The sequence below is a fragment of the Halogeometricum sp. S3BR5-2 genome, assembly GCF_031624635.1.
Classification (GTDB): Archaea; Halobacteriota; Halobacteria; order Halobacteriales; family Haloferacaceae; genus Halogeometricum; species Halogeometricum luteum.
On record NZ_JAMQOQ010000001.1, the window covers coordinates 556,273 to 665,665 of the forward strand.

At 68.6% G+C, this 109,393-nt stretch carries 116 protein-coding genes and 2 tRNA genes (1 of these 118 cut by a window edge); 65 read left to right on the forward strand and 53 right to left on the reverse strand.

Annotation, left to right across the window (positions count from 1 at the left end; all coding sequences use genetic code 11):
• On the forward strand, positions 1–486 hold the 3' portion of the coding sequence (locus NDI79_RS02825; RefSeq protein WP_310926930.1) for an actin-like salactin. Its footprint begins 585 nt before the window's first position; the window shows 486 of its 1,071 coding nt (coding positions 586–1,071); the start codon falls outside the window, past its left edge; it ends in the stop codon at positions 484–486.
• Between the two features lie 13 nt (positions 487–499).
• On the opposite strand, the gene NDI79_RS02830 is transcribed toward NDI79_RS02825, so the two are convergent.
• Positions 500–1,519 carry a carbohydrate kinase family protein gene (locus NDI79_RS02830; protein WP_310926931.1) on the reverse strand — a complete coding sequence of 340 codons (1,020 nt, stop codon included), beginning with the start codon at positions 1,517–1,519 and terminating at the stop codon, positions 500–502.
• A 98-nt stretch (positions 1,520–1,617) separates the two neighbouring features.
• Between NDI79_RS02830 and NDI79_RS02835 the strand changes: the two genes are divergently transcribed.
• Together NDI79_RS02835 and NDI79_RS02840 are read left to right on the forward strand one after the other, a co-directional pair.
• Complete coding sequence (locus tag NDI79_RS02835) at positions 1,618–2,022, forward strand: DUF8048 family protein (RefSeq protein ID WP_310926932.1); 405 nt, start codon at positions 1,618–1,620, stop codon at positions 2,020–2,022.
• Positions 2,023–2,160: 138 nt separating this feature from the next.
• Positions 2,161–2,604: a DUF7500 family protein gene (locus NDI79_RS02840; RefSeq protein ID WP_310926933.1), complete on the forward strand. Its 444-nt coding sequence runs from the start codon at positions 2,161–2,163 to the stop codon at positions 2,602–2,604.
• Here the strand turns inward: NDI79_RS02840 and NDI79_RS02845 are convergent.
• On the reverse strand, positions 2,579–3,721 hold the full coding sequence (locus tag NDI79_RS02845; protein WP_310926934.1) for an acyl-CoA dehydrogenase family protein: 1,143 nt from the start codon (positions 3,719–3,721) through the stop codon (positions 2,579–2,581). The genes NDI79_RS02840 and NDI79_RS02845 overlap by 26 nt on opposite strands.
• Before the next feature lie 114 nt (positions 3,722–3,835).
• On the opposite strand from NDI79_RS02845, the gene NDI79_RS02850 reads away from it, so the two are divergent.
• Both NDI79_RS02850 and NDI79_RS02855 read left to right on the forward strand, forming a co-directional pair.
• The gene (locus NDI79_RS02850) at positions 3,836–4,276 is read left to right on the forward strand and encodes a universal stress protein (protein WP_310927621.1); all 441 of its coding nucleotides are present in this window, start codon (positions 3,836–3,838) and stop codon (positions 4,274–4,276) included.
• A 62-nt stretch (positions 4,277–4,338) separates the two neighbouring features.
• Positions 4,339–5,136 carry an RIO1 family regulatory kinase/ATPase domain-containing protein gene (locus NDI79_RS02855; RefSeq protein WP_310926935.1) on the forward strand — a complete coding sequence of 266 codons (798 nt, stop codon included), beginning with the start codon at positions 4,339–4,341 and terminating at the stop codon, positions 5,134–5,136.
• Between the two features lie 57 nt (positions 5,137–5,193).
• On the opposite strand, the gene NDI79_RS02860 is transcribed toward NDI79_RS02855, so the two are convergent.
• The gene (locus NDI79_RS02860; RefSeq protein WP_310926936.1) at positions 5,194–5,553 is read right to left on the reverse strand and encodes a DUF4112 domain-containing protein; all 360 of its coding nucleotides are present in this window, start codon (positions 5,551–5,553) and stop codon (positions 5,194–5,196) included.
• A 169-nt stretch (positions 5,554–5,722) separates the two neighbouring features.
• Between NDI79_RS02860 and NDI79_RS02865 the strand changes: the two genes are divergently transcribed.
• Together NDI79_RS02865 and NDI79_RS02870 are read left to right on the forward strand one after the other, a co-directional pair.
• Complete coding sequence (locus NDI79_RS02865; RefSeq protein ID WP_310926937.1) at positions 5,723–6,037, forward strand: hypothetical protein; 315 nt, start codon at positions 5,723–5,725, stop codon at positions 6,035–6,037.
• A 79-nt stretch (positions 6,038–6,116) separates the two neighbouring features.
• The gene (locus NDI79_RS02870; protein WP_310926938.1) at positions 6,117–6,947 is read left to right on the forward strand and encodes a proline dehydrogenase family protein; all 831 of its coding nucleotides are present in this window, start codon (positions 6,117–6,119) and stop codon (positions 6,945–6,947) included.
• A gap of 22 nt (positions 6,948–6,969) precedes the next feature.
• Here NDI79_RS02870 and NDI79_RS02875 read toward each other — a convergent pair whose 3' ends face one another.
• Entirely contained in the window at positions 6,970–7,710 is a 741-nt protein-coding gene (locus NDI79_RS02875) for a helix-turn-helix domain-containing protein (RefSeq protein WP_310926939.1), read from the reverse strand.
• Between the two features lie 148 nt (positions 7,711–7,858).
• Here NDI79_RS02875 and NDI79_RS02880 point away from each other — a divergent pair, with 148 nt between their 5' ends.
• A complete protein-coding gene (locus NDI79_RS02880; RefSeq protein WP_310926940.1) occupies positions 7,859–9,388 on the forward strand; it encodes an aldehyde dehydrogenase family protein in 1,530 nt (509 codons plus the stop codon).
• Positions 9,389–9,863: 475 nt separating this feature from the next.
• Here NDI79_RS02880 and NDI79_RS02885 read toward each other — a convergent pair whose 3' ends face one another.
• The 3 genes from NDI79_RS02885 to NDI79_RS02895 form a co-directional block, all read right to left on the reverse strand.
• Positions 9,864–10,295, reverse strand: coding sequence for an SRPBCC family protein (locus tag NDI79_RS02885; RefSeq protein ID WP_310926941.1), 432 nt, complete (start codon positions 10,293–10,295; stop codon positions 9,864–9,866).
• Between the two features lie 40 nt (positions 10,296–10,335).
• Positions 10,336–10,560 carry a DUF7123 family protein gene (locus tag NDI79_RS02890; protein ID WP_310923313.1) on the reverse strand — a complete coding sequence of 75 codons (225 nt, stop codon included), beginning with the start codon at positions 10,558–10,560 and terminating at the stop codon, positions 10,336–10,338.
• Between the two features lie 68 nt (positions 10,561–10,628).
• On the reverse strand, positions 10,629–10,811 hold the full coding sequence (locus NDI79_RS02895; RefSeq protein WP_310926942.1) for a DUF7525 family protein: 183 nt from the start codon (positions 10,809–10,811) through the stop codon (positions 10,629–10,631).
• A 130-nt stretch (positions 10,812–10,941) separates the two neighbouring features.
• On the opposite strand from NDI79_RS02895, the gene NDI79_RS02900 reads away from it, so the two are divergent.
• A complete protein-coding gene (locus NDI79_RS02900) occupies positions 10,942–12,135 on the forward strand; it encodes an LEA/WHy family protein (protein WP_310926943.1) in 1,194 nt (397 codons plus the stop codon).
• A gap of 43 nt (positions 12,136–12,178) precedes the next feature.
• Here NDI79_RS02900 and NDI79_RS02905 read toward each other — a convergent pair whose 3' ends face one another.
• The 3 genes from NDI79_RS02905 to NDI79_RS02915 form a co-directional block, all read right to left on the reverse strand.
• Complete coding sequence (locus NDI79_RS02905; protein WP_310926944.1) at positions 12,179–13,210, reverse strand: PhoU domain-containing protein; 1,032 nt, start codon at positions 13,208–13,210, stop codon at positions 12,179–12,181.
• A 131-nt stretch (positions 13,211–13,341) separates the two neighbouring features.
• Entirely contained in the window at positions 13,342–14,412 is a 1,071-nt protein-coding gene (locus tag NDI79_RS02910; protein ID WP_310926945.1) for an ATP-NAD kinase family protein, read from the reverse strand.
• Between the two features lie 267 nt (positions 14,413–14,679).
• Positions 14,680–15,378, reverse strand: a complete 699-nt coding sequence (locus NDI79_RS02915; protein WP_310926946.1) for a competence/damage-inducible protein A — start codon at positions 15,376–15,378, stop codon at positions 14,680–14,682.
• A gap of 195 nt (positions 15,379–15,573) precedes the next feature.
• Between NDI79_RS02915 and NDI79_RS02920 the strand changes: the two genes are divergently transcribed.
• A complete protein-coding gene (locus NDI79_RS02920) occupies positions 15,574–16,758 on the forward strand; it encodes a glycerophosphodiester phosphodiesterase (protein WP_310926947.1) in 1,185 nt (394 codons plus the stop codon).
• 6 nt (positions 16,759–16,764) lie between these two features.
• On the opposite strand, the gene NDI79_RS02925 is transcribed toward NDI79_RS02920, so the two are convergent.
• Genes NDI79_RS02925 through NDI79_RS02935 form a run of 3 tightly spaced genes read right to left on the reverse strand, consistent with a single transcriptional unit; the run spans position 16,765 to position 18,789 of the window.
• A complete protein-coding gene (locus NDI79_RS02925) occupies positions 16,765–17,568 on the reverse strand; it encodes a DUF5803 family protein (protein WP_310926948.1) in 804 nt (267 codons plus the stop codon).
• A gap of 10 nt (positions 17,569–17,578) precedes the next feature.
• Complete coding sequence (locus NDI79_RS02930; RefSeq protein ID WP_310926949.1) at positions 17,579–18,262, reverse strand: DUF2110 family protein; 684 nt, start codon at positions 18,260–18,262, stop codon at positions 17,579–17,581.
• Complete coding sequence (locus NDI79_RS02935; RefSeq protein ID WP_310926950.1) at positions 18,262–18,789, reverse strand: transcription factor; 528 nt, start codon at positions 18,787–18,789, stop codon at positions 18,262–18,264. Before NDI79_RS02935 ends, NDI79_RS02930 begins: the two co-directional genes overlap by 1 nt.
• A gap of 91 nt (positions 18,790–18,880) precedes the next feature.
• Between NDI79_RS02935 and NDI79_RS02940 the strand changes: the two genes are divergently transcribed.
• Complete coding sequence (locus tag NDI79_RS02940) at positions 18,881–19,246, forward strand: hypothetical protein (protein ID WP_310926951.1); 366 nt, start codon at positions 18,881–18,883, stop codon at positions 19,244–19,246.
• A gap of 12 nt (positions 19,247–19,258) precedes the next feature.
• On the opposite strand, the gene NDI79_RS02945 is transcribed toward NDI79_RS02940, so the two are convergent.
• Positions 19,259–19,867: a tRNA (cytidine(56)-2'-O)-methyltransferase gene (locus tag NDI79_RS02945; RefSeq protein ID WP_310926952.1), complete on the reverse strand. Its 609-nt coding sequence runs from the start codon at positions 19,865–19,867 to the stop codon at positions 19,259–19,261.
• A 104-nt stretch (positions 19,868–19,971) separates the two neighbouring features.
• Between NDI79_RS02945 and NDI79_RS02950 the strand changes: the two genes are divergently transcribed.
• From NDI79_RS02950 to NDI79_RS02970, 5 genes are all read left to right on the forward strand, one after another.
• Positions 19,972–20,997: an SDR family NAD(P)-dependent oxidoreductase gene (locus NDI79_RS02950; protein WP_310926953.1), complete on the forward strand. Its 1,026-nt coding sequence runs from the start codon at positions 19,972–19,974 to the stop codon at positions 20,995–20,997.
• Between the two features lie 46 nt (positions 20,998–21,043).
• Positions 21,044–21,997 (forward strand): NAD-dependent epimerase/dehydratase family protein, encoded by a 954-nt coding sequence (locus NDI79_RS02955; protein ID WP_310926954.1) that lies wholly within the window; start codon positions 21,044–21,046, stop codon positions 21,995–21,997.
• Between the two features lie 108 nt (positions 21,998–22,105).
• Positions 22,106–22,282 carry a hypothetical protein gene (locus NDI79_RS02960; RefSeq protein WP_310926955.1) on the forward strand — a complete coding sequence of 59 codons (177 nt, stop codon included), beginning with the start codon at positions 22,106–22,108 and terminating at the stop codon, positions 22,280–22,282.
• Between the two features lie 98 nt (positions 22,283–22,380).
• Positions 22,381–23,127: a DUF2797 domain-containing protein gene (locus tag NDI79_RS02965; protein WP_310926956.1), complete on the forward strand. Its 747-nt coding sequence runs from the start codon at positions 22,381–22,383 to the stop codon at positions 23,125–23,127.
• Between the two features lie 47 nt (positions 23,128–23,174).
• The gene (locus NDI79_RS02970) at positions 23,175–23,654 is read left to right on the forward strand and encodes a hypothetical protein (RefSeq protein WP_310926957.1); all 480 of its coding nucleotides are present in this window, start codon (positions 23,175–23,177) and stop codon (positions 23,652–23,654) included.
• A gap of 29 nt (positions 23,655–23,683) precedes the next feature.
• On the opposite strand, the gene NDI79_RS02975 is transcribed toward NDI79_RS02970, so the two are convergent.
• Positions 23,684–24,808: a glycosyltransferase gene (locus NDI79_RS02975; RefSeq protein WP_310926958.1), complete on the reverse strand. Its 1,125-nt coding sequence runs from the start codon at positions 24,806–24,808 to the stop codon at positions 23,684–23,686.
• Positions 24,809–24,885: 77 nt separating this feature from the next.
• Positions 24,886–25,956 (reverse strand): glycosyltransferase, encoded by a 1,071-nt coding sequence (locus NDI79_RS02980; RefSeq protein ID WP_310926959.1) that lies wholly within the window; start codon positions 25,954–25,956, stop codon positions 24,886–24,888.
• A 135-nt stretch (positions 25,957–26,091) separates the two neighbouring features.
• Between NDI79_RS02980 and NDI79_RS02985 the strand changes: the two genes are divergently transcribed.
• The 3 genes from NDI79_RS02985 (at position 26,092) to NDI79_RS02995 (ending at position 27,650) form a co-directional block, all read left to right on the forward strand.
• Positions 26,092–26,370, forward strand: a complete 279-nt coding sequence (locus tag NDI79_RS02985) for a ribonuclease P protein component 4 (protein ID WP_310926960.1) — start codon at positions 26,092–26,094, stop codon at positions 26,368–26,370.
• 108 nt (positions 26,371–26,478) lie between these two features.
• The gene (locus NDI79_RS02990; RefSeq protein ID WP_310926961.1) at positions 26,479–26,727 is read left to right on the forward strand and encodes a YhbY family RNA-binding protein; all 249 of its coding nucleotides are present in this window, start codon (positions 26,479–26,481) and stop codon (positions 26,725–26,727) included.
• Positions 26,724–27,650: a mechanosensitive ion channel family protein gene (locus NDI79_RS02995; RefSeq protein WP_310926962.1), complete on the forward strand. Its 927-nt coding sequence runs from the start codon at positions 26,724–26,726 to the stop codon at positions 27,648–27,650. The genes NDI79_RS02990 and NDI79_RS02995 overlap by 4 nt, the downstream gene beginning before the upstream one ends.
• 97 nt (positions 27,651–27,747) lie before the next feature.
• Here the strand turns inward: NDI79_RS02995 and NDI79_RS03000 are convergent, their stop codons facing one another.
• The 3 genes from NDI79_RS03000 to NDI79_RS03010 form a co-directional block, all read right to left on the reverse strand.
• Entirely contained in the window at positions 27,748–28,554 is an 807-nt protein-coding gene (locus NDI79_RS03000; RefSeq protein ID WP_310926963.1) for an HD domain-containing protein, read from the reverse strand.
• Positions 28,555–28,645: 91 nt separating this feature from the next.
• Positions 28,646–29,125 (reverse strand): redoxin domain-containing protein, encoded by a 480-nt coding sequence (locus tag NDI79_RS03005; protein ID WP_310926964.1) that lies wholly within the window; start codon positions 29,123–29,125, stop codon positions 28,646–28,648.
• Between the two features lie 50 nt (positions 29,126–29,175).
• Positions 29,176–29,565 (reverse strand): DoxX family membrane protein, encoded by a 390-nt coding sequence (locus NDI79_RS03010; RefSeq protein ID WP_310926965.1) that lies wholly within the window; start codon positions 29,563–29,565, stop codon positions 29,176–29,178.
• Between the two features lie 269 nt (positions 29,566–29,834).
• Here NDI79_RS03010 and NDI79_RS03015 point away from each other — a divergent pair, with 269 nt between their 5' ends.
• From NDI79_RS03015 to NDI79_RS03055, 9 genes are all read left to right on the forward strand, one after another.
• A complete protein-coding gene (locus NDI79_RS03015) occupies positions 29,835–30,149 on the forward strand; it encodes a Sec-independent protein translocase subunit TatA/TatB (RefSeq protein WP_310926966.1) in 315 nt (104 codons plus the stop codon).
• A 71-nt stretch (positions 30,150–30,220) separates the two neighbouring features.
• Positions 30,221–30,294: transfer RNA gene (locus NDI79_RS03020), tRNA-Arg, on the forward strand.
• Between the two features lie 440 nt (positions 30,295–30,734).
• A complete protein-coding gene (locus NDI79_RS03025) occupies positions 30,735–34,172 on the forward strand; it encodes a type II/IV secretion system ATPase subunit (RefSeq protein ID WP_310926967.1) in 3,438 nt (1,145 codons plus the stop codon).
• Entirely contained in the window at positions 34,169–36,220 is a 2,052-nt protein-coding gene (locus NDI79_RS03030; RefSeq protein ID WP_310926968.1) for a type II secretion system F family protein, read from the forward strand. Before NDI79_RS03025 ends, NDI79_RS03030 begins: the two co-directional genes overlap by 4 nt.
• A complete protein-coding gene (locus NDI79_RS03035; RefSeq protein ID WP_310926969.1) occupies positions 36,217–36,657 on the forward strand; it encodes a DUF7287 family protein in 441 nt (146 codons plus the stop codon). The genes NDI79_RS03030 and NDI79_RS03035 overlap by 4 nt, the downstream gene beginning before the upstream one ends.
• Positions 36,657–37,349 carry a DUF7288 family protein gene (locus NDI79_RS03040; RefSeq protein ID WP_310926970.1) on the forward strand — a complete coding sequence of 231 codons (693 nt, stop codon included), beginning with the start codon at positions 36,657–36,659 and terminating at the stop codon, positions 37,347–37,349. Before NDI79_RS03035 ends, NDI79_RS03040 begins: the two co-directional genes overlap by 1 nt.
• Positions 37,346–39,229, forward strand: coding sequence for a hypothetical protein (locus tag NDI79_RS03045; protein WP_310926971.1), 1,884 nt, complete (start codon positions 37,346–37,348; stop codon positions 39,227–39,229). The genes NDI79_RS03040 and NDI79_RS03045 overlap by 4 nt, the downstream gene beginning before the upstream one ends.
• Before the next feature lies 1 nt (position 39,230).
• Entirely contained in the window at positions 39,231–39,686 is a 456-nt protein-coding gene (locus NDI79_RS03050) for a DUF7266 family protein (protein ID WP_310926972.1), read from the forward strand.
• Complete coding sequence (locus NDI79_RS03055; RefSeq protein WP_310926973.1) at positions 39,683–40,441, forward strand: DUF7289 family protein; 759 nt, start codon at positions 39,683–39,685, stop codon at positions 40,439–40,441. Before NDI79_RS03050 ends, NDI79_RS03055 begins: the two co-directional genes overlap by 4 nt.
• A gap of 42 nt (positions 40,442–40,483) precedes the next feature.
• On the opposite strand, the gene NDI79_RS03060 is transcribed toward NDI79_RS03055, so the two are convergent.
• A complete protein-coding gene (locus NDI79_RS03060) occupies positions 40,484–41,947 on the reverse strand; it encodes a DUF7289 family protein (protein WP_310926974.1) in 1,464 nt (487 codons plus the stop codon).
• 106 nt (positions 41,948–42,053) lie between these two features.
• On the opposite strand from NDI79_RS03060, the gene NDI79_RS03065 reads away from it, so the two are divergent.
• Positions 42,054–42,413, forward strand: coding sequence for a DUF8066 domain-containing protein (locus tag NDI79_RS03065; RefSeq protein WP_310926975.1), 360 nt, complete (start codon positions 42,054–42,056; stop codon positions 42,411–42,413).
• A gap of 34 nt (positions 42,414–42,447) precedes the next feature.
• On the opposite strand, the gene NDI79_RS03070 is transcribed toward NDI79_RS03065, so the two are convergent.
• Positions 42,448–43,272: a formate/nitrite transporter family protein gene (locus NDI79_RS03070; RefSeq protein WP_310926976.1), complete on the reverse strand. Its 825-nt coding sequence runs from the start codon at positions 43,270–43,272 to the stop codon at positions 42,448–42,450.
• Between the two features lie 161 nt (positions 43,273–43,433).
• Here NDI79_RS03070 and NDI79_RS03075 point away from each other — a divergent pair, with 161 nt between their 5' ends.
• The 4 genes from NDI79_RS03075 (at position 43,434) to trkA (ending at position 48,456) form a co-directional block, all read left to right on the forward strand.
• The gene (locus NDI79_RS03075; RefSeq protein ID WP_310926977.1) at positions 43,434–44,891 is read left to right on the forward strand and encodes a right-handed parallel beta-helix repeat-containing protein; all 1,458 of its coding nucleotides are present in this window, start codon (positions 43,434–43,436) and stop codon (positions 44,889–44,891) included.
• Positions 44,892–44,973: 82 nt separating this feature from the next.
• Positions 44,974–46,152 carry a pyridoxal phosphate-dependent aminotransferase gene (locus NDI79_RS03080; protein ID WP_310926978.1) on the forward strand — a complete coding sequence of 393 codons (1,179 nt, stop codon included), beginning with the start codon at positions 44,974–44,976 and terminating at the stop codon, positions 46,150–46,152.
• 129 nt (positions 46,153–46,281) lie between these two features.
• The gene (locus NDI79_RS03085; RefSeq protein ID WP_310926979.1) at positions 46,282–46,983 is read left to right on the forward strand and encodes a universal stress protein; all 702 of its coding nucleotides are present in this window, start codon (positions 46,282–46,284) and stop codon (positions 46,981–46,983) included.
• Between the two features lie 135 nt (positions 46,984–47,118).
• Positions 47,119–48,456, forward strand: a complete 1,338-nt coding sequence (trkA, locus tag NDI79_RS03090) for a Trk system potassium transporter TrkA (protein ID WP_310926980.1) — start codon at positions 47,119–47,121, stop codon at positions 48,454–48,456.
• 24 nt (positions 48,457–48,480) lie between these two features.
• Here trkA and NDI79_RS03095 read toward each other — a convergent pair whose 3' ends face one another.
• A complete protein-coding gene (locus NDI79_RS03095; protein ID WP_310926981.1) occupies positions 48,481–50,055 on the reverse strand; it encodes a TrkH family potassium uptake protein in 1,575 nt (524 codons plus the stop codon).
• A gap of 298 nt (positions 50,056–50,353) precedes the next feature.
• Positions 50,354–50,425 (reverse strand) — tRNA-Ala (locus NDI79_RS03100).
• A 229-nt stretch (positions 50,426–50,654) separates the two neighbouring features.
• Here NDI79_RS03100 and NDI79_RS03105 point away from each other — a divergent pair.
• The 5 genes from NDI79_RS03105 (at position 50,655) to NDI79_RS03125 (ending at position 53,943) form a co-directional block, all read left to right on the forward strand.
• Entirely contained in the window at positions 50,655–51,119 is a 465-nt protein-coding gene (locus tag NDI79_RS03105) for a 30S ribosomal protein S15 (RefSeq protein ID WP_310926982.1), read from the forward strand.
• A 20-nt stretch (positions 51,120–51,139) separates the two neighbouring features.
• Positions 51,140–52,342, forward strand: a complete 1,203-nt coding sequence (locus NDI79_RS03110; protein ID WP_310926983.1) for a hypothetical protein — start codon at positions 51,140–51,142, stop codon at positions 52,340–52,342.
• Positions 52,339–52,701 (forward strand): KEOPS complex subunit Pcc1, encoded by a 363-nt coding sequence (locus NDI79_RS03115; protein WP_310926984.1) that lies wholly within the window; start codon positions 52,339–52,341, stop codon positions 52,699–52,701. Before NDI79_RS03110 ends, NDI79_RS03115 begins: the two co-directional genes overlap by 4 nt.
• Positions 52,698–53,345 carry a 30S ribosomal protein S3ae gene (locus NDI79_RS03120; protein ID WP_310926985.1) on the forward strand — a complete coding sequence of 216 codons (648 nt, stop codon included), beginning with the start codon at positions 52,698–52,700 and terminating at the stop codon, positions 53,343–53,345. Before NDI79_RS03115 ends, NDI79_RS03120 begins: the two co-directional genes overlap by 4 nt.
• A 190-nt stretch (positions 53,346–53,535) precedes the next feature.
• The gene (locus tag NDI79_RS03125) at positions 53,536–53,943 is read left to right on the forward strand and encodes a hypothetical protein (RefSeq protein ID WP_310926986.1); all 408 of its coding nucleotides are present in this window, start codon (positions 53,536–53,538) and stop codon (positions 53,941–53,943) included.
• A gap of 5 nt (positions 53,944–53,948) precedes the next feature.
• Here NDI79_RS03125 and NDI79_RS03130 read toward each other — a convergent pair whose 3' ends face one another.
• The gene (locus NDI79_RS03130) at positions 53,949–54,434 is read right to left on the reverse strand and encodes a cupredoxin domain-containing protein (protein WP_310926987.1); all 486 of its coding nucleotides are present in this window, start codon (positions 54,432–54,434) and stop codon (positions 53,949–53,951) included.
• Positions 54,435–54,578: 144 nt separating this feature from the next.
• On the opposite strand from NDI79_RS03130, the gene NDI79_RS03135 reads away from it, so the two are divergent.
• A complete protein-coding gene (locus tag NDI79_RS03135) occupies positions 54,579–55,280 on the forward strand; it encodes a protein sorting system archaetidylserine synthase (RefSeq protein ID WP_310926988.1) in 702 nt (233 codons plus the stop codon).
• Positions 55,281–55,301: 21 nt separating this feature from the next.
• Here NDI79_RS03135 and NDI79_RS03140 read toward each other — a convergent pair whose 3' ends face one another.
• Positions 55,302–55,604, reverse strand: a complete 303-nt coding sequence (locus NDI79_RS03140) for a DUF7111 family protein (protein WP_310926989.1) — start codon at positions 55,602–55,604, stop codon at positions 55,302–55,304.
• 136 nt (positions 55,605–55,740) lie between these two features.
• On the opposite strand from NDI79_RS03140, the gene NDI79_RS03145 reads away from it, so the two are divergent.
• Positions 55,741–56,076, forward strand: coding sequence for a DNA-binding protein (locus tag NDI79_RS03145; protein WP_310926990.1), 336 nt, complete (start codon positions 55,741–55,743; stop codon positions 56,074–56,076).
• A gap of 6 nt (positions 56,077–56,082) precedes the next feature.
• Here NDI79_RS03145 and NDI79_RS03150 read toward each other — a convergent pair whose 3' ends face one another.
• Positions 56,083–57,231, reverse strand: coding sequence for an acyl-CoA dehydrogenase family protein (locus tag NDI79_RS03150; RefSeq protein WP_310927622.1), 1,149 nt, complete (start codon positions 57,229–57,231; stop codon positions 56,083–56,085).
• Positions 57,232–57,360: 129 nt separating this feature from the next.
• Here NDI79_RS03150 and NDI79_RS03155 point away from each other — a divergent pair, with 129 nt between their 5' ends.
• The 3 genes from NDI79_RS03155 to NDI79_RS03165 all read left to right on the forward strand — a co-directional run bounded on the left by NDI79_RS03155 (position 57,361) and on the right by NDI79_RS03165 (position 60,112).
• Positions 57,361–58,431 carry a phytoene/squalene synthase family protein gene (locus NDI79_RS03155; RefSeq protein ID WP_310926991.1) on the forward strand — a complete coding sequence of 357 codons (1,071 nt, stop codon included), beginning with the start codon at positions 57,361–57,363 and terminating at the stop codon, positions 58,429–58,431.
• Between the two features lie 93 nt (positions 58,432–58,524).
• On the forward strand, positions 58,525–59,400 hold the full coding sequence (locus NDI79_RS03160; protein WP_310926992.1) for a cytochrome c oxidase subunit 3: 876 nt from the start codon (positions 58,525–58,527) through the stop codon (positions 59,398–59,400).
• Between the two features lie 70 nt (positions 59,401–59,470).
• Positions 59,471–60,112 (forward strand): DUF998 domain-containing protein, encoded by a 642-nt coding sequence (locus NDI79_RS03165; RefSeq protein WP_310926993.1) that lies wholly within the window; start codon positions 59,471–59,473, stop codon positions 60,110–60,112.
• A gap of 12 nt (positions 60,113–60,124) precedes the next feature.
• Here NDI79_RS03165 and NDI79_RS03170 read toward each other — a convergent pair whose 3' ends face one another.
• A complete protein-coding gene (locus NDI79_RS03170) occupies positions 60,125–61,777 on the reverse strand; it encodes a potassium channel family protein (RefSeq protein WP_310926994.1) in 1,653 nt (550 codons plus the stop codon).
• A 55-nt stretch (positions 61,778–61,832) separates the two neighbouring features.
• On the opposite strand from NDI79_RS03170, the gene NDI79_RS03175 reads away from it, so the two are divergent.
• Together NDI79_RS03175 and NDI79_RS03180 are read left to right on the forward strand one after the other, a co-directional pair.
• Positions 61,833–62,219 (forward strand): hypothetical protein, encoded by a 387-nt coding sequence (locus NDI79_RS03175; protein WP_310926995.1) that lies wholly within the window; start codon positions 61,833–61,835, stop codon positions 62,217–62,219.
• Between the two features lie 84 nt (positions 62,220–62,303).
• Positions 62,304–64,730, forward strand: a complete 2,427-nt coding sequence (locus NDI79_RS03180) for a DUF7527 domain-containing protein (protein ID WP_310926996.1) — start codon at positions 62,304–62,306, stop codon at positions 64,728–64,730.
• 187 nt (positions 64,731–64,917) lie between these two features.
• Here NDI79_RS03180 and NDI79_RS03185 read toward each other — a convergent pair whose 3' ends face one another.
• Entirely contained in the window at positions 64,918–65,223 is a 306-nt protein-coding gene (locus NDI79_RS03185; RefSeq protein WP_310923260.1) for a hypothetical protein, read from the reverse strand.
• Positions 65,224–65,536: 313 nt separating this feature from the next.
• Between NDI79_RS03185 and NDI79_RS03190 the strand changes: the two genes are divergently transcribed.
• Entirely contained in the window at positions 65,537–66,868 is a 1,332-nt protein-coding gene (locus NDI79_RS03190; RefSeq protein WP_310926997.1) for an adenylosuccinate synthase, read from the forward strand.
• Positions 66,869–66,926: 58 nt separating this feature from the next.
• On the opposite strand, the gene NDI79_RS03195 is transcribed toward NDI79_RS03190, so the two are convergent.
• Entirely contained in the window at positions 66,927–67,319 is a 393-nt protein-coding gene (locus tag NDI79_RS03195; RefSeq protein ID WP_310926998.1) for a group I truncated hemoglobin, read from the reverse strand.
• A 105-nt stretch (positions 67,320–67,424) separates the two neighbouring features.
• Here NDI79_RS03195 and NDI79_RS03200 point away from each other — a divergent pair, with 105 nt between their 5' ends.
• Both NDI79_RS03200 and NDI79_RS03205 read left to right on the forward strand, forming a co-directional pair.
• The gene (locus NDI79_RS03200) at positions 67,425–67,610 is read left to right on the forward strand and encodes a methytransferase partner Trm112 (protein WP_049917238.1); all 186 of its coding nucleotides are present in this window, start codon (positions 67,425–67,427) and stop codon (positions 67,608–67,610) included.
• Positions 67,611–67,659: 49 nt separating this feature from the next.
• On the forward strand, positions 67,660–68,235 hold the full coding sequence (locus NDI79_RS03205; protein ID WP_310926999.1) for a DUF7524 family protein: 576 nt from the start codon (positions 67,660–67,662) through the stop codon (positions 68,233–68,235).
• A 48-nt stretch (positions 68,236–68,283) separates the two neighbouring features.
• Here NDI79_RS03205 and NDI79_RS03210 read toward each other — a convergent pair whose 3' ends face one another.
• Complete coding sequence (locus NDI79_RS03210; RefSeq protein ID WP_425499562.1) at positions 68,284–69,396, reverse strand: DR2241 family protein; 1,113 nt, start codon at positions 69,394–69,396, stop codon at positions 68,284–68,286.
• Positions 69,389–70,264, reverse strand: coding sequence for a CbiX/SirB N-terminal domain-containing protein (locus NDI79_RS03215; RefSeq protein WP_310927000.1), 876 nt, complete (start codon positions 70,262–70,264; stop codon positions 69,389–69,391). The genes NDI79_RS03210 and NDI79_RS03215 overlap by 8 nt, the downstream gene beginning before the upstream one ends.
• A 138-nt stretch (positions 70,265–70,402) precedes the next feature.
• On the opposite strand from NDI79_RS03215, the gene NDI79_RS03220 reads away from it, so the two are divergent.
• Positions 70,403–70,906: a DUF7523 family protein gene (locus tag NDI79_RS03220; protein WP_310927001.1), complete on the forward strand. Its 504-nt coding sequence runs from the start codon at positions 70,403–70,405 to the stop codon at positions 70,904–70,906.
• Between the two features lie 9 nt (positions 70,907–70,915).
• On the opposite strand, the gene NDI79_RS03225 is transcribed toward NDI79_RS03220, so the two are convergent.
• Both NDI79_RS03225 and NDI79_RS03230 read right to left on the reverse strand, forming a co-directional pair.
• Positions 70,916–72,196, reverse strand: coding sequence for a sulfite oxidase (locus NDI79_RS03225; RefSeq protein WP_310927002.1), 1,281 nt, complete (start codon positions 72,194–72,196; stop codon positions 70,916–70,918).
• A gap of 174 nt (positions 72,197–72,370) precedes the next feature.
• A complete protein-coding gene (locus tag NDI79_RS03230; RefSeq protein WP_310927003.1) occupies positions 72,371–73,918 on the reverse strand; it encodes a DUF2139 domain-containing protein in 1,548 nt (515 codons plus the stop codon).
• A 97-nt stretch (positions 73,919–74,015) separates the two neighbouring features.
• Here NDI79_RS03230 and cysS point away from each other — a divergent pair, with 97 nt between their 5' ends.
• Complete coding sequence (cysS, locus tag NDI79_RS03235; protein ID WP_310927004.1) at positions 74,016–75,503, forward strand: cysteine--tRNA ligase; 1,488 nt, start codon at positions 74,016–74,018, stop codon at positions 75,501–75,503.
• 18 nt (positions 75,504–75,521) lie between these two features.
• Here the strand turns inward: cysS and NDI79_RS03240 are convergent, their stop codons facing one another.
• On the reverse strand, positions 75,522–75,809 hold the full coding sequence (locus NDI79_RS03240) for a DUF357 domain-containing protein (RefSeq protein WP_310927005.1): 288 nt from the start codon (positions 75,807–75,809) through the stop codon (positions 75,522–75,524).
• 113 nt (positions 75,810–75,922) lie between these two features.
• Here NDI79_RS03240 and NDI79_RS03245 point away from each other — a divergent pair, with 113 nt between their 5' ends.
• Together NDI79_RS03245 and NDI79_RS03250 are read left to right on the forward strand one after the other, a co-directional pair.
• Positions 75,923–76,993 carry an NAD(P)/FAD-dependent oxidoreductase gene (locus NDI79_RS03245; protein WP_310927006.1) on the forward strand — a complete coding sequence of 357 codons (1,071 nt, stop codon included), beginning with the start codon at positions 75,923–75,925 and terminating at the stop codon, positions 76,991–76,993.
• A 66-nt stretch (positions 76,994–77,059) separates the two neighbouring features.
• Positions 77,060–77,344 (forward strand): DUF7545 family protein, encoded by a 285-nt coding sequence (locus NDI79_RS03250; protein ID WP_310927007.1) that lies wholly within the window; start codon positions 77,060–77,062, stop codon positions 77,342–77,344.
• Between the two features lie 43 nt (positions 77,345–77,387).
• Here the strand turns inward: NDI79_RS03250 and NDI79_RS03255 are convergent, their stop codons facing one another.
• On the reverse strand, positions 77,388–78,230 hold the full coding sequence (locus tag NDI79_RS03255) for a ZIP family metal transporter (RefSeq protein WP_310927008.1): 843 nt from the start codon (positions 78,228–78,230) through the stop codon (positions 77,388–77,390).
• Between the two features lie 163 nt (positions 78,231–78,393).
• Between NDI79_RS03255 and NDI79_RS03260 the strand changes: the two genes are divergently transcribed.
• The 5 genes from NDI79_RS03260 (at position 78,394) to NDI79_RS03280 (ending at position 83,918) form a co-directional block, all read left to right on the forward strand.
• Entirely contained in the window at positions 78,394–78,870 is a 477-nt protein-coding gene (locus tag NDI79_RS03260; protein WP_310927009.1) for a YbaK/EbsC family protein, read from the forward strand.
• A 111-nt stretch (positions 78,871–78,981) separates the two neighbouring features.
• Positions 78,982–80,232, forward strand: coding sequence for a putative manganese transporter (locus NDI79_RS03265; RefSeq protein WP_310927010.1), 1,251 nt, complete (start codon positions 78,982–78,984; stop codon positions 80,230–80,232).
• Between the two features lie 49 nt (positions 80,233–80,281).
• Positions 80,282–80,590, forward strand: coding sequence for a DUF7967 family protein (locus NDI79_RS03270; RefSeq protein WP_310927011.1), 309 nt, complete (start codon positions 80,282–80,284; stop codon positions 80,588–80,590).
• 145 nt (positions 80,591–80,735) lie between these two features.
• On the forward strand, positions 80,736–82,829 hold the full coding sequence (locus NDI79_RS03275; protein ID WP_310927012.1) for an acetate--CoA ligase family protein: 2,094 nt from the start codon (positions 80,736–80,738) through the stop codon (positions 82,827–82,829).
• Between the two features lie 3 nt (positions 82,830–82,832).
• Positions 82,833–83,918, forward strand: a complete 1,086-nt coding sequence (locus tag NDI79_RS03280; RefSeq protein WP_310927013.1) for a phosphotransacetylase family protein — start codon at positions 82,833–82,835, stop codon at positions 83,916–83,918.
• 26 nt (positions 83,919–83,944) lie between these two features.
• Here NDI79_RS03280 and NDI79_RS03285 read toward each other — a convergent pair whose 3' ends face one another.
• Positions 83,945–84,169, reverse strand: coding sequence for a DUF7987 family protein (locus tag NDI79_RS03285; RefSeq protein ID WP_310927014.1), 225 nt, complete (start codon positions 84,167–84,169; stop codon positions 83,945–83,947).
• A 108-nt stretch (positions 84,170–84,277) separates the two neighbouring features.
• Between NDI79_RS03285 and NDI79_RS03290 the strand changes: the two genes are divergently transcribed.
• Positions 84,278–85,972 (forward strand): sensor histidine kinase, encoded by a 1,695-nt coding sequence (locus tag NDI79_RS03290; RefSeq protein WP_310927015.1) that lies wholly within the window; start codon positions 84,278–84,280, stop codon positions 85,970–85,972.
• 33 nt (positions 85,973–86,005) lie between these two features.
• Here NDI79_RS03290 and NDI79_RS03295 read toward each other — a convergent pair whose 3' ends face one another.
• Positions 86,006–87,121, reverse strand: coding sequence for a M24 family metallopeptidase (locus tag NDI79_RS03295; RefSeq protein WP_310927016.1), 1,116 nt, complete (start codon positions 87,119–87,121; stop codon positions 86,006–86,008).
• 119 nt (positions 87,122–87,240) lie between these two features.
• Between NDI79_RS03295 and NDI79_RS03300 the strand changes: the two genes are divergently transcribed.
• From NDI79_RS03300 to NDI79_RS03310, 3 genes are all read left to right on the forward strand, one after another.
• Positions 87,241–88,323 carry a DUF7544 domain-containing protein gene (locus NDI79_RS03300; protein WP_310927017.1) on the forward strand — a complete coding sequence of 361 codons (1,083 nt, stop codon included), beginning with the start codon at positions 87,241–87,243 and terminating at the stop codon, positions 88,321–88,323.
• Positions 88,324–88,429: 106 nt separating this feature from the next.
• Complete coding sequence (locus NDI79_RS03305; RefSeq protein WP_310927018.1) at positions 88,430–88,603, forward strand: hypothetical protein; 174 nt, start codon at positions 88,430–88,432, stop codon at positions 88,601–88,603.
• 84 nt (positions 88,604–88,687) lie between these two features.
• Positions 88,688–88,918 carry a DUF7543 family protein gene (locus NDI79_RS03310; RefSeq protein ID WP_310927019.1) on the forward strand — a complete coding sequence of 77 codons (231 nt, stop codon included), beginning with the start codon at positions 88,688–88,690 and terminating at the stop codon, positions 88,916–88,918.
• Between the two features lie 67 nt (positions 88,919–88,985).
• Here NDI79_RS03310 and NDI79_RS03315 read toward each other — a convergent pair whose 3' ends face one another.
• Positions 88,986–89,774: a CBS domain-containing protein gene (locus NDI79_RS03315; RefSeq protein WP_310927020.1), complete on the reverse strand. Its 789-nt coding sequence runs from the start codon at positions 89,772–89,774 to the stop codon at positions 88,986–88,988.
• Between the two features lie 109 nt (positions 89,775–89,883).
• A complete protein-coding gene (locus NDI79_RS03320) occupies positions 89,884–91,353 on the reverse strand; it encodes a DHHA1 domain-containing protein (protein WP_310927021.1) in 1,470 nt (489 codons plus the stop codon).
• Positions 91,354–91,453: 100 nt separating this feature from the next.
• Between NDI79_RS03320 and NDI79_RS03325 the strand changes: the two genes are divergently transcribed.
• The gene (locus tag NDI79_RS03325; RefSeq protein ID WP_310927022.1) at positions 91,454–91,849 is read left to right on the forward strand and encodes a DUF7522 family protein; all 396 of its coding nucleotides are present in this window, start codon (positions 91,454–91,456) and stop codon (positions 91,847–91,849) included.
• Between the two features lie 82 nt (positions 91,850–91,931).
• Here NDI79_RS03325 and NDI79_RS03330 read toward each other — a convergent pair whose 3' ends face one another.
• The 11 genes from NDI79_RS03330 to NDI79_RS03380 form a co-directional block, all read right to left on the reverse strand.
• Positions 91,932–93,440 (reverse strand): NADH-quinone oxidoreductase subunit N, encoded by a 1,509-nt coding sequence (locus NDI79_RS03330; RefSeq protein WP_310927624.1) that lies wholly within the window; start codon positions 93,438–93,440, stop codon positions 91,932–91,934.
• Between the two features lie 8 nt (positions 93,441–93,448).
• Positions 93,449–94,978: a complex I subunit 4 family protein gene (locus NDI79_RS03335; RefSeq protein ID WP_310927023.1), complete on the reverse strand. Its 1,530-nt coding sequence runs from the start codon at positions 94,976–94,978 to the stop codon at positions 93,449–93,451.
• Complete coding sequence (nuoL, locus tag NDI79_RS03340) at positions 94,978–96,999, reverse strand: NADH-quinone oxidoreductase subunit L (RefSeq protein ID WP_310927024.1); 2,022 nt, start codon at positions 96,997–96,999, stop codon at positions 94,978–94,980. The genes NDI79_RS03335 and nuoL overlap by 1 nt, the downstream gene beginning before the upstream one ends.
• Before the next feature lies 1 nt (position 97,000).
• Positions 97,001–97,303 carry an NADH-quinone oxidoreductase subunit NuoK gene (nuoK, locus tag NDI79_RS03345; protein WP_310927025.1) on the reverse strand — a complete coding sequence of 101 codons (303 nt, stop codon included), beginning with the start codon at positions 97,301–97,303 and terminating at the stop codon, positions 97,001–97,003.
• A complete protein-coding gene (locus NDI79_RS03350; protein ID WP_310927026.1) occupies positions 97,303–97,680 on the reverse strand; it encodes a proton-conducting membrane transporter in 378 nt (125 codons plus the stop codon). The genes nuoK and NDI79_RS03350 overlap by 1 nt, the downstream gene beginning before the upstream one ends.
• Positions 97,677–97,937, reverse strand: coding sequence for an NADH-quinone oxidoreductase subunit J (locus NDI79_RS03355; protein ID WP_310927027.1), 261 nt, complete (start codon positions 97,935–97,937; stop codon positions 97,677–97,679). The genes NDI79_RS03350 and NDI79_RS03355 overlap by 4 nt, the downstream gene beginning before the upstream one ends.
• Positions 97,938–98,062: 125 nt before the next feature.
• A complete protein-coding gene (locus NDI79_RS03360; RefSeq protein WP_008389750.1) occupies positions 98,063–98,524 on the reverse strand; it encodes a NuoI/complex I 23 kDa subunit family protein in 462 nt (153 codons plus the stop codon).
• Positions 98,521–99,579 carry a complex I subunit 1/NuoH family protein gene (locus NDI79_RS03365; RefSeq protein WP_310927028.1) on the reverse strand — a complete coding sequence of 353 codons (1,059 nt, stop codon included), beginning with the start codon at positions 99,577–99,579 and terminating at the stop codon, positions 98,521–98,523. Before NDI79_RS03365 ends, NDI79_RS03360 begins: the two co-directional genes overlap by 4 nt.
• Positions 99,576–101,249, reverse strand: a complete 1,674-nt coding sequence (locus NDI79_RS03370; RefSeq protein WP_310927029.1) for an NADH-quinone oxidoreductase subunit D — start codon at positions 101,247–101,249, stop codon at positions 99,576–99,578. Before NDI79_RS03370 ends, NDI79_RS03365 begins: the two co-directional genes overlap by 4 nt.
• Positions 101,246–101,956 carry an NADH-quinone oxidoreductase subunit B gene (locus NDI79_RS03375; protein WP_310927030.1) on the reverse strand — a complete coding sequence of 237 codons (711 nt, stop codon included), beginning with the start codon at positions 101,954–101,956 and terminating at the stop codon, positions 101,246–101,248. Before NDI79_RS03375 ends, NDI79_RS03370 begins: the two co-directional genes overlap by 4 nt.
• Positions 101,953–102,369, reverse strand: a complete 417-nt coding sequence (locus NDI79_RS03380; protein ID WP_310927031.1) for an NADH-quinone oxidoreductase subunit A — start codon at positions 102,367–102,369, stop codon at positions 101,953–101,955. The genes NDI79_RS03375 and NDI79_RS03380 overlap by 4 nt, the downstream gene beginning before the upstream one ends.
• Positions 102,370–102,825: 456 nt before the next feature.
• Here NDI79_RS03380 and NDI79_RS03385 point away from each other — a divergent pair, with 456 nt between their 5' ends.
• The gene (locus NDI79_RS03385; RefSeq protein WP_310927032.1) at positions 102,826–103,818 is read left to right on the forward strand and encodes a TackOD1 domain-containing metal-binding protein; all 993 of its coding nucleotides are present in this window, start codon (positions 102,826–102,828) and stop codon (positions 103,816–103,818) included.
• A 19-nt stretch (positions 103,819–103,837) separates the two neighbouring features.
• Here the strand turns inward: NDI79_RS03385 and purE are convergent, their stop codons facing one another.
• From purE to NDI79_RS03400, 3 genes are all read right to left on the reverse strand, one after another.
• Positions 103,838–104,479 carry a 5-(carboxyamino)imidazole ribonucleotide mutase gene (purE, locus tag NDI79_RS03390; RefSeq protein WP_310927033.1) on the reverse strand — a complete coding sequence of 214 codons (642 nt, stop codon included), beginning with the start codon at positions 104,477–104,479 and terminating at the stop codon, positions 103,838–103,840.
• Positions 104,480–104,486: 7 nt separating this feature from the next.
• The gene (purK, locus tag NDI79_RS03395; protein WP_310927034.1) at positions 104,487–105,653 is read right to left on the reverse strand and encodes a 5-(carboxyamino)imidazole ribonucleotide synthase; all 1,167 of its coding nucleotides are present in this window, start codon (positions 105,651–105,653) and stop codon (positions 104,487–104,489) included.
• An 81-nt stretch (positions 105,654–105,734) separates the two neighbouring features.
• Entirely contained in the window at positions 105,735–107,606 is a 1,872-nt protein-coding gene (locus NDI79_RS03400) for a flippase activity-associated protein Agl23 (protein ID WP_310927035.1), read from the reverse strand.
• A gap of 198 nt (positions 107,607–107,804) precedes the next feature.
• On the opposite strand from NDI79_RS03400, the gene ribH reads away from it, so the two are divergent.
• Together ribH and NDI79_RS03410 are read left to right on the forward strand one after the other, a co-directional pair.
• Complete coding sequence (gene ribH / locus NDI79_RS03405; protein ID WP_310927037.1) at positions 107,805–108,209, forward strand: 6,7-dimethyl-8-ribityllumazine synthase; 405 nt, start codon at positions 107,805–107,807, stop codon at positions 108,207–108,209.
• On the forward strand, positions 108,206–109,354 hold the full coding sequence (locus tag NDI79_RS03410) for a pyridoxal phosphate-dependent aminotransferase (protein WP_310927038.1): 1,149 nt from the start codon (positions 108,206–108,208) through the stop codon (positions 109,352–109,354). Before ribH ends, NDI79_RS03410 begins: the two co-directional genes overlap by 4 nt.
• Positions 109,355–109,393 lie beyond the last annotated feature (39 nt).

The window sequence follows — 109,393 nt, forward strand, 5'->3', positions numbered from 1 at the left end:
GTCTCCGGCGCCGTCACCGGCAACGAGGTGGACCGTCGCATCGCCAACGCCGTCGAGGAGGAGACGCAGGGCCGGGTCAACGTCGACCTGACGACGGCCCGCGAGTACAAGGAGGAGCACGCCGACTTCGACGACTTCGAGGCGTTCACCGACGTCATCCAGCAACCGGGCGGGGGCTCTCACGAGTTCACCATCGAGCGCTCCGTGATGGAACCGCTGGACGACTACCTCGACGACGCCGTCGACGAGGTGGCGAACAACTTCCTCGCGGAGTTGGCCAACGACCACATGAAGCCCTACCAACTCGCCCTCTCGAAGCCCATCGTGCTCACGGGCGGGATGGCGTGCATCCCCGGCATCGTCGAGGAGTTCGAGACGCGCCTCTCGGAGGAACTGAACCGCGACGTCGAGGCCACCTCGGCCGACCGACCCGACCTCGCGCCCGCCGAGGGCGCCCGGCGCATCGCCGAGCGACTGGCGAAGTAACCGAAGTACCCGGTTAGGACGCTCCTTCTCTGAACGCTCGGACCGCCTCGCGGTCCGGGAGCGCGGTCATCGCGCCCGCCGCGGTGGTCGTCACCGCGGCCACCGCGTTGGCGAACGCCAGCGCCTCCGAGAGCGGTTTCCCCTCGACGAGCGCCGCGACTATCCCGGCGGTGAAAGCGTCGCCCGCGCCCGTCGTGTCCACGGGGTCCACGTCGTAGCCGCCGTGCGAGACGACCGACACCTCGTCGGCGCCCGTCCCCGCGCCCCCGTCTCTCCACGGCGACGCCTCGGTCGTCGCCGCGAGCGACCCCTCGCCGCCGAGCGTCAGGAACACCGTGTGCGGCCCCGCCTCGGTTATCTCCCGGGCGATGTCGGCCGGGTCGCCCTCGTAGTCGAGTTCCGCGAGGTCCTCCGGCGTCGCCTTCACCACGTCGGCGAGTTCGAAGGCCTCCGCCACGGAGTCGCCGTAGTCGAACTCGTCCCACAGTTCGGGGCGGGCGTTGGGGTCGAACGACACCGCGGCGCCGGCGTCGCGGGCGCGGCGCATGAGGTCCAGCGTCGCCTCCCGCGAGGGTTCGTCCGTCAGCGTGACGCCGCCGACGTGGACCCACTCGGCGGCGTCGAGCGTCGCGTCGGGGACGCCGCCCACCTCCATCCGGGTGTCGGCCGTCCGGTCGCGGTAGAAGGAGAACCCCCGGTCGGCCTCCTCGCCGAGGGCGACGAACGCCAAGGAGGTTTTCGCCTCCGCGTCGCGTTCGACCAAGTCGGTGTCGAGGCCCGCGTCGGCCAGCGTCTCGACGAGGAAGTCGCCGAACGGGTCGTCGCCGACCCGCGTCGAGAACGCGGGCGTCTCGTTCAGGTGCGAGAGGCCGACGGCGACGTTCGCCGGCGCGCCGCCGGGACGCCGCGTGAACGACTCCACGTCTCGGAGCGAGCCCTCGCGGTCCGGGAGGAAGTCGATGAGCGTCTCGCCGGCGACGACGACGCGCGGCGCGTCGCCGTCGGTCGCGGTGGTGTCGATGTCGTCGGGCATAGCCCGTCGTACGGCCAGCGGGTAATTGAAACCACCACACCGCGCCGCGGCGGCGGGAAAGCCGCGCGTTGAAGTCGGTGGCCCCCCTCCGCGTCTGTATGCCGACCGACCCGCGCGACCCCCTCGCCGCGTTCGACGACGCCGTCTTCGGCCGCGTCGCGCGCGAATCCGGTATCGAAGCGGCCCGACTCCGCCGCGTCGCCGCCGCCCACCAGCGCGGCGTCCGGTCGCTGCCCGGCGTGGACGACATCGTCTACGAGTGGCGGCGGACGCTGCCGTCCGACCCCCTCGCGGAGCGCCGCGATGAGGCGTACTTTCTCGCCGTCGACCCGACGGTGTGGACGGAGTTCCTCGACGCACTAGACGCCACGGACGAGGAGGGCGACGCCCTGCGTGCGGTCCACCGCGAGCAGTTCGCGGCGTCGCTGGGCGCGGACGCGGTCCCCGAGGACGGCGGAGACGAAGGCCGGCGCGCCGTCCCCCTCGTCCTGACTCGACCCTAACCCCCGTCGTCGGCGCTTTCAGATGTTCGCCGCGAACCGAGTTTAACCGCCCGATGAGCCGGCGAAAGCGGCGGTTACGGTCTCCCGGTCGCTCGTCACGTCGTCCATAACGATACCGGAGGGAGGACCACGAAAGGTATGGACGACAGCGAGCCCCTCACCCCGGAGGAACTGGACTTCCGCCGCGACCCGAGCGTAACCCCCCTCGGCGACGGCCGGTACGTCGTCGCCACCGCCCGCGACGACCCGCCGACGCCGGGAGGCCGAACCTCGCGGACGCGACGCGAGGCGGGGCAGTCGGACAGCGAGGAACGGTCCGACGGCGATTCGGCGGCGGGAATGAGCGCCGAAACGGAAACGGTCGACTCGGAGGACCCGGACTACTTCGTCCGCCTCGCCGCGCGCACGGACGAGGGGACGTTCGAGACGCGCGTCGCGGACGACGATATCGGCGCCGTCTGCGCCGCGATGCTGCGGTGGTACGCGCGCCGCGTCTCCCCCGAGGACGACCCGGCGGAGGTACTGTCGGTGCTGCTCTCTCGCTCGGAGTTCGCCTTCACAGCCCCAACTGCCGACCGATGACGAGGTGCTGAATCTCGCTGGTCCCCTCGCCTATCTCCATCAGTTTCGCGTCGCGGTAGAACCGCTGGGGGGCGAAGTCCTCGGTGTAGCCGTAGCCGCCGAGCACCTGCACGGCGTCCTCGGCCACCTCGCGGGCCGCCTCGGAGGCGTCGAGTTTCGCCAGCGCCGACTCGGTGGTGACGCTCTCGCCGGCGTCGTAGCGCGTCGCCGCCTTGTGCGTCAGGAGGCGCGCGCGTTCGGTCTTTCTGTGCATGTCCACGAGTTTGTCGCGGATGGCGTCGAACTTCGAGATGGGTTTACCGAACTGCTCCCTGTCGCCGGCGTACGTCTTCGCCGCTTCGTAGGCGCCCTGCGCGAGTCCGGTCGACAGCGCCGCGATGGAGATGCGCCCGCCCTCCAACGTCTTCATCGTCTGCGTCCAGCCCTCTCCTTCCTCGCCGAGCAGTCGGTCCTCGGGGATGCGGACGTCGTCGAAGGCGAGTTCGCACGTCGGCGAGGAGTTCAGCCCCATCTTCTCCCACACCGTCGTCACCTCGAAGCCGTCGTCGTTCCGCGGGTCGACGATGAAGGTGGAGATGCCGTCGTAGCCTTCGCCGGGGTCGGTGACGGCCTTCACGAGGACGGAGCCGGCGACGTTGGCGTTCGTGATGAACTGCTTCGTCCCGTTCAGCACCCACTCGTCGCCGTCCTTCTCGGCCGTCGTGTCCATGTCGCTGGCGTCGGACCCCGACCCGGGTTCGGTCAGCGCCCACGCGCCGAGATGGTCGCCCTCGGCGAGGGGGCGGAGCCAGCGTTCCTTCTGCGCCTCGGTGCCGAACGCCTCGATGGGTTTGGAGCCGAGGCTGACGTGCGCCGCGTAGGAGAGGCCGATGCCGCCGGAGACGCGCCCGAGTTCCTCGGTGACCAGGGCGTACATCAGTTGGTCGCCGCCGAGTCCGCCGTACTCTTCGGAGACGGGGACGCCGAGCATGTCGAGGCCGGCCAGTTCCTCGAACACCTCCTCCGGGAAGCGGTGCTCGTCCTCTATCTCCTGTGCGATGGGCGAAATCTCCTCCTCGCAGAACTCCCGGACGGTGTCCCGTATCATCCGGTGCTCGGAGGGCAACTCGAAGTCCATGCGAACGAGTTCCCCCGTCGGCGCAATAAACCAATCGAACGACCGTGATGGATTCGTTCTCGCGGCGTGAGAACGGCCGCCGCGGCTATGAGACGCGAGCGAGAACGGTCGCACATGTACGAGCGCATCCTCGTTCCGACCGACGGAAGCGACCCCGCCGACGGGGCGGTCGAACACGCCGTGGACCTCGCGAGCACGTACGGCGCCGAGATTCACCTCCTCTTCGTCGTCGACATCCGGTCGGCCGGACAGGGCGAGTGGGCCTTGGACGCCGAGGCCGTCTTCGAGGCGGGGCGAAGCCACGGCGAGACCGTCGTCAACGAGGTGGCCGACTACGTGCGCTCGAAGGACGTGGCGGTGACGACGGCGGTGCGGACCGGCGTCCCGCCCGAGGAGATACACGACTACGCCGACGAGGAGGCCTGCGACCTCGTCGTGATGGGGACGCACGGCCGGACCGGGCTGGACCGCTACCTTCTCGGGAGCGTGACGGAGAAAGTCGTCCGACGGTCGGACGTGCCGGTGTTGACCGTCCGGACCGCGTCGTCTGATTGAGAGCGGCGCCGGACGGGAATCGGACAGGACAGTTATACCCTCCGCGCTCTTTATCCAGTCTCATGGAACTCCGCCGCCTCGTCCGGGGGCGCGTGGATTGGCCCCGTCTGGAGGCTGTCGTCCGCGAACTCCGAGAACGGTACGGACGCGAGGAACTGCACGTGCGCTTCCTCGAAGCCGACAACTGGCTCTCCACCCCCATGGTCGTCGACGACGAGTGGTTCGTCAAAGTCGTCTCCAAGCAGAACTCGCTGGTCCACGCCCTGTTCACCACCGGGCGCAACCTCGGCGCGTTCTCGTCGGGCACCGAGGGCTTCTTCGAGCACTTCGGGACCCCCTTGGAGATGGCCGAACACGAACTGGAAGCGACCCGCCGGATGCGCGAGATAGGACTGAACGCCCCCGAACCGGTCGAGGCGTTCGAAGTCGACGGACTCGGCGTCCTCGTCTTGGAGTATCTTCCACACTTCCAATCGCTGGACCGACTGGACCGCGAACGGGAGGAACAACTCGCGCCCGCCGTCTTCGAGGCGTTGCACACGATGCACGAACACGGACTCGCGCACGGCGACCTGCGGGCCGAGAACGTGCTCATCGTCGACGACGACGTCTACTTCATCGACGCGACGAGCGTGAGCGACGAGGGGGCCGAGGACTCCCGGTCGTACGACCTCGCGTGCGCCCTCGCCGCGATGGAACCGCTCATCGGCGCGAAGGCGACGGTCGACGCCGCGCTCGAATCGCACACCCCGGCGGACCTGCTCGCGGCGCTCGACTTCCTCGACTTCGTCAACATCCGCCCGGATCACGACTTCGACGCCGCGGCGCTGAAGGGCGTCATCGGACAGCGCGCGACGTAGCGTCTCCGAGTCGACTCGGAGGGTCCGAGGGCGGAACGAGAGAGACAGAGAACCGCGTTACTGGCCGGTGAGATGCTCTTCGAGGAGTTCGGCGTTCCGGACGTTCGACTTCCAGAAGACGTCGAAGATATCCCCGAGGATGGGGATGGAGCCCACGCCGAGGTCGACGGCGATGTTGAACAGCATCTTCCCGACGATATCCCGGTTCGCATCCGCCCGAATCGCTTCGCCGACGGTGTACAGCGAGACGGCGGCGGTCACGATGTCCCCCGAGACGGGGACGAGACCGATGAGCGAGTCGAGGCCGACGCTCTTGTCGGTGCCCGGAATCGTGACTGCGTCGTCCATGAGGTCCGCGAGGAGTCGAACGCGACGGAGCGCGCCCTCTTCCTGCGGAGAGAGTCTTGGTTCTGACACGCTCCGAAATACCCCGCCGAGACGGGTGACTCTGGTGGCCGTATACTCATGCTCACGCGGTCCCGACCGTCGCTCGCCGTCGTTCGCGGGCCGGCGTCGCCCCGTCGGCCGGTCGGCGCATCGTTCCCGAACGACCATGCTTTTTGTGCGCGGGCGTCTGCGACGTGATATGGCTACACACGCATCGAACGGCGACGGCGTCGCCCTTCCCGACGCGGTCCCCCTGGACGTCCGGTGTCTGACGCGTCTGAGCTGGGAGTTGGGGTCGCGCGTGGTCGACGACGAGGAGTCGACTCACGAGAGCGAGTGGACGCACGCGGACGCCCCCTGGCGGCTCTCCGTCTTCCGCGTGACGAACCACACGGACGTCCTGCGCGTCCGAACGCCGGTCGGTCGGGAGCGGTTCTACGGGGCCGTCGAGACGGACCTCCGCGAGGCGCTCCCCGGCCTCGAAGCCTCGGCCCACTGGCGGCGGTGCGAGTAGGCCCGCCGAGTCGGGGGACGCCGACGGCGTACATGGTCGGGTCGACCTCTAAGGGAGTACGTACCTCACCCACGAGGTAATGCTACCGCCCGTCGCGGACAACTTCGTCGCCGGAGAGGACGCCGAGACGATGCTCGACTACGTCGCGGAGACGAACGGGGAGGGCATCGCCGGCATCGCGAACCTCCTCGGCGAGCACTACGACGAACGGTCCGACGCGGCCGCGGATACGGAGGCGTACCTCGAACTCGCGGAACGCATCGACGAACGTGGTCTCGACTGCTGCGTCTCGGTGAAGCCCTCGCAGGTCGGTCTCGACGTCGGGAGCGACGTGTTCCGGCGCAACCTCGGACGCATCGTCGAGCACGCGGCAGAGCGCGGCGTCTTCGTCTGGGTGGACATGGAGGACCACGAGACGACGGACGCGACGCTCGACGCCTTCGAGGAGAACGCCCGCGAGTACGGCGACGTGGGCGTCTGCGTGCAGGCGAACCTGAAGCGCACCGGCGAGGACTTGGAGCGACTGGCGGACGTGCCCGGGAAGGTCCGCCTCGTCAAGGGCGCCTACGACGAACCGAAGACCGTGGCCTACCGCGAGAAAGAGACGGTGGACGAGAAGTACCGCGAGTACATCGAGTACGCCTTCCGGGAGTTCGACGGCGGCGTCGCCGTCGGCAGCCACGACGTCGGGATGATAAACCACGCCGTCGACTGCCACCGCGAGTACGGGACGCCGTTCGAGGTGCAGATGCTGATGGGCGTCCGCGAGAACGTCCAGCGACGGCTCGTCGGGTCGGTTCCGGTCTATCGATATATCCCCTACGGGCCGAAGTGGGTCTCGTACTTCGCGCGGCGGGTGCGCGAACGCAAGGAGAACGCCCTGTTCGCGTTGCGCGCCGTTCTCGGCTGAGTTCCTTTTCTTCTTCTTCTGCTTAGGCGCCCTCGTCATCCGGGTCGAGGAGCTTCGACTCGGCCTTCCGCAGGTGTTCGAGCAGCGTCGTCTTCGAGACGCCCGCCTCCGCGGCGAGTTCGCGCGTCGAGACGCCGCGCGGCCACTGGTAGTACCCCGATTCCCGCGCGAGTTCGAACACCTCCCGCTGCGTCGGCGTCAGCGTCCCGAGGCGGCGCGCCCGCTCCGAATCGACCGTCTCCGAGGAGGCGATGCGCTCGACGGTTATCTCCGCGCCGGACGCCTCGCGGACCGCGTCCAGCGCCGTCCCCACCTCGCCGCGTTCGCCGGTGAAACAGACGTCCCAGTACTCCGTGCCGTCCTCGATCCGCGTCGGCGCGCTGTGGACGAACCCGTGTTCGAGCAGCGTCGGACAGATCATCTCCCGCGGGTCGTACTCCAAGAAGAACTCGCGGGCGACCTGACCGGGGGCCACCCGCGCCGCCGTCCGCCCGAACCGCTCCTGTAGCTCCCTGACCTCGCCGCCGTACTCGGAGGCCTGAATCTCGTCCAACAGCGCCTCCACCTCGGCCGCCGAGTCGCCGTAGGCAGTGAACAGCCCGTTCACCGTGCTGGTCTCCGCGCCCGTCTCGGGCGCGTGGTAGATGGCGTGGGCGAGGATGCCCCCCGGGCGTCGCTTGGTCGACTCTATCGCCCAACACCGCGGGTGCCAGAGGTCGAGCGTCAGACGCGTCCCCGTCTGCGTTGCTCCGCGTGCGCTCATACACCACGCTCTCGCGCTACCGAGTGATATATCGTTCGTTGTTCTCACACCGCTCGCGGCGGGCGGCGCCGCACCGTCGGGGCCGCACCGTTCCGCCGTCCATGGGAGGGAGGCCGATTATTAAGTGAGGTTCGAGAATACTTCCTGTATGGCGAATCACGACGAAGTCTACCGACACTACATCGACGGCGAGTGGACCGACGGGATGGGCGAGGAGACGTTCGAGTCGGAGAACCCGGCGACGGGGGAGTCGCTGGGCGAGTTCCGCCGGGGCACGCCGGACGACGTGGACGCGGCGCTGGCGGCCGCCACGGAGGCCGAAGAAGAGTGGCAGGCGCTCTCGCACATCGACCGCGCGGAGTACCTCTGGGACATTTACCACGAACTGAAAGAGCGTCACCAGGAACTGGGCGAGGTCGTCACGAAGGAGTGCGGCAAGGAGATTAGCGAGGGGAAGGCCGACGTCACCGAGGCGTGGCACATGGTCGAGTGGGCCGCCGGCGACGCCCGCCACCCGAAGGGCGACGTGGTCCCCTCCGAGATTCCCGCGAAGGACGCCTACATGCGCCGGAAGCCCCGCGGCGTCGTCGGCTGTGTCACCCCGTGGAACTTCCCGGTCGCCATCCCCTTCTGGCACATGGCAGTCAGCCTCGTCGAGGGCAACACCGTCGTCTGGAAACCCGCCGAGCAGACGCCGTGGTGCGGACAGATCATCGCGGAGATGTTCGAGGACGCGGGCATCCCCGACGGCGTGTTCAACATGGTGCAGGGCTTCGGCGACGCCGGAGAGGCCATCGTCGACGACGACCGCGTCGACACCGTCCTCTTCACCGGGTCCGCGGAGGTCGGACAGGAGATCGCCTCGAAGGTCGGCGGTCAACCCGGCAAACTCGCCGCCTGCGAGATGGGCGGGAAGAACAACATCGTCGTCACCGAGGAGGCCGACCTCGACGTCGCCGTCCACTCGGCGGTCATGTCGTCGTTCAAGACGACCGGGCAGCGCTGCGTCTCCTCGGAGCGACTCGTCGTCCACGAGGACGTCTACGACGAGTTCAAAGAGCGGTTCGTCGAGAACGCGAAGAACGTCTCCGTGGGTGACCCCCTCGACGAGGAGACGTTCATGGGACCGCTCATCGAGGAGGGTCACAAGGAGAAGGTGACCAAGTACAACGAACTCGCCGAACGCGAGGACGTGAACGTGCTGGTCGACCGCACGGAACTCGACGCCGACGAGATTCCCGAGGGCCACGAGGACGGCCACTGGGTCGGTCCGTTCGTCTACGAGGCCGACGCGCACGAGAACCTCCGCTGCACGCACGAGGAGGTGTTCGGCCCCCACGTCGCCCTCCTGAAGTACTCCGGCGACATCGAGGAGGCCGTCGACATCCACAACGACACCGACTACGGCCTCGCGGGGGCCATCATCTCCGAGAACTACCGGCAGATAAACTACTTCCGCGACAACGCCGAAATCGGCCTCGCCTACGGTAACCTCCCGTGTATCGGCGCGGAGGTGCACCTGCCGTTCGGCGGCGTGAAGAAGTCGGGCAACGGCTACCCCAGCGCTCGCGAGGTCATCGAGGCCGTCACCGAGCGGACGGCGTGGACGCTGAACAACTCGAAGGACATCCAAATGGCGCAGGGACTCTCGGCGGACATCAAGACCCGCGAGGACTGAGGCCGAGTCGACGGCCCGCGGCGCGGCCCGCTTCCGCTCTTCTCTTCGTCCCGTTCCGGACGGTCGCGTGGCTCGAGAGCGTGAAGTACGAACCGCGTGCGGCGTTTCCTTGCGCCGCGTTGCGGTTCTGGGCGCGCGGTTGAGCGGCGCCGTGATGCGGTTGCCCCCGCCGGGTTCGAGGGCGTGACCGCGTGACGCCGCAGCGTCGATGCCGTAGCGGACCCCGTTCACTACGGCCGTGGTGCGGCGGGTCGTGCCGACTAGACGAGAAAAGCGTCTGTACGTCGGCAATACCGGCTAAGTGTGGCAAGTGGATAAAGCCTCCGGGTGATGCGAAGACGCGGCACACCGTCGGGGCGCGCGGTCGGTCCCGCACGGACGAACGACGAAGAACGGAAGGAACGGAAGACGGGGAAGAACGGAGAACTCGGGCGTGGTCAGAGGGGTGAGAAGAGACGAGCGAGTACGGGGACGGTCAGGCCGTCGTCTCCAGTTCCTCGCGGAGCGCCGCCTCCAAGTTGTCGAGTTCGCGGTCGAGGTTGCGCTTGAAGAAGCTCTCGACGCCGGGGAGTTTGCCGTCGACGACGAACTCGTTGTGCAGTCGACTGCCCGTCTCCGTCTCCTCGATGGTGTGCTCGCCGGTGACGCGCATCACCTTCGAGGTGCCGACGAAGCGGACGAACCGGGGCGGGTCGCGTTCGACGTCTTCGGTCTCCACCGTCGCGGTCGACCGCACGAGGGGGATGGGAAGCGACACCTCCCACGTCGCCTCGTGCGTCTCCGGGTCGACCTCGTAGCTCTCGACGACGCTGATGGCCTCCGCGCGTCGCCCGGGGTCGGCGATGAACTCCCAGACTGCCTCCGGCGGGGCGTCGAACTCGAACGCTCTGCTGACGCGGACGGTCATGTAACTCGGCTACGGGAGGGGAGTAAAAAAGCCACCCGACCTACCCGACGGTGACGCGCCACGTCGTCGATCGGGCGCGCCCCCACTTCTCTATCTCGACGTCCTCGGATTTCTCCGCGAGTCGAGGGAGGCGCGAACCGACCTGCTTGGCGGAGAGGCCGATGGCCTCGGCGATGTTCTTCGCCCGGAAGTATCGCTCGCCCGCGCCGACGCTCTCGCGCAGGTAGGCGATGATCCGCTGTTCTTCGTCGGTGTACTCACTCATTTTCACCGGTGGTAAGGGGGTTCGGCTCTTAACCGTTTTCGTCAGACATTAGTAAATTATCCGAGAGTTCACCAGAACGCCTGCGCGCCGACGACGGCGAGGCAGGCGGCGATGATGGCGACGGCGAACGAGAGCGCCGTCGTGAGTTGGTCGCCCGCGGCGACCATCCACGCGGCGGCCAGTATCGTAAGAACGGAGAACAGCACCGCGAAGCCGATTCCCTTGTCCGATTGGATGTCCTTCGTCTGCATGTCTCGGAGTTCGGTGGCTCCGACTTAGTTCATTCGACAGTCGCTGACACGCCGGAGCGAGCGGTCCCGGCCTCCTCAGATTGGTTTCCTCCCAGAACATTTTTTATATCGTGACTGTATTCTTCAGGAGATGTTCGGACAGATCGCACCGCTGTTTCTCGGGAGTCGGGTCCGGGTCGTCGGTACCGCCCTCGCGGCGCTTCTCGTCCTGTGCGGCGGGGCGGTCGCCGCCGGCGTCGTCGGCGCGCCCGCGGTGTCGGACGTCGAGAACCGCTTCGGGACCGTGACCGAGGAGGCGACGGTGGTCGAGACGACCATCGGGGTGTCGAACCCCAACCCCGTCGGGGTCGAACTCGGGGGCGTGACCGTCGGCTACGACGTGTGGATGAACGACGTGCGGATGGCGAGCGGAGAGAAATCTGGCGTCGCCGTCGGCGCCGGGAACGCGACGGTGAACGCGACGACGGAGATGCGGAACGAACGCATCGCCCCGTGGTGGCGGTCGCACGTCAGCAACGGCGAACGCACCGTCGTCAGCGTCGACCCGACGGTTCGCTCGGCGACGCTGGGCCGGACGTTCGACGCCCCGAACGTCACGCGCGAGGTGGAGACGGATATGCTGTCGCAGTTCGACTCCGCGAAGACGCGGCCGGTGAACGCGAACGCTCCTCTCGTCTCCGATCCGATACTCTACGTGGAAGAGACGCGGGCGGCGTGGGGCGCGGTGAACGAGTCGACGACGGCGCTCGAACTGGCGTTCGTCGTCCGCAACCCGAAGCCGTACCCGATAACCGTCTCCCGCCTCGGCTACGATATCTCGATGAACGACGTGACGCTCGGAGAGGGGGCGAGCGACTCGGCGCACGTGATTCCGCCGGAGTCGACGCGGACGGTGCGGACGACGACGTACCTCCGCAACGAGAACTTCGACGAGTGGTGGGTGAGCCACCTCGAACGGAACCAAGTGAGCGACCTGCGGATGACGTTCCACGCCCGCCTCGACGCGGCGGGGGAGACGTTCCGCGTTCCGCTGGACGCCCTGACGTACGAACAGCGGGTGGAGACGGACCTCTTCGGGACGAAACCGACGGCGGGAGCGGGGAACGCGACGGCCGGCGGCGACCCGGCGGGGTCGGAGGAAGGAGCGACTCGGACGGAGGCGGAGACCGAAACGGGAACCGAGACCGGACCAGGGACGGCGACTCCCGGCGACGGCGACGGAAGCGACGGCGGACTCCTCGGAGGGGAAACGTCGACCGGAGGGACGGCGACGGACGCCGCCGCGGGGGACGATGGTCTGTTCGCCGTCGACCCGATAGAATAAGCGGCTCTCGTCTCCGCTCGCCGAAGAAGTGTTCTCGAATCGGTCAGCCGATGGTGACGTGGTCGGACTCCTCGTTCAGCGCGAGGTTCGCCGCTATCTCCGCGTTCCGCATGGCGTACTGGGCGGTCTGCTGGAGGCTGACGAGCACCTCGCGTATCTGGAGGAGTTGCTCGTTGTCCATCTCCGGCAGGTCGCCGAGGATGTCCTGTTCCTTGTCGCGGATGTCGCGGAACAGTTCGCGGCACTCGACGGTCAGGTCGTAGTCGCGTTCGACCACCGACTGCACCGCCTTCGTGGTTATCTCGTCGACCTGGTCGGTGAACTCCCGGATGCGGCGCATCGTCGTCGAGTCGATGTCGAGGGTGTGTCCCTCGGCGTCCATCACGATTTCGGCGATGTCCTCGGCGTTGTCCGCCGTGAGTTCGAGGTTCTTCGCCACCGAGCGGTAGCCGATGAGCGGGAAGCCGGATTCGAGGCCGACGGCGCGGCAGAGGTTCGGGTTCTGGTAGGCCGTGAAGATGAGTCGGAGCAGGAGGACGAATATCTTGTTCGCCTGCCGCTCGCGGTTGAGGGCTCGCTGAGCCAGGTCGGGGTTCCCGTGCGCGAGCGCCTTTATCGCCTCGCCGCGCATCGTGCTCCCCGTGTTCTCCAGGCGTTCGAGGAGGTTGTCGAGGGTGAAGTCCTCGGGGTCGACCGAACAGCGGATGGCGATTCGCTCGGGCGTCTCCTCGATGACGCCGAGGCCCATCAGTTGCGTCTCCGCGCGGTAGACGGCGTTGATGTGCTCGGAGTCGAGGGCCCCCTCGCTCTTCTCGATGTGGATGACCCGCCGACCGAGCACGTACTGCGCGACGATGGCGCGTTCGAGGGCGTCCGCGTTGAGGGCGTCGGCGCGAATCGTCGCCAGCGCGTCCTCCTGACTCGCCGACTCCGGCAGGACGGTGAGCGTTCCCTTCCCACCCATCCGGAGGGACACCTCGTCGCCTTTGTTCACGTTGTGCTCCTTCGCCCACTCCGCCGGTAACGTCATGGCCAGCGTCGACGGACCCAGCCGCTGGACCTTACGCGTCTCCATGTCACCCCCCTTGTTGGGGATGACCTTAATCCTCACTATATGGCGATTATACGTACACTCAGAATCGATGTCCGTATGATTGTCTACTGTTAACACTAAACGCGGAGAGAACGAGACCGATTTCCGGCGATTCAGACGATTTCCATCATCCGGCGCTCGAACCGGCCGACGCGGACGCGCGTCCACCCGCGGAGTTCTGCGTCGAGTTCGGGGTCGTCGGTGTCGACGCGCAGCGTCCCGATTCCGTCGAGTTTCGACCGCGAGGCGACTATCTCCACGTCGCACCGGCGGATCACGTCGGGCGACAGTTGCGGGTTGCCGCGGCCGAAGACGAACCCCTGCCCGCCGATGGGCGAGACGACGACGACGTTCTCGCCGTCGGGCCCCAAGTTGTCCAGAATCTCGCGCTCGGAGGCGTCGCGGACGAGCACCTCCCCGTCGCGCCAGACGTCGACGCCGATGGGCGAACCCTCGAACCCGAGTTCGGCCTTCACCGCGCCGACGGTGCTGCCCGGCCCGAGGACGAACGTCTTCCCCGGCGCCGCCCGGACGTCGTCCGCGACGCCGGCGGCGAGGGCCTCGACCGTTCCCCCGCCGAGTTGCTTCGAGGACTGCACGTCGTCGGCGACGGGGACGGACGCGACGGCGCGGAGTTCGGGGTGCACCTCCCCCTCCCGATACTCGTCCTCGTCGATGTCCATCACCTCGCGGCGCTCGGTCCGGTCGAACGTCGTCGCCACGGCGGCGGCGTCCTCGGGCGAGACGGCGAACACCGACGAGTACACCTTCACCCCCGCGGGCGCGCCGAGCATCGGCACGTCGGACCCCTCCACCGCTTCGGCCACGTCCGCGGCGGTGCCGTCCCCGCCCACGAACAGGACGAGGTCGACGCCCCTACCGAGAAACGCCTCGACGGCGCGTCGCGTGTCCCCGGCGGTGGTCTCGTCGCCCTCGGGGCCGCCCAACACCTCGGGGTCGAACCCAGCCTCGCGGGCGGCGGACTCGCCCATCTCGCCGCCCCACGCGAGGACGGTCACCTCGCGGTCGCTCTCCCGGAGGGCCTCGAACGTCCGGCGCGCCCGGTCGGGCGCCCGCGGGTCGGCGCCGCGGGCGCGCGCCTCCGCCACCTTCCCGTCGGTCCCCTTCAGTCCGACCCGACCGCCCATCCCCGCGATGGGGTTCACGACGACGCCGATTCGCATACGCGAGTGGAGCGGAGGCCGGAGGAAAAGCCCGCCGGTCGGCGCGTCGACGCGCGGGCGCGTCGGTTCGACAGAGGCGAGCGAGCGGCGTCGCCGTCGGAACTCGAACGTTTAAGAACGGGCCGCGGTAACAGTCGCGTAATAATGATGCTGCTGCTTCAGGCGAGCGCCGAACCGTTCCCCATCATGGAGACGGGGGCGACGATTCTCATCGTGGGCATTCTGATGACCGTGGGTTGGCTCCTCTATCTGTACCGGTAGCGGTCTCTACTCCTCCGCCGGGACGACGTCGACGCGTTCGCGGAGCCACGCCGCCGCCTCCTCCACCTCCGCCTCGTCGGTGCCGGAGAGTTTCAGCCGGACGTTCTCGCCGGGGTAGCTTCCCACCGTCACGTCGAACGCCGCCTGCACGTCGCGGAGGCGGTCCAAGAGGCCGCTCTCGGGTTCGCTCGTCACCACCGTCCGCGCGAACGTCTCCTCGCCGTCGAACTCGTCGGCGACCAACTCGAACATCGCCTTCATCTCGTCGGGAACGCCCGGGAGCACGTAGATGCCCTCGACGACGGCGCCGGGGGCGACGCCCTCCTCGTTCGGGAGCATCCGCGCCCGCGCGGGCAGGTGCGCCGTTCCCTCGGCCAGTTCGTCGGCGATGTAGCCGCCCTGTTCGGTCAGCCACGCCATCGCCTCCTCGTGTTCGACCAACTCGCGGCCGACGGCGGCGGCGACGCCGGCCATCGTCAGGTCGTCGTGCGTCGGGCCGAGGCCGCCGGTGACGACGACGGCGTCGTAGTCGGCGCGGTACTCGTTGACCACGCGGGCGATGTCGGAGACGCGGTCCGGCACCGTCGTCACGCGTTCGACGCGCGCGCCGCGGGCCGAGAGCCGTTCGCACAGCCACGAGGCGTTCGTGTTCACGGTGTCACCCGCGAGGAGTTCGTCCCCGACGGTGACGACTGCAACTCGCATGACCGCCCGTAGGCGCAGGCCGGGTAAAAGGGCGCGGCCCGCGGCGAGGGCTACCCGTTCGACGGCGCCGCGTCGCTCCCTGGCGGTACCCGACGCTCCGGAGCCCTCCGGTTCGGTCATTCCGACCAATCGGGAAAATACACATACATAATATTCATATAAACACTTTCGTCCTCGATGGGCGAAGCGGAAGTGATGTCACGAGACACACACGAGTTCGGTCGGCGGTCGTTCGTGGCGGGAACCGGTGCGCTCTTGGGCGCGGCGTCGCTCGGCGGCGTTGGGAGTGCGACTACGATGAACGGGACGAACGCGGCGAGGGAGGGCCACCGCGAGTGGAAGGGCGAAGACGACGACCCGACGATCATCGCACACCGCGGGTTCGCCGGCGTCTACCCCGAGAACACGCTGGGCGCGGTCGGACGCGCGACGTGGGGCGACGGCGCCGACATGATCGAAATCGACGTCATCCCCTCGAAGGACGGCGAGGTGATGGTCCTCCACGACCCCGACCTCAGCAGCCGCGACGACGGGACGCGGGGGCTGACGGACCTCGACGGCTACGTCTGGGAGTACACCGCCGAGGAACTACAGGAGGCGAACGTGCTCCAGAGCGGCGAGACGGTTCCGACGCTCGCGGAGGTGCTCGACCTCGTGCCCGACTCCGTCGGCGTCAACATCGAGTTCAAGAACCCCGACACGACCGACATCGTCACGTCCGGCCGCCTTTCTGACGAGGAACTGACAGAGCGGATGGAGACGTGGCGGCCGCTGGCCGAAGAGGCGCTGCACGTCGCCTCGCAGTACGACAACGAGATTCTCGTCTCCTCGTTCGCCGAGGCGGCCATCGCCGTCGTCCGCGACATCGACCACAGCGTCCCGGTGGCGTACCTGTTCTTCGGCTCCATCGAGACGGGGCTGGAGATAACCCGCGACTACGGCTGCGAGGCGATGCACCCGCCGTACGACATGATCAAGGGAACGCCCTTCTTCGGCGACGTCTACGGCTCCTACGAGGATATCGACCTCGTGGAAATCGCCCGCGAGGAGGACCGCACGCTGAACGTCTGGACCGTCGGCACGTGGTACCAGGCCGAGCAACTCGCCGCCGCCGGCGTCGACGGCCTCATCGCCGACTACCCGAACCTGCTGTGGTCCGGCAACGACGAGATGGAGTGGAAGCGGGGCGACTCCGAGGACCACGAGGACGAGAGCGAGACCGGCACGGAGGAAACGAAGACGGAAACAGAAACGGAATCCGATGCGGATGCGGAGACGGCGACGGAAGCGGCGAACGAGACGACGGCCGCCGAGACCGGGACCGGGACCGGAACCGAAACAGCGGTGCCGACCGAGACGGAGACCGACGACGGGAACTGACGCCCGTCAGCCCATTCCCGGCGGCGGGTCGTCGTCGAACTCGTCGCCGTCGGTGTCGACGCCCAGCCCCATCTCCTCGCGCTGTTCCCGCAGCGCCTCTATCTTCTGGCGATAGTACAGCAGGCCGCCGACGCCGATGAGGGCGAACAGGGCGAACACGGCGCCGAACACGTACAGGTCCCGTTCGAGGAAGAACTGCACCGAGACGGTGTCGGCGTTCTCGATGTTCTGCCAGCGGATGAGCGACCGCCCGTCGTCGGTGGTTAGCCGCTCGTAGCCGCCCGGGTTCGCCTGTCCGAGGATGGGAGCGTCGATGCTGCGGTCCGGCGGGAGCACGATTTCGTAGGAGCCCTGCACGTACGTCGGCAGCGAGAAGCGCTTGGGCGACCCGCCGCTGGTGAACGCGAGGTGGCCGCCGCTCGTCCCGTTCGGCAGGACGACGGTGGTTTCGTCGCGGTTCTGCTGTACCGCGCCGCCGCGGTTCCGAATCTCGGAGCCGTTGATGACGGTGCCGTTCGGGTAGCGGTAGCGCACCGCCTCGACGGACAGGGGGTTCCGGCCGCCGACGCCGTCCCGGCGGTAGAGTTCGATCTCCGATTGGTTCAGTTCGTACACCGCGGCGAACTGCGTGCTCTCCTGAATCTCGATGTGAACCGTCGCGTTGGCGTCCCACGCGTAGCCTCCTTCGACGGGCGGGTCCGAGTCGATTCGCTCGGCCGGCACGTCGTTCGAGCCGAACAGGCCGAGACAGCCGGACGTGGCGGCGAGAGCGATGAGCGCGGCGAACGCGAGGAGCAGTCGTCGGTTCATTCGTTCGGGCTCAGGTGAGGACGCACTTGAGTTCGGAGGGGAGGTACTTGCCGATGCTGGCGAGGAGGCCCGGCGGGTCGGTGCCCTCCGGACAGACGATGCTCTGTTCGAGGAGGCCGAGGCGCTCGACGGTGACGATGTCCTCGGCGTGCCCCGCGCGGTTGACCGTCGCGCGGACCTCCCCGCGGGTGGCGCTGTTGACGTTCACGCGGCCGCTCCGCCCCTCCTCGCGGGTCCACCCGTACAGGCGGTCCCGCGTCTCGTCGGCGAGGCTGGAGCCGTCCTCGTCGTAGACGAACGCCAGCGGCGTGTGCTGGACGATGCCGAAGCGGTCGCGAATCTGCGTCGGCGACCCGGTGCCGAGGCCGAGTCCCTCCGTCGAGATGCGGACGTGGTTGTGGAAGCCGACGTCGAGGACGAAGCCGTCCTCGTCCCACGAGTCGAGGGTGCCGACGTACGTCTCGCCCTCGGTCAGGTGCGGGGTCACCTCGCCCCACTCCTCCCCGAGGAGGTTCCGCGCGGCCGTGGCGTCGTCGCCCGTCACGGTGACGGAGACGAAGCCGTCGTCGCGGACGCCGATATCCCACGTCACGTCCAGTTCGCCCACGTCGTTGCGGATGAGCGAGTCGAGGCTGTCGAGGGCGCGTTCCCGCGCGTCGCCTTCGACGTAGCACTTCGTGGCGAGGACGACCATCAGTGCGGCGTCGCCTCGACGTTCAGTTCGTCGCGCAGCTCCTCGATGCGTCGCTCCATCCCCTCGACCATGTCGTCGTTCTCCATCGGTTCCAGCGGCGCGCCCGTCTCGGGGCACTGGAAGCCGAGTTCCATCGCCTCGGAGAACTCGAAGCGGATGCCCGCGGGTTCCGAGAGGTAGAACTCGTGGGTCCGCTCGTACTCCAGTCGGTCCTCGAGCGCTTCGAGGAGGCGGTACATCTCCTCTTCGAGGTTCTCCGGGATGTTCTCGTAGTGGAACGTCCACAGGTAGGTGAGCCATCCGGAGTCCTCGTCGCGCACCCGGCGGTAGGACGCGAGGTCGTTCTCGTACAGGATGAAGAGCGCTCGGCGAACGTCGTTCAGTTCGAGGCCCAACTCCTCGGCCAACTCCTCGTCGGTGACCTCGCCGTCCGGCGGCGCGGCCGCGACCGGCATCCCCGTCGGTCCTACCAACTCGTGGAGGTACTTCTGGATGACAGGGTCGTTCAGCAGCCCTTCAAAAGCCATTGCGTATCTTTCCGTCGCTAAGCAGTTTAAAAGCACCGAATACGGGGAGGTGCGGGCGAATCTTCATACTGGTTCGGCCCCCGAAACCGGTATGGCCGAACTGGTCGACGTGCTCCGGTTCTCCCGCGCCGGCGGCCCCGACCGATACGTGGCGGTGCCGGCCGGCGAGGGGGAACGCGTCGTCGCGGCCCGCGAGCGTCAGCGACGCAGGCGCGTGCGGGTCCTGCGGGCGCTGAAGTGGTTCGTCGTCCTCGTCTCGGCCGGGTACGCGGCCGTCGTCGCCGAGCAGGTGGTGCTCGGCCTCCTCGGCGCCGGACTCGTCCACGTCCTCGTCGGCGTCGACATCCTCCGGGCCGAACGGGAGGTGCCCGACGTCGTCGCCGCCGGCGTCCGGCGCGGGGCGGCGCGGGAGCGCTACGGCGACGACGGCGAGGACGAGAGAGACGGCGCGGAGTGACGGGGCGGGCGCTCAGGCGTCGTCGGCGTTCTCGCCGCCGTCCACGCTCGCGTTCGCCTCCGCGTCCGCCTCGACGGACTCGACCTCGCTCGGGTCGACCACGCGCTTTCCCGTCTCCATCGGGAGCACCGTCCGGTCGGCGTCGGCCCACTCTCGTTCGAGTTCGCGGCCGTCGAACAGGCGGTCTAAGAACACCGCGAGGCCGGCCACCTCCGAGTGGGGTTGGTTCGTCACGCCGACGTTGAACTCCGCCTCCTCGTACACCTCGAACGGCACCTTCTCGCCGCCGACGACGACGAGCAGCGGTTCCTCGCGGTGGACCGCTCGGATCTCCTCTTGAACGTCCTGCACGCGTTCGCCGTACATCGTCAGGTGGACGACGCTCCCCTCCCAGTTCCGGACGAACGCCTTCTGCGCGTCCGTGGTCTCGACGGCGAACGGACCGCCGAACCGGTCGGTGATGTCCTCGACCGTCTCCTTCGACTGCCCGGCGTTGTCCGGGAAGACGACGCGGTCCGCGCCGAGGGCGCGGGCCGTGAGGCCGACGTGCGTCGTCATCCGGTCGTCGCGCCCCGGTCTGTGGCCGTACCGGAGGACGGCGACCTCGGGTTCTGCGTGCATACGCCGAGCGAGTCGGTCCGCGCGCTAAGGCGCTTCGCTTCGGGGCCACTGACCTCGCCGGGACGTGCGCGAGGGTTAACCGGGTCGCGGCCCTGCTAGGGAGTATGTCCTCCACGGGCGCCGAGGCGCCGCGACTCGACGGGCGGACGGCCGTCGTCACCGGCGGGACCGACGGCATCGGGTTCGAGACGGCCCGCCGACTCGCCGCCCGCGGCGCGCGCGTGGTCGTCACCGGCCGCGACCCGGCGAAGGGCGGCCGGGCCGCCGTCGCCCTGCGCGAGGCGGCCACCGGTGACGGCGACGCCGCCTTCCTCGCGGCCGATTTCGCCTCGCAGGCCGAGGTCAGGGACCTCGCCGCGCGACTCGACGAGGAGGTGGACCGACTCGACATCTTCGTGAGCAACGCGGGCGCGTGGTTCGCCGACCCGGAACTGACCGACGACGGCGTCGAGGAGACGTTCGCGGTGAACCACCTCGCGCCGTTCCTCCTCGTGAACCTCCTCTCCGAGCGCCTGCGCGAGACGGCCGCCGAGGCGGGCGAGGCGCGGGTCGTCGTCGTCTCCTCGGAACTGCACCGGAACGCCCGCATGGCGTTCCGAAAGCTCCGTTCGGTCCACGACGTCACCGGCCGCGGCGCGTACGCCCGGTCGAAACTGGCGAACGTGCTGTTCACCGTCGAGGCCGCCGAGCGCCTGCGCGGGACGGGCGTGACGGCCAACTGCCTCCACCCCGGCGCGGTGCTCGGCACGTCGCTCTCGCGGGAGTACGGCGGGGCCGTCCGGGCGGCCGTCTCCGTGCTCGGAAGCCTGCCCGACTCGGTCACCTCGCGGTTCGCTAAGAGCGTCGCCGAGGGCGCCGAGACCCCCGTCTACCTTGCCGCCTCGCCCGAAGTCGAGGGCGTCACGGGCGAGTACTTCGTCGACCGCGCGGTCGAACGGCCGTCGGCGACGGCGCGGGACGAGCGCACCCGGCGGCGACTGTGGACGGTCAGCGCCGACCTGACGGACCTCTCGCCCGACGAACAGATACCGCCGCGGTCCGCCGACGGCGCGGAGTGGGCGGCGGGGGCGGGAACGGAGACCGGGGCGGGGACGGGGACGGGGACGCCGAGCGGGAATCGCTCGCAGTAGGTGCGCGGACCAGAACGAACTTACTCGCCCGCGAGAGAGCCACCGCATGAACCTCTCAGGGAAGCGAGTCGTCGTCACCGGCGGCGCGGGACTCGTCGGTTCGCACCTCGCAGCGCACCTCCGCGACGACAACGACGTGGTCGTCGTCGACGACCTCTCGAAGGGCACGCGCGAACGCGTCCCCGACGGCGTCGAATTCGTGCGGGCCGACCTGACCGACGCCGACGAGGTGGCCGAGGCCATCACCGCGGACGTCGACGTCGTCTTCCACTTCGCCGCCTACACGGACACGAACTACGCCCAGCCCCGACAGATGTTCGAGGAGAACACCGAGATGACGTACAACGTCCTCGAACGCATGGACGAGGTCGGCGTCTCGAACCTCGCCTTTACCTCCTCCTCTACGGTCTACGGCGAGGCGCCGCGGCCGACGCCCGAGGACTATGCCCCCCTCGAACCAATCAGCGTCTACGGCGCCTCGAAACTCGCCGACGAGGGCCTGCTCTCCACGTACGCCCACTCGAAGGACTTCACCGTCTGGCTGTTCCGCTTCGCCAACATCGTCGGTCCGAAGCAACGGGGGAACGTCATCCCCGATTTCATCGAGAAACTGCTCGAAAGCCCCGACAGCCTCACCATCCTCGGCGACGGCCGCCAGGAGAAGTCCTACCTCCACGTCGAGGACTGCGTGCGCGCCATCTCCCACGTCGTCGAGAACGCCGAGCAGTCGATGAACACGTACAACCTCGGCACGCGGACGACCACCTCCGTGACCACCATCGCCGACATCGTCGCGGACGTGATGGACCTCGACCCCGAGTACGAGTACACCGGCGGCGACAGGGGCTGGGAGGGCGACGTGCCGCGGATGCGCCTCTCCGTCGAGAAACTGTCCGCCCTCGGCTGGGAGGCCGACGGCTCCAGCGACGAGGCGGTGCGGCGGGCGGCGCGCGAACTGACCGAGGAACTCCGCGCCGAGTACGCCGCCGCGGACGACTGAGCGGCCGCGCGCCGCGAGCCGCGCGCCTCCCGGCGCGACACCGCCCCCGAGACGCCTGCACAACACTGAAAAGCCGCCGGTCCACAACGCCCGGGTAGGTGAGGACAGATGGGAGTGCTCACGGCGGTCGTGGACACGTTCTCGACCGGCGAGGACGGGGCGACCGACGACTCGTTCGCGTATCGCTGCGCCGACTGCGAGGCGGCGTTCGAGCGTCCGAAGCGCCAGATGACCCGCGTCCGGTGTCCGGACTGTCGCTCCTCGGACGTGCGGAGCGTCGACTGACGAGGTCTGGGCGAACCTCTCTCGCCGGCGGTCGCGCCGCCGACCGCGGGGCGCCCCGAGCGACACGGCTTTTACCCGGCCGGCCCCTACCTCGCGGCGTGCAGTTCGTCGGCTACGACACCTCCGGACCGGGCCTGTTTCTCGCCAGCGACGGCGACGTGGAGTACGTCTCGCTGGACCCCGGAACCGACCTCGCCTACACGCTCGGCGACCGCCACTGCGCGGGTCTGACGACCGACGACGGACACGATTTCTGTGAAAACGACGGCGCTCCCTACTGCCGCGACCACCGGTCGACGTGGGTGTGCGCGAAGTGCACCGGCACCTGCCTCAAAGACGAGATGGACTGCCACGACCCTCACGCCGTCTACCTCGCGGCGTTCGCGCCCGACGTGTTCAAGGTGGGCGTGACGAAGGAGTGGCGACTGGAGACGCGCCTGCGCGAACAGGGCGCCGACCGCGGGGCGCACGTCCGGACCGTCGCCGACGGTCGCGTCGCCCGCGAGATAGAGGCCGGACTCGCCGAGGAGATTCCCGACCGAGTTCGGGTGCCGACGAAACGCGACGGCCTCCACCTCGCCGTCGACGACGGCGCGTGGGAGTCGCTGCTCTCGGAGTTCGACGTGCTCTCGGAGTTCGAGTTCGACTACGGCCTCGCTCTCGACGCCCGACCGGTCGCCGAGACGGTCGCCACCGGCACCGTTCGCGGCGTCAAGGGTCGCCTGCTCGTCCTCGACCGCGGAGGCAGCACCTACGCCGTCGACCTCCGGGACCTCGTGGGCCACGAGGTGACCGCCGGAGCGACGACGCGCGACCTGCAGTCGAGTCTCGGTGCGTGGGGCTGACCGTCCCGACCAACAATCCTTTCCAGTCGGACCGAGTACGGAGTCTCATGTCCGACAACCCAGACGAACCCGCCGACGACCCGGCCGAGAACGTCGACGAACCGACGGACGCCGGCGAGAGCGGAGCCGACGCTGAGGACGACGAGGAGATGTCCTTCCGGGAGCGAGTCGAGGAGATCCGAAAGCGCCGCGAGGAGGAACGCGAGGAGGGCGAGCGACCGGCCCCCGACGACATGATGGGCGGCGGCGAGGGCGGCCCCGGCGGCATGGGCGGCGGCGGCAACCCCTTCGCGCAGATGATGAGCGGCATGATGGGCGGCGGCGGTGGCGGCCCCGGCGGTATGGGCGGCGGCGGCGGTCCGGGCGGCATGGGCGGCGGCCCGCCGGGCGCCGGCGGCCGCGGCGAGTCCGAGTCGGCCGGCAACGAGGAACTCGTCCGCGAGGTACGCCAACTCCGCGACGAGGTGCGCGACGCGACCCGTCAGCTTCAGCGCATCGCGCAGGCCGTCGAAGACCTGGACGACTGAGGCCGACGCCTCGGCCGTTCCGAGAAGAGTTAGGTTCCTTTTTCGTCGACGACCCGGTCGTACAGCGACGCGAGTTCGTCGACGGCGCGGTCGACGCCGAGTTCCTCGCGGCGGTCCAGACAGGAGTCCGACAGCGCCTCGCGTTCGTCGAGCACGCGGCGTATCGCCTTCCGGCAGGCCTCGACGTCGCCGAGCGGGTAGTGATACCCCGTCACGCCGTCGACGACGGTGTCCGAGAGCGCCCCCGCGTCGGCGCCGACGACGGGCGTCCCGCAGGCGTTGGCCTCCAGGGCGACGAGCCCCTGCGTCTCGACGGGGCTCGGGAACACGAACGCGTCCAGCGCCGAGTAGAACGCCGGCAGGTCCTCGCGCGGGAGGAATCCGAGGAAGCGCGCGTCGAGACCCACGTCCGTCGCCAGCGACTCCAACTCCCCGCGGGCGGGGCCGTCACCGCCGAAGACTACCGTCGCGTCGATGCCGGCGGCGGCGCGGACGAACTCGTCGAGGTTCTTCTCGAAGCCGTGCCGGCCCGTGTAGCCGACGAGGGGACCGTCCGGCAGGTCGTGTCGCTCGCGGAAATCGGCGACCGCGGCGTCGCCGACGGGGGCGAACCGCTCGGTGTCGACGCCGTTCGAGAGGACGGTCAGCCCCTCGTCGACGCCCACCTCGTCGCGGAGGTGGTCGCGGGCGTCCGTGCTGGGGCAGAGGACGGCGTCGGCGCGGCCGAAGAACCAGCGCTCGTAGCGCTCCGAGAGCGACTCGATGCGGCGCTCGAACGGCTCCCGCGAGGTGAGGTAGTCGGCGTACTCACCGGTCGGCGTGTGGTAGGAGGCGACGAACGGCCGGTTCTCGCGCCGGGCGAGGCGGAGCCCCGAGAGGCCGAGCGCGAACGGGGTGTGCGCGTGGACCACGTCCACGTCCTCGACGCGACTCGGGACGCGCGGGACGCCGAGTCGGAACCCGTCGTAGAAGGGAAACGAGACGCTGCGGACGGGGTACTCGCCGGTCTCGGGGGCGTAGTCGTCGGTGCCGGGGAACACCACGTCCATCCGGCCGCCGCGCTCCCGCCAGCGGTCCCGCCACGTCTGCACGGTGTAGGAGACGCCGTTGACGGTGGGGAGGTACGTGTCCGTGAACGCTGCGACCGACTGCATTCGTTTGTCGTGTGCGGGCGGACCTGTAAACGGTTGTGACTTCCGCCGGCGCGGACTCCCCCGCCGTCGGCGTCGCCTCACGCCGGCAGCCGACCCTCCGCGAGCGCCTCGTACGTCGCTTCGAGTCGCTCGCCGACGCGGTCCAGACCGTGCTCGGCCGCCGTCTCTCGGGCGTTCTCGCCCAGTCGCCGCCGCAGGTCCGGGTCGCGTTCGAGCAGTTCCAAGGCGCGGCGGAACTCCGCGCGCGTCGAGCACTTCAGGCAGTCCTCGCCGTGCGTGTAGAACTCGTCGAAGACGGGGATGTCGCGGAGGACGACGGCCTTCCCGCAGGCCATCGCCTCGAGGACGACGATGCCCTGATTCTCGACTTTCGCGGGGAAGCAGAACACGTCGCCGGCGCCGAAGGCTCCCCGGATGTCGTCGACCCAGCCGGTGAACGTGACGTTCTCGGGGGGATTCCGCGTCCAGCGCTTCACGGTCTCGCTGGCGTGGGGGCCGTCGTCGACGGTGCCGAACCACGCGAAGTCGTACTCCGTCTCCTCGGCGAGTTCGCAGAACGCCGTCAGCCCCTTCCGCTCGAAGACGTTGCCGACGGCGAAGACGACCATCCCCTCCAAGTCGTAGCGCTCGCGGTACTCCGCGCGCAGGTCCTCGAACCCGGCCAGCGCGTCGACGTCGACGCCGTTCGTTATCGGGCGAATCGGCGCGTCGACGGGGTAGGATTCCAGCACCGACTTCGTGTACTCGGAGGGGCAGAGCACGAGGTCCGCCTGCGAGTAGAACCACTTCAGGTAGCGGCCGAGCGCGGGCGCTATCGCGCCGGACCCGCGGAACGACTCCGCGAAATCCTCGCGCGTGACGTGCGTGTGGAGGACCAACGGAATCCCCTCGCTCTTGGCGTGGCGGGCGACGGCGACGGTTCCGGGGCCGATGAGGTTGCAGTGAGCGACGTCGAAGTCGGCGAACGCGCCGCGGCCCGTCGCCGCCGACAGCGCGGCCCGCGGGAGGCTCCCGCCGCGCCACGGGCTGGTGATGACCTCCACGTCGGTGCGCGAGAGGGCGGCGCGCTGCTGTCTCGCCGCGGTGCCGATGCCGCTGCGCTCCAGTTGCGATTCGAGTTCGAGGTAGTTCAGCGCGCGGAGGCTCACGGTGGCACTCGGGTTTCGCCGCGGGCGGTTTGACGCTACCGACTCGGAGGCGCCCCCGGCGCCTCGCCGCTCCGCCGCACCTCCGCTCCGCCCCGGAGCGGAACGTCTTTCCGGACCCGCCCCGCCCCTCCGGATATGAGCATCGCGGAGGAGCGCATCGAGCGCCTGCACGGACTCGCCCGCGAGGCCGCGGCCGACGGCGAGTTCGACCGCTCGCGGGAGTACGTCCGCCTCGCGCGCCGCCTCGCCGAGCGGAACCGCTGCGGGGTCCCGAAGGGGCTCCAGCGGTCGTCGTGCGACGCCTGCGACGTCTACCTTCGCCCCGGCCGAAACGCGCGCGTCCGGGTCCACCGCGGGCGCGTCGTCGTCCGCTGTCTCGACTGCGGCGCGACGAAGCGCCATCCCATCGAGTGAGCGGGCGAACGCGCCTCGTCCGGCCGGTTCGTTCCGCTCGTCCCGTCCGTCCCGCCTCGCCGGTCCGGACCATCAACGTTCAAATCATTCGACCCGATACAGTGTCGTATGGGTAATCAGGACCTCCGCAAGGAGGCGCACGACCTCGACGTGACCGTCTGGGTCGGCAAGAGCGGCATCGGCGCCGTCGAGGAGGAGCTATCGGACCAACTGCGGGAACGGGACCTCGTGAAGGTGAAGTTCCTCCGGTCGGCGCGTGCCGGGTCGACGGTGGAGGAACTGACCGAGGAACTCGCAGAGCGCGTGGACGCGGACGTCGTCGAGACGCGCGGCAACACCGGCGTCGTTCACAGATGAGCGTCGGGGCGGTCGGCGTCCTGCAGACCGGCGAGATGGGGCTGTACGAACTCATCGGGACGGTCCTCCGGAGTATCGGCGTTCCGAACGGGGTGGCCGAACCGCTCACGCGCGCAATCGCGTTTCTCGTCGCTTTCGTCGTCGTCTACCTCCTCGGTCGTATCTTCCTCTTTCCCATCGTCGACCGGGTGATGGACTCGCGGGGGCTCGAAGCGCACGCGCAGAAGCCGCTGCGACGACTGCTCGGCGTGGTCGTCGTCTTCGTCGCCGTCACCGTCGCGTTCGGCGCCGCGAGGCTCCCGAACTTCCTGCAGTCGCTCGCGACCATCGCCGCGGCCGCGACGCTCGCCATCGGCCTCGCGATGCAGGACGTGCTCCAGAACTTCGTCGCCGGCGTGTTCATCTACACGGACCGGCCGTTCCGCATCGGCGACTGGATCGAGTGGGAGGGCAACTCCGGCATCGTCGAGGACATCAGCTTCCGCGTCACGCGCGTCCGCACGTTCGACAACGAACTGCTCACCGTGCCGAACTCCCAACTCACCGACGGCGTCATCAAGAACCCCGTCGCCAAGGACACATTGCGCCTACAGGTGCCGTTCGGCATCGGCTACGACGACGACATCGACGCCGCGACGGAGGTCATCGTCGGGGAGGCGGAGTCGCATCCGGACATCCTCGACGACCCCGCCCCGTCGGTCCGCCTGACCGAACTGGGCGACTCCTCGGTCGTTCTCACCTCGCGCATCTGGATACCGAACCCCTCGCGCGCCGACTTCGTGAAGACGAAAGCGGAGTACGTCAAGCGGGTCAAAGACGGATTCGACGAACGAGATATCGACATCCCGTACCCGAACCGCACGCTCGGCGGCGACCTCACGGTGTCCGGTCTGCGAGAAGTGGGAAGTTCGTCCGACGACTGAGGCCACGCGTCGAGGCGTTGGCGTTCTCGCGGCGTTCGCCTGTCGGCTCTCGATCACCGACTCTCGGCCGGTATCGCCGGTCGGTCTCCGGCCCGGATTAGAGTTCGATGCGCTCGACGAGTTGGTCCTCGGCCTTCGTGTTGACGGCGACGATGCGGATGTAGTCTTCGAGCAGCGACTTGTGGAGCTTCGCCTTCAGGAGGTTGTCGACCTGATAGACGCCCGCGGCGTTCACCATCTCTATCTCCACGAGGACGGGCTTGTCGTCGCCCGATTTCAGCGTCACGCTGTCTATCGCCTGACTCGACAGCGTGTTGATGCCGCGGCCGCCCTTCTCGTAGGGGATGCGCGACCGACCGCGCTCCATGTCCAAGGCGTCGGAGACGCGGATGACGCCCGCCTCGGTCGTGAGGGGGTCCTCCTCGGTGTGGTGACAGAGGATGGCGTGGAGCACCTCCGCCTTCACCCGGACGACCTCGGAGGTGTCGTAGAACTGCGGGAGGAAGCGGTCCAGCAGGTCCGCCGCGAGCGGAATCGAGTAGTAGGCGTGCTCGTCGCGGTGGACGACGTGGCCGATGTCGTGGAGCGTCGCCGCGAGGGCGACGATGACGGCCTCGTCCTCCTCTTCGAGTCCCTGCTGGGAGGCGCCGTTGAACTCGACGCCGCCGCTCTTCAGCAGGTCGTACAGTCGGAGCGCGCGGTTGCGAACGATTTCGATGTGCTTCTCGCCGTGGTCGTTGTACCCTTTTCGGGTGACCGCGTTGACGTTCTGGGCCTTCAGGTACGTCTTCACCTCGGGGTCGTCGAGGAGCGTCGGGAGGACTTCGTTGAGCTTCTCGTCCGGAAAACTGTGGTCCGCGTCGGGGTCGTACTCCCGACCGATGTCGTCGGTTACGTGAGCCATTTCACCCCGTGGTACGTCCGGGAGGAGAAAGTATCTGCGGTCGTGACACGTGCACGCGCCTCGCGGCCGCGGCCTCCGACCGCCCGCCGCCTCAGGCGCGGGCGGAGTCGGCGGCCGCCGCGACTTCCTCGTAGTCGGGTTCGGCGCCCAAGTCGTCGCTGACCCACTTGTACGTCACCTCGCCGTCGCCGTCGACGACGAACACCGCGCGCTTGGCGACGTCGCGGACGCCCGCGGAGGTGAAGTCCGTCGCCACGTCGTACGCGTGGACGAGTTCGCGGTTCGAGTCGCTCAGGAGGGAAAAGTCGAGGTCGTTCTGCCGCCGGAACTCGTTGAGGGTGAACGGGGTGTCGATGCTGACGCCGTACACCGTCGCGTCCACCGCCTCGAACTCGTCCATGCGGTCGCGGAACGTGCACATCTCGGTCGTACACGTACTCGTGAACGCGGCCGGGAAGAAGGCGAGCACGAGCGGTGCCTCGTCGAGGTTCTCGGAGAGGGTGAACGTCCCGACGTCGCCGTCCGCGAGAGGAACGGTGAAATCGGGGGCCTCGTCGCCGATATCGACCATGTCGAAGAGTACCGCCGGCGCGTCAGTTCAAAGTTGTCGTTCGGTTCGATTCAGTTCAGGTTCGCCTTGCGCTCGCGCATCGCGACGGCGAAGGCGACGGCGGCGCCGAGGAAGGAGGCGTTGCGGAGGAACGCGTCGAGTTCCTCGTCTCGCTGGTCACCTTCCATGTTCCAGAAGTCGTGCATCTGCGGCGTCACGCCGAGGAGGAAGGTGGCGATGGCCACGACGCCCAGGAGCGGCGCGAGTCCGAGTGCGAGGAGGATGCCGCCGGCGAACAGCAGGAAACTCGCGACCGGAACGAGGACGCTCGCGAACGGAACGCCGACGCTGTCGGCGTAGGCGACCATGTCGTCGGTACTCGCGAGGTTGTCGTAGCCGTCGCGGGCGAACTTCGCCCCGAAGGCGATCCGTGCGAAGATGAACAGAAGGCGGTTGAGCATGCGCCCGTATACAGGCTCGCCGGAAGATAAACTCTGGCGGCCCCGGCGAGACGGAACCGATTCCGAAATCCAAGCTTCGGGCCGGGAGCGGCGGCGTCCCGAGTCGTGTTTCCTCCGCGACGCGTACGACGGCGACTGATGCGACGAACGCGGCTCACGAGGGACGAGAACCGCGATAGCGACCGTTCGGAGGTTTCGTCGGGCGCCTCGAAGGACACCCCTAAGATGCAAAAAGCCTATAGTCGCGAGTAGGTTAAGCCCAGATAGCGATGTACCAGATTGTCCCCCTGTTCCCGGGGATTCCAGGTGGGCCGGAGCTCCTCATCGTCCTGCTCGTCCTCGTGCTGCTGTTCGGGGCGAACAAGATTCCGAAGCTCGCTCGGTCCACGGGTCAGGCCATGGGCGAGTTCCAGCGCGGACGCAACGAAATCGAAGAAGAGCTCAAGCAGATGGAGAGCACGAACGACGACGAGGAAGACGACGAGACGGCGGCGTCCGCGTCGACGGAGACGGCGTCGACCTCGACCGCCACGGAGACGACGTCGACTTCGACGTCCTCGGACTCGAACTCCAACTCCAACTGAACGCGTCTTCGCGCTCCGGCTTTTCTCGGCGAAACATATCACCTTTAGTGGTCGCTCTCGTAGCCCCGGCGGGGCGCGTGGCCTAGCGGATCAGGGCGAGGGGTTCCTAACCCCTCGATCGCGGGTTCGAATCCCGCCGCGCCCGTCTCCTTCGCTGCGCTCGGTCGACGAGCGCGGCGTACTCCCACTCGCTTCGCTCGCGGGAGTCCCGCCGCGCCTGCCCGGACTCGAATTGGAGAGCGACGAGTCTCGTGCACGCGGAGTTCCGCTGTTCCCCTCGCGACACTCGGCCGACAGTTGAGGCGCCGGACCGATTGCGAGGGAGACTCGCGGCGAAAGCCGTCGTTAACCCCGATTCATCACACCCTAGAGCGACCGAAACGGCTTCGTCTACCGACGACAATTCTCATATACGAGATTGTTCAGTTAGAGATACTTAGAGGAGATATAACTAGATCACGCGAATCGTTTCACCAGCTTAGATGTAATATTAACTTATTTACTCTGCAATTTTGTCGAAATATAGTTAAATGTGCGCTTAAATCTCCAGAAGCCTTTTTGACCGGGGAGAGCGACGGGAGAACAATGGCTACCGACGACGACGCGTCCCCGCCGGTCCGACGGGAGTCGGGCGGCGACGACGAGGACGCGTTGGAGGGGGCGGTCGGCGGCGACCGGGTGGCTCTCGACGGCGACGTCGCACCGGGAGGTGCGGCGGACCGGGAGTCGAAGGACGCATCGACTGGCGAGTCCGGGGACGGAGCGAACGCGACCGTCGGCGAGTACACGTGGGCGCACTTCCTCGACGAGTTCGGCACTGACGGCGACGTAGAGGCGCTCTACGGCGGTCTCGACCCGCGGACACCGCGCGCCGACTCGCGCTGGGACGACGGCGACGAACCGGCCGCCCCGCCGCGACCGACCCGCGAGGACTGGCGGAACGTCGAGTTGGACCCGACCGAGGAGCGCTACCTCGGACACCACCCCGTCGACACCGAGGACGAGGTTCGCGCGGCGGCGGGCGAGGCCGCCCGGATTCAGCGCGAGTTCGAGGCGTTCTGCGACCCCGAGACGACGCCCGTGGTCAAGGACGTCTGGATGTGGGAGCACTACAAGCGCGAGTACTACTACGAGGACGACGGCTCCCGACCCCGCGACGAGGAGGGGGAGATAGAACGCTTCGACGCCGAGGACGCCCTCGGGTTCGACCCCGACGTCGTCGAGAACGCCCTCGCGCGCGGCGCCCGACGCGCCGAGGAACTGGACGAGGTGGTCGACGAACGAACCGTCGACGTGAACGAGGAGTTGGACGAGGACGCCTTCTTCTCGGACGACCGCGGTCTGACGACGGCGGCGAACCGCTACGACCTGGAGAAGGCGGTGCCGATGGAGAAGAAGACGCACTTCCGCGAGGTGGAGCGCTACTGGGTGAACAAACCCCACTCGTTCGTCGTCATCTTCCGCTCGACGAAGGAGAACGAGACGAAGTACTACGTCGTCGAACCCTACCAGAACGAGATCGAGGCCGACCTCACGGAGTTCCTCACCGGGAAACTCCGCACCGCCATCAAGTACGACGACGAGAGCACCATCGGGACGGAGGACGGCACCCGGCGCCGCGTCATCGAACGGCAGTCGCTCGAACTGCTCGAACGCTACGACCTGTACGACCCCGGTCCGGACGGCTACTCCGACTCGCTGTCGCTGCTCCCCGAAGCGGGCGAGGCCGACGCCGCCGACGGCGGCGAAGCGGAGGGGCCGGGAACGATAGAGACGCTCCTCGGACGCCTCGGACTCGGCGGGAGCGACGGCGATGGCGACGGCGGGGTCGACGACGAGTCAGACTGTGGGACGGAAACGGCGGCCGCGGACGGCGGGGCGGTCGTCGACGGGCCGCGGGACGGAACGGTCGGAGCGCTCGCCCGCCGACTCGGACTGGACGAGTCGTCGCTCGGCGGCCGACTCGACGGTCTCTTCGCTAAGCCGCCGCGTGGGCGGGCGGGCCTCGACGGCATCGCCGCGCGTCCCGAACCCGCGGTGCTCGCGGAGGACGCCGCGACGCTGACCGAGTACCAAGTCGAGAAGTTGCTGTACTACCTCCGGCGGGACTTCATCGGCTACGAGCGAATCGACGGCGTCAAACACGACATCAACGTCGAGGACATCTCCTGCGACGGGTACAACTCGCCGGTGTTCGTCTACCACTCCGACTACGAGCAGATCATCTCGAACGTCTTCCACGGGAAGACGGAGTTGGACGACTTCGTCGTGAAACTCGCCCAGCGCTCCGGGAAGGGCATCTCGAAGCGCCGCCCGCAGGTGGACGCGACGCTGCCCGACGGCTCCCGGGCGCAACTCACGCTCGGCCGCGAAGTCTCGGACCACGGCACGAACTACACCATCCGGCAGTTCAAGGACGTGCCGTTCACCCCTATCGACCTCGTCAACTGGAACACGTTCTCCCTGGAGGAGATGGCGTTCCTGTGGCTCTGCATCGAGAACCACAAGTCGCTCATCTTCGCCGGCGGGACCGCATCCGGAAAGACCACCTCGCTGAACGCGGTGTCGCTGTTCATCCCATCGAACACGAAAATCGTCTCCATCGAGGACACCCGCGAGGTCGAACTCCCCCAGCGGAACTGGATCGCCTCCGTGACGCGCCCGTCGTTCTCCGACGACGACAAGGGCGACGTGGACGAGTTCGACCTGCTGGAGGCCGCCCTCCGCCAGCGTCCCGACTACATCGTCATGGGCGAGATACGCGGCGAGGAGGGACGGACGCTCTTTCAGGTGATGTCGACCGGACACACCACGTACACGACGTTCCACGCCGACAGCGTCGGCGAGGTGCTGAAGCGCTTCACGACCGAACCCATCAACGTCTCGAAGACGATGTTCACCGCCCTCGATTTGGTGTCCATCCAGATGTCGACGCGCGTGCAGGGCAACAAGGTCCGGCGGAACAAGTCGCTGACCGAGATAAACCACTACGACGCCGAGAACGACGAGATCAACGTCCAGGACGTCTACCAGTGGCAGGCCGAGAACGACGAGTACCTCCAGATGGGCTCTTCGAACACCTTAGAGGAGATACGCTTCGACCGCGGGTGGACCGAGGACACCCTGGACCACGAACTGTTCCTCCGGCGGGTCGTTCTCGCCTATCTCATCGACCGCGGCCTCAACACGTACACGCAGGTGGCCGCCACGCTCCAGGCGTTCATCAACGACCCCGACACCATCCTGACGCTGATGGCCGAGGACGAACTCGAACGGAGTCTGGAGGACCTCCGCGAGATGGAGTCGGTCCACATCAACGTCGACCCCGAGAAGGAGGAGATGGTCCCCCGGCCGGACCCGCCCGAGGAGGTGCGGGAACTCTGCCGGGCCATCCTCGACCGGGCCGAAGCGGAACTGTTCGGCGACTACCGCGGCCGGGAGACCGGCGAGGTGGCCGACGCCCTTCGGGAGATGGGGGACGAACCGGACGTGAGCGCGCGCTACGAGGACCACTCGGCGCTGGACGCCCTGGACGAGGCGACCCGACCCGACCCGGAACTGACCGAGGGTGACGAGGCGCCGCCGGAACTGGCGGAGGGCGACGGGGACGCCGGGCCGAGCGAACTCGAAGACGAGGGGACGCCCGCACTCGACGCCGGCGACGCGGCGCCCGACGGCGCGGACACCGCGGAGGCCGCGGACGACGCCGCCGCACCCGCCCCCGAAACAGACGACGGTGCGGTCGACGCCGGAGACGGGACGGCCGTCGACGGTGCGTCTCCCGACGACGAGACGACCGACGGCGGAGCGCCGTCGGTCGAGGAGTTCGGCATCGAGGACCTCTTCGGCGCGGACGCCGGGAGCGAACTGGACGACGTCTCCGCCGAATTGGAGGAGGACGGCTGGGGCTTCGGGGAGTTCGAGGACGCCGACCCGAAGGACGTCGCGGACGGCCGGAACGACGGAAGCGACGGCGGAGGCGGCAGCGCCGACGGCGGTGGAGACGGGGAGTCGAGTAGATGAGCCTCGACTCGCCCGCCTCCGGACCGGGGGGACTCGACCGGAGCACCGACGCCCTCGGCGACGCGTTCTACCCGCTGTTCCGCCTGCTGTTCGACGAGGAGGGCGACTTCGTGAACGACATCGGACGGAAACTCGAACAGGCGCGGATGCCGGCGACGGTGGAACTGTACCTCTCGCACGCCCTCGCCGTCGGCGTCCTCGTCGGCGGGGTGCTGTGGCTCCTCGGGTCGCTGCTCTGCTACGCGCTGTTCGCGTTCGGCGTCGTCTCGCCGGCGACGCTCAGCATCGGCCTCCCGGCTCCCGACCCGGGGACGGCGGCGTTCCTGGAGTCGCTGAAGACGCCGTTCGCGGTGCTCGTCTCCGGCGTCGTCTTCGGGAGCCTCGGATTCGGCGCGGGGTTCGGAACGCTCGTGGCGATGCCGTACTCGAAGGCCTCCACCCGGAAGCGCGAGATAAACATGCTGCTGCCCGACGCCGTCTCCTTCATGTACGCCCTCTCGGTGGGCGGGCTGAACCAACTGGAGATTCTGGAGGCGATGGGTCGGGCGGAGGACACCTACGGCGAAGTCGCCCGCGAGTTCCAGAGCATCGTCCAGGAGACGGAGTACTTCGGCACGGACTACCGCACCGCCATCCGCGAGCAGGCGCTGGTGTCGCCGTCGAGCGAACTCTCGCAGTTCCTCACCGACATGCTCTCCATCGTCAACTCCGGGGGCAACATGGAGCGGTTCCTCGACGACAAGAAGGACAAGCACATGCGGACGGCCAAGCAGGAGCAGGAGATGACGCTGGAGACGCTGGAACTGTTCGGGGAGATGTACATGACGCTCTCGCTGTTCCCGCTTCTCCTCATCATCATTCTCGTCATCATGAGCATGCTCGGGCAGGCCCAGGAGTCGCTCCTGTACGCGACGGTGTACGGGCTCATCCCGCTGACCGGCGTCGGTTTCCTCGTCCTCGTCTCGACGGTGAAGCAGGACGAGCCCGGCGACGGCTACCTCGACCCCTCGGGCGCCTCCGACCGCCTCCGGCAGGGACACAAGGAGGGGCTGTTCCACATGGGTCTCGTCGAGAGCTTCGTCGGCGAGCACACCCTCTTCGACCGCGTCCGCTCGCGCGAGGGGACGTACAAGACGAAGCAACTGCTCGAACGACCGCACCTGTTCTTCCGCGACAACCCCCTGTACACGCTGTTTCTCACCGTCCCCGCCGCCCTGGCTCTGCTGGGGACGGCCGTCCTCGGCGGGGCGGCGCCGCTGTCGTGGGACGCGATGTTAGAGCGGCCCATCTGGGGCACGTTCGTCTGGTGGTACGTCCCCGCCTACACCGTGGGCATCCCGCTGGCGTTCTTCCACGGGTGGAACACCCGCTCGCGACAGGCCGTCGTCGGAAAGCTCTCGGAGAACCTCCGGAAACTCTCCAGCGCGAACGACACCGGCCAGACGCTCCTCGAATCGGTCAAGACCGTCTCCGACACCTCCTCCGGAAAGCTCGCCGACGAGTTCGAGGTGCTGTACGCGAAGGTGAACTACGGGATGAGCCTCCGGTCGGCGCTCGTCGAGTTCAACAACAAGTACCACATACCGCGCCTCGCCCGGACGGTGAAGCTCATCACGAAGGCGCAGGAGGCCTCCAGTCAGATCACGGACGTGCTGACGACGGCGGCGCAGGCCTCCGAGAACCAGGACGACATCGAACGCGAGCGGAAGTCGCGGACGATGATGCAGGTGGCCATCATCCTCATGACGTACGTCACGCTCCTGGCCGTGATGGCCATCCTGAAGACGCAGTTCCTCGACGTGATGGCGGGGCTGACCGCGCAGGCGAGTTCGAGCGGCGGGTCGCAGGCGGTGCAGGGCGGCCCGGACTTCGGCGGCGGCGTCGACACCGCCCTGCTCTCGCTCCTGTTCCTCCACGCGGTGACGCTGCAGGCGACGCTGTCGGGTCTCATCAGCGGCTACATCCGGAACGCGGACATCGTCTCGGGCGTCAAGTTCGTCGTGATACTGCAGACCGTCGCGCTCGCGGTGTGGGCGGTGGTCGGATGACCTCGCTCGCGGCCGACGACCGGGCGCAGACGGTGCAGGACTTCACGCTTGGAATCAGCGTCTTCCTCCTCGCGGCGGCGACGACGTTCGCGTTCGTCCCCGCGGTGTACGCGCCGTTCGACACGCCGGTCGAGAGCGGCGACGCCGCCCGCGCGGAGCGAATCGCCATCGACGTGCGAGAGCGCATCACCGACGAGTCGGGGGTGAGAGTGGACGCCGACGCGAGCGACGCCTTCTTCGACGCGGAGACGGCGGCGTCGCTCCGGGCGACGTACGGACTCGCCCCACGGAAGCGCGTGAGCGTCGAGTTGGTCGGCGCGGGCGCGCGGGCGGGCGACGACTACGCCGGAGAGCCGACGGCGTCGGTGACGCGCGTCGTTACCGGCCCCGGTGCCGAGTGCGACCCCTCGTGTTCGCTCGTCGTGAGGGTGTGGTGATGGCCGACGGAAACGGCGACCGCGGACAGGCGTTCACGCTGGAGGGCGTCGCCGCCGCCATCGTCCTCCTCTCGGGCGTCCTCCTCGCCTATCAGGCCATCGTGCTCACGCCGACGACGGCGGGCACCGTCGACCGGGACGTGAAGTCCCACCTGCGGACCGAGGCGCAAGACGTCCTCGACATCGGACACGAGGAGGGCGAACTGCGGGCCGTCGCCCTCCTGTGGGACGCCTCCGCCAACGGGAGCGTCGGCGCGTTTCCGGAGTCGAACTCCTCCACCTCGGACTCGTGGTCGTACACGAACGCGTCCGGCTACGTCGAGTTCGGCCCGAGCGGCGAGATAAACGGGTACGGTCCCCCTGGTCGGATGCACGAACTGCTGAACGACTCGTTCACCGAGCAGGGGTACGTCTACAACGTCTACTTCGACTACCGCGACGCCGCCGACCCGACGACGACGCGCACCGTCGCCGTCGTCGACCGGGGGACGCCGACGGACAACGCCGTCACCGCGAGCGTGACGGTCACGTTGTACGACCACATGCGCCTCCACCGAATCGACGACGCCGGCGGGACGGCGCGGCCGGTCCCGACGGCGACGACGCTCGCCGACGCCGACGGCCGGTTCTACGCCGGCGACCTGTCCGGTCCGGTGTACAACGTCGTCACGGTGCGGGTGGTGGTGTGGTGACGCGGTTCCGACGCGAGGGCGCGCCGCGCCGCGACAGGGGGCAACTCCTCCTCGCCGGTTCAGTCGCCGTCGCCGTCGTGTTCATCGGCCTCGTCGTGGTCCTCAACGCGGGCCTGTACACGGCGAACGTCTCGCCGCGCGCGGGCGTCGACTCCGCCGGTGACGCCGGGACGGCTATCGATTCGGCGCGCCGCGACGTCGGAACGCTCGTGGTGGCCTCCTCGTACCGCGTGGTCGACGGGCGGACGTACCTCCACCCCTCGCGCCTCGCGGACAACCTCACCGCCTACGAGGAGTACTACGGCGCGGCGGTGGCCTCGACGGGGAACGGCGCCGTCACCGTCTCCCTGAACGGGACGACAACCGGGTCGCACTCGCTGGTGGCGCAGACGGACCGGTCGCGGGCGTTCACGAGTCCGGGCGGCGCGGAGAACTGGACCGTCGTCTCGGACGCGGGGGAACTCACCGAGTTCAACGTCACCGTTCTGCGCTTCCCCGTCCACCGGGCGCAGAACGCGACGGCGCGCGTCGTCGTCGACGACGGGACCGACCGCTGGCGCCTGTCGACGTACTGGGACAACCCGCGGAACGAGGCGCGCGTCCTCGTCGAGGAACCGGACGGCACCGTCACTGACTGCGTGTTCCCCCAGTCCGGCCGGCGGAACGACACCGGCGTCCGCGTCGACATCAGCGGAGGAGAGATTCACGCCCCCTGCGCCGACGGCGACGACTCGTTCCGCCCGCCGGACGAGACGCTGAGCGGCGACTACGACGTACGGTTCGTCCACGACGGACCCGGGGCGACCGACCGGATGACGGGCACGTACGGGTTCGTGACCGACGGCGACCCGCACGCCGGGTTCGCCGGCGACGTCGGACCCGCGCCGTTCGTCGTCCCCGAACTCGAATCGGCGACGGCGGACGTGGCGTTCTACTCGGCGAGCGTCGACGCCGAGACGACGGTGACGGTCACGCCCAACGACGGCCTCCCGTTCGCCCTCGCCTCGCCGCCGACGGAAGGCTTCGACACCGTCCCGGGGACGGCGCCCGATTCCGGCGGCCTCGCCGGCGGCACCGGCCTCGTCGCCGGCGGGATGACGTTCGCGACGGGCGCGGGCGACCGCGTGGCGACGCTCGCGGAGAACGGACAGGCCGCGGCGACGTACAACGCGACGGGCGTCGTCGCGGTGGGCTCTCAGCGGGCCGACTTCGACGGCGACGGCTACCCCGACGCGGCGTTCGTCGACGGCGCCGGGCGCCTCTCGGTCGTCGACGGCAACGACGCCGGGCCGCGGACGCTCGCCTCCGGCGCCGCCGACCGGCGCTTCGTCGTCACCGACTGGGGCGGCAGCCTCTCGGTGTACTACACCACCTCGTCGGGGCAACTCCGCCGCGCGGCGCCCGGCGAACCGTCGACGGTCGTCCCGGGCGTCGACGCCTCGGCGGTGGCCGGCGCGGGCGACGTGGACGGCGACGGCGCAGAGGAGTTGGTGTACGTCGACGACTCCGCGGGCGCGGTGCGGTATCTCGAACTCGACGGGTCGGTGAGCGACGGCGGTCCGTCGGTCGCCGGTCCCGACGCCGTCGGACGGCCGTTCGACGCGGACGGCGACGGCGACGAGGAGGTGCCGTTCTTCGACGGGAGCGAGATCGCGCTGTACGACGAGGACGGCGTCGACTCCCTGGGGAGTACGGCGGGCGAGGCGACGGCGACGAGCCTCGGCGTCCTCGACCTCGACCTCGACAGCGACGAGGAGGTCGTGTACGTCGACGCCGACGGCGAGTTGCGGGCGGTCGACGTCGCCGACGACGCCGCGAGCGCCGTGGTCGACGACGACGGCGACCCCGTCGCGGCCGACGGGGGGGCGGGGGTGGCCTGACGTGGACGACCGCGCGCTCTCCTCGCCGATGACGCACGTGCTGACCATCGCCATCGTCACCGTCCTCGTCAGCGGCCTCCTCGTCGCCGCGGGGTCGACGCTCGCCGACCAGCGGGAACACGCCGCCGAGGAGCAGTTGGAGACCATCGGTCACCGACTCTCGCTGGAACTCGCCACGGCGGAGCGACTCGCCGCGCGCGGGACCGGCGGGACGGCGACGCTGCGCGCCGACCACGTCGACCGGGTGACCGGCCGGTTCTACACCGTGCGGCTGACCGACGACCCGGACGCCTGCGGCGGCGTCGAACCCTGCCTCGTCCTGCAGTCTTCGGACCCGGACGCCCGCGTCGCGGTGCCCGTCCGCGTGGACGCGGCGGTGACGGAGTCCACCGTTCCGGGCGGCCGCGTCGTCGTCGTCCACGACGGCGGCGCCGTCAGGCTGGAGGCGAGCGCATGAGCGGACGGCTCGACGACCGGGCGGTGAGCGAGACGCTGGGGTTCATCCTGACGTTCTCCGTCGTCGTCGCCTCCGTCGGCGTCGTCTACACCGTCGGCTTCGGCGCCGTCACGGACCTGCAGGACGCCGAGCAGGACGCGAACGCCGAGCGAGCCATCGGCGCCCTCGCGGAGAGCTTCGGCGACGTCGAGCGCGGCGCCGCCCCCGCGCAGGCGGGCGAGGTCAGACTCGGCGGGTCGCGCCTCCGCCTGGCCGACGGCGAGGAGATGACCGTCTCCGTCGGCGGCGGCGGCGCGCCGTACGTCCACGCGACGACGCCCGGCGCCCTCGTCTTCTCCGACGAGGACGTCGCCGTCGCCTACGTCTCGGGGATGGTCGTCCGGACCGACCGAACGGAGGACGGAGACGTGCTCGGCCGGTCGCTGGTCGAGCGGCCGTCGTTCGCCTGCCGGCCCGAACAGGCGACGGTGTCGCTGGTCGTCCTCAGGGCGGCGGGGGGCGCGGAGAACCCGGACGTGCGGACCGACGGCTCGGTGCTCGTGACCGGGAGCGCGGAGTCGCGGAGCCTGCTGTACCCGGCGACGGGGACGTCGCCGAACGCCTCAACGGTGACGATAGACGCCGGCGCCTACGCCGACGCGATGGCGCCGTCGATGGCGGAGTCGGGGTGGACCCGGAGCGGCGACGAGTTCACCTGTTCGACCGAGCGCGTCTACGTGACGCGGACGCTCCTGCGCGTCTCGTTCGTGTCGTAGCCGACCGGGAAGCGAGAGAGAGAGAGAACGAGAGCGGGGTCGTCAACCGCTGACGACTCGGACCTGGTTGGCCGCGATGTGGACGTGGAAGTCGGTCCCGGCCGACTGCGCCCGTTCGAGTTCGAACAGCACGACGGCATCGTTGTAGTCGGGGTCGCCCGACCCCGCGGCCGCCTCGGGCGTCGCGTCGGGGTCGGAGAGTTCGTAGAGGAAGACGGCTTGGTTCTCGTCCAGTCGGAGGCGGCCGTCCTCGTCTATCTTGTCGCCTAAAATCTCCTCGAGACCGAGTTGGTACGGCGCCGCCTCCTCGAACGACGGCACCCTGTCGCCGTCGCCGAGGACGACGAGGTTCGGATCGTCCGTCGTCGAATCGATGCTGATGCGCTCGCCGTCGTTCGGGTAGCGGCCGTCGGTGTCGCGCGGGCGGACCTGGTAGTAGGTGTCGCCGTTCCGCTCGACGGTGCGGTTGTCGGCCCACTCGTTGTCGGCGGCGTACCACGACGTCGCCTCGACGCTCACCGTCGACCCCGCCTCGCCGTCGAACGAGTAGGACCACTGCTCGGGTTTATCCGGGTCGTTCAGGTCCTTCGCGATTATCTCGTCGGCGTACGGGTCGGGGTTCGCCGGCCACGGCTCAACCGCCTCGCCGTCGATTCGGACGCTGAAGTTGATGGGCGCGTAGTAGATGCGGCCCCAACTCGACCCCGACAGCTCCGTCGCGAGAACGTCGACGCGCGCGGAGAAGTTGCGCTGGATGGTGACGTTGCTCGACCCGCTCTGCCACACTTCACCGAGGCCGGTGAGATGCGTCGAGACGGTTCGCTCGTCGTCGTCGTACGTCATCTCTCCGCCGACGCGCTTCTCGAAGAACTCCCCCCACGCCCGGTAGTAGGCGCTCTGCTCGACGGTCACCGTCATGTTCTGCGGCTGCGCGCAGGCCGGTTTCGAGAGCTCCTCGCGGACCTGTCGGGCGAGTTCGCGCGAGGCGGCGACGTCTTTCGTCGCCGTCAGCCGGTTCGTCTGGCCGTCAAGGGGACCCGAGAGGCTCACCATCGGGAAGTTCACCGTCCCGTCGCGGTACTGGAGGTCCGGCGGCGACACCATCTCGGCCCCCTCGGCGGTGGTGCGCCAGACGCCGCCGCCCTCGTAGGCGACGGTCCGCCCGTCGTCCAGTTCGCGGACGATGCTCCCCATCGTCACGTTGACCCGACAGGCCGGGTCATCGTTCATCGTCACCACGAACCGGGAGTCGTCGCGAACGGTGACGCTCTCGTCGGCGCCGCCGAACAGGACGACCTGTCCGCTCTCCTCTTTGTACGCGACGCGGCTCAACCGGGAGTCCGCCTGACGCATCGACTGGACGGCGTTCTCCCCGTCCGTCTCCACCGACACGTCCCGGAGGGCCAGCGACCCGATGTAGACGGTGATGGTCGCGGTGGTGGCGACGAGTCCGACGAGGAGGACGACGCCGAGAACCTCCGATTGCGCGCGCGCGTTCGATGCCATGGTCGCCTATGGGGTGCCGAGAACATTATTCTGTTGCAAAAGTTAACTGACAAGGATAGTAGAATGTCTCGAAGAAGTGATAACACGGGCGGCCGCAAAGAGGCGCATGGCTGATGCGTCCCCTCGACCCGGTCGGCTCTCGACGCGCACCCGAATCGCCCTCGCCGCGTTCTGCGCGCTCGTGATGTTGTATAGCTTCGTCATCGCCGGGCAGATACTGCTCGGCGTCCTCGCCTGCGCGTTCGTCGTCACCGCCGTCGTCGCGTACAAACTCGTCGGCGCGTTCTACCGCTTCGTCGACGCCACCGAACGCATCGCCGCGGCGTTGGAGTCGAGAGAGGGGACGGGTCGGACGACCGGCGGCGACTCACGCGGCGGGAATCGGGCGGCCCGGTCCGATGACCCGGGAGAACGGACGGAAACGGCCGACGGCCGGTCCCGCGACCACCTCGAAGACCGGTGGTGAGGCGGCCCGAGTCCGTCGGCGGCCCCACCGTCGGTCACTCCAACTCGACGTGTTGCTCCTCGCCCGGGCGCGAGGCGTGGCCGTAGTTGAGGAGGCCGACGAAGACGGACCCGCCGACGACGTTGCCGAGCGTGGTCCAGACGAGGAAGTGGGCGAGTCCGGCGGGGCCGACGCCCTGACCCAGGAGGAGCGCCGTCAGCACCTCCGTCGTGCCGAGGATGCTGTGGTGGAACGGGCCGAACCCGATGAGCGCGGTGACGAGGAGGACGAACAGGATGCGCCCGACGGTGTCGCGGCTGGCGGCCGACAGCCACGTGACGAGTCCCATCAGCCACCCGGCGACGACGCCGCTGAGGAGGACGACCCACCACGGGTGGGGGACGAGTGCGCCCGCGAGCGCCCCGAACGACGATGAGTCGACGACGCCCATCGCCGGCCCGAGCGTCGCCGCGAGCGCCGAGAAGGCGACGCAGCCGAGCAGGTTGCCGACGTAGGTGACCCCCCAGACGCGTCCGAGTTCGCCGAGGGACGCCCGGCCGTCGACCACCGGGAGGATGGCCATCGTCGAGTGCGCGGTGAACAGTTCGGTCTGGCCGACGACGACGAACAGGAACGCGATGGAGGAGATACCCGCCAGCACCGTCTGCTGGACGAGCGTCGACTCGAACCCGCCGGAGAACGTCAGCGCCATCGCCATGAACAGCGCGCCGAAACTCAGGTTGAGGCCCGCGGCGAACGCCGAGAGGAACACCCCTCCGACGGGCCGGTGAATCTCCTGTAGCGCGTTCTCCATCTCGCGTTCGAGGATGTGCCGATACGACAGCGTCGCGCCGGAGTACTCCGACTCGTCCGAACTCATCTGATTCTCCGATGTTTCTCGCGGCCGGTGTAACGGTCTTTCGGCGGGTGGATCTGTCTCGAGGGGGATAGATTAACCGCCGCGGGACGGGCTCGCTTTCGGATATCGTGCCAATTACTAACACTTGACCAGACTATCTGCTCCAGATGGAACCCGAGGGCGTGCCATCGAGACGAGACGTGCTGAAGGCCGGGGCGGCGGCCGCCGGACTCGCGGCCTGGGGGTCGTTCCCGGCCGCCGCCGCGGGCGCGACGGGGATATCCGGTCCGACGACCATCACCGAACCCGGCGACTACGTTCTCACCGCCGACGTCGACGCCGAACGCGGTCCCGCCGCCCTCGACGTCGCGGCGAGCGACGTCACCGTCGACGGGCAGGGTCACACCGTCGGCAACGCGAGCGGAGAGTGCATCAGCGTCTACCGCGGCGCGAACGACGTGACCGTGAAGAACGTGCGCGTCTCCGGCGAACGGAACGGAGTACACGTAGCGGGCGACGACGCCACCCTGTTCAACGTCCTCGCGGAGGGCAACGGCGAGTCCGGCGTCCACCTCTCCGGCGGGAAGCGGGCGCGAACCGAGTCGTGTCTCCTCCGCGAGAACGGGCGGTACGGCCTCACCGGGGCCGACAGCCGGGAGTACGGGAGCGCCGACGACGCGCTGGTTCGCGCGTGTCTCGTCGCCGACAACGGCTACGCCGGCCTCGCGTTCCGGCGCACGACGGGCGTCGCCGTCGAACGCTGTCTCGTCGCCGACAACGGCGTCGCGGTTCCGAACCGGGGACACGGCGTCGAATTGATCGGGGACACCGACGACCTGCGGGTGGCGGACAACCAACTGCTCTCGAACGCCGCGGACGGCGTCGGGGGGCCCGCCGGCGACGTAAGGGGTCTCAACGCCGTCGGCAACGTCGTCGCGGACAACGAGCGTGTCGGATTCAGGTTCGACGACCTCTCCAACGCGGACGTGAAGCGGAACACGTTCGCGCGCAACGAGGTCGGACTCGAAGCGTACGCGACCGACTCGCGCGTCCTGCACAACCAGTTCGTCGACGACGATTTCGGGGGAAGCTACACCGACTCGACCGTGCGCGGCAACCGAATCGTCGGGGGCAGCGTGAGCGTCGGCGACTTCATACGAAGCGTGGTCGTCGAGAACCTCGTCGTCGGGGCCGACGACGACGGGGTCTCCCTCGTGTCGATGATAGACAGCGAGTTCGGGTCGAACACCGTCGTCGGATGCGGCGGGGACGGCGTCGCGACGGCGCAGTGTTACGGGTGCGACGTGCAGTGGAACACCTTCTCGAACAACGCCGAAGAGGGGTTCTCGATAACGTGGGGTTCCGACTCGACGTTCAAGTTCAACACCGTGTTCGGCAACGGCGGTGACGGACTCAAACTGACCGCGTCCGAGGACGAACCCGGCGCGTTCGTCGTCCGCAAGAACACCGTGAGCGCGAACGGCGGGGTGGGCGTCCTCCTGCGCGACGCCGCGGGCAGTCGGGTCACCCGCAACGTCGTCTGCGCGAACGACCGCGGCATCGACGTCTCCGCGCCGATGGACGACGTCGACCCCGCCGAACTCGAAGAGAACGTGGTCGAGAACAACTACGTGTGCTGAGCGGACGGTCGCGGTCCGAACGTCCCGTCGACCGTTCGCCGCCGTCCCAACAGCCAAGGGGTCCCCCGACGCAGCGTAACCGATGACCGACCCGACCGTCTCGAACCGGGTGGCCGAGATAGAACCGCAGCAGATTCGGACGCTGTTCGACCTCGCGAACGCGCACGACGGCGAGGACGTCGTCCACCTCGAAGTCGGCGAACCCGACTTCCCGACGCCCGACCACGTCGTCGACGCGGCGGTGCGGGCGGCGCGGGACGGCGAGACGAACTACACGCCGAACGCGGGTATCGACCCGCTCAGGGAGGCCGTCGCGGAGACGCTCCGGGAACGCGGCGCCGACGCCGACGCCGACCGAGTGGTCGTGACCACCGGCGGCGTGGAGGCGCTCTACCTCACGCTCCTGACCGCCACCGACCCCGGCGACGAGGTGGTCGTCCCGACGCCCGCGTGGCCGAACCCGCTCTCGCAGACGGAGTTGGCCGGCGCCGACCCCGTCGAGGTGCCCCTGCCCGCGGCCGAGGACTTCGCGTTCGACGCCGACCGCGTGATAGACGCGATGTCGGACCGGACGGGGGCCGTCGTGCTCACCTCGCCGTCGAACCCGACCGGCCGGGTGTTCGACGCCGGGGAGATGGAACGGGTCGTCGAGGCCGCCGCCGAACGCGACGCCTACGTCGTCGCCGACGAGGTGTACCACGAACTCACGTACGACCGCCCCCAGCCGAGTCTGGCGTCCGTCACCGACCACCCGGACCGCGTCGTCACCGTCGGCTCCTGCTCGAAGACGTACGCGATGACCGGGTGGCGCGTGGGGTGGCTGGCCGGCCCGGAACCGGTGACGGCGGCCGCGACGAAGATACACGAGAGCACCACCTCCTGCGTGAACACGCCCGCACAGTACGCCGCTCTCGCGGCGCTCACCGGCCCAACGGCGCCCGTACAGGAGATGAAGGCGGCGTTCGAACGGCGGCGGGACCGCTTCGTCGAACGGGTGGCGGCGATTCCCGGCGTCTCGATGGGGACCCCCGAGGGGGCGTTCTACGCGTTCGTCGACGTGACCGACCTCCCCGGGTCGAGCATGGACGTCGCGAAGCGACTGCTGTACGAGTACGACGTCGTCGCCGCCCCCGGAAGCGCGTTCGGCCGCGGCGGCGAGGGCTACCTCCGGTTCAGTTTCGCCAACGACGTCGAACGCATCGACCTCGGGATGGACCGCTTCGAGCGCATGGTCCGAAACGAGCGCGGCGACGCGGCGTGAGTAGGACGGTCCGTTACGGATGACGAGGCGAGAGCGGCATCTTATTTCGTATTCATCACTAATTTCGCGCTCGGATTTCGGATTCGACCGGGAGCTTTGTTAGGCTGGACGCCGGTAGTCCACTCGAACATGTCCGCACAGACGATACTCGTCCCCGTTCAGTTCCCCGACCCCGAACCGTTCCCCTCCACGTTCGTCGACGCCTTCTCCTCCTGTCGAGTCGTGCTCCTCGGCCTCGACGAGGAGGCCGACAGCCTCGACGAGGACGAACGCCACCGCCGGGAGATAGAGGCGTACCACACGCTGTACAACCTCGCCGCCCAGTTCGTCCGCCGCGGCGAGACGGCCGACGTGGAGTACGTTATCGGCGAGGACGCCCACGACGCGTGGACGCGCGTCGCGGAGGAACGCGACGTGGACGCCCTCCTCGTCCCGAAGCCGCTGACGACGCTGGCGCGCATCCTCGTGCCGGTCCGCGACGAGAAGTTCGCCGGACCCATCGCGGACTTCCTGAGCGGTCTCAACCAGGACGTGCTCGTCCACACCACGCTGTTCTACGCCGCCGAGTCCGAGGAGGACGTCGAGGCGGGCGAGGAACTGCTCGACGGCGTGCGCGAGCAACTCGTCGAGGCGGGCTACCCCGAACTGCGTACGGACACGGAGGTAGTCGTCGGCGACGACGCGCCGTTCGAAATCGGGAAGGCCGCGTCGGGCTACGACCTCCTCGTGATGGGCGAGACGCAGGACCCCTCCTTCGAGCGCGTCTTCGGGAAGACCTACGACTCCATCGCCGAGGAGACGGACCACCCCATCGTGGTCGTGCGGGAGTAGAACAACCGTCTCTGGTCTCCGTCCCGCGGACGAACCGGAGTAGCGGTCGCGGCGAGTCCTCCGAGTCGAAGGCGATAAGGCTCATACCGATCCGCCGTAATCCTCGTCCATGAACGACACGGGAGGCGGCCCCCGATGCGGATAATCATCGTCGGGGCCGGCGAAGTCGGATCGAACATCGCGTCCAGCCTCGCGTCGGCGCACGAGGTAGTCGTGGTCGACCGTGACCCCGAACGCGTGGAGGAACTCACGTACTCGCTGGACGTGCTCGCGAAGGAGGGCGACGGAACGTCCCTCGAGACGCTGGAGGACGCCGGACTCGACCGGGCCGACCTGATCATCGCCAGCACGGACGTCGACGAGAGCAACCTCGCGATCTGCGGCACGGCGAAGACCGTCGCCGACCCGTTCACGATCGCGCGCGTCAAGAACGTGAGCCTCTTCGACACTTGGAAACGGTCGCAGAACGCGTTCAGCGTGAACTTCATGGTGTGTTCGACGTCCCTCACCGCCGAGGAGGTCGCGCAGGTCGTCGAACTGCCGCTCTCGCTCGACGTCGACCGGTTCGCCCACGAACTCGTTCAGATGACGGAGTTCCGCATCGTCGAGGGGAGCCCGCTGGTCGGGCAGACGATTCGAGAGGCCGACCGGACCGACGCGCTCACGTTCGCGGCCGTCCTCCGGGACGACGATATCATCATCCCGCACGGCGAGACGACGTTCGCCGCCGGGGACAAGGTGGTCGTCATCGGGAGCCCCGACGGGGTGTCCGAGTTCGCGCTGCTAGCCGTGCCCGACGAGATGCCGAAAGACGTGAGCAACGTGTTCGTCATCGGCGGAAGCGAGGTCGGCGTTCACGTCGCTCGGCGGCTCCACGACCGGGGTATCGACGTCCGCCTCATCGAGCAGGACGAACGGCGCGCGGCGGAGGTGGCCGAAGAGCTTCCGGAGGTCGTCGTCCTGAACAACGACGCGACCGACACCGAGTTCCTCGAACGGGAGAACTTCGGGAAGTCGAGCACCGTCGTCACCGCGCTCGAAAACGATCAGAAGAACCTCATGGTCTCGCTCCTCGCCAAGCGGTTGGGCGTACAGCGGACCATCTCGGTGATCGAATCCGAGGAGTACCGGGACCTGTTCGAGGAGGTCGGCGTGGACGTGCCGATAAACCCCCAGATACTGACCGGCGAGGAGATCGCCCGGTTCACCCGCGAGCAGATCGCCGAGAAACTCTCGTTCATCGGGGACGACCGCGCGGAGGTCGTCGAGATAGAAGTCGACGAGGAGAGCGCGCTCGCGAACCGCACCGTCGAGGAGTCGATAGCCGAACTCCCGGACCACGTCGTCATCGGTGCGATCGCGCGCGACGACGAGATGGTGACGCCGCGAGGACAGACGCGGATTCGGGTCGGCGATCACGTCATCATGTTCATCGAGGCCGACGTCAGAGAACGGGTCCTCGCCGCCGTGTAGGTCGAAGAGCGGGTCGGCGAGACCTCACCGGCGCCAGTAGGACGGGGTGAGCACGATGAGCACGGACAGGACCTCCAGCCGTCCGATCCACATCAGAAATACCATGTACAGCTTCGCCGCCGGAGAGAACGGAAGGAAGTTGTTCATCGGACCGACGATTCCGACTCCGGGGCCGACGTTGCCCAGCGTCGCGATGGAGGCGCTCACCGCCTCGATGGCCGAGAGGTCGAGACCGACCCGAAGGCCGTCGAGGTAGAGCAACACCGAGGAGACGGCGAAGATGACGAGGAAGGTGACCACGAACACCAAGACGCTCCTGAGCGTGTCGTCGTCGACTGCTCCGTCGGAGAGGTTGAGGGGGCGGACCGCCTCGGGGTGGACCGACTGGAACAGTTCGCGCGACAGCGACTTCCGGATCAGATACCACCGGACGATCTTTATCGACCCCGCCGCGGACCCGGCCGACCCGCCGAGGAACATCGCGAAGAGGAGCGCTAGCTGTGCCGACTGGTCCCACGTGTTGAAGTCCATGCTCGCGTATCCGGTCGTCGTCACGATGGCGACCGTCTGGAACACGGCCTGCCGAAGGGCGTTCTCGAAGTCACCCGCGACCGGCGCGATCCGCGGCACCTCCGCGAGTCCGACGCCGGTGAACAGTAGTCCGGTGAAGAGAGCGCTGACGGCCGCCATCGCCACGAGATACGACCGGAACTCCACGTTCTTCACGAGACGCCGGGGTTCGCCTCTGAGGACGTACCAAAAGAGCGCGAAGTTGGTCCCGGCGACGATCATGAACGCGGTGACCGCCCACTGGACGGCCGGCGAGAACGCTTCGACGCTCCGGGCTTCGGGGGAGAATCCGCCGGTCGGAAGCGTCGTCAGCGCGTGAGAGACGGCGTTGTAGAAGTCCATGTTGGGCGCGACCCCGAGCAGGTGAAGCCCGTAGTAGACGACGACGGCGAGGACGGTGAACCCGGCGTAGATACCCCACAGCGCGCGGGCGGTGTCCTGAATGCGGGGTGTGAGCTTCTCGACCGTCAGGCCCGGCGACTCCTCTCTGATGACTTGGGCGCCCCCGACCGACAGTTCGGGGAGAATCGCGATCATGAGAACGAGAATCCCCATGCCGCCGAGCCACTGTGTCAGCTGACGCCACATGAGTATCGACCGCGAGTGGCGCTCGAACGAGATTTCTCCGAGGAGCGTCGACCCCGTCGTCGTGAACCCGCTCATGCTCTCGAACAGCGCGTTCACGGGCTGTGCGACGGTCCCGTTGCCGGCGATGAGGTACGGGAGCATACCGACGACGGGGACGACGAGCCACGTGAGACTCACGAACAGGAACCCCTCTCTGTGACCGAGGTCGGGGTCGGGGCGGAGTCGTTCGAGGGAGAACCCGACGCCGACCATCACGGCCGACGTGACGACGAACGGGAGGATACTCTCGCCGTAGTAGAGGGCGACGACGATGGGAAGCAGCGGCGTGATAGCCAGATACTGGAGTACTTTCCCGATGAAGCTCAGGCTCGAACGATAGTCTACATATTTGTCGAGAGCGGACCCCGGAATGCTCCTCGACCCGGGAAGGCTAGGACTCATTGATTTCGTACTTAAATAGCGAGGTAATAAGGCATTTGGCATATCGGGAGCGACGGTGTTCCGACGAGAGAGTGCGTCCACGGCATCGGAACGGCGGCGGGACCCGCTCCGTGTCTTCGACTACGGCCGATAACCTCCGTTCTCTCACAGAATCGCAAGCAGGCGGCGACCCGCGCTTGAAATTCTGTTGAACTCCCTTCTGTGAAGGAGTAATCTCTAAGCCAGAAATGGCGAATCCGTCCGTCTCAGAGCCCGTACCTTGCGGTCGTGAACCCTTGTTATGACGGAGGTATAGTAGTGGACTCGCCGGGATTTGAACCCGGGGCCTCTCCCATGCCAAGGGAGTGATCTACCACTGATCTACGAGCCCTCGAACGCATCAAATCGTTTCCCGGTGTCGGTATTAAGGCCTTCGACTCGGAGCGCTCGACCCCGTGTCGCAACGCTTTTCCCTCGGTCGGGGCAGGGTACAGACGGGAACAGCACGGCCGCAAATCTGACTCGCCGCGCCTCGCGCGGCTCGGGATTGCGGAAGTGCGCGACCGTTCGCGGTCGCCAGTCACGCCTTTCTGCGGTCTGTGCCGTTCCAACCTATACCAATGGCACGAATGCACACCCGCCGCCGCGGTCAGTCCGGTTCGGACAAGCCCGTGGCAGACGACCCCCCGGAGTGGAGCGACGTCGACGCCGAGGACATCGAGTCCCGCGTCGTCGAACTCGCGGAGCAGGGCGACGAGCCCAGTCAGATCGGTCTGAAGCTTCGCGACGAGGGCGTCAAGGGGACGCCCGTCCCGGACGTGAAACTCGCGACCGGGAAGAAGATAACCACCATCCTCGAGGAGAACGACGCCGCGCCCGAACTTCCGGAGGACCTCCGGAACCTGATGGAGCGCGCCATCCGACTCCGCGAGCACATGGAGGAGAACTCGCAGGACATGCAGAACAAGCGAGCGCTCCAGAACACCGAGTCGAAGATTCGCCGCCTCGTCAACTACTACCGCGGCGACGAACTCGACGAGGACTTCACGTACAGCTACGACGTCGCCGTCGAACTCCTCGAATAACGCGATAGCCGCTCTCTCGAATGTCCGCACGACCCGACCACACCCGCGCGCCGGACGCCCCCGCCGAGAGCGTCGCGTCCGCGCTGGCCGACGCCTCGTTCGTTCGGGTCGTCTGCCGAGCGGAGGGCGACGCCCTCGCGGCCGGCGGACTGCTCGCCCGCGCCCTTCGGCGCGCCGGCGTGCCGTTCCACGTTCGGACCGGCGCGTTCGCCCCGCGGGCGGCGCCGCCGGACGGCGACGGGATGCTGGTCGCCGTCGGACTCGACGCGCCGGGGGCTGACCAGACGGTCGCACCCGGCGACGGGACGACGAGCCTCCGCGCGCACGAAATCGCGTCGGCGCTGACCCCCGAGGGCGAACCGGGACCGAACCCGGTGCTCGCCCTCGCGGGCGTCGTCGCCGCCGGCGAACACCCGGGCGCCGCGGACGGAAGCCTGCTCTCCGTCGCCGAGGAGACGGGCGCCGTCGCGCGACGCCCCGGCGTCGCCGCGCCCGTCGCGGACCTCGCGGACGGACTCGCGCACACGACGCTGGCGCACGCGTCGTTCTCCGGGAACCGGGAGGCGGCCGGCGCCGCCCTCGCGGAACTCGATCTGCCGGCCGACCTCGACGAGGCGTCCCACCGGCGACTCGCGTCGCTGGTCGCCCTCGACGTGGCCGGCGACGAGAACGCCACCGAACGCGCCGCCGAGGCGGTCGAACGCGCGCTGCATCCGTACGCGACGCCGGACGCGCCGTTCGCCACGCTCGGCGGCTACGCCGACGTGCTGGACGCCGTCGCCCGGGAGCGACCCGGAACCGGCGTCGCCGTGGCGCTCGGACACGACGCGCGCGTGCCCGCCCTCGACGCGTGGCGGGACCACGCCGCGGCGGCCCACCGCGCCCTTCGCGGGGCGCACGTCGGGCGCTACGAGGGCGTTCAGGTCGTCCGCGCGCCCGAGGAAGTGGCCGGACGCGTCGGCCGTCTCGCCACCGTCGCCCGACTCTGCCGCGACTTCCGCTCGCCCGAACCGACGGCCTTGGTCCTCGGCGACGGCGTGGCGGCGCTCGCGGCGGTCGACGGCGGCGCGGCGGACGCGGCGTCGGCCCTCGCCGAGGAGTTCGGCAGTGGCGACGAAGACGGCGGCGCGTGGGCGGGCGACGCCCGTCGCGCGGTCGTCAGATTCGGCGCGGACGCGCCGGAGGCCGAGGTCATCGCGGCCGTCAGGGAGGCCCTGACGTGACCGACGAACCGGAGCGCGAGCGAGAACAGGAACGAGAGCGAGGACGAGAACGACCGACGAGCGAACGAGCGAGCGAGCGGACGGCGGACGGCCCGGACTCGGAGGACCGAGTTTCGGCCGACGACCCGTCGACCGCTCGCACCGCCCGCCTGCGGACGACGCACGCCGACGCCGAGAGGGTGGCGGCGTCGCTCCGCCCGGACAACACCGACTCCATGTCGATGGTCGTCGAGGGGGACGCCCTCGTGACGACCGTCGAACGGGAGACGACCGGCGGGCTTCAGTCCACGGTGGACGACACCGTGGTCAACCTGACGGTGGCAGACGCCGTCATCGACACAGCAACCAACAACCTATGAGCGAACGATCAGTCTCAAAGCAGAAGCGCGGAAAGCGATGGTACACCCTCGTCGCGCCCGAGCAGTTCGACCGCGAAGAACTGGGCAAGACGATGGCCGACGAACCCGAGAAGGTGGACGGCCGGACCATCGAGGTCACGCTGGGTGACCTCACCGGCGACCAGGGTGCGAACAACACGAAGCTCACCTTCAAGGTGAACGACGTGTCCAGCGACTCGGCGTACACCGAGTTCATCAAGCACGAACTCGCGCGGGACTACCTCCGTAGTCTCGTCCGCCGCGGCGCCTCGAAGATTTCGGCCAGCATCACGGTGCTGACGAAGGACGACTACCGCGTCCAACTCCAGCCCGTGGCGTTCACGACGAAGAAGGCCGACCGAAGCCAAGAGCAGGCCATCCGACGGGTCATGATAGACTACGTCGAGGAGGCCGCCGAGGACCGCACGTTCGAGGAACTCGTCGACAGCGCCGTCGTCGCCGGGAACCTCTCCTCGGCCATCTACGGCGAGGCGAAGACCATCTACCCGCTCCGCCGGGTGGAGGTCCAGAAACTCACCCTCGAAGCGCGCCCCGAAGAGGTCGCCGCCGAGGAGGAGGCCGCCGTCGACGTCGACGAGGAAGACGTCGCAGTCGAAGAGGCGTAAGCCTCGCCTCTCAGCGGTCCGGACGACTCCGATTCTCGACTTTTCTCGCGCCCCCGAGCGGCGGCGCTCCGCCGAATCGAGGGGCGACCGTACGCCGGTCCCCGGCGCGCGTGCGGCCGTCTTCGGTCCGCCTCTCGAATATGCAGTTAATATAGAAAGTTATATCTAATATTATTATCACTAAATCAATATGTCTGCCAAGACTATCGAACGGACGGCCGAACACACGATAGAACTCGACGACGAACTGGGCGTGCCCGTCTTCACGTGGAACAAGTACGTCTCGGGCGAGCGGTTCCGCACCGTCGCTCGGGAGTGGGAGTCGTTCATCGAGGAGACGGGGGCCGAGCACTACGTCGTGAACACGCAGAACGTCACCGCCCACGACGCGGACGACAAGCAGTGGTTGGCCGAGACGTGGATTCCGTCTCTCATCGGGCACGGCGTCACGTGTGGCGCAGGAGTGTACGCCGACTCCGCCATCGCCAGCATGGACATGGGCAGAATCGAGTCCCAGTTGAGCGCCATTGACCCCGGCTTCGAGTTCCGCGTGTTCGCCACCGACTCGGAGGCGAAAAACTGGCTCGCGGGACAGTAGCGCGGTTACGACTCGGTTCCGGTTTCGGCTCCCGTCTCGGACCCGCCCTCCTCGACGACGACGGTGCCGACCATCCCCTGGGACTCGTGCGGGATGCAGAGATACCGGTACTCGCCGGGTACCTCGAAGGTGTGCGAGTAGTTCTGCCCGCTGTCGATGAGGCCGCCGACGTTCTGGTTGTAGGCCTCTCGCGCGGCTTGTTCGCTCTCGAACCCGCCGCTGGCGAAGAACTCGGCGTCGTCGGGGATTTCGTTCTCGTAGGCGGTGACGGTGTGTCCGCGAGAACTCGTGTTCCGCCAGACGACTTCCTCGCCGACCGAGACCGTGACCGAGGGGGGAGTGAACGCGACGGCGGTCATGCCGACGTCGTAGTCGCCCTCGGCGGCCGACGAACACCCGGCGAGACCCGCGGCCGCGACGGACCCGACTCCCGCGAGGACGCGACGCCGGGAGAGAGTGTCCGCGGCGCGGTTCCGTTCGGCTTCGTCCATACGAACACTCGGACGTCGAGCGGTAAATGCGGCGCGGTCGGCGTCTCGCTGTCGACGCGCGCACCCGGAGTCGGGAATCCGGCGACGGCGCCCCGCGGTCCCGGAATGTAAAAACGTAAAGCGCCGGTCGTCCACGCCGACTGTATGAAGCCCCGGTTCGTCGGTAAGATGGGCCTCGCCGACGCGGTGACGGTCGGCAACGCTGCGCTCGGCTTCCTCGCCGCCGTCGCGGCGACGGCGAGCGTCGCCCTCGCGGCGCGTCTCATCCTGCTGGCGGCCATCGCGGACGCCCTCGACGGCGTCATCGCCCGCCGCCGCGGCGGCACCGCCGTCGGCCAGTACCTCGACTCGCTGGCCGACGTCGCCTCCTTCGGCGTCGCCCCCGCGTTCCTGGTCGCCGTCGTCGCCCGACGGGCGTGGCCGTTCGACCGCCTCCGCCTCGCCGTCGCCCTCGCCGGCGCCGCCCTGTTCGTCGCCGCCGCGGTCACCCGACTCGGCCTCTACACCGCCTACGACAGCGACCACGCCCAGACGGAGGGCGTCCAGACGACGCTCGCGGCGACCATCCTCGCGGCGGGCGTCCTCGCCGGGTTCGCCGACCCCGTCGTCTTGGTCCCCCTCGTCTACCTCCTCGCGGCGCTGATGGTGACGACGGTGACGTACCCCGACTTACACGCCCAAGACGCCCTCGTCATGGGCGTCGTGCAGGCGCTTGCGGTGCTGCTCTCGGGGCCGTACGGCCGCCGCCTCGCCGGCCACCTAGGGAAGGGGTTCGCGTTCGGACTGCTGTTTCTCGCGCTGTCGTACCTGTTCTTGGGACCCCTGTTCTACTGGCGGCGCGACTGAGCGGGCGGCGAGGAGGAGACGTTACATCCCCATGTCGGCGGCGTCCTCGGGGACCGGCAGGTCGTTCGGCGAGACGCCGAGGAGTTCGGCGGCGTGGTCCAGGGCCATGTCGAAACCGTAGTAGCGCTCAAGTTCGTCGCCGTCGGCGGTCGGTCGCACCTTCAGCATCGCGTACCCCTCGCGGTTCTGCGCGACGGCCGCGGTGGCGCCGCCCGCCTCGAACGCCAGCACTCGTTCGGACTCCGTCTCGTAGTAGCGCGCGGTGATTCCGTTGGCCGTCGCCTCGTCGTCGGCCGTCTCGTCGTCGGCGTCGCCGTCGGTCATAGGGGTCCTAGGGAGAGGCGGTAGTCGAAGCTACCGGTTCGATTCGGGTCGGTCGGGTCGGTCCGAATCGGGGGTCGGCCGCGCCCGCGCGGGCCGGGAACGAAAGCCTCCTGTGCCCGTCGGAGAATGAACGGGTATGCCGTGGTTCCAGAGCGGTCGCCGCCGCGACCTCTGCGCCATCCTCTACGACGCCGGCGAACTCCGGGGACAGAAGCTGAAGACCCGACTGGAGGCGCACTACGGGACGCGCATCGACCCGCAGTCGTTCTACGGGACGCTCGACGCCCTCGTCTCGAAGGGCCACCTCGTCCGGCGGACCGAGGAGATATACGACGTGTACGAACTCACCGAACTCGGCGCCGACGGGGTAGAGTCCCAGCAGTCGTGGCTGGCAGAGCGAGTCGAGAACGGACGGGGTCGAGAGCGAGACGCGCAGTCGGATCCGGACCCGGCCTCCGAGACGGACGGCTGATTCCGATTACCGCTCCGAGCGCAGTCGGTCGCCGATGGTATTTCTGAGAACCTCGCTGGTGCCCTCGTATATCTCGTTGAGTTTCGCGTCGCGGTAGTAGCGCTCCGCGGGGAAGTCCTTCGTGTAACCGTAGCCGCCGTGGATCTGGATGCCCTCGTTGGCGACTTCGCGGCTTATCTCCGAGGCGTACAGTTTCGCCTGCGCGGCCTCCTTGATATAGGGTTCCCCCCGAATCTTCAGGTCGGCCGCCTTGTGCATCAGCATCTTCGCCGCCTGCACCTTCGTGTCCATGTCCGCCAGTTTGTGCTTTATCGCCTGGAACTCCGCGATGGGCTGGCCGAACTGCTCCCTGTCGTCGGCGTAGTCGAGGGCGTCGTCGAGGGCGGCGCGGGCGATGCCCACCGACCGCGCGGCGATGGTGATTCGCCCGCCGTTGAGCGTCTTCAGCGCCTGCACGAACCCCTCGCCCTCCTCGCCGATGCGGCGGTCCGCGGGGATGCGCATGTCGTCGAAGCGGAGTTCGGCGGTCGGACAGCCCTTGTCGCCGAGTTTGTGTTCGGTGCCCTCGACGACGAAGCCGTCGTCCTCCTCGGGGCGCACGACGAACGCGGAGATGCCCTTCCGCCCGGCGTCGGGGTCCGTCTTCGCGAACAGCGTCACCGTGTCGGCGACGGAGCCGTTCGATATCCAGAGTTTTCCGCCGTCGACGACGTACTCCTCGCCCTCCCGCCTCGCCGTCGTCGACATCGCGGGCACGTCGCTGCCCGCGCCCGCCTCCGAGAGGGCGAACGCGCCGATATCCGTCCCCTCGTTCAGCGGCGTCAGGTACTCCTCCTTCTGCGCCTCGCTCCCGAACTCGTACAGCATGTTGCCGGCCAGCGAGGTGTGCGCGGCGACGACGGTGCCGAGGCCGCCCGACCCCCGCGATATCTCCTCTAAACCGATGGCGTAGGAGTGGTAGTCGAGTCCGGCGCCGCCGTACTCCTCCGGGAACGGCATCCCCATGAGGCCGAGGTCGGCCATCTCCGAAACGAGGTCGGCGGGGAACTCGTCCGTCTCGTCTATCTCCGCCGCTCGCGGCCGTATCTCCCCGTCGACGAAGTCGGCCACCATGTCGCGTATCTGTCGCTGTTCCGCGGAGAGCGCGAAGTCCATATGGTGGTCTTTCATCGTCGTTACTTTACGTTATCTCTCGGTCTCGTGGTATCTCTCGGTCTGGCGATAGTGTGCGCGAAGCCTCCACGAAACTTTTTAGTCCCCATTCCGTAGGGAATTACACTTCGAATGTCTCAGCAGGATGAACGTCCCCACGTCGACCGAACCGACCTCGAATGGTGCCACGAGGCGGTTGAGGGGGTCTCTCGCACTTTCGCACTGACAGTCGACGTGCTCGACGAGCCCATGTCGTCCTACATCTGCGTCGGCTACCTACTCTGCCGCATCGCCGACACCGTCGAGGACGCCTCGCACGTCCCGCCGTCGGTGCAGGCGGAGATCCTCCGAACGTACGACGCGGTCCTCGACCCGGACGACGACACGTCCGTCGAGGAGTTCGTCGCCGCCGTCGAACCGCACGTCCCCGAGGAGCAAAGCGAGGACTGGCGCGTCGTCCGCGACGCCCCGCGAGTGGTCCGAACCTTCGGGAGCCTCCCCGAGGACGTCCGCGAGGCGGTGACGCCGCCCGTGCGGGAGATGGTGCAGGGGATGGTGCTGTTCGTCGAGCGCTACGACGACACCGGCGGCCTCCGCATCCAGTCCCGCGAGGAACTCGAGGAGTACTGCTACTACGCCGCCGGCACCGTCGGCAACCTCATCACGAACCTCGTCACCCGCGGCGACGTCTCCCCCGAGCGTCGCCGCCGCCTCTACGACACCGCCGAGGAGTTCGGCCTCCTCCTGCAACTGGTGAACATCTCGAAGGACGTCTACGACGACTACACCGCCGAGAACAACGTCTACCTGCCCGCCGAGTGGCTCGAAGCCGAGGGCGTGCCGCAGGAGGAGGTAATCGACCCCGAACACGAGACGGAGGCGGCGTCGGTCGTCCGCCAGACGGCCGAGCACGCCTCCTCGTTCCTCGACGACGCGCAGACGTACCTCGAGACGGTGCCGCTGACGGACGGCAACACCCTCGCCGCGTGGGCCGTGCCGTTCCTCCTGTCGGTGGGGACGCTTCGCGAACTCCTCTCGCGACCCGAGGACGCCCTCTCGAACTCGGGCGTGAAGGTGTCCCGACAGGAGGTGTTCGCGGTCGTCTCGCGGATGTCCGACGGCGCCGACCCCGACTCGCTCGACGACATCCGCCGGGAGATAGCCGCGCGGCCGTACCACCGCGCGCCGTCCAGCGCGGACTGAGGGACCGACGCGGCGCCGTCCGGACGGCGCCGGCGGCCTGACGCCGGCCGCGACTTGGGAGGATTTTTAGTAGTCCGACGGCTACGTCCGGGTATGGGTACCGAAGAAGCACACGAGGACCACGGACACCACCTGCCGGCGGTGGAGGACTGGCCTCGCGGATTCGGCGAGGCGAGTTGGTGGCCGTTCGTCACCGCGGTCGGCTCCGCCGGCATCTACGCCGGCGCGGGTCTCTACATCCTCGGACGCGGTGAGGACGCCATCGTCGGGTCGATGGTCGGTCCCGTCGCGTTCGTGGCGTCGATCGGCATCTTCCTCGCCGGACTGTACGGTTGGGTCTACCACGCGTTCGTGAGTCACTTCTGGACGCGCGACGCCGACGAGAAGGGCGCGAACAAGCTCCGCTGGGGGATGCTCGCGTTCCTCGGCTCCGAACTCGGTACGTTCGGCGCGCTGTTCGGCTACTACTTCTACATCAGGGCCGGCAACTGGGAGGAGATACTGGTCGGCGTCCCCGAACTCACGGGGTCGCTCGTCCTCATCAACACCGCGCTGCTGATCGCCTCCTCGGCCACGCTCCACTGGGCGCACGTCGCCATCCGCAAGGACGACCGCAAGAAGTTCCTCGGCGGCCTCGCGCTCACGCTACTGCTCGGCGTGGTGTTCATCGGCGGGCAGGTGTACGAGTACTACGAGTTCATCATCCACTCGGACTTCACTCTCACCTCCGGGCTGTTCGGGTCGGCGTTCTTCGGACTGACCGGCCTGCACGGCCTGCACGTCAGCCTCGGCGCGGTGCTCCTTGGCATCGTGTTCATCCGCGCGCTGATGGGACAGTACTCCGCCGACCGCCACGTCTCGGTCAGCACGGCGTCGATGTACTGGCACTTCGTGGACGTCGTCTGGATCTTCCTCGTCGTCGTGCTCTACGTCGGCGCGGAACTCGGCACCAGTTCGGGCGTCCTGTAGTCGGACGCGACCGAACGGACCGAATCGCCGCGACGACTCTTCTTTCGACCGCGGACCGTAGCTACGCCCCGTGACTGACCAGACCGACTCCGAACGGGACCCGGCCGACTCCCGCTCGCCCGCTCGGCGCGCTCACGTTCGAATCCGAACCCTCGCTCGACTCGCCGGTCCGCTCGGCGCCGCCATCGCCCTCGCGGGCGTCTTCCTCGCCGTCGCGCTCTCTCCCACGTTCTCCTGGACCGCGAGCGCGCTCTCGGACCTCGGGGTCGGCCCCCGAACCGCCCTCCTCTTCAACGGCGGTCTGTTCGTCGGCGGCTGCCTCGCGCTCGGGTACGCCCCCCTCCTGAGTGAAGACTCCCGCGCCGTCGCGGCGGCGTACGCGCTCTGCGCCGTCTCGATGGCGGGCGTCGGCGCGTTCCCGTTCGACGACCCGCTGCACTACCCGGCGGCTGTCGCCTTCTTCGCCCTCCTCGCGGCGACGCTCGCCCTCGACGGCGTCCGCCGGCGGGGAACGACGACCGGACGGGTCTCGCTGCTCCTTGCCGTCGCCTCCGCGGCGGCGTGGCCGCTCTGGTTCGCGGCCGGTCTCGGCCCCGGCATCGCCGTCCCCGAACTCGTCGGCGCGCTCTCGTTGGCGGCGTGGGTTCTCGCCCTCGCGCCGCCGGCGCCGTTGTCGCCGTTGCTGTCGCCGCCGCTTCGGCCCTCGTTCTGAGGGGAGTCGACCTCAACCGCAGACGACGTTGAAGCGGTTGATGTCCTCGTCCGTGCCGGCGACGACGAGGACGTCCGCGGAGCGGACGACGAACTCCGGCCCGACTTCGGTGAGCAGTTCGCCGTCGCGTTCGACGGCGATGACCGTGCAGTTCGTCCGGGCGCGGACGTCCGCCTCCGCGAGCGTCTGCCCCGCTATCTGCGGCGCGGCGGTGCGGACGATTTCGACCTGCGACTGCGGCGCGATGACCTCCTCTTCCGTCAGGTTCGACGCGAGGATGCGCCCGCTGACCGTCGAGAGCGCGAGGACGTACTCCGCGCCCGCGCGGTAGAGTTTGGCGATGCTCTCGGCGTCGTTCGCGCGGGCGATGACCTCCGTCTCCGGCGCCACCTGCTTGATGACGAGGGTGGCGAAGATGGCCGTCGTGTCGCTGTCGAGGGCGAGGATGATACTCTGCGCCTCGTCGATGTCCGCCGAGAGGAGCGCCTGTCTGTTCGTCGCGTCGCCGACCACGTCGACGCCGGGGGCGTCTCGCTCGTCGAGGACGACGCTCGGGACGTTCTCCGCGGCGAGGGCGTCGGCGGCCGTCGCCCCCACCTCGCCGTAGCCGGCGACGACGACCTTCCCGCGGCGGAAACGCCGCGTCTCCGAGCGCGTGAGGTCCTTCAGGCGCTCCAGTTGGCTCTCGCGGCCGGTGACGAGCAGGATGGTGTGCTCGTCGACGACGGCGTCGGGGTCCGGCGGCGTGACGAACTCGCCGCGGAACCACGCGCCGATGATGTTTACTCCCGTGCGCCGCCCGATGGCGCTCTCGGCGATGGTGTCGCCCTCGAGGGCGGAGCCGCGTTGGACGAGCACCTCGGCCACCTCGAAGTCGTCGCCGATTTCGACGGCGTCGTCGATGTCGGTGGCGATGGGCGAGGCGGCCTTGCGCGCGAGGCTCTCCCCGAGGATGCGGCGGGGGGAGACAACCTCGTCGGCGCCGGCGTAGCGGTGGTAGTCCGACAGCGTGGCGTCCTCGATGAGGCTGATGACGCGCAGGTCCGGCGCCGCCTGCTTCGCCGAGAGGATGATGGAGGCGTTCGTCTCGTCGTCGTCGTCGGCCACGAGCGCCATCGCCTCGTCGGCGTTGGCCGCCTCCAGCGTCTCGACGGACTCGGGATTGCCGTGGACGACGTCGTCCCCGTCGGCGAACAGGCGCTCGGCCGTCTCGCTGTCGGACTCGACGACGACGTACGGTACGTCGCGCGAGGCCAACTCCTCGACGAGGGTGCCGCCGCGCGAGGTGAACGAGCAGATGATGACGTGGTCGGTCAGGTCCGTCTCCGTCGGCGGCGCGGTGCGGAGGGCCTCCTCGACCAACGGGACGAGAAACAGCGGCAGGGTGAGGAAGATGACGGTGACGCCCGAGAGCATCATCGGGATGGTGATGAGTTTCATCCCGGTGGAGGTCCACTGGCCGGCGTCCTCGCCGTACCCCGTCGTCGTGAACGTCTCGACGACGACGTGCAGGGCGTCGATGAAGGGGACCGAGATGCCCTCGAACGTCGCCATCCCCCACTGGTAGACGAGGGCGTAGCCGACCATCAGGACGGCCACGCCGGAGAGAAACAGCACGAGTCGGCGCTTCGCGCGCGAGAGGGTCTCGGCGGGCCCATCGACCATATACCCACTCTCAACACCCCCGAGGGCTAAAAGGGCGCCGTCCCTCGGTCGGGTCATGGGACGCCGCCGCGACGCTCTCCTCGCCCTCGTCGTTCTCGTCCCCGTCGCCGCGGCTATCGTCGCCCTCGACGCGCCCGTGACGCCCCTCCCCGTCGCCGTCGGCGCCGGGGGGTCCCTCGCGCTCGAAGCGCTCCTGTCGCTCCGTGCGGCCCGCGTGCGCGCCGTCTGGGAGCGTCCGGCGGTGCAGGCGGCGGCCCTCGTTCTCGGCGGCGGCCTCTCGGTGTTGGCCGTCCTCCGCTTCGGTCCCGCCGCGGCGACGGCGCTGGCCGCCGGTCTCTGCGCGTACCTCCTCGTGCTCGCAGTCGCGACGCTCCGCGACGCCCTCGGCGGTCCGGGTTCGGAGTCGCCGCCGTCGGACGGGCGTCGGCCGCCGCGGGAGTAGTGTCAGTCGACAGCAAGAAACCGCCCGGACGCCGGGTCGTTTCTCCGGAAAGTATATGTCTCGGATTCTGTGATATAGCGGCAAATGGATGGACAGACAATCGACACGGTAACCGAGTGGGAGACGGTCCCCGTCGAGGCGGGGTACGAGGGGCTGCACCGACTCGCCGACGCGGGGTTCTCCGGGGCCGTCTCGTCGGGGGAGACGTGGGCGTTCGCGCTCAACGGGCGCTTCATCGGCGTCTTCGGGGGGAGTCTCGAATCGTTCGACGGGGCGGAGCTGACGGCGCACCGCGCGCCGGACCCCGCGCTCTCGCTCCTGTTCGCGATGCGCGAGACGGGGGGCGAGACGCGAGCGAGCTACTACACGAACGACACGCCGCTCTCGGAGGCCGACGAGACGTTGTCCGCGGGCGGATTCACGGGCTACGTCGAACTGGCGGAGAACGTGCTCTCCGGGGACTACTACGTCGCCTACTACGGCGGCAAGTCGATGAGCGTGGCGTTCGTCGGCACCAACGACAGACTCGTCACCGGCGACGAGGCGTTCGAGCGGGCCGACGACGAAGTCGGCATCTACCAGGTGAAAGAGGTCGACCTCCGGATTCTCGACCTGCCGGAGCGCCCGGACGACGGGGCGGACGACCCCGAAGCGGTCGAAGCGAGCGAGGACGCGGCCGCGCCGCCGGACGACCCGCGCCCGGACGCGCAGGCTCCCGAGGCGGCCGCCGCCGACGAACCCGAGACGGTCGACCCCGCCGAGGAGGCGCACGCGCCCCACTCCGCCGCGGACGGAACCGAGCCAGAACCACCGGCCGAGGGGGGCGACCCCGCGAGCGCGGACGTCGCGCCGGTCGAGGGCGACGCGGCGAACGCGGACGACGCCGACCCGGCCCCGACCGCCGAAGTCCCGGAGTCGGAGGCGCCGCGGCCGACGGAGCCCCGCGCGTCGGCACCGACGGACGACGGCGGCGTCCGCGCGGCCGACGGGGAGCGCCGCGACCGAGAGGCGGGCGACGCGAGCGACGACGGGGCGGACGACTCCGAGGCGGTCGGAGCGCGTGAGGAACCCGCTTCGCCGCCGGACGACCCGCGTCCGGACGTGCAGGCGCCCGAGGCGGCCGCCGCCGACGCGCCCGAGGCGGTCGACCCCGCCGAGGAGGAACGCGCCCCCCGGTCCGCCGGGGAAGAGTCTCCGGACGGAAGCGAACCGAACGCCCTCGCGGACTCGGTCGGACACGCCGCCGTCGACGCCGACCGGACGGACGCCTCGGGCGAAGGGGAGACGAGGAGCGGCGACGACCCCTTCTCGGCCGAGGAGAAGTGGCGCGAGGCGGGGTCGATACCGTCGCTGGACCCCGGCGAGTCGAGCACGCAGAACGGCGAGGCGGGGAGCGGCGCGGAGGCGGCCCAGCGACGACGGCAGACGTCGCCCTCGCCTTCTACCCGACGCCGACGGGAGCAGCGGAAACAGCGCCGCGAGGACCAACAGCGGCGACACCGCGAGGAACAGCAGGCGAAGCGCCGCCGCGAGGAGGCCGCCGCGGCCGCCGCCGAGTCGGCGAAGGCGGAGGCGAGCGAGTCGGCCGAAGCGGTCGCCGAACTGCGCGGGCAACTCGAGGCGGCCGAGGCCCGCCGGGACGAACTCGCCGCGGAGCGCGACGAACTGGAGTCCGAACGCGACGAGCACCGCGACCGGGCCGAGGAACTCGAAGCGCGCGTCGAGACGCTGGAGGCGGAGGTCGAACGCCTCGAAGCGCAACTGGCGTCGGCCGACGGCGAGTTCGTCGCCGAGGAGTCGATGTCGCCCGAGGCGGCGCTCTCGGGGACGAACCTGTTCGTCCGCTACCGGCGGAAGGGGCGGGCGACGCTCGAAGACGCCCACGACGGACGGGCGTCCAGGGAGGAGGTCGTCGAGAACCTCCGCCTCGAACACCACACGACGTTCGACACGGCGGGACTGGCCGTCGACGGCGTCCCGTACGAGGAGTTCCTCCGCGAGAGCACGGAGTACGCCTTCGCGGAGTGGGTCGTCACCGACCTCCTGTACGAAATCGGCGAGACGGGCAACCGGAACACGCTCGCGGACCTGTTCGACTCGCTACCGCGCGTCGACCGCATCGAACTCCGCGGCGTCGTCGGCTTCGAGACGGAGGAGGGAGCGGAGAACCGCGAGTTCGACGTCGTCTTCCGCGACCAGATGGGCGACGCCCTGTTCGTCGCCGACATGAACACCGCCCGCACCGCAGCCTCGGAGGCGATGGTGGCGTCGCTGGTCGAGAACGCGCGCGCCGTCGCCGAGAGCAGCGACGCGATGGCGACGGCGTTCTACGTCACCGAGTCGTTCTTCGACCCCGAGGCGCTGGAGTCCGTCTCCGAGGCGACGGGCGGGGGATTCCTCTCGCGGTCCAAGCGGATGTCGTTCGTGAGGCTCTCGCGCAAGCAGGGCTACCACGTCTGTCTCGTCGAGGCGCGGAACAACGAGTTCCACGTGAACGTCCCCGACCTCTGAGCGGGCGGAGAACGACGGCGACGCCGCTCTGCGGGCGCGTCGAGAGTAGTAAGAGGAGGGTCGCCGCGTGGTCAGTCCGGGGGCCGCGTTCCGCGGCCGGCGTCCGCGCACCCGGTGTCGCCGGAGGCGACGCGGACCGTCACCTCAGCCGCGAGACGCCGGCGGCGGCGTGGGACCGTCGGGCGACTCAGTTCTCGATTTCGGCCGCTTCCTCGATTTTCATCGAGTCCAGCTTGTCGACGATTTCGTCGAGCTTCTCGTCGAGTTCGTCGACGAACTCGGCGGTGCGCTCGGTCGTAATCGCACCCTGACTGGAGGGCTCGATGAGGTTCTCCTCTTCGAGGACGCGGAGGGAGTAACGGACTTTGTGGTGTGGGTAGCCGGTCTCGTTGGACATCTTCACGATTCCGATCGGCTCGCTCTCGATGACCATCTTCAGCACCTGCAAGTGCCGCTCCAGCATATCCACTTCCTTCTCAAGTCGGTCTATCATGCCATTTGTTAACTCGTCTTTGCGGCCTTTAAATGTTACCCCTCCGCTCGGCCGCGGGTCGGAGAACTGTCGGTCCGCTGTGACCCGAGCCGAGGGACCCGCGCCGGTCCCGGATAAACCGGTCGACGCGGGCGTGGCCAGTGACGACGTGGTTTTGGAGGCACTGGGCCATAACCGTTTGGGTAGGAGTCTCGTACGAAAATGCACGGGGATGGGTAGCGGCCGCCGTCGGGGCGGTGTTCGATACACGTCGGTGGATAGATGCCGGCGACGGACCGTAATCGGTTTGAGTGCCGCCGCAGAATCGCCGACTATGACCGTCACTATCGTCGGTTCCCAGTTGGGCGACGAGGGCAAGGGCGCTCTCGTCGACCTGTGGGGAGGCGACGCCGACGTCGTCGCGCGGTATCAGGGCGGCGACAACGCCGGACACACCGTCGTCGAAGACGGCGAGGAGTACAAGCTCTCGCTCGTTCCCAGCGGCGCCGTCCGCGACAAGGTCGGCGTGCTCGGAAACGGCTGCGTCGTCAACCCGCGGACGCTGTTCTCGGAGATAGACGACCTGCGAGAGCGCGGACTCGACCCCGACGTTCGCGTCGCCAAGCGCGCCCACGTCATCATGCCGTACCACCGCCGCCTCGACGGCGTCGAGGAGGAGGCGAAGGCCGACTCCGACCTCACCGTCGGCACGACCGGACGCGGCATCGGCCCCACCTACGAGGACAAGGCGGGCCGCCGCGGCGTCCGCGTCGGCGACCTGTTGGACCCCGAGGTGCTCCGCCAGCGACTGGAGTACGTCGTTCCCAAGAAGAAGGCGCTCATCGAGGAGGTGTACGGACTGGAGGCCGGCGAGGAGTGCGACCTCGAGGCGCTCATCGACGAGTACGCCGAGTTCGGCCGCCGCCTCCGCGAGGAGGGGATGGCCGTCAACTGCGGGGACTTCCTCGCCGAGCGACGCGAGGCCGGCGAGAACCTCATGTTCGAGGGCGCGCAGGGGACGCTCATCGACATCGACCACGGGAGCTACCCGTACGTCACCTCCTCGAACCCGACGGCCGGCGGCGCGGCCACGGGCACCGGCGTCGGACCGACCGTCGTCGGGCAGGGCGAAGTCGTCGGCATCGTCAAGTCGTACCTCTCGCGCGTCGGCGAGGGGCCGATGCCGACCGAACTGAAAGAGGACGAGAGAGAGGAGGAACTCGCGGACTTCATCCGCGAGAAGGGCGGCGAGTTCGGCACCGTCACCGGCCGCCCCCGCCGCATCGGGTGGCTCGACATGCCGATGCTCCGCCACGCCTCGCGCGTGAGCGGTCTCACCGGCATCGCCGTCAACCACCTCGACGTGCTCGGCGGACTCGACGAGGTGAAGGTCGGCCACTCCTACGACCTCGACGGCGAGGAGCGCCTCACCATCCCGGCGACGACCGAGCGCTGGGACCGCTGTGAACCGAACCTCCGCGAGTTCGAGACCTGGGAGGAGGTCGACTGGGCGTCGGTCGCCGAGGAGGGCTACGACGCCATCCCCGCGGCCGCCCGCGAGTACCTCGACTACGTCGCCGACGAGGTTGGCGCGCCGGTGTACGCCGTCGGCGTCGGCCCGGACCGCGCCGAGACGGTCGAAGTCGTCGACCCCTTCGATCAGTAGCCGAACCGGTCGGTCATCCCTTTTCCTCGCTTCTCCTCTCCTCTCTGCTCCGCTCGCCTCAGGCCGTCCCGCTCGCCGCCGTCCCGTACTCGTCCGCGACGATGTCGTCGCGGAACGACTCGATGGCCGCTTCGACGTCGGCGCGGTCGGCCGCGGGCACGTCGTGTTCGACCAGCGCGGCGTCCAAGTGCTCCTCGATGGCGTCGTACGCCTCGTGGTCGATGTCCATCCCCTCGTGCACCTCGTCCATCTCCCCGCCGTCGTACTCGCCGGGGCCGCCGGTCACCGCGGCGATGAACTGCGTCTGGTGGGCTCGCTGCTTCGCCATGTCGGTGTCCTCGAAGTACGGTGCGAGTCGGTCGTCCGCGAGGACGCGGTCGTAGAACGCGTCGACGACCGACGCGATGGCGTCGCGGCCGCCCAGCCGGTGGTAGAGAGTTTCCTCGGGCATGCGTTCGACGTTCGCGGCGCCGGGAACAAAATCCGACCGCCGATTCCCGCGGCGCGAAAACGACGAACCCGTAGTCTTTTGTCGCATCGAGACGGAACGCGGAGTATGAAGGAATCCCTGATGGACATCCTCTGCGACCCGCTCGACAAGAGCGACCTGGAACTCGAAGTCACGGAGCGAGACGGCGACGAGATACTCTCGGGGACGCTCGTCGGCACCGTCACGGGCGAGGAGTACCCCATCGAGGACGGTATCCCCAATCTCCTCCCGCCGGATATGCGGGACGAATAGGAACGCGACACCTGAACGCTTTTGAACCGGTGGGTCGACCGTACCAGACGTGACCGAGTCGCTGCGAGTCGAGTTGAACGGAGATGGCCTCCACGCCATCGACGCGCCGCCGTCGTTCTCGGCGGCCGGCGAGTTCTACGTCGTCCTCGAGAACGCGGGACAGGCCGTGCACGTTCACCTCCACCTCGACGACGACCTCTCCGGCGTCGCGCGTCTCGACGGCGGCAACCACTACGTCGAGGGCGGTGACTCACAGCACGTCCACGTCGAGACGTCCCCCGCGGCCGAACCCGTCTCCGGCACGCTGAAAGTCGTCACCGGGTACGGCGCGGAGACGGCGTACGTCGACGTGACGATAGAACCGACGCCGGAGTCGAAACCCGGTATCGACGTCGACGAGGAGTTGAGCAAACCGCCCCAGCGGGAGCCGGAACCCTCCCTCGCCGACGAGTTACGAGGAGCGCTGCCGGCGGAGGTGTCGGTGCCCGTCGCGGCGCTGATACTGCTCGTGGTGTTCGTCGCCGCCCTCGTCGTCACCGTCGTTCAGAACACGGTCGTCGTCCTCAGCGTCGGCGTCGTCCTCGGCGCCGCCGCCGTCGCCGCGCTGTTCGTCCTGCGCGAGTAGCGCGCGGCGAAGACGGGCACCGTCGAGGGCTCCGGCCCCGGTTCGGACTCAGTTCTCGTCTTCGTCCGACTCCGTCGGCGTCCCCGAGAGGTTCCCTTCCTCGTCGAATCGCTTCGCGCGGAGGAACCGCGTCCGGTAGCGGTTCGCGCCCTCGTAGATGTCGGCCTCGCGCACGTCGTCGACGCGGCCGTCCGCGACGGCGTCGATTATCTCTTCGACCTGCTCCTTCTCGGAGGGCGTGAGTTCGAACTCGTACGTCCGGGACTCCTCGCCCTCCAGTCGCGTCCACTTGCGCGCGGCGGCGACGACGAGCGAACACGGCTCCCGGCAGGGGAACGCGCCGTCCCCGCCGGGGGCGTCGAGTTCGGTCTCCTCGTCGTACTGCCACTCGCGGCGCTTCAGACACTGCGAGTCGTCGCAGCAGGACTCCGCGACCCACTCGACGTGGTCCGTCCCCTTTCCCCGGTTCCACGTCTGGATGACGCTGTAGATGCCCGACTGCCGCTCCATCGTCCCCTCCCAGTGGGAGACGTCGAGTTCGCCCTCGCGTTCGAGGTTCCAGTTGGCGACCGTCGCCGGGTAGAACGCGTCGACGGCCTCCACCAGTTCGCGGCCGTCCAGCGCGGGAAACACCCAGCCGTCGACGAGCGTCGGCGCCGTCTTCAGCGGCCGGTACCGCCCCTTCTCGTCGTAGGTGCCGATGTCGCGGGCGTCTAAGGGTTCCTCGTGCGTCTCCAACGCGGCGGCGGCGGCGGCCGCGTCGTCCTCGTGGCGCACCTCGTAGCGACGTTCGCCCGCGTCGCCGAGCGTCGCCGTGATGCGCAGTTCGCCCCACTCGGTCACCATTCCCTCCGCCAGCGAGTCGTAGCGCTCGGGGACCGACCGGTCGTCGGCCGCCTCCAGTTTGCGGAGGAACGCGCGGCGGTGCCGCCCCTCGTGCCCCACGTCGGCCTCCCAGAAGTGCCAGTTCGTCACGTACGGCTCGGCGTTCGCCGCGGCCTCGTGGAGTCCCGCCTGCGAGAGCCCCTCGTGCGTGCGCTCGGGCGTCTCGAACGCGTAGCCCTCGCCGTCCCACTCGGCGCGCAGTCCGTCGAAATCTATCGGTCGCTCGTCCAGTCGGCGGACGAGCGCCTCGAACTGTTCGCCCCGCACGCTAGTCACCCGCGGCCGGCGTCTCTCTCGTCTCCTCGCGGACGCTCGCGATGGCCTCCTCGATGTCTGCGCCCGCGTCGGCGGCGCGTTCGAGGACGACGTCCGCCATCAGCGCCTCCGTCCCGACGGCGCCGGCGTACCAGATGCGGTGGCCGTCCACCTCCGCGGGCACGTCGTAGCCCGTCCGGTAGTCGTCGGTGAGGCCCATATCCTCCGGGATGTCCTCCTGCGTGTGGAAGCCGTCCGCGACGAACAGGGGGACGACGACGACGTCCTCCGATTCGAAGTGGTCGGTCACGTCGTCCACCTCCGGTTCCTCGTCCATGTAGAGCGCCCGCACCTCCTCGAAGCGACCCGTCTCGCGGACGCGGTCGGCGTGGTACTCGATGGCCTTCGCGGAGTTCTCGTTGCGCTCGGTGCCGTGGCCGACGACGGCGAGGCCGAACCCCTCGCCCACGTCGGGGTCGCCCGTGACCGTCTCGGCGCGGCGGACGATGACGTCCGTCATCGACTCGTGGGTGCCCACCGGGCCGCAGTAGTGGACGGTCTGGCCGGTGTCCTCCGCGACGAGCGTCGCGGTGTCGGCCGAGAGGCCGTCGGAGTCCCACTCGGAGACGTCCCACCCCTCCAGACGGAGTTCCCGCGGGATGACCTGCTCGGTGAAGTAGCCCTCGCTGATGAACAGGGGGACGACGTACACCTCCTCGGACTCGACCGTTCGGAGGACCTCCCGCAGGGAGGGCTCCTCCTTCCAGAAGCCGGTCTTCACTTCGTCGAACGCTCCCGTCGCGCGGATGGTGTCCGCGTGACGCCGCGTCGGCGTGCTCGAATCCGGGTTCAGATGCGACCCGTGCGCCACGATGACCAGCGCTTGCATGTGCGGAGGTTACGGGAGCGCCGCCTTATGGACTTCGGGTTCTCGAAAGGATTCTTGTCGATTTCGGAGCCGGAGTTCGTCCCGCGCGCGACACCCGCCTCCGAGACGCTTTTGTGCGTCTCCGCCGAGGCCATCACCATGTCACTGGCCGCCGAGACACGAGACGCCGTCAGGGCGCGCCCGCACCTCCTCTACGCCCTCCGCGCGGGCGTCGTGAACTACGCCGCCGCCGCGAAGACCTTGGAGGTGGAGGGCGACGACGACGCCGTCGCCACCGCCCTCCGCCGCTTCGCCGACGACCTGCCGCCGCTCGAAACCGAGGCGCGGGACGCCACCGTCAGGATGCGGAGCGGCGTCGGACTCGCCGGCGAGGACGTCGAGGCCGACGAGGACGACGAGCGAGTGCTCACCGTCGGCGGCGTCTCCGTCGTCGCCGCCGGCGGGGAACTCACCGCCCTCGTCGCCGCCGGCGACGTGGACGCCCGCGCGCTCTCGGTCGTCTGCGACCGACTGAGAGTCGAGAACGTCGTCGTCGACGCCGCGGGCGTCGCGGACGGCGAACTGGTCGTCGTCGTCCCGCGGCGACAGGGAGCGAACGCCCTCCGGCACGTCGAGTCGGCGCTGGCGTCGCTGTCGGTGTGAGCGGGTCGGCTAGCTCTCCTCGGGGTCGATTTCCTCAGTCATCTCGGCCACCTCGACCCTCACACCGTTCGGTTCGTACGCGTTCGCGGCGTACCCGCCCTCGTTCCACGGGAACGCGTCCTCGTCGAGGGCGTCGCGCCACGCGTCCGGACCGGAGATGCGGGCTGGCTGTCGCCGCCCCCGCTCGTCGGTCGCGCGCGACAGCAGTTCGTACTCGCCCGCGTCGGGTCGCCAGTCGTACCGGAACAGCCGCCACGCCCCCGCGTAGTCCGGTCCGAACAGTTCCGCGTCCGCCCACGTCTCGCCGCCGTCCGTCGAGAGTTCGACGCGGTCGACCCGGTCGTCGCCGGCCCACGCGACGCCGCGGATTTCCACCCGTTCGCCGGCGCTCACCGGCGACTCGCCGTCCGGCGTCCCGATGACCGACTTCACGTTCGCGTCGAACGTGTACGGGTGCTCGACGGCTCCCTCCAACTGCTCCCACGTGTCCACCTCACTGACGGAGTCGTTCGCCTCGGGTTCGACGCCGCGCGGGTGGATGCGGTAGGCCACCTGCTGCCAGTAGGCGTGCTCGCCCGGCCTGTCGAGGGAGCCCTCGGTCACCATCGAGTCCGTCACGCGGAGTTCCTCGACCCACTTCACGTTGTTCACCCCGTACCATCCGGGGACGATGAGACGGACCGGAAAGCCGTGCTCCCGCGGCAGGGGGTCGCCGTTCATCTCGTAGGCGAGGACGCAGTCGTCGAACGCCTTCGAGAGCGGAATCGACCGCGCGAACACGTCGTCGCCGTCGGAAGGGTCGCCGCCGACGGCGGTCAGCCACCGGCCGTCCGAACCGGCGCCCCCGTCCGGGTCGACGCCGTGCGCGCGGAGCACCGAACTGACGGGCGCGCCGGTCCAGAGGGACGTCGCGGCGGCCTCGAACCCCCACTGGACGCTCCCCGTCTCGGGGCGGTGCTGGCCGCGTCCGTTGCCCGCGCACTCCATCGTGTGCGCGACGGCGACGGCGGGGTACTCCTCCCCGAGCGACGCCATCGAGAGCGTCCCGGACGCGTCGCCGGTCAGCGCGATGCGCCACGCGTCGGCGTCGGCCTCCGGGATGTCGTTTCGGTGGCAGACGAAGTGCTCCTCGACGGGCGTCAGCCAGTTGGCGAAGGTGTCCCGCCGGGCGGCGCCGAGGACGGTGTACTTGTCCGCCTCGTCGCGCGTCTCGGCCACGCCGCCCGCCTTCCGTTCGAGTATCTCCTCGATTTCTCCGCGTCGAGTCGGCCGCGGTCGTTCGGAAGCCATGCTAACAGACAGCACTCGAACGGGCATAGCTGTTGGTGCGGACTCGGGACGCCGTCGCCGCGAACGAGTTCTCGCGGGACGTCTGTCGAAAACCGGTCGGAGCGCGCCCGGCGGCGTGACGCTCTCCCCTGCCGAGACGGACCGTGCACAGGTCCTCGAATCCGTCCCGGACGGTCAGCGGAGGTAGGCGGTGCCCGTGACCGGCGTGTCGAGGACCGCGCCGGCCGCTCCGATGCGGACGCCGACGATGCCGCCGAAGTGGTCCGACAGGCGGAACGCGTGGCCGTCCCCGCCCTCGAAGGTGTGCGTCTCGCGGACCGCCGCGTCGCGGTGGAGTCCCCACTCCAGCAGTTCGGCCTCGACTGGGGCGTCCAGCGGCCCCACCGAGAGTTCCACGGCGACTTCGTCGTAGCCGGCGGCCGGGTAGCCGCCGAGGACGTTCCCGACGCCCGCCGACCGTTCGGCGCCGTCGGCGAAGTTCGCGTAGTCGATTCGGTCCCGAACGTCGGGTTGCCGCGAGGGGTCCTTCAGGTCCGAGATGGGGATAGCGGTCAGACTCGGGCGGTCGGTCATCGTCGCGGCGAACGTCTCGCCCGCGCCGTGGCCCGACGAGGCGGTTCCGAAATACACGCGGTCGTCGAACACCGCCATCCCCGCGAACCACTTGCCCGTATCGACGATGCGCGGCCCCGACTGGTCGAGGTAGACCAGCCACGAGTTGTTCCACCGCTGCGGGTCCGCCGGCGGCAGTCCCGGCGACTTCGAGAGGTCGTTGAGCGCGAACAGCACCCCGCCGGCGACGCGTATCGAATCGCTGCGAACCGACCGCCGACTCCCCTCGTAGCCGGTCTCGCCGTCGTAGACGTTCCGAATCGACAGCGGTGCGAACGCGCCGCCGCGTTCATCGTGGACGGCGATTCCCTCCGCCAGCAACGCGACGAACGCGCCGTCGAGCGACAGCAGTCTGGTCGGGCCGTCGCCGAACGCCTCCGTGCCGCCGGTCCGGCGGGGCAGTTCCGTCACGCCGACCGTCCGCGCGGCGTCGTCCGTCACGTTGAGGGCGACGTAGCCCGTCCCGGCGTCGTAGGTGACGTACTCGTCGCCGCGCATCACCCCCGCGTGCGCCGCGTGGCCGGCGACGCGGGTCACCTCCTCGCCGTCGTACCGGTAGACGCCGACGCCGACGCCCGACCCGCCGTCGTCCGCCCTGTTGACGTAGACGCCCGAGGGAGCGGACTGGAGACGTCCGACCTCGGCCGCCCACCCGTCCTCGCCGCCGGTCAGACCGTGGTCGCCGCTCCGGTCGGCGAGGACGACCTTCCACCCGCTCTCGGGGTCCGCCGCGCCGCCGTCGCCGAACCCCGTCTCGGGGTCGAGTTCGAGGAGGTAGGCGTACTTGTCGGTCACGTCGAAGGTATCCGTCGGACTCGGCGCGATGACCCACCCGCCGAAGTAGTACTTCCCCCTCCACGCACAGACCGCGCCGAAGGAGTCCCCGCCGGCGCGCGGTTCGGGGCCGAAGTCGGAGAAGTCGTAGGCGACTTCGTCGGCGGTGAAGTCGACGATGCGGGCGAACTTGCTGACGGTTCCGAGCAGGTGCGGGCCGTCGGGCGTCCGGACGCGCACGAGTCCGAAGACGTTGCTCCCGCGGTACTCCGGATGGTACTCGCTCGACCCGTCCGTGAGGTCGGCGATTCGCTCGCGTCCGTCTCCGTCCGTCATCGGTGGACCACTACTCCCCCCACGGGTCGCGGTCGTATTCAATCGCTAGGGCGCCGTTCCGACGGGTTGAAAACCGCCTCGGGAGTATCCTCCCCCGATGACGCTGTCCGTGACCAACACCCTGACGGGAGAGCGCGAGGAGTTCGAACCACGGGACGACGACGACGTGTTGCTCTACGTCTGCGGGCTGACGGTCTCGGACGACGCCCACCTCGGTCACGCCCGCCTCTGGATGCACGCCGACGTGATGCACCGATGGCTGGAACACGAGGGTTACGACGTCCACCACGTCGAGAACTTCACCGACGTGAACGAGAAGATAGCCGCGCGCGTCGGCGAGGACGATTTCGGTGACTCCGAACCGGAGGTGGCCCGCCACTTCACCGAGGAGGTCATCCGCGACATGCGCGGGCTGAACCTCAAGCGCGCCGAGGTGTACCCGCGCGTCTCCGAGCACGTCCCGCAGATAATCGACCTCGTGGAGACCTTAGTCGAGAAGGGGTACGCTTACGAGTCGAACGGCTCCGTCTACTTCGACGTGACCGCCTTCGAGGAGTACGGAAAGTTGTCGAACCAGCGCGTCGAGGAGATGGAGGCGCAGGGGGAGGCCGACGAGCGCTCGGAGAAGCGCCACCCCGCCGACTTCGCCCTCTGGAAGGCGGGCGGCGTGTCGGAGGAGGCCGTCGCGGAGCACCGCCACGAGGGGCTGGACCCGCTCTCGGGACCGCAGGGACAGACGTGGAAGTCGCCGTGGAGCGAGGGGCGACCGGGCTGGCACATCGAGTGCTCGGCGATGTCGATGACGCACCTCGGGGAGACGCTGGACATCCACGTCGGCGGCCGGGACCTCGTCTTCCCCCACCACGAGAACGAGGTGGCGCAGAGCGAGGCGGCGACCGGACAGACGTTCGCGCGCTACTGGCTCCACGTCGGCCTCCTGCAGACCGAGGAGGACAAGATGTCCTCCAGTCTGGGCAACTTCTTCACCGTCGAGGACGCCTTAGAGGAGTTCGGCGTCGACGTCATTCGCACGTTCTACCTCTCGACGGGGTACAACTCCGAACAGACGTTCGACGACGCGGCGATGAACGAGGCCGAGGAGCGCTGGAACCGACTCGAACGCGCCTACGACGCGGCCGTCACCGCCGCCGACGGCCCCGACGCGTACGCCACGGTCGAGGACGGGGACCTGCGCGACGCCGTCGCGTCGGTGCGAGGGTCGTTCCGCGAGGCGATGAACGACGACTTCAACGTCCGCGAGGCGATGGCCGCGCTCATCGAACTCGCCCGCGCGGTGAACACCCACGTCGGCGACGCCGAGGAGTACGACTACCGCGGCCTGCGCGAGGCGATAGAGGCGTTCGAGGACCTCGGCGGCGACGTGTTCGGTCTCGGCTTCGACGGCGCGGCCGAGGGCGGCGACGTGTCGGTTGCCGAGGACCTCGTGGAACTCCTGTTGAACGTGCGCGAGGCCGAACGCGAGGCCGGCAACTACGACCGCGCGGACGAACTCCGCGACGAACTCGAAGCGCTGGGAATCGAGGTGCACGATTCTGAGGACGGCCCGTCGTTCCGGTTCGAGTGAGGGGCCGTCCCGTCCGCCTCACTCCGTCGTGAACAGCCCGGTTCCGTCGGGCACCTCGAACAGGCCCATCCGGACGCCGGCGTCCAGCCACCCGTAACCGTAGGAGAACGACGCCAGCGCGTTCACCGGGTCGTCGTTCTCGCGGAAGTGCCGCCCGTCTTCGAGGTAGGAGACGGCCATCTCCTCTATCTCGTCGGCGGCGGCCCCGAGCGGCGTCTCCGGCGCGACGGCGACCGTCGCCGCCTTCAGGGCGTCGGCGAGCATCCGGCCGTAGCGGTCGGTCTTCTCCTCCAAGTCGGCGGGCATGAGGGCACGTCGTCTCCCCTCCCGCATGAAACCGGTCGGTCCCCGCGTCCGAGTCGACGGCAATCGCGCACGACAGCGGAACCTAAAAGGGCGACACTAGCCAACGGAGAGATATGACAGAGGACGACGCGTTCGTCGAACACCGGAAGCTCATCGTCGCGGGGTCGGGCATCTCCGGCCTCTCGGCCGCCATCTACGCCGGGCGGTCGAACAACGAGCCGCTGGTGTTCGAGGGCGACGAACCCGGCGGACAGTTGACGCTGACGACGGAAGTCGAGAACTACCCCGGCTTCCCCGAGGGCATCTCCGGCCCGGAACTCATCCAGAACATGAAGAAACAGGCCGAGCGGTTCGGCGCGGAGATAGACCACGGCATCGTCCAGAACGTGGACGCCTCGGACCGGCCGTTCACGGTGACGATGAAGAACGGCGACGTCTACACCGCCGACGCGATAATCGCCGCCTCCGGGGCGTCCGCGCGGACGCTCGAAATCCCGGGCGAGGACGACCTGATGGGCTACGGCCTCTCGACCTGTGCCACCTGCGACGGCGCGTTCTTCCGCGACGAGAAGATTCTCGTCGTCGGCGGCGGCGACGCCGCGATGGAGGAGGCGAACTTCCTCACGAAGTTCGCCTCGACGGTGTACCTCGCCCACCGCCGCGAGGAGTTCCGCGCGGAGGACTACTGGATAGATAGGGTGATGGAGAAAGTCGACGCGGGCGAGATAGAGATCATGCGCAACACCGAAGTCACGGAACTCCACGGCACGCCCGAGGAGGGCGTCGACCACGTGACGATGGTGCGACACCCCGAGGGCCACCCGACCGAGCGGCTGGACGACCCCGAGACGGAGACGTTCGACTTCGACGTCGGCGCGGTGTTCTACGCCATCGGCCACACGCCGAACGCCGACTACCTCGAGGGCACGGGCGTCCGGCGCGACGACGAGGGGTACGTGCTGGCGAAGGGCGGCCGCGACGGCGGGCAGACGGCCACCGACGTCCCCGGAATCTTCGCTGCGGGCGACGTGGTCGACTACCACTACCAGCAGGCGGCGACGGCCGGCGGCGACGGCGTGAAGGCCGCCCTCGACGCGGACGACTACCTCGAAGAGTTAGAGCGGGAGGAGGCGGCCGAGGCGGAACCCGACGCCGAACCCGCGGCCGCGGAATCGGACGACTGAACGCGCTGTTCATCGAGCGTCACCTGATTCCCACAGACCCTTAACCGGAGAGGTCGCAGAGTACCCATGGTCGACACCGAGACCTATACGATAGAAGGACCGGACGGCGACGTCGAGGAAGTCGAACTCCCCGAGGGACTCGTCGACGTGTTCACCGAACAGGGCGAGGAGGCGACGAACGTCGTCGGCGACCTGGTCGTCCAGTCGTTCGCACAGCAGGCGCACGTCGCCGTCCACCACGGCGAGGGCGAGACGCCGGCGGACCTCGAAGAACTCAACGAGAAGATGGAGGAACTGTTCGAAGAGCGGTTCGGCGTCTCCCTGGCCGACGCGATGGGCCACAGTCACTGAGCCTCGAACGACGCTCCGCTTTTTCTCTCTCCCGCGAGGCCGCTCAGACGAACAGCAGCGGTACCATCACGACGACGCCGGCGACGATGCCGGCGAGGAGTTCCGACCGGCCGCCGTTCGGCAGGTCCGCCCCGCGTTCGAGCGCCTCGGGGACGAACTCCGCGAGGACGAGGTAAACCATCGCGCCGGCGGCGAAGCCGAAGCCGACGGGGAGCAGGTCGCGGGCGACGCGGACGAAGTAGAAGGCGACGACCGCACCCACCGGTTGCGGTAGGCTGGAGAACACCGACCACCAGACGAGTTTCGGGTTCGACACGCCCATCGACCGGAGGGGGATGGAGATGGCGACGCCCTCGGGGACGTTGTGCACGGAGATGGCGACGGTCATGAACACGGCCAGAAGCGGGACGGCGACGCCGAATATCCGGAACCCTCCCTCCAGTCCGAGGTCAGCGAACGCGACGCCGACGGCGACGCCCTCGGGGAAACTGTGGACGGTGAGCACGCCGAGAATGAGGAGGAGTTTCCGGAAGTCCGCCTCCTCGTACTGCCGGGGGTTCACCTCGGCCCCCTCGATGACGCGGTGGGCGACGACGACGAGGAGGACGCCCGCGAGCAGTCCCACGAGGAGCAACAGGAGCGTCCGGGTCGGAACCGACGAGACGGAGACGCCGGACAGCGACACCCGCACGTACGCCGACAGCGCCTCCAAGACGAGTCCGAACACGGACGCCGAAAGCATGATGCCCGAGGCGATACCCCACAGCGCGACGTTCCAGCGGTCGCTCACGTCGCGGACGAAGAAGAACGGAAGCGCCCCGATACCCGTCGCGAGGGCGGTGACGAGGCCGGCGAGGAAGACGAACGCGAAGCTACCCCAGTCCATACCGGTGGTAGACGGCCGGCGGAGATAAACGTTTCAGAATTCTGATTATTTCGGCGGACCTAAAGCGAGTCGGGCGCCGTCCCTCGCGGTCCGGGGCGTCGGCCGTCGGGAAATCGCCGGGAGAGTGACCTTTTAGCGCCCCCTCCGCGTGCGCTTCGACAGCATGCATCAGCGAGCGAGGCAGTTCGCCGACGCCGCGCGCGAACGGTACGGCTTCGAGGTGACCGTCGAGGAGTTCCCCGAGGGGACGAAGACGGCCGCCGACGCCGCCGCGGCCGTCGGATGCGAGGTGGGACAGATAGCCAGCAGTCTCGTCTTCCGGGCGGGCGAGGACCTCGTCGTCGTCGTCACCAGCGGCGCAAACCGGGTGAGCGAGGAGAAGGTCGCCGCCCGCCTCGGCGTCGACGCCGCCGACGTGGGGATGGCCGACCCCGAAGCGATTCGAGACGTCGTCGGGTGGTCCATCGGCGGCGTTCCGCCGTTCTGCCACGAGACCGACCTCCCCGTCCTGTTCGACGAGACGCTCTCGGCGTACGACACCGTCTGGGCCGCCGCCGGGACGCCCGAAGCCGTCTTCCCCGTCGACCCCGCCGAACTCCGCCGGTTGGCCGGCGCCGAGACGGCGGCGATTGCCGACTGACTCGGAGTTCGCAGACACATAGATTTATTTTTAGAGGCGTCTAATTCTCCGCTGAGATGAATCACATATTCGGTTTCGCCGCGAGGCGGAGCCGCGTCTCGGAGGGCGACGATGTCTGAAGTCGCCGATATCTTCCTCGGGTCTGTCCGCGACGGGTTCGTGCAGGTCAGCGCGTTCGTCGCCGTGACCGTTCTCCTGTTCAGTTACGTCCAGTACCGCACCGACGGCCGCCTCGTGAAGAAGCTAGAGGAGAACCGCCGGGCCGGCCCGTTGGTCGGCGCGCTGATGGGCCTCACGCCGGGGTGCGGCGGGGCCATCGTGATGATGCCGCTGTACGTCCGCGGGTCCGTCTCGTTCGGCACCGTGGTGGCGACGCTCATCGCCACGGCGGGCGACGCGGCGTTCGTCATCCTCGCCTTGGCGCCGGAGGCGGCGCTGTACTCCTACGGCATCGCGTTCGCGACGGCGATTCTGTTCGGGTACGCCGTCGACAACTTCGGACTCGGCGTCGGACGCGTCGACCGCGCGGTCAGAAGCCTCAGCACGATGGCCACCGACGGCGGCGTCGCCGCTCCGGTGACGGGCAACAAGGTCCACCACTACGACGACGCGGCCGCGGGCGACGTGGAGGGCGCGTGCGACGCCGAGAGGTTCGGTCACGACCACGACGGCCCCGTCCGCGATTCCCCCCTGATGCGCTCCGTGAGCCTCGCCGCCCTCGTCGCGTGGTGGGCCGCCGCCGCCGTCGGCCTCGGCGCGGGCGTCCTCTACCTGCTCCGCGGCGCGCCGGACGTTCCGATGGTCGCCGGCCTCTCGTTCGCCGGCCTGTTCACCGTCGCGGGCATCGCGGGGACGACCCTCTCCGTCTACCTCTACTTCGTCGGCCGGAAGTACGTCGGCCACGGCGACGTGGGCCGCGCCCGCGACACGTTCGGCAGCACCTACGAGACGCTGACGCACGCCGCGATGGAGACGTCGTTCGTCACCGTCTGGGTCATCGCCGCCTACCTCCTCTACGAGTACGCCATGCTCTTCACCGGCGCCGACATCGCCGGTCTGGCGGCCGCCGCGGGCGTCCTCGCCCCCGTCGCGGGCGCGGCGGTCGGCCTCATCCCCGGGTGCGGGCCGCAGATCATCCTCTCGACGGCGTACGCCGAGGGCGCGATACCGTTCTCGGCGCTCACGGCGAACGCCATCAGCCAGGACGGCGACGCGCTGTTCCCCCTCATCGCCATCGACAAGACGGCCGCCGTCGTCGCCAGCATCTACACGACGGTTCCGGCCCTCGTCGTCGGCGTGGTCCTCCACTACACGTGGACGGCCGTGTTCGGCCTCCCGCAGTTCGGATTCGGTGTTCTCTGATGTGCGGAACCGTCGCACGAGCTTTGTGTCGAGACGGCGAAAGGCGACCATGAGTTCGACGCCCGGCGACGGGGAGAGAGGGGGGGACGGAGAGACCACACGCGTCTGGTTGGTCGAGCGCACCTACTCCGACGACGAGCAGAACATCATCATCCTCGTGTACGCGACGCCCGACGGGTCGCAGTACCTCCGGAAGGAGCGCTCTCTCACCAGTTTCTCCGACGTCCGCGACACGACGGCCGCCGTCGACACGGACGCCGACCACCTCGGGAGCGTCGACGACCCCGAGGAACGCGAGAGATACGCCGAGGCGGCCGCCGAGACCCGGGAGCGGTACGGGCCGGACGAGACGGTGTGAGCGGGGGGCTCACTTCGGCGCACAATCCAACAGTCGGGTAGCGATCCGCCGGCGAACGAAAAATCGTGAGCGAGAACTGCGCTCACGGGTCATGTAAAACCCCACATACCCGGATTTAAACGGAAAGGGCGTCTACTTCCGAGCGATGGGAGAGTTATCCGAATTGTTCGTGCCGCGGCGCGTCGCCGTCGTCGGCGCGACAGAGCGCGAGGGCTCCGTCGGTCGCGCCATCATGGAGAACCTCATCGAGGACTTCGACGGGGACGTCGTCCCCGTGAACCCGAAGTACGACGAGGTGTTCGGCGTTCCGGCGGTGGCCGGCGTCGGCGAATCCGACGCGGACCTCGCTATCGTGGTCGTCCCCCCGCACATCGCGGTGGACGCCGTGCGCGAGGCCGGCGAGGCCGGCATCCGGAACGTGGTGGTCATCACGGCCGGGTTCGGCGAGACGGGCAGCGAGGGCGCCTCGCGCGAGCAGGAACTGACCGAGGTGGCCGAGGCGTACGACCTCAACCTCGTCGGCCCGAACAGCCTCGGCGTCATGTCCACGCCGACGGGGATGAACGCCACGTTCGGCCCCGAGAACGCGACGGCCGGCGAGATGTCGTTCATGAGCCAGTCGGGCGCGTTCATCACCGCCGTGTTGGACTGGGCGAACGACCAGGGAATCGGCTTCAAGGACGTCGTCTCGCTCGGCAACAAGGCCGTCCTCGACGAGGCGGACTTCATCGACGCCTGGGGCGACGACGAGAACACGAGCGTCATCATCGGCTACCTCGAAGGCATCTCCGAGGGGCGTGAGTTCATCGACACCGCGCGCGAGGTGACCCAAGACACGCCCATCGTCCTCGTGAAGTCCGGGCGGACCGACGCCGGCGCGCAGGCGGCGTCCAGCCACACCGGCACAATCGCCGGGTCCGACCAGGCCTACGAGGCCGGACTGGAACAGGCGGGCGTCATCCGCGCGGAGTCGGTGCAGGAACTGTTCGACGCCGCGCGCGTGCTGGAGAGCCAACCGCTCCCCGAGGGCGACGACGTGGCCGTCATCACGAACGCGGGCGGTCCCGGCGTGATGACGACGGACGCCGTCGGCGACTCCCGCCTGTCGATGGCGTCGTTCACCGACGAGACGCTCGACGAGTTCTCCGAGAAACTCCCCGAGGAGGGCAACATCTACAACCCCGTCGACATCGTCGGCGACGCCGACAACGAGCGCTTCCGGAACGCGTTGGACGTGGCGCTGGCCGACGAGAACGTCGGGTCGGCCATCGTCCTCTCGTGTCCGACGGCCGTCCTCGACTACGACGAACTGGCCGCCGACACTGTGGAGTTACAGGAGAAACACGACAAACCGGTCGCGGCCTGCTTCATGGGCGGCGAGCGCGTGAAACCGGCCGCCGAGGTGCTCACCGAGGCGGGCATCCCGAACTACTTCGACCCCGCCCGCGCCGTCGGCGGACTCGACGCCCTCTCGCGCTTCCGCGACATCTCCGAACGCGAGTACGACGAACCGACGGCGTTCGACGTTGACGAGGAACGCCCCCGCGAGATACTCTCGGACGTCGAGGGCCGCGAGGACACCCGCCTCGGCGTCGAGGCGATGGACCTCCTCGACGCCTACGGCATCGAGACGCCGCAGGGCGACATCGTCGACGCGCCGGAGGACGCCCTCACCGTCGCCGAGGACGTCGAGGGCGACGTGGTGATGAAGATAGTCAGCCCCGACATCCTCCACAAATCCGACATCGGCGGCGTCAAAGTCGGTGTCCCGAACGAGGAGGTGTTCGACGCCTACGAGGACCTCGTCACCCGCGCGCGCAACTACCAACCGGACGCCAACATCATCGGCGTCCAGGTGCAGGAGATGGTGGACCTCGACAGCGGCGTCGAGACCATCGTCGGCATGAACAAGGACCCGCAGTTCGGCCCCCTGCTCATGTTCGGCCTCGGCGGCATCTTCGTCGAAGTGCTCGAAGACACGACGTTCCGCGTCGCGCCCGTCGCCGAGTCCGAGGCGCGGGAGATGACCGAAGAGATAGACTCCGCGCCGCTTCTCCGCGGCGCGCGCGGCCGCGACCCCGTCGACGTCGACGGCGTTACGGAGACGATTCAGCGCCTCTCGCAACTCGTCACGGACTTCCCGGCCATCCTCGAACTGGACATCAACCCCCTCGTCGCCACGCCCGACGGCGTGAAAGCCGTCGACGTGCGATTGACGGTCGACCCCGACCAACTCTGACCCATGAACACGCTACTCGTCACCTCGACCCACGAAAGCACCGGCAAGACGGCCATCACCCTCGCGCTCGGCAAACTCGCACAGGAGCGCGGGAGTTCCGTCGGGTACATGAAACCGAAGGGCACGCGCCTGCAGTCGAACGTCGGGAAGACGCTCGACGAGGACCCGATGCTGGCCCGCGAGGTGCTCGGCCTCGACGCCGAGATGCACCAGATGGAGCCCATCGTCTACTCGCCCACGTTCGTCGACGGCGCCATCCGCGGACGCGAGGACGGCGACGAACTCGGCGAAATCGTCGAGGAGAACTTCGAGCAACTCGCCGAGGGCACGGACCTGATGCTCGTCGAGGGCGGCGGCGTCTGGTCGACCGGCGGCATCGTCGACATGACCGACGTCGACGTGGCCGACCGACTCGACGCGGGCGTCCTCCTCGTCGCCGACTACACGAAGCCCTCGGACCTCGACGACCTGCTCGTCGCCGCCGAGCAGTTCGGCGACCGACTCGCGGGCGTGCTGTTCAACGGCGTCACCGACGCCGTCTTCGACGAACTCGAACAGGAGGTCGTCCCGTTCCTCGAAGGCCGGGGCGTCCCCGTCCTCGGCGTCGTCCCGCGCGAACAGGAACTCGCCGGCGTCACCGTCTCGGACCTCGCGGACGAACTCGGCGCGGACGTGGTGACGCGCGGCGACGAGGGGGCGTACGTCGAGCGGTTCCTCGTCGGCGCGATGGGCGGCGACTCCGCGCTCCGGTACTTCCGCCGGACGAAGGACGCCGCGGTCATCACCGGCGGCGACCGCTCGGAGATAATCACGGCCGCCCTCGAGGCGCCGGGCGTGAAGACCATCATCCTCACCGGCGGTCACCGGCCGCCGTCGGCCGTCCTCGGCAAGGCCGAGGAGAAGGGCGTCCCCGTGATGCTCGTCAACGGCGACACGCTGTCGGTCGTCGACCGCGCGGAGGACGTCGTCCACTCCGGGCGCACCCGCGACGAGCGGACGGTCTCGACGATGCGCGACCTGCTGTTCGAGCACACCGACGTGGACTCGCTGGTCGGTCCGGCCGACGGCGGCGACGCCGACGGGGAGTAGGCTCTCCGCTCCGCCCGCGTCCTCGGCTACCGCTCTTCGTCGTTCTCGTTCTCGTCGCTCTCGTCGTTCTCGTCGCCGTCGCCACTCTCGCCGCGTCGGGAGCCGTTTATCCCCGAGGGAATGACGAACCCCAGACCGAGCAGCGTCGCCCCCGCCAGCGGGACCGACCCGGTGAGCGCGTAGACGAGATACGCCGCGGGCACCGCGAGGACGACGCCGACCAACACCACCCGCTGTTCGCGCGTGACCATCGACCCTAATCGGCGCCGCGCGGACAAACGGGTATCGGCGCGTCGTCCGTCCGAAGACCGAGAAATAGTCGTCAAGGTATAAGTGAGCCCCACAGAACGTCACTGTAGATGGCGTGGCAGGTCACCCCGTACAGTCTCCCGCTTGCGCTCTCCGCCGTCGTCGCGTTCGCGGTCGGAGTCGGCTTAGCGCGGCGGCGACGGCGACCGGGGGCGACCGAACTGTCGGCGCTGCACGTCGCGCTCTCGGGGTGGGCGCTGGTCTCGCTGCTGGAGATTTCGAGCGTCCCCATCTCCCGGAAGATGACGTTCTCCGCGCTGCTGTACGGGTTCGTCGGCGCGACGTCCGTCTCGTGGCTCGCGTTCGCGGCGGCGTTCACCGACCGGTTGACGCGCGACGCGCGCGTCTGGGTGTCGCTCGCTACGCTCCCCGTCGCCGTCGTCGCCGCGGCGCTGGCCTACCCGGCGACGACGCTCGTCTGGACCGACGTGCGGACGGAGGTGGTCGCCGGGAACGTCCACCTCGTGGTGGACCGCGGTCCCCTCTTCGTCGTCTTCTTCGTGTTCTGTTATCTGCTGTTGACGGCTGGAACGGCGCTCATCGCCCGCGCGACGCTGTCATCGCGGACGTACCGACAGCAGAGCGCCCTCCTGTTGGGCGCGCTGGCCGTCACGTGGGTCACGAACGTCGTCTACTTCTTCGGTCTGTTCCCGCCCGGATTGGACCCGACGCCGATGGCGTTCACCGTCTCGGGCGGCCTGTTCGCCCTCGCACTGCTGGAGTTCGACCTGTTCGACGCGCTCCCCGCCGCGCGGGAGGCGGTGCGCGACCACGTCATCGACGACCTGCGGGACGGCGTGGTCGTCGTCGTCGACGACGAGATATCCGATATCAACCCGGCCGCCGCGGCGGCGCTGGGCGAACCCGCCGACGCCGTCACCGGCCGGCGACTCGACGCCGTGGCCGCGACGCTGGCCGCGCGACTCGACGCCGGCGAGCGGTCCTTCGAGTACGCCCCGGAGTGGTGCGACGCCATCTACGACGTGCGCGTCTCCTCGTTCTCCTCGGTGACGGGGCGCATCGTCGGCGAGGTGATAACGCTCCGGGACGTGACCGCCCGCCGCCGGCGCGAACAGCGACTGAGCGTCATGAACCGCATGCTCCGACACGACCTGCGGAACGACCTCAACGTCGTCTCCGGCTACGCGTCGCTCGTCGCCGACGAACACGGCGACGAGACCGACCGGCGGGCGGCCGCGAGGAAGGTCGTCGAACGGGTCGAGGAGATGCTCGACACGGCGAACAAGGTCCGAGACGTCGAACGCGCCCTCGACAGCGGCAGCCACCCCCGCGAGCGCGTCGACGTCGGACCGATGCTCCGCGAACTGGTCGACCGCGCCGAGACGGACTCCCCGGGTTCGACGGTCGTCTACGACGGCCCCGACGCCGTCCCCGTCGTGGCGACGCCGCTCGTGGAGTCCGTCTTCGACAACCTCGTCGAGAACGCGATTCGGCACTGCGACGGCGACCCGACGGTCCGAGTCGCCGTCGAACTGGACGCGAACGCCGTCGTCACGGTCGAAGACGACGGGCCGGGCATCCCCGAACACGAACTGGACGCCATCCGCGCCGGCGGCGAGACGCCGCTTCGCCACGCCAGCGGGTACGGCCTCTGGTTGGTGACGTGGCTCGTCAACCAGTCCGGCGGCCGGGTGACGTTCGACTCCGACGCGACGGGGACGCGGGTCCGCGTGACGCTCCCGCGCGCGACGGAGGCCGACGAGGGGTCGGAGGCGACGGCGTGAGCGGGTGGAACGCGGGAATCCGAGCGTCTGTCCTCAGCACTCCCAGCCGCGGTCGCTGTCGTTCAGTCGCTCGCATCCCTCCTCGGTGACGGCGACGAGGTCCTCGATTCGGACGCCGAATCGGTCGGGCAGGTAGACGCCGGGTTCGACGCTGAACACCATGCCCGATTCGAGTTCCCGGTCGTTGCCGGCGACGACGTACGGTTCCTCGTGGACCTCCAGACCGACGCCGTGGCCCGTCCGGTGGACGAACCGCTCGCCGTACCCCGCCGCCTCGATGACCTCGCGCGCCGCGCGGTCGACCGCTTCCGCCGCGACGCCGGGTTCGACGGCGTCGACGGCGGCCGCCTGCGCCTCGTGGACCACCTCGTGCACCTCGCGGAACTCCGCCGAGGGGTCGCCGTCGAAGACGACGGTCCGCGTCTGGTCGCTCGGGTAGCCGTCGACGCGCGTCCCGAAGTCGAGGACGACGGGGTCGCCCGCCCGAATCTCCCGGTCGCCGTGGCGGTAGTGCGGCATCGCGCCGTTCTCGCCCGCGCCGACCACCGTCTCGAACGAGGTGCCGTCGCCGCCGGCGTCGGCGAGGGACGCCTCGACGTCGGCGGCCAGTTCGGACTCGGTCATGCCGACGGCGTCGGCGCCGAGTTCGCGCACGCGGTCCATCGCGGCGTCGGCCGCCGCGCCCGCCCGCCGCAGGGCGTCGAGTTCCGCCTCGTCCTTGCGGACGCGGAGGGGGGCGAGCACCTCGCTGGCCAGTCCGAACGTCGCCTCCGGCAGCACCGCGCGGAGGTCCTGCGTGAACCGCGCCCACATGGTGTCGTCGACGAGGAGTCGCGGCTCATCCGGGAGTCCGAGCGCCGAGACGGCCGCCTCGGTGGCTGCGGCGGGGTCCTCGCCGTCCGCCCACGTGCGCACGTCGTCGGCCCACGTCGCCGCGCGCACCTGCGTCTCGTACAGGTCGGGGACGAGGAACGCCGGGTCGCCCTCGGCGGGGACGAGAAAGAACAGGTGGCGCTCGCCCGGTTCCTCCGAGAAGCCCGAGAGGTAGAACAGGTTCGGACTGGGAAAGCAGACGAGGGCCTCGGCGCCCGCCTCGCGGAGTGCGGCCTGCGCGTCGCGCGTGCGACGCTCGAACGGGGTGGTCGTCATGCGCGAGCGTTCCGCGTCTCGCCACAAGAAGCTCCGGATAGCGGCCGCCGGGCCGAGTGGCCGACTCGGACCGCGGCGCCGCCGGCCGTTTTATCCGCTCGCGCGACTCAGCGACGCGTATGTCGTGGCACGCGATAGACGCCTTGGACGACGCCCGCGCGTCGACGGCCGACCTCCTCCTCCCGTTCGACCTCGGGACGTGGCTCCGCCTCGCCCTCCTCGCCGTCTTCGTCGGCGCCGGCGCCAGCAGCGCCTCGGTCAACGTCAACGCCGGCGGCGCGGTGACGCCGGGGCTTCCGGGGGCGTCCGTCGAGTTCCCGTTCGGCGAACTACCCCTCCCGACTCCGGAGACGCTCCCGGACGTCGGAACCCTCGCGTTCGGCGTCGCGGCCGTCGTCGCCGCGCTCCTCGCCCTCGCACTCGCGTTCTGGCTCGTCTCCGCGGCGCTTGAGTTCGTGTTCGTGACGGGGCTGGTCGACCCCCCGGTTCGCATCCGAGCGCCGTTCCGCGCGCAGTTCGGGAACGGGCTCCGACTGTGGGCCTTCGAGGCGTGCGTCGGACTGCTCGCGCTTCTGGTCGTCGGCGTCCCCGCCGCCCTCGTCGTCCTCGGCGGCGTCGCCGTCGGGCCGGGACTGCTCCTCGCCCTCCTTCCGGTCCTCCTCGTCGGCGTCGGCGTCGCGTTCCTCGTCGCCCTCGTCCTGCGCCTCTCGACGGACTTCGTCGTCCCGACGATGCTCGCGGAGGACTGCGGCGTTCTCGACGGCTGGCGCCGCGTGCTTCCGACGATGCGCGCCGAGTGGGAGGAGTTCGCGCTCTACCTCCTCGCCCGCCTCACGCTGGGCGCCCTCGTCGGTGCGCTGGTCGCCGCGGGGGCGCTCTTTCTCGCCGTCCTCGTGGCGCTCCCGTTCGCGGTGCTCGGCGGCGCCGTCCTGTTCGCGTTCTCCGCGTCGGGACCGGGGGCGCTGCCGCTCCTCGCGTGGGCGCTCCTCGCCCTCGTCGGCGCGTGCTACCTCCTCGCCGTGGCCGCGGCGTCGGCGGTGCTCCTCGTTCCCGTAGTCACGTTCTTCCGGTACTACTCGCTGTTCCTGCTCGGACGCGTCGACGAGGGACTGGACCTCGTGGGCGCGACGCGGGCGACAGACGGCGACGCGGACGGGGAAGACGGCGGCGGCGCTGGCACTGGCGGACCGGCGGTGCGGTGACACGCCGGGGCGAACGTGCGGTCCGCCCCGTCGAACAGGTCGTTAAGCCCGTGGTTCGGGCGGGTAAGTGGTTCGTAACAATGACTGTATCTCGAAAGTGAACAGTATGGTATTCGAGTGGATCTCGTACTTCGACTGCGGGGCGTGCGGTACCGTCGAACGGGCCGACGCGGTCGGCTACGACTCGCTGGGTTACCCCGAGTGTCCGGGGTGCGGCGCCCGAACCGGTCCGCTGGTCGGCGCCGGCGCGACGGAGACGGGCACCGAAGCGCTCGATTGAGTCCGCGCGGTCGGCGCCGCGTCCGTCCGAACGCCGTCGCCGCGGAGGGCAAGAGACAGGTGCGGCCGGCGCCGAGGGGAGCCCATGAGTTGGCAGGAAGTCCGCGCGGACGACCGCATCACCGAGTGGGAGCGCAGCGACGGCAACGCGACCATCCGGCTTCGACGGCGCCCCGACGACACGTGGACGGTCCGACTGGACCGCCTCCATCAGGCCGAGGACGGGCGCGACTACCGGCGGGAGCGAGTCGACGGGGAGGACGAGGCGCGCGAACTCGTCGCCGCGTGGCGCGAGGAACACGACGTGGCGGAGTAGGCGGTTCCTACCGCCGGGTGGGCGGAGAACAGAGACGGGGTGAGCGGTCGCCGTCGGACCGTCGGCGTCACTCCCGCTGGAGCCGTTGAGTCGACTCGACCAGCGGATGTCGACCGTAGTCGACCACGTCGATGTCGTCGATGGAGGAGAGCCCCTCCTTCTCGGCGGTCTGTTGCATCCCGAGTTCGATGGGGTCGTCGACGACGATGACGTAGGCGTCCATCTCCTCGACGTCCAGTCGGTTCGCGGCCATCACGCGGTGGTGGCCGTCGGCGAGGAGGAGGGTGCCGTCGTTGTCGATGACGACGAGGGGTTCCGCGAGGCCGCGTTCGAGTTCGTACTTCCGGCCGTCGAGTTCGTCTGCGTAGACGCGCCCCTGCGTGGGGATGAGGTCGGCGAGTTCGACCGAGTGTCGCTCCTCGTGGACGGTGATGCCGTGAATCTGTTCGAGCGTCCGCATCAGCTTTCCGACCTTCTCGGGCGTCGCGCGCTCTATCTGCGAGCGGATGACGTCGGTGTTGGAGATGATGCCGACGAGGTTGCCCGCGTCGTCGACGACGGGGAGTTTCTGGATGCCCGAGCGGAGGATGACGCGCGCGGCGTCGTTGACGTCCATGTCGGGGTGCGCGACGATGATGTCCTCGGACATCACGGTGAAGATGGGCGCCTCGTCGTCGGCGAGGAGGAGGTCTCTGGCGGTGACGAACCCCTCGACCTTCCGACCGTCGCACACCGGAAACCCGTTGTGCCCGTCGCTCTCGGCGATGCGTCGGGCAACGTCTGCGACGGAGTCGGTGGGGGACACCGTCTGTACCTCTCGTGTCATGTACTCGTCGACGGCCGCCTTCCCGCTCATCGTCGTCGGTAGGCGCGGCGCCGCCAAAAGCGTGCCCCCGAGTCGCACGGACGCGGACACGGCGTCGCTCCCGCCGGTCGCTCCGCCGGTCGGTCGGCCGCGAGAGCGCTCACCACTCGTCCATGGGGAACTCGAAGGTGAGGTCGGTACCGTCCTCGCTCACGCCGAGCGTCCGGGTCGCGTCCTCCAGCGTCTCGAACACCCGCCCGGAGATGACGTCGTTGACGACGCGCGAGAGCGACTCGCGGGAGTCCTCGCCCACGTCCGCGAGGATGCCGAGCGGAATCTGCGCGCCCGCCATGTCGGCGTGACCGCCGGCGCTGCCGATGGGGCCGAGCGCCTCCCGCAGCGTCTCGCCGAGGTCGACGTCCGTCCCGCGCGCGCGTCCGGAGACGTAGACGGTGCCGTCCTTGAACCCGTAGACGACCGTGAGGCGGACGTGCTCCATGTCGAGGAGGCGGTCGGCCGCCTGCGCGAGGGCGTCCCGGTCGCGTATCTCGCCGACGTTGGTGGCGAGGGCCTCCCCGCGCACGTCACGGTTGCGGATGGCCCGCGCGAGCGTGTCCATCACCTCCGCGCTCATGCTCGGGGACTCCACGCGCTGGAGGACGGAGAGGTCCGCGTGGGGGACCAGCCACGCGGCCGCCTCGAAGTCCGGCACCGACACCTCGCGCGTGAAGTCGCGGGTGTCGACGCGGATGCCGAACAGCAGCGCCGTCGCCACCGTCGCGCCCGGTTCGATACCGAGGCGGCGGAGGTAGTCGGTGGCGAGCGTGCTCGTCGCCCCGAGTTCGCGCCGCAGGTCGAGGAAGCGCGCCTCGACGGGCGCGCGCGGCGGGTGGTGGTCGACGACGACGTCCACCTCCGTCTCCTCGGGGAGGCCGTCGTTCACCCCCGGACGGGAGTGGTCGACGAGGGCGACGCCGCCGTACTCGGAGATGTCGTCGCCGCGTTCGAGGTTCACGAGTTCGATTTCGAGGAGGTTCACCAGCGCGCGGTTCTCCTGGTGGGAGATGGCGCCGAAGTAGCAGGCCTCGGCGTCGACGCCGACGCTCTCGGCGATGCGGACCAAGGCGAGTGCGCTGGCGATGGCGTCGGGGTCGGGGTTGTCGTGCGTGACGACGGCCAGGGTGCCGTCGATGCTCTTGAGGACGCGGTACAGTCGGTGGAGGCGCTCGGCGGCGTCGTCCGCCGTGAGTTCGGTGAGGCGGTCGACGAGCGTCGTCCGGGCGTCGACGATGCGGTCGGCCAGTTCCGTCAGGGCCTCGCGGGTGTCGGGGTCGGCGTCGCTGCCGACGTACGCGAGGAGGTGGGCGTCGGGGAAGCGCTCGCGGGCGGTGCGGGCGGCGTCGAGGTTCACCGCCGCGTCGTCGGCCGCGACGAACACCACGTCGGCGTCGTCGGGGTACGCCGTCTCGTCGTCCGGGGCGCAGCGCTCGGCGGCGACGCCGTCCTCGCGGAAGGAGTCGACGACGCCGCTCCGCCGGGAGAGCACCGTCAGCGACCCCGGCCACTCGGCCAACCGCTCGACGGCCCGCTCCGCGACCGGCCCGCATCCGAGAACCAACCGCCGTTGCATGTGTTCGGAGTCGGCCTCGCCCGGCAAAACCCTACCGTCCTCGACCCCGGCGCAGGGGGGCGATGGAATTATGCCCGACGGTCGTGTGGTAACTCACGTCATGGAAGCCGACCCTGATCTCGTCGCGTCCGACCTCTCGGAGTCGATCAGCGCAGCGTGTCGAACCGCCGTGGGAGACAACCTCAGGAGCATCACCTACTTCACGCCCTCGGCGTTCCAGCAGGTCTACCTCCGTTCGGACCTCGACTCGGACGCCGACCTGGCGGGGTTCGTCGAACACGAGACGGACGACTTCCGGGCCACCCGCGCCTACCGAGGGTCGGAACTCGGCGACTACGAGTACACCATCCGCGCGTTCGAGAACGGATACATGACGGTTGTCACCCGCGGCGAGCACGGGGTGTTCGTCACGACCGACGAGATAACGGAGCGCACCTCCGAGGAGGTTGCGAGCGCGCTCAGAGAGATTCTCGTCGAACAGGTCGAGGCGGTGTAAGTCGTCGCGGTCCGGGAACGAGCGGACGAGAGCGAAAACGAGAACCGAGATTCGGAGCCGAATTTTCTCCGTCGCCCCGCGCTCAGAACAGCGCGGCGGCGACGGTTTGCGCCGTCTCGATGACCGGGCGGAACGCCGGGAGCAGGAGTAGCGTCCCGACGGCCGCGAAGATGACGGCCGTGTAGAGGCCGACCGGTTTCGAGCCCAGTTCGAGCGACGACGTGTCGTCCTCTATCCACAGCGCCTTCACGACGCGGCTGTAGTAGAACAGGGACAGCGCGCTGTTTATCGCGCCGACGGCCGCGAGCCACCAGAACCCGGCCTCGATGGCCGAGTAGAACAGGGCGTACTTCGAGAAGAAGCCGCCGAACGGCGGCAGTCCAGCCAGGCTGAACATGAAGACGCTCATGGCGACGGAGGCCATCGGCGCCTTCGCGCCGAGGCCGTTGTAGTCCTCGAAGGTCCGGCCGACGCCCCAGTGTTCGGCCAGGGCGATGAACAGGAACGCACCGGTGTTCATGAAGCCGTACACCATCAGGTGCGCCATCGAGGCGCCGAGCACGTTCGCGTTCGGCCCGCCGGCCGAGAGGGCCGCGAGGCCGATGAGCGCATAGCCCGCGTGACCGATAGAGGAGTACGCGAGCATCCGCTTGACGTTCTCCTGCGTCGCCGCGGCGAAGTTGCCGAGCGTCATCGTGACGACGGCGAGCACCTGGAACGCGAGCACCCAGTCGACGCCCGGGGGCAGTCCCCCGAGGGGGAACGCCTCGACGAACACGCGGAACGCGACGGCGAACCCGGCGGCCTTCGAGGCCGACGAGAGGAACGCCGAGATGGGCGCGGGCGCACCCTCGTAGGCCTCCGGCGCCCAGAAGTGGAACGGAACGGAGGCGGTCTTGAACGCGAAGCCGCCGAGAATCATCAGTACCCCCATCCCGAGGACACCGGTCATGCCGGTGGCCCCCGAGACGGCGCTCGCGATGTCGGGGAGCAGCAGCGACCCCGTGACGGCGTAGACGAGGCTGATACCGAACGCGAACACCGCCGAGGAGAGCGCGCCGATGAGGAAGTACTTCAGCGCCGCCTCGACGCTTCCCTTGTTGCTCTTCAGATACCCCACGAGGGCGTACGAGGGCAGGGAGGCGAGTTCGAGGCTGACGAACGCTGTCGCCAGCGAGTTCGACATCGACATGAGCACCATGCCGGACGTAGCGAACAGCACGAGGGTGTACAGCTCCCCCTGATGGCGCTGTTCCGCGGCGTAGTCCATCGAGGCGATAGAGACCATCGCGGCGACGACGGTGAAGATGAGCGTGAAGAACAGGCTCATCCCGTCGACGACGAGGGCGTCGCCGTACAGCGATATCGCACCCCCGGTCGCCGCCTGTCCGGTCCCCTCGAGCAGGAACCAGCCGGCGACGGCGAACGCGAACAGCGACCCGGCCGTCGAGATGCCGGCCAGGACGGGGCTGTTCGAGGAGGTGGGGTCGATGCTGTCGATAGCCAGGAGTAGCAGCCCCGTCAGCGCGAGGATGAGCGCGGGCGAGACGGCCATCCAGTCCGGGAGCGGCGAACTCTGAAGCGCGAGCAGCGCGGACATCAGAGCCCACCTCCGGTCTGGAGAATCGGGTTAACCGCTTGTTGAATCATCTGGAAGAACAGGTCCGGTGCCACCCCGAGCACGATGACGAGGAAGAGGAGCACCGCCAGCGGCGCCACGTCGTGGAACGCCGCCTCGGTCACCTCGTAGTCGCCGTCGAAGCGGAACGGCCCGAACAGCGTTCGCTGCATCGCGAGCAGCAGGTAGCCGGCGACGATGACGATACCGAACATCGCGGCCGCCGTGAACAGCGGCATCGCGGAGTGGACCGTCGAGGCGAACGCGCCCTGGAAGATGAAGAACTCCCCGGCGAAGCCGGCCATCAGGGGCAGTCCCATGTAGCCGAACGCGCCCGCAACGAAGATGCCCGAGGTGACGGGCATCCGGTCCGCAATGCCGGACATGTCGCCGACCATCCGCGTGTGCGTCGTGTTGTAGATGACGCCGACGGTCATGAACATCAGACCGGAGATGAGGCCGTGCGCCACCATCTGGAACGTCGCGCCGCCGACGCCGTACGTCGTGTACGCCACGAGTCCGAGGATGACGTAGCCCATCGACGACACCGACGAGTAGGCGACGATGCGCTTGAGGTCCTGCTGAGCCAGCGCCAGCACAGCGCCGTAGATAACGCTGATGACGGCGATGAGCGCGATGGGCACGACGAGCGCCTGCGCCACGTCGGGCATCATCGTGAAGTTGAACCGCAGCAGGGCGTAGGTCCCCATCTTCAGGAGGACGCCCGCCAGCATCACGGAGGCCGGCGTGGGCGCCTCGACGTGAGCGTCGGGCAGCCACGTGTGCAGGGGGACGACGGGCACCTTCACCGCGAAGCCGACGAACATCGCGACGAACGCCGCCAGTTTCAGCGCGCCGGCGTCCAAGCCGGCGAAGCCTCCCAACTCTCCGCCCCTGAGCGCCGTCGCTATCTCGGGCAGGCGCATCGACGACACGGAGTCGCCGAGACCGAACACGAGGGCGATGAAGCCGATGAACATCGCCAGGGAGGCGATGTTCGTGTAGACGAAGAACTTTATCGCCGCGTACTTGCGCCGCGGGCCGCCCCAGATGCCGATGAGGAAGTACATCGGGACCAGCACGGCCTCCCAGAAGACGAACCACAGGAAGAAGTCCAGCGCCGTGAAGACGCCGAGGAGGTTCGCCTCCATGAACAGCATCAGTCCGTAGAACTGCGACTGACGCGTGTCGATGGGCGTCCACGCGCTGACGATGGCCAGCGTCGTGAGGATGGTCGTCAGGACGACGAGCGGCATGCTGATGCCGTCCATCCCGACGAGCCAGTGGACGTCCAACCCGCCCAGCGTGAGCCAGACGAAGTCCGTCTCGAACGCGACGGAGCCGCCGAGCAGGGCGTTTCCGGTCGCGTCGAACTGTGACCACATGTAGAGCGACCCCGCGATGGGGACGAGACTGAGCGCGGCCGCCAGCCGACCGGCGTACTCGTCCGGCGAGACGAACACGACCAGAGCGGCGACGAACGCGACGGCGATGAGACCTTCTATCAACATCAGAACCACCCTCCGAGGAGGCCGAAGCCGAGAATCAGCGCCGTCAGCCCCAACGTGAGGAGCGCGGCGTAGTTGCTCACGACGCCCGACTGGATGCGTCGGACGCGGTTACCCGAGAACAGGCTGACGCTGGAGACGCCGTTGACGACGCCGTCGACGACGCCTTGGTCGAACTTGTCCGCGCCGCGCGAGAACGGCTGGACGAGGCCGGTGGCCAGCCAGACCTGGGACTCGTCCTGGTAGTAGTTGTTGTACAGGACGGTCTTGACGCCGCCGAGTTTGTCGGTGTGCTCGGTCGGGTCGTCGTCGTTGTACAGGAAGTACGCGAGCCCCGCCCCGGCCAGGGCGAGTCCGAGCGAGACGGCGGCCCCGATGGCCACCGTCGCCGCCTCGCCGCCGCCGATGTAGGCGGAACTGTACGGAATCAGGTCACCGTAGTGGTGGGCGGTGAGTCCCTCGAAGCCGCCGTCGAGCCACTGGTGGAGGAAGTCGATACCCTCGATTCCGAGGAGCTTCTGGACGGGCACCATGTTGACGAGACCCGTCGTCGCGGCGAGGACGCCGAGGACGACGAGCGGTCCCTTGACGTTCCAGTGGACGCCGTGCGGGTCACGCGCCGTCTGCGAGCGCGGTTCGCCGTGGAACGTGAGAAGCACCATCCGGAAGGTGTAGAAGCCGGTGAAGAACACCGCGAGGAGACCCATCGCGTACGCGACGAGGAGCACCGGACTCCCGCCGAGGCCGTGGATGAGCGTCTCGTACAGCACCTCGTCCTTCGACCAGAAGCCGGCGAACGGGACGATGCCCGCGAGCGCGAGCGACCCCGAGAGGAACGTGTAGTAGGTGACGGGCATCTTGTCTTTCAGCCCGCCCATCTCCCACATGTTCTCGTTGTGGTGCATCGCGATGATGACCGACCCCGCGCCGAGGAACAGGAGCGCCTTGAAGAACGCGTGCGTCATCAAGTGGAACGTCGCGGCGACGTAGCCGCCGCCGCCCAGCCCCAGCATCATGTAGCCGTACTGAGAGATAGTCGAGTACGCGAGCACCTGCTTTATCTCGCGCTTGACGACGCCCATCGTCGCCGCGAAGAGGGCCGTGAAGCCCCCGATGAGGGCGATGATGGCGAGCGCCGTCGGCGAGAGCGCGTAGAAGCCGTACATCCGCGCGACGAGGTACACCCCGGCGGCGACCATCGTCGCGGCGTGGATGAGCGCGGAGACGGGCGTCGGACCCTCCATGGCGTCCGGCAGCCACGTGTGCAGGGGGAACTGCGCCGACTTCCCGACGACCCCGCCGAGAATCAGGAGGCCGACGACGGTGAACCACGTCTGCGGGTCGAACCCGAACGTGTTCACCGACTGCTCGCCCGCGATGGCCTGTTCGGCGAGGTGCGGGAACGACTCGGACCCGGCGAACGCCGCGGTGCCGAACGTCGCGAAGACGGCGACGACGCCGACGAGGAAGAAGTAGTCCCCGAAGCGCGTCACCAAGAACGCCTTCTTCGCGGCCGACGGCGGACCCGGTTCGCGGAACCAGAAGCCGATGAGCAGGTACGAGCAGAGGCCCACCAGCTCGAAGAACATGAACGCCATGAGCAGGTTGTCGGCGACGACGAACCCGAGCATGGAGGCGGTGAACAGACCGAGACCGGCGTAGTAGCGCGGCAGGCCCGTCTCGCCCTCGTCGTTCATGTAACCGAGGCTGAACACGTGGACCAGGGTGGCGACGAGCGTCACGATGACGAGCATCATCGCCGACAGCGGGTCGATGAGGAGACCGAACGTCAGCGTGACGGCCCCGTCGAGCCCGCTGGCCCACGTGTATATCGTCTGGTTGTACGTCTGTCCCCCACTGACCGTGAAGAACGTCGCGACCGACAGGAGGAACGAGCCTGCCGTCGCCACGATACCGGCGAGCGCGCCGCCCTTCGGTAGCCGGTCGCCCACGGCGAGGGCGACGAGGAACGAGACGAACGGTAACAGCACGATCGCCGGAGCGAAGTCGAATATTCCTGCCATCTTACCACCTCATCGTCGTCGCGTCGGTGACGTCGACGTCGCCGAAGCTACGGTACAGCACCAGGATGATGCCGAGACCGACGGCGACTTCGGCGGCGGCGATCGCCATGGTGAACAGCCCGAACGTCTGTCCCGTGACGTTCCCCCAGACGTAGGAGAACGCGACGAGGTTGATGTTCGCGGCGTTCAACATCAGTTCGACCGACATCAAGAACAGCAGCGCGTTGCGCCGCGTCAGGATGCCGAACAGCCCGATACAGAAGACGGCCGCCGAGAGGAGCAGGTAGTACTGGGGCGGAACCATCAGTCGTCGTCCTCCGGTTGACCGCGCTCCGTTTTCGAGAGCGTCTCTCGCAGCCGTTTCCCGCCGTCCGAGACGAGCTTCACCGTCGACTCGCCGGGTTCGCGGCGCGCCAGCAGGACGGCGCCGTCGAGTGCGACGTCGAGCAGCACCGCCATGATGAGGAACGCGGCGAGGAAGCTCTCGGAAGCCACGCTCCCGAAGTCGAGGTCGAACATCGCGTACCCGATGCTCGCGACGATGTTCGCGTCGTCCGCGAAGCCTTGCGGCTCCGGGAACGACGCCGTGAGGAACACCGCTGCCATCACGGCGAACAGTGCGACGGCGGCCAGACCCGGCACGAGATGCGAGCCGAGTTTGAGCTCCGGTTTGGTCGTCATGCGCTATTCACCTCCGATCGTGTACGCGTCAGCATCACGGCGAACGTGACCAAGATCAGTATCCCGCCCACGTAGACGAGAATCTGCATCGCGGCCAGAAACTCCGCTTGCAGCATCACGTAGTGCACCGCGACGCTCAAGAGCGCGCCCCCGAGTAGGAGTGCGGAGTGCCAGATGTCCCGCACGAGGACGACGCCCAGGCTGCAGCCCAGGGTGATGAGGGCGAACAGCGCGAACGCGATGGTTTCATAAACCATTGTGTGTGTCTCCTTGAGGAATCCCTTTGAACATTTCGAGAGCGCCCGGAGCCGACCGCGCGAGACCGCGACCGCGAGTGCGGGTCGGCCGTCGGGCGACGGTACCGTCGAACCAGCGAGTCACCTCACTGGTAGTCGACTTCGCCGTCACCCTCCCCGATCCACGCGTCGCGGTCGGGTTCGCGGGAGTTCAGCGGGTCGATGTCCTTGTACCAGGGGACGTTCTTTAGCTGTTCTTTGTTGTAGACGAACTCGTCTTTCGTGTCCGCGGTGAACTCGAAGTTCTGCGTGAGCAGGATGGCGTCAACCGGGCAGACCTCCTCGCACAGGCGGCAGTAGATGCACTGACCGATGTGGAGGTTGTACTGTTCGCCGTTGCGCTGGTCGTCCTGAACGATCTGGATGGTGTCGTTCGGGCAGACGTTCTCGCACTGGCGGCACCAGATGCAGCGCTCCTGACTGAACTTGTGGACCCCGCGGAACCGGGGGCTGACTTCGGGCGCGACGTCCGGATACTCCACCGTGAACGTCTCGCCGTCCAGCGCGTGCTTCATCGTCGTCGCCATGGATTTGAGCAGTCCGATCATGCTATCACTCCCACGATGATGGCCGTGAGCACCAGGTTCGCGAACGAAAGGACGAGCATGCCCTTCCAACCGATGTCGAGGAACTGGTCGACGCGGAGGCGCGGAATCGCCGAACGCGCCCACTGCGTGAAGAAGTAGAACGCCCATATCTTGATCAGGAACCAGACGAACCCGGGCAGGATCGGTCCCGCCGGGCCGCCGAGGAACAGCGTCGCCGCGATGGCGCCGCCGAGGAAGATGTGGACGAACTCGCCGAGGTAGATGAGCACGAAGTACACCGAGGAGTACTCCGTCTGGTACCCGGCGACGATTTCGGTCGGCGCCTCGGGGATGTCGAACGGGTTCCGGCCGACCTCCGCGAGGTTCGCGATGACGAACAGCACGAACGCGAACGGGTTGACGAACGCGAACCACTGCGGAATCGCCACGCCGGCCACTGTCAGAAGCGGTTCGGTCTGCGCCGCGACGATTTCGCTCATCCGGAGGGAGCCGGTGAACAGCACCACCGACGCCCCCGTGACGACGAGCGGTATCTCGTAGGCGATGTTGGCCGCGATGGCGCGCAGACCGCCGAGCAGCGAGTACTTGTTGTCCGAGCCGTACCCCATCATCATGATTCCGAGCGAGGCCATGGATGCGGCCGCGAACGCGAACACGAGGCCCGTCTCGGGGTCCGCGAGGTGGATGCCGTTACCCATCGGGATGACGGCGAAACCGAGAATGGCGGAGAACGGAATGAAGAGCGGACCGAGGTCGTAGGCGGGTCTGTCGACGCCGTCGGGGATGACCAACTCCTTCGAGAGCAGTCGGACGGCGTCGACCACGATGGTGAGCAGACCGAACGGTCCGACGCGGTTGACCGAGATGCGGTCGGTGAACGCCGCCGTGATCTTCCGCTTGGCCCACGGGCCGGCGACGGCCGTCTGCAGGAGGACGATGTTGGCGATGAGGAACGCGCCGAGGAGCGCCCCCACGACCGTCCCGAGCAGGCCGGACAGCCCCAGCAGGTTCGCGATGGTGTCCGGCAGCGGCGTCGTCGACTGCAGCGGTATCATCGGTCGACCTCACCCAAGATGATGTCGAGGCTGCCGAGCGAGGCGATCATGTCCGGGATGTACTCGCCGTTGGATATCTCCGGCAGCGTCTGCAGGTTCGAGAAGCACGGGCTTCGGATCTTGAAGCGGCCGGGCTTGTCGGTGCCGTCCGCGCGGATGTAGATGCCGAGTTCGCCCTTCGCGCCCTCGACGGCGCGGTAGATTTCGGTGTCGTCCTCGGGACGCAGGGTCCGCGGGACGTTCGACTGGATGGTGCGCTCCTCCTCGGGCCAGTCCTCGAGCAGGTCGACGCACTGTTCGATGATCTTCGCGGACTCCTCGACCTCGCGCATCCGACACAGCAGGCGGCTGTAGTTGTCGCAGCCGTCGTCGGTGATGACGTCCCAGTCGAGTTCGTCGTAGTAGCCGTACGGGTCGTCGCGGCGCAGGTCGTAGTCGACGCCCGACGCGCGGGCGACGGGTCCGGTCGCGCCGTACGACTTGGCGACTTCCGTCGGCAGGACGCCCGTGTCGATTGTGCGCAGTTGGAGAATCTCGTTGCCGGAGATGAGGTCGTGGTACTCCTCCAGCGCCCCCGGCAGGTCGTCGAGGAAGTCCCGAATCTTCTCGAAGAACTCCTCGCGGGGTTCGGGGAGGTCCCAGACGACGCCTCCGAGGCGGAAGTAGTTGAACATCATCCGCTGACCCGTGAGGTCCTCGAGGATGTTCTGTATCTTCTCGCGGTCCCGCATCGCGTACATGAAGATGGCCGTGAAGTCGCCGTAGACGTCCAGCGCGAACGTCCCGACGGCCAGCATGTGCGAGCAGATGCGGCAGAGTTCCGCGCTCATCGTCCGGATGATCTGCGCGTACTCGGGCACCTCGATGTCGTTGAGGTCCTCCGCGGCGCGGGCGTACGCCCACTCGTTGAGCAGACCGGCCGAGGCGTAGTCCCAGCGGTCGGGGTACGGCATGATCTGGTGGCGGTACGTCTTGTTCTGGCACATCTGCTCCTCGCAGCGGTGGAGGTAGCCGATGTCGGGGTCCACGTCGGCGACCTGTTCGCCGTCGAGGACCGTCCGGACGTGGAGGACGCCGTGGGTCGCCGGGTGGTGGGGGCCGATGTTGAGGTACATCGTCTCCCCCTCCGAGTCCCGGTGGTCGTCCGCCAGCGGGTTCGCCCACTCCTTCAGCGTGACGACCTGCGGGCGGCGCTGGTCGAAGTCCTTCGACAGCGGGTGTCCCTGCCACGTGTCGGGCAGGAGGATGCGCCGCAGGTCCGGGTGGTCGTCGTACTCGATGCCGATGAGGTCGTACGCCTCGCGTTCGTGCCAGTCGGCCGTCCGGAAGACGGCGCTCGCCGACTGACTGCGCGGGTCGTCCTTCGCGGTGGGGACGACGACGCTCACCTCTCGTCTGCGGTCGTCGTAGCTCGTGAGGTGGTAGATGGTCTCGTAGCGGTCCTCACGCTCCTCCGCGGTCACGTTCGAGAGGTGGTCGAAGCCGGCGTCGTCGCGCAGGCGGAACAGCGTCTCCTGCACGTCGGTCGGCCGGATGACGAATCCCGGCGCGTTCACGTGGTCGTCGCGGCCGATGACGAGGTCGCCGAGCAGGTCGGCGATCTCCTCGCCCGTCGTCGGTTTCGCGGCGACGGCGTTCGACTGCTCGTCTCGTGGTTTCTCCAAACTCATGGCGAATCAGCCCAGTTGTACCGCATCACGAGGTCGTCCGTCTCTATCTCGTCGGCGAGTTTGTCGATCAGTTCGTCCTGTTCGAGGTCGCTGAACTGTTCGAGTTCGTACGGTTTGACCGTCACCGGACTCGACTCGCCCTCTGCGATGCGCTGCTGTAGTTTCGCGACGCCGTAGACGAGGGCCTCCGGGCGCGGCGGGCAACCCGGAACGTGGATGTCGACCGGGATGACCTCTTCTGCGCCCTTGATGACGTTGTACCCCTCCTGGAACGGGCCGCCCGAGATGGTGCACGAACCCATCCCGATGACGAACTTCGGCTCGGGCATCTGGTCGTACACGCGCTTCATCCGCGGCGCGAACTTCGAGACGATGGTTCCCGGCACGATGATGACGTCGGCCTGCCGCGGCGACGCCCGGGGGACCCCGGCGTGGAAGCGGTCGAGGTCGTGTTTCACCGAGTAGGTGTGCATCATCTCGATGCTGCAGCAGGCGATGCCGAACTGCAGCATGAACATCGAAGAGCCGCGAACCCAGTTCATGAAGTTGTCGAACTTCGTGAGGATGAACGGCGAGGAGCCGAACGCCTCGCGAAGCTTCGAGTTGAACCGGTTGTCCGTCCCGGATCCCGTCATCCGGGCGTCGCGGGTCTTCGTCTGTACCTGTGAGTCGTCTGTAACGAACGGTTGGTTCTGGTCGCTGCTCATGCGTCTTGTCTCTCTGTCTTCCGGCGGTTCGCCAGCGGGCTTTTGACCCACTTGACTGCGCCGTTACGCCACGCCCACACGAGACCGATGACCAGCACGCCGACGAACACTAACATCGGCAGCAGTACGGCCGTCAGACTCGCCCCTTGCTCCAGCGCGGAACGGTAGATGACCGTCCACGGGAAGATGAGGACGGTTTCGACGTCGAACACGAGGAACAGCAGCGCGACCATGTAGTATTGGATATTGAACTGGACGCGCGCCGATCCCGTGGGTACCTCACCGCTCTCGTAGGTGGCGCTCTTTCCTTGTTCCGGCACCGATGGCCGTATCATGGCTGACGTCTGCATCATCCCGATGGGGATGCCGACAGCCACGAGGGCCAACGCGCCGATTGCGATCCATGCACTCATTCCGTAATCTCCTGACGTGCCACGGTTAGAAGCGGCCCCCTATAAGCGTTGATTTGTGCGCGTCCGGCGGTTACGCCGGGTAACTATCCGGAAATCACTCGGGAAAAGAAAGTCGCCGTTTCGAGGCGAAAACCAGCGCGTGCGCTCCGTTCGCGGGCGAGAGGCTCACGGCCGATGGTGGCCGTCGACGGCGCTTCTCTTCGGGCCCCTCCCGACCCCCCACCACGCGGGTTCGGTGGTGCGCGGGCGACGAACGGTTGCGAACGGCGACTCTTCGCCCGCGAGGAGTGACAGAGAAGCGAGACACAGATAGATAGGTGACTGTATATCCGATAGCAAAAATGATTATATTACGTCGGTCACGTTGTTTATTCAGATATTTCTTCATGATTCAGACAGCGCAAATTCAACCTGCCGGAGTGCAGGAAAGAGACGGAGACGCGGAGGCGGTCTGACGTGGTCTCTCCCGGAAAACTGCGCCTCGTGTCCGAACTCGCCGAGGGGTCCAAAGACTCGTACCGACCGACGGTCGACGAGGGGAGAGACGTCACCTATCCCGCCGTCGACGAGACGCTCGTCTCGGAGGAGACGCGTCCGAAGGACGCGCTCGAATCGCTGACCGAACGGGAGATACTCGAGCGGACCTTCGAGGGGAAGGTGTACACCTGCCCGGAGTGCCGCGAGGGCGAGATGACGTACGCGACCGCCTGTCCCCGGTGTCAGTCGCTGTACATCGTCGACACCGAACTCCTCCAGTGCGGCGGGTGCGGGCGGGCCGCGCCGCCCGAGGCGTTCGAGGACGACGACGGCGAAATCGTCTGTCACGGCTGCGGTTCGACGATGGAGTCGATGGACCAACTGGAGCGAACGAGCCGGTACCGGTGTCACGACTGCGGCGAACAGCACGTGACGCCCGCCCACGCGCTCCGGTGTGAGAACGAGACGGGGCACCGCGGCGGCGGCTTCGCCTGCGACCCGCACGACGCCGTCGAACACGCGCTGTTCCGCTACCGCCTCGGGGAGAGCGGCGAACCGTGGCTCGAAACGCAGGTGCGGGCGAGGCGGACCATCGCGGAGGCGCTCGAAGACCGCGGATACGCCGTCGAGGAGGACGCGACCGTCACCACCGACGCGGGGAGCCAACACCGCCTCCACGTCTACGCGACGGACGAACTGCTGGGGAAGGGAGCCGTCGTCTCCGTCCACGAGCAACCGACCGTCGGCGACGTCGATGCCCTCGAGACCACTGCCCGGGAACTCTCCGCGCAGGCGCTTCTCGTCCCGACGCTCGGCGTCGTCGACGAGAGCGTGGTGAACCGCGCCGACGCGGCCGACGTTCGCATCGTGACCGTGACGGACGAAGGGGAGATCGAACGGGAGTACGAGGTGACGGAGAACCTCGGCGACGACCGGTCGTTCCTCGGGCGACTCACGTCCTCGCTGCGGTGACGCGGGCGCGGCGCTACGTCTACTTCTCGCGCGACTCGACGTAGCCGGCCACGCCCATGTCGTGGAGGTCCCGCGAGTCCCGCGCGACCCCGCCGGTCAGCGACTCGTGGTACTCCACGAGGCGCGTCTCCAGTTCCTCGTGCTCGCGCGCGAGCATCTGGACGGCCGACAGCGCCGCGTTGAACGACTTGCCCGCGTCGACGGCGACGATGGGCGCGCCCGTCGGCATCCCGATGACCGAGTCGACGGACTTCTCTTGGACCGGCACGCCGACGACCGGCAGGGGGTAGGCGATGGAGGCGGTCATGTTCGGCAGGTCGGCGGACTTCCCGCCCGCGCCGGCGATTATCACGTCTAACCCCCTGTCCGCCGCCGTCTCGCCGTAGGCGTACATCAACTCGGGCGTCCGGTGCGCGGAGACGACGTACGTCTCGTACGAAAAGCGCGCGTCGGGCGCCTCGGAGAAGTCGGTCTGCTCCGCGAATCCGAGTTCGTCGAGGGCCTCGTGCGCGCCGCGCATGACCTCCAAATCCGAGTCCGACCCCATGATGATGCCCACGTCGGGCGTCGTCTCGGGGTCCGCGTCGGTGTCGGCCTCCTCTCTCAACCGATCGATGAGCGATTCGACGGTCACGTCGTCCGCGTCGGTGTCGTCAGTCATTGTGGGTTCACTCGAACGTCAGTCCGTCCCGCAGGTCCTTCGCGCGCGAGAGCAACTCGTCCACGTCCGCGCCGTCGTCGCTCGCGCCGTCCTCGCCCGTCAGCGTGAGGTGGCCCATCTTCCGCAGGGGCCGCACCTCGGCTTTCCCGTACCAGTGCAGCGACGCGCCGTCGGTTCCGAGAATCGACTCCACGTTGCCGAGTTCGGCCCGTCGCGACTCCTCCACGGTGCCGAGGACGTTCGCCATCGCGGTGGGCGACCGGCGGGCGGGCGACCCGAGCGGCCACCCGAGGACGGCGCGGACGTGCTGTTCGAACTGCGAGGTGCGCGCGCCCTCGATGGTCCAGTGCCCCGAGTTGTGCGGGCGCGGCGCTATCTCGTTGACCGATATCTCTCCGCCCTCGGTCTCGAACATCTCGATGCCGTAGACGCCGCGGCCGTCGAGCACCGAGAGCACGTCGCGAGCCACCTCGTCGGCGCGCGCGAGCGTCTCGTCGTCCGTCCGCGCCGGAACGACCGTCTCGCGCAGAATCTCCTCCTCGTGTATATTCTCCCCGACGGGGAACGTCCGCACCTCGCCGTCGCCCTGCGCGGCGATGACGGAGAGTTCGCGCGCGAAGTCGACGAACGTCTCGGCCATCGCGGGGCCGCCGACGGCGTCGAGAGCGTCGTCTATCTCGCTCTCGTCGCGGACGGGGACGTTGCCGCGGCCGTCGTAGCCGCCGGTTCTGGCCTTCAGCATCACCGACCCGAACTCCTCGAGGGCGGCGCGCAGGTCCTCGGCGTCGTCGACCTTCCGGAACGGTGGAACCGGGACGCCGGCGTCTTCGAGCGCCCGCTTCTGGACGAGTTTGTCCTCGATGAGCGACAGCGTCTCGGGGGAGGGATGCACGGAGAGGCCGCGTTCCGCCGCCACCTCCTCCAGGAGGTCGGAGTCCGCGAGTTCTATCTCGAACGTCAGCGCGTCCGCCCGCGAGGCGAGTTCGCCGAACGCCTCGGGGTCGTCGAAGCCGCCGACTATCTGGTCGCGCGCGACGGGCGCGGCGGGGCAGTCGGGCGTCGGGTCGAGGACGACCACCTCGACGCCGAGGGGCGCGGCCGCCTCGGCGAGCATCCGCCCGAGTTGGCCGCCGCCGACGACGCCGAGCGTGGGACCGGGAACGGTGACAGTCACGGTCGGCCGGTTGTGGACGTCACTGCATAAGCGTTACCGATTCGAGAGGAGAATACTCACGAACGTGTATCTTCGAACCGGTCAGGACGCCGTCTCGTTCGCCGGGACGCCCGCCGCGTCGAGGGCGTCGCGGTCGATGAACACGACGACGTGCTCGCTCCGGAGGCGCCAGTCGTGTTCGTAGGCGACGTAGCCGTCGAGTTGCTCCTCGGCCTCCTCGCGGCTGAACTCGCGCGAGATGACCACCGGCGGCGCGTCGGCCAGTACCTCCTCGGCCGAGGCGTCGGGGTCGGTGCTGGAGACGTTCGCGCCGTACTTCTCGAAGTACCACGGCAGCGGAAGCCGGTCGTGCCAGTGCGTCCCGCCCGGCGGCGGCGGCGTCAGCAGTTCGGACTCGTTGGCGACCCAGAACACCTCCCTGCTCTCGTCGCCCGGCACCGGCCTGCTGAAGAACAGCACGTCGGTCCCCTCGTTCTCCGCGGCCACCGCCTCCACCTTCTGGAGGGACTCTTTCAGGTCGTTGCCGGGTTGGGCCCACTGGAGCACCTGCCGGTCCTCGTTCGACGTGGAGTTGAAGTACTCGACGTTGGCGACGGCGACGCCGCCGACGGCGGCGAGGACGACGACGGCCGCCAGACCGACGCTGACGGCGTCTTCGGCCGCCAGCGCCTCCCGGACCGACTCGACGACGAACGCGACGCCGACCGCGGCGGGTATCGCGAGGGGGAGGACGATGTGGACTGCCGCCCACGGCGCCTCGATGTCCGTGGCGATGGGGTAGCCCGCCAGCGACGCCAGCCCCCAGTAGGTGGCGAACGCGACGAGTTCGCGGTACGTGCCGCCGGACTGGAAGCCGTAGCGGTCGACGACGATGCCGATGAGCGTGAAGCCGAGGACGACGGGCGCGCCGTACACCAGCGTCTCGACGATGTCGTGGAGGTAGGGCAGGTAGGCGTGGTCCTGATGGCTGCTGCCGACCCACGTGTTCGCGAACTCCTCTAAGGCGCCGACGGAACCGGCTTCGACGACTCCGGGGAGTCGCGTCGGGTCGCCCAGCGCCTGCCAGAGGTCTGGCCGCGGCGCGTAGAAGAAGACGAAGACGGCCCAGAAGGCGACGAACGCGCCGACAGCCGTCGCGCCGACGAGGAGCCATCCCGGTCGGGACTCGGTGCCGTGACCCCGGACTCGGGCGCGGACCGCCGCGGGCCACCGGCCGAACACGACGACCCGCGCGTCGTCGCCGCGGGCGGTCGCCTGCAGGAGGCGGTGGTCGAGCAGGAGCGCTCCCGCGCCGAGGAAGCAGAGCACGTAGATGAGCGCGTTCTCCTTCGCGGTGAAGCCGAGCGCAAGGCAGGCCGCCGCCGGAATCGCGTAGCGGAGCCGTCCGGTGTCGAAGCCGCGGACGATGCACCCGAGGGCGACCAGCGAGAAGGCGGCGACGAGCACGTCGTTGCGCATGAACCGCGAGTAGTAGACGAGAAGCGGGTTCAGTGCGAGGAGGCCGGCGAAGGCGACGACTTCCGTGCGCGTGAGTCGCTCGCGGAACAGCCACGCCGCCAGGGGGAGGAGGCCGCCGACGACGGCCACCGGGAGGCGGAGGAGGAAGTCCGACGCGGGCGCGACGGTGAGCAGCCAATCGTTCACGACGGGCAGGAACGGCCCGTGGACGATGGGCCGGTAGACGTGGTAGCCGGAGTCGTGATAGCGCAGTATCCAGTAACCGACGCGGCCCTCGTCCCAGTGGAAGATGCGGCCGCCGAGCGCCACCAGGCGCATCCCGAGCGCGAGCACCGAGATGGCGAGGACGGCGAGGAGCGCGCGGTTGTGGGCGGCGGTGTCCGCGCGGGTCCGCGTCGCGTCCTGCTCCGAGCGAGCGGCGACGGAGCCGTCCGTCGCGGACTCCGACGAGGACGCGGGGGCGGACGACCCCGACGCGGCGTCGTTCGAACTCATTACGACTCCCAACCGCCCCCGTGGTTAGAATGGTTACGGTCTCTCATACGGTCGTTTCACTTACTCGTTCGCCCGTTCGGCGCGGTCGGCGAACGGGCCGGCCGGTCGACCGGCCGACGCACCGCGGCCGAGACGCGCGGACCGGGCCGAGTCGCGCGTGTCGGTAGTTCTTTTATCGGAGGGTGGAACCCAAGCGGTATGGTTACACTGGGATTCGTGGTGGCCGAGTTCAACGCCTCGGTCACCGACGGGATGGCGGACGCCGCCCGCGACGCCGCGGCCGAACGCGGCGCCGACGTGGCGGACGTCCTCCGGGTACCGGGCGTCTACGACTCGCCGCTGGCCGCGGACCGACTCGCCCGACGGGACGACGTCGACGCCGTCGTCGTCGTCGGCGCCATCGTCTCCGGCGACACCGCGCACGACCGGGTCATCGGCGACGCGACGGCGCAGGCGCTGACGGACGTGAGCCTCGACCGGGACAAACCGGTAACGTTCGGCGTCAGCGGGCCGGGACAGAGCGGCGCCGAGGCGAGAGAGCGCGTCGGGAAAGGTGCGGAAGCGGTAAACGCGGCGGTCGATATGGTGGAGGTGCTAGCATGAGCTTCGACTTCGCAGCCCGCGTTCAGCGGGTCGAACCGAGCGCGACGCTCGCCATCAGCAACAAGGCGGGCGAACTGGAAGAACAGGGGGTCGACGTCGTCGACCTCTCGGTCGGCGAACCCGACTTCCCGACGCCGCAGAACGTCGTCGACGCCGGACAGGAGGCGATGGACGCCGGCCACACCGGCTACACCTCCTCGAACGGCATCCGCGAGCTCCGCGAGGCCATCGCGGAGAAACTGCGGACGGACGGCATCGACGCCGACGCCGACGAGGTCATCGTCACGCCCGGCGGCAAGCAGGCGCTGTTCGAGACGTTCCAGACCCTCGTCGACGACGGCGACGAAGTCGTCCTCCTCGACCCCGCGTGGGTGTCCTACGAGGCGATGGCGAAACTCTCGAACGGCTCCTTGAACCGCGTCGACCTCGCGCCGTACGACTTCCAACTCGAACCCGCCTTGGAGGACCTCTCGGAGGCCGTCTCCGACGACACCGAACTGCTCGTCGTCAACTCGCCGTCGAACCCGACCGGCGCGGTGTACTCCGACGCGGCCCTCGAAGGCGTCCGCGACCTGGCGGTCGAACACGACATCACCGTCATCTCCGACGAGATATACAAGGAGATAACGTACGACGCCGACCTCACCAGCCTCGCTTCGATGGAGGGAATGGCCGAGCGGACCGTGACGATAAACGGCTTCTCGAAGGCGTACTCGATGACCGGGTGGCGCCTCGGCTACCTCCACGCGCCCGAGGACCTCGTCTCGCAGGCGGCGAAGCTCCACTCCCACTCGGTGTCGTGCGCCGTGAACTTCGTCCAGCACGCGGGCGTCGAGGCCATCACGAACACCGACGAAGCCGTCACGGAGATGCGCGACGCGTTCCGCGAGCGCCGCGACATGCTCGCGGACCTGTTCGCCGAACACGACGTCGAGGTGCCCGTCGGCGACGGAGCGTTCTACATGATGCTGCCCGTCGACGACGACGACACCTCGTGGTGCGAACGCGCCATCGAGGAGGCCCACGTCGCCACCGTCCCCGGGTCGGCGTTCGGGTCGCCCGGCTACGCCCGCATCTCCTACGCCGCGAGCGAGGAGCGACTGCGCGAGGCCGTCGACCGCCTCGCGGAACACGACCTCATCTGAGGGTCACCGGACCACGAACGAATTTTTTCGACGCCGAAC

Coding starts and splice junctions, on each gene's coding strand:
- NDI79_RS03190 (WP_310926997.1), top strand. CDS start 65,537: ATGACCGTCACTATCGTCGGTTCCCAGTTGGGCGACGAGGGCAAGGGC.
- NDI79_RS03255 (WP_310927008.1), bottom strand. CDS start 78,230: ATGGACTGGGGTAGCTTCGCGTTCGTCTTCCTCGCCGGCCTCGTCACC.
- NDI79_RS02985 (WP_310926960.1), top strand. CDS start 26,092: ATGAGCATCGCGGAGGAGCGCATCGAGCGCCTGCACGGACTCGCCCGC.
- NDI79_RS03215 (WP_310927000.1), bottom strand. CDS start 70,264: ATGCAAGCGCTGGTCATCGTGGCGCACGGGTCGCATCTGAACCCGGAT.
- NDI79_RS02945 (WP_310926952.1), bottom strand. CDS start 19,867: ATGCACGCAGAACCCGAGGTCGCCGTCCTCCGGTACGGCCACAGACCG.
- NDI79_RS03410 (WP_310927038.1), top strand. CDS start 108,206: ATGAGCTTCGACTTCGCAGCCCGCGTTCAGCGGGTCGAACCGAGCGCG.
- NDI79_RS03085 (WP_310926979.1), top strand. CDS start 46,282: ATGTCCGCACAGACGATACTCGTCCCCGTTCAGTTCCCCGACCCCGAA.
- NDI79_RS03320 (WP_310927021.1), bottom strand. CDS start 91,353: ATGCAACGGCGGTTGGTTCTCGGATGCGGGCCGGTCGCGGAGCGGGCC.
- NDI79_RS03280 (WP_310927013.1), top strand. CDS start 82,833: ATGAACACGCTACTCGTCACCTCGACCCACGAAAGCACCGGCAAGACG.
- nuoK (WP_310927025.1), bottom strand. CDS start 97,303: ATGGTTCCGCCCCAGTACTACCTGCTCCTCTCGGCGGCCGTCTTCTGT.
- NDI79_RS03005 (WP_310926964.1), bottom strand. CDS start 29,125: ATGGTCGATATCGGCGACGAGGCCCCCGATTTCACCGTTCCTCTCGCG.
- NDI79_RS03380 (WP_310927031.1), bottom strand. CDS start 102,369: ATGAGTGCATGGATCGCAATCGGCGCGTTGGCCCTCGTGGCTGTCGGC.
- cysS (WP_310927004.1), top strand. CDS start 74,016: ATGACGCTGTCCGTGACCAACACCCTGACGGGAGAGCGCGAGGAGTTC.
- NDI79_RS02850 (WP_310927621.1), top strand. CDS start 3,836: ATGTACGAGCGCATCCTCGTTCCGACCGACGGAAGCGACCCCGCCGAC.
- NDI79_RS02845 (WP_310926934.1), bottom strand. CDS start 3,721: ATGGACTTCGAGTTGCCCTCCGAGCACCGGATGATACGGGACACCGTC.
- NDI79_RS02990 (WP_310926961.1), top strand. CDS start 26,479: ATGGGTAATCAGGACCTCCGCAAGGAGGCGCACGACCTCGACGTGACC.
- NDI79_RS02880 (WP_310926940.1), top strand. CDS start 7,859: ATGGCGAATCACGACGAAGTCTACCGACACTACATCGACGGCGAGTGG.
- NDI79_RS03300 (WP_310927017.1), top strand. CDS start 87,241: ATGTCGTGGCACGCGATAGACGCCTTGGACGACGCCCGCGCGTCGACG.
- NDI79_RS03040 (WP_310926970.1), top strand. CDS start 36,657: ATGGCCGACGGAAACGGCGACCGCGGACAGGCGTTCACGCTGGAGGGC.
- purE (WP_310927033.1), bottom strand. CDS start 104,479: ATGACTGACGACACCGACGCGGACGACGTGACCGTCGAATCGCTCATC.
- NDI79_RS03225 (WP_310927002.1), bottom strand. CDS start 72,196: ATGGCTTCCGAACGACCGCGGCCGACTCGACGCGGAGAAATCGAGGAG.
- NDI79_RS03025 (WP_310926967.1), top strand. CDS start 30,735: ATGGCTACCGACGACGACGCGTCCCCGCCGGTCCGACGGGAGTCGGGC.
- NDI79_RS03260 (WP_310927009.1), top strand. CDS start 78,394: ATGCATCAGCGAGCGAGGCAGTTCGCCGACGCCGCGCGCGAACGGTAC.
- NDI79_RS03400 (WP_310927035.1), bottom strand. CDS start 107,606: ATGAGTTCGAACGACGCCGCGTCGGGGTCGTCCGCCCCCGCGTCCTCG.
- NDI79_RS03295 (WP_310927016.1), bottom strand. CDS start 87,121: ATGACGACCACCCCGTTCGAGCGTCGCACGCGCGACGCGCAGGCCGCA.
- nuoL (WP_310927024.1), bottom strand. CDS start 96,999: ATGGCAGGAATATTCGACTTCGCTCCGGCGATCGTGCTGTTACCGTTC.
- NDI79_RS03110 (WP_310926983.1), top strand. CDS start 51,140: ATGTCCGCACGACCCGACCACACCCGCGCGCCGGACGCCCCCGCCGAG.
- NDI79_RS03030 (WP_310926968.1), top strand. CDS start 34,169: ATGAGCCTCGACTCGCCCGCCTCCGGACCGGGGGGACTCGACCGGAGC.
- NDI79_RS03325 (WP_310927022.1), top strand. CDS start 91,454: ATGGAAGCCGACCCTGATCTCGTCGCGTCCGACCTCTCGGAGTCGATC.
- NDI79_RS03315 (WP_310927020.1), bottom strand. CDS start 89,774: ATGAGCGGGAAGGCGGCCGTCGACGAGTACATGACACGAGAGGTACAG.
- NDI79_RS03250 (WP_310927007.1), top strand. CDS start 77,060: ATGGTCGACACCGAGACCTATACGATAGAAGGACCGGACGGCGACGTC.
- NDI79_RS03145 (WP_310926990.1), top strand. CDS start 55,741: ATGCCGTGGTTCCAGAGCGGTCGCCGCCGCGACCTCTGCGCCATCCTC.
- NDI79_RS03370 (WP_310927029.1), bottom strand. CDS start 101,249: ATGAGTTTGGAGAAACCACGAGACGAGCAGTCGAACGCCGTCGCCGCG.
- NDI79_RS03010 (WP_310926965.1), bottom strand. CDS start 29,565: ATGCTCAACCGCCTTCTGTTCATCTTCGCACGGATCGCCTTCGGGGCG.
- NDI79_RS03350 (WP_310927026.1), bottom strand. CDS start 97,680: ATGACGACCAAACCGGAGCTCAAACTCGGCTCGCATCTCGTGCCGGGT.
- trkA (WP_310926980.1), top strand. CDS start 47,119: ATGCGGATAATCATCGTCGGGGCCGGCGAAGTCGGATCGAACATCGCG.
- NDI79_RS02955 (WP_310926954.1), top strand. CDS start 21,044: ATGAACCTCTCAGGGAAGCGAGTCGTCGTCACCGGCGGCGCGGGACTC.
- NDI79_RS03230 (WP_310927003.1), bottom strand. CDS start 73,918: ATGACGGACGGAGACGGACGCGAGCGAATCGCCGACCTCACGGACGGG.
- NDI79_RS03240 (WP_310927005.1), bottom strand. CDS start 75,809: ATGCCCGCCGACTTGGAGGAGAAGACCGACCGCTACGGCCGGATGCTC.
- NDI79_RS03120 (WP_310926985.1), top strand. CDS start 52,698: ATGAGCGAACGATCAGTCTCAAAGCAGAAGCGCGGAAAGCGATGGTAC.
- NDI79_RS03305 (WP_310927018.1), top strand. CDS start 88,430: ATGGTATTCGAGTGGATCTCGTACTTCGACTGCGGGGCGTGCGGTACC.
- NDI79_RS03265 (WP_310927010.1), top strand. CDS start 78,982: ATGTCTGAAGTCGCCGATATCTTCCTCGGGTCTGTCCGCGACGGGTTC.
- NDI79_RS03270 (WP_310927011.1), top strand. CDS start 80,282: ATGAGTTCGACGCCCGGCGACGGGGAGAGAGGGGGGGACGGAGAGACC.
- NDI79_RS02840 (WP_310926933.1), top strand. CDS start 2,161: ATGGACGACAGCGAGCCCCTCACCCCGGAGGAACTGGACTTCCGCCGC.
- NDI79_RS02900 (WP_310926943.1), top strand. CDS start 10,942: ATGTTCGGACAGATCGCACCGCTGTTTCTCGGGAGTCGGGTCCGGGTC.
- NDI79_RS03245 (WP_310927006.1), top strand. CDS start 75,923: ATGACAGAGGACGACGCGTTCGTCGAACACCGGAAGCTCATCGTCGCG.
- NDI79_RS03160 (WP_310926992.1), top strand. CDS start 58,525: ATGGGTACCGAAGAAGCACACGAGGACCACGGACACCACCTGCCGGCG.
- NDI79_RS02895 (WP_310926942.1), bottom strand. CDS start 10,811: ATGCAGACGAAGGACATCCAATCGGACAAGGGAATCGGCTTCGCGGTG.
- NDI79_RS02920 (WP_310926947.1), top strand. CDS start 15,574: ATGTCACGAGACACACACGAGTTCGGTCGGCGGTCGTTCGTGGCGGGA.
- NDI79_RS03175 (WP_310926995.1), top strand. CDS start 61,833: ATGGGACGCCGCCGCGACGCTCTCCTCGCCCTCGTCGTTCTCGTCCCC.
- ribH (WP_310927037.1), top strand. CDS start 107,805: ATGGTTACACTGGGATTCGTGGTGGCCGAGTTCAACGCCTCGGTCACC.
- NDI79_RS02975 (WP_310926958.1), bottom strand. CDS start 24,808: ATGCAGTCGGTCGCAGCGTTCACGGACACGTACCTCCCCACCGTCAAC.
- NDI79_RS02890 (WP_310923313.1), bottom strand. CDS start 10,560: ATGAGTGAGTACACCGACGAAGAACAGCGGATCATCGCCTACCTGCGC.
- NDI79_RS02930 (WP_310926949.1), bottom strand. CDS start 18,262: ATGGTCGTCCTCGCCACGAAGTGCTACGTCGAAGGCGACGCGCGGGAA.
- NDI79_RS02835 (WP_310926932.1), top strand. CDS start 1,618: ATGCCGACCGACCCGCGCGACCCCCTCGCCGCGTTCGACGACGCCGTC.
- NDI79_RS02970 (WP_310926957.1), top strand. CDS start 23,175: ATGTCCGACAACCCAGACGAACCCGCCGACGACCCGGCCGAGAACGTC.
- NDI79_RS02855 (WP_310926935.1), top strand. CDS start 4,339: ATGGAACTCCGCCGCCTCGTCCGGGGGCGCGTGGATTGGCCCCGTCTG.
- NDI79_RS03285 (WP_310927014.1), bottom strand. CDS start 84,169: ATGGTCACGCGCGAACAGCGGGTGGTGTTGGTCGGCGTCGTCCTCGCG.
- NDI79_RS03055 (WP_310926973.1), top strand. CDS start 39,683: ATGAGCGGACGGCTCGACGACCGGGCGGTGAGCGAGACGCTGGGGTTC.
- NDI79_RS03220 (WP_310927001.1), top strand. CDS start 70,403: ATGTCACTGGCCGCCGAGACACGAGACGCCGTCAGGGCGCGCCCGCAC.
- NDI79_RS02910 (WP_310926945.1), bottom strand. CDS start 14,412: ATGCGAATCGGCGTCGTCGTGAACCCCATCGCGGGGATGGGCGGTCGG.
- NDI79_RS03105 (WP_310926982.1), top strand. CDS start 50,655: ATGGCACGAATGCACACCCGCCGCCGCGGTCAGTCCGGTTCGGACAAG.
- NDI79_RS03170 (WP_310926994.1), bottom strand. CDS start 61,777: ATGGTCGATGGGCCCGCCGAGACCCTCTCGCGCGCGAAGCGCCGACTC.
- NDI79_RS03375 (WP_310927030.1), bottom strand. CDS start 101,956: ATGAGCAGCGACCAGAACCAACCGTTCGTTACAGACGACTCACAGGTA.
- NDI79_RS02940 (WP_310926951.1), top strand. CDS start 18,881: ATGGCCGAACTGGTCGACGTGCTCCGGTTCTCCCGCGCCGGCGGCCCC.
- NDI79_RS03365 (WP_310927028.1), bottom strand. CDS start 99,579: ATGATACCGCTGCAGTCGACGACGCCGCTGCCGGACACCATCGCGAAC.
- NDI79_RS03180 (WP_310926996.1), top strand. CDS start 62,304: ATGGATGGACAGACAATCGACACGGTAACCGAGTGGGAGACGGTCCCC.
- NDI79_RS02870 (WP_310926938.1), top strand. CDS start 6,117: ATGCTACCGCCCGTCGCGGACAACTTCGTCGCCGGAGAGGACGCCGAG.
- NDI79_RS03360 (WP_008389750.1), bottom strand. CDS start 98,524: ATGATCGGACTGCTCAAATCCATGGCGACGACGATGAAGCACGCGCTG.
- NDI79_RS02865 (WP_310926937.1), top strand. CDS start 5,723: ATGGCTACACACGCATCGAACGGCGACGGCGTCGCCCTTCCCGACGCG.
- NDI79_RS03155 (WP_310926991.1), top strand. CDS start 57,361: ATGTCTCAGCAGGATGAACGTCCCCACGTCGACCGAACCGACCTCGAA.
- NDI79_RS03070 (WP_310926976.1), bottom strand. CDS start 43,272: ATGAGTTCGGACGAGTCGGAGTACTCCGGCGCGACGCTGTCGTATCGG.
- NDI79_RS02830 (WP_310926931.1), bottom strand. CDS start 1,519: ATGCCCGACGACATCGACACCACCGCGACCGACGGCGACGCGCCGCGC.
- NDI79_RS03065 (WP_310926975.1), top strand. CDS start 42,054: ATGGCTGATGCGTCCCCTCGACCCGGTCGGCTCTCGACGCGCACCCGA.
- NDI79_RS03290 (WP_310927015.1), top strand. CDS start 84,278: ATGGCGTGGCAGGTCACCCCGTACAGTCTCCCGCTTGCGCTCTCCGCC.
- NDI79_RS03140 (WP_310926989.1), bottom strand. CDS start 55,604: ATGACCGACGGCGACGCCGACGACGAGACGGCCGACGACGAGGCGACG.
- NDI79_RS03195 (WP_310926998.1), bottom strand. CDS start 67,319: ATGCCCGAGGAAACTCTCTACCACCGGCTGGGCGGCCGCGACGCCATC.
- NDI79_RS03060 (WP_310926974.1), bottom strand. CDS start 41,947: ATGGCATCGAACGCGCGCGCGCAATCGGAGGTTCTCGGCGTCGTCCTC.
- NDI79_RS03200 (WP_049917238.1), top strand. CDS start 67,425: ATGAAGGAATCCCTGATGGACATCCTCTGCGACCCGCTCGACAAGAGC.
- NDI79_RS03015 (WP_310926966.1), top strand. CDS start 29,835: ATGTACCAGATTGTCCCCCTGTTCCCGGGGATTCCAGGTGGGCCGGAG.
- NDI79_RS02915 (WP_310926946.1), bottom strand. CDS start 15,378: ATGCGAGTTGCAGTCGTCACCGTCGGGGACGAACTCCTCGCGGGTGAC.
- NDI79_RS02995 (WP_310926962.1), top strand. CDS start 26,724: ATGAGCGTCGGGGCGGTCGGCGTCCTGCAGACCGGCGAGATGGGGCTG.
- NDI79_RS02925 (WP_310926948.1), bottom strand. CDS start 17,568: ATGAACCGACGACTGCTCCTCGCGTTCGCCGCGCTCATCGCTCTCGCC.
- NDI79_RS02960 (WP_310926955.1), top strand. CDS start 22,106: ATGGGAGTGCTCACGGCGGTCGTGGACACGTTCTCGACCGGCGAGGAC.
- NDI79_RS02875 (WP_310926939.1), bottom strand. CDS start 7,710: ATGAGCGCACGCGGAGCAACGCAGACGGGGACGCGTCTGACGCTCGAC.
- NDI79_RS03130 (WP_310926987.1), bottom strand. CDS start 54,434: ATGGACGAAGCCGAACGGAACCGCGCCGCGGACACTCTCTCCCGGCGT.
- NDI79_RS02935 (WP_310926950.1), bottom strand. CDS start 18,789: ATGGCTTTTGAAGGGCTGCTGAACGACCCTGTCATCCAGAAGTACCTC.
- NDI79_RS03150 (WP_310927622.1), bottom strand. CDS start 57,231: ATGGACTTCGCGCTCTCCGCGGAACAGCGACAGATACGCGACATGGTG.
- NDI79_RS03095 (WP_310926981.1), bottom strand. CDS start 50,055: ATGAGTCCTAGCCTTCCCGGGTCGAGGAGCATTCCGGGGTCCGCTCTC.
- NDI79_RS03035 (WP_310926969.1), top strand. CDS start 36,217: ATGACCTCGCTCGCGGCCGACGACCGGGCGCAGACGGTGCAGGACTTC.
- NDI79_RS03275 (WP_310927012.1), top strand. CDS start 80,736: ATGGGAGAGTTATCCGAATTGTTCGTGCCGCGGCGCGTCGCCGTCGTC.
- NDI79_RS03355 (WP_310927027.1), bottom strand. CDS start 97,937: ATGGTTTATGAAACCATCGCGTTCGCGCTGTTCGCCCTCATCACCCTG.
- NDI79_RS03335 (WP_310927023.1), bottom strand. CDS start 94,978: ATGTTGATAGAAGGTCTCATCGCCGTCGCGTTCGTCGCCGCTCTGGTC.
- NDI79_RS03125 (WP_310926986.1), top strand. CDS start 53,536: ATGTCTGCCAAGACTATCGAACGGACGGCCGAACACACGATAGAACTC.
- NDI79_RS03185 (WP_310923260.1), bottom strand. CDS start 65,223: ATGATAGACCGACTTGAGAAGGAAGTGGATATGCTGGAGCGGCACTTG.
- NDI79_RS03000 (WP_310926963.1), bottom strand. CDS start 28,554: ATGGCTCACGTAACCGACGACATCGGTCGGGAGTACGACCCCGACGCG.
- NDI79_RS03310 (WP_310927019.1), top strand. CDS start 88,688: ATGAGTTGGCAGGAAGTCCGCGCGGACGACCGCATCACCGAGTGGGAG.
- NDI79_RS02905 (WP_310926944.1), bottom strand. CDS start 13,210: ATGGAGACGCGTAAGGTCCAGCGGCTGGGTCCGTCGACGCTGGCCATG.
- NDI79_RS02885 (WP_310926941.1), bottom strand. CDS start 10,295: ATGACCGTCCGCGTCAGCAGAGCGTTCGAGTTCGACGCCCCGCCGGAG.
- NDI79_RS03080 (WP_310926978.1), top strand. CDS start 44,974: ATGACCGACCCGACCGTCTCGAACCGGGTGGCCGAGATAGAACCGCAG.
- NDI79_RS02950 (WP_310926953.1), top strand. CDS start 19,972: ATGTCCTCCACGGGCGCCGAGGCGCCGCGACTCGACGGGCGGACGGCC.
- NDI79_RS03135 (WP_310926988.1), top strand. CDS start 54,579: ATGAAGCCCCGGTTCGTCGGTAAGATGGGCCTCGCCGACGCGGTGACG.